Origin of the sequence: Campylobacter concisus (assembly GCF_003048615.2) — a bacterium.
GTDB lineage: Bacteria > Campylobacterota > Campylobacteria > Campylobacterales > Campylobacteraceae > Campylobacter_A > Campylobacter_A concisus_C.
Window position 1 is genome coordinate 1,609,629 of the sequence record NZ_CP049263.1, and the last position, 115,343, is coordinate 1,724,971.

The 115,343-nt window shown below is 39.5% G+C and carries 101 protein-coding genes, 1 tRNA gene and 3 pseudogenes (2 of these 105 cut by a window edge); 25 read left to right on the top strand and 80 right to left on the bottom strand.

Going from position 1 to position 115,343, the window contains the following annotated elements:
* The 4 genes from trpD to CVS89_RS08085 all read right to left on the bottom strand — a co-directional run.
* A protein-coding gene (trpD, locus tag CVS89_RS08070; protein ID WP_107847421.1) for an anthranilate phosphoribosyltransferase crosses the window boundary here: on the bottom strand, nt 1-1,370 show its 5' portion. The gene continues 235 nt to the left of window position 1, outside the view; 1,370 of the gene's 1,605 nt are visible here — the first part of the coding sequence; the start codon lies at nt 1,368-1,370; its stop codon lies beyond the left edge, outside the window.
* Between the two features lie 83 nt (nt 1,371-1,453).
* A complete protein-coding gene (recR, locus tag CVS89_RS08075; protein WP_009294391.1) occupies nt 1,454-2,026 on the bottom strand; it encodes a recombination mediator RecR in 573 nt (190 codons plus the stop codon).
* Nucleotides 2,023-3,279, bottom strand: coding sequence for an ArsS family sensor histidine kinase (locus CVS89_RS08080; RefSeq protein ID WP_021086841.1), 1,257 nt, complete (start codon nt 3,277-3,279; stop codon nt 2,023-2,025). The genes recR and CVS89_RS08080 overlap by 4 nt, the downstream gene beginning before the upstream one ends.
* On the bottom strand, nt 3,276-3,947 hold the full coding sequence (locus CVS89_RS08085) for a response regulator transcription factor (RefSeq protein WP_009294394.1): 672 nt from the start codon (nt 3,945-3,947) through the stop codon (nt 3,276-3,278). The genes CVS89_RS08080 and CVS89_RS08085 overlap by 4 nt, the downstream gene beginning before the upstream one ends.
* A gap of 123 nt (nt 3,948-4,070) precedes the next feature.
* On the opposite strand from CVS89_RS08085, the gene dnaJ reads away from it, so the two are divergent.
* Entirely contained in the window at nt 4,071-5,213 is a 1,143-nt protein-coding gene (gene dnaJ, locus CVS89_RS08090) for a molecular chaperone DnaJ (RefSeq protein ID WP_107847419.1), read from the top strand.
* 236 nt (nt 5,214-5,449) lie between these two features.
* On the opposite strand, the gene CVS89_RS08095 is transcribed toward dnaJ, so the two are convergent.
* The 14 genes from CVS89_RS08095 to CVS89_RS08160 all read right to left on the bottom strand — a co-directional run bounded on the left by CVS89_RS08095 (nt 5,450) and on the right by CVS89_RS08160 (nt 28,767).
* Nucleotides 5,450-6,304 carry a TPM domain-containing protein gene (locus tag CVS89_RS08095; protein WP_107847417.1) on the bottom strand — a complete coding sequence of 285 codons (855 nt, stop codon included), beginning with the start codon at nt 6,302-6,304 and terminating at the stop codon, nt 5,450-5,452.
* Nucleotides 6,304-6,897, bottom strand: coding sequence for a LemA family protein (locus tag CVS89_RS08100; RefSeq protein WP_021088893.1), 594 nt, complete (start codon nt 6,895-6,897; stop codon nt 6,304-6,306). Before CVS89_RS08100 ends, CVS89_RS08095 begins: the two co-directional genes overlap by 1 nt.
* 109 nt (nt 6,898-7,006) lie before the next feature.
* Nucleotides 7,007-12,160 carry a retention module-containing protein gene (locus tag CVS89_RS08105; RefSeq protein WP_107847415.1) on the bottom strand — a complete coding sequence of 1,718 codons (5,154 nt, stop codon included), beginning with the start codon at nt 12,158-12,160 and terminating at the stop codon, nt 7,007-7,009.
* 528 nt (nt 12,161-12,688) lie between these two features.
* Nucleotides 12,689-23,299, bottom strand: a complete 10,611-nt coding sequence (locus tag CVS89_RS08110; protein ID WP_196376806.1) for a retention module-containing protein — start codon at nt 23,297-23,299, stop codon at nt 12,689-12,691.
* Nucleotides 23,300-23,624: 325 nt separating this feature from the next.
* Nucleotides 23,625-23,715: transfer RNA gene (locus tag CVS89_RS08115), tRNA-Ser, on the bottom strand.
* A 108-nt stretch (nt 23,716-23,823) separates the two neighbouring features.
* On the bottom strand, nt 23,824-24,066 hold the full coding sequence (locus tag CVS89_RS08120; protein WP_107847727.1) for a helix-hairpin-helix domain-containing protein: 243 nt from the start codon (nt 24,064-24,066) through the stop codon (nt 23,824-23,826).
* A gap of 206 nt (nt 24,067-24,272) precedes the next feature.
* Nucleotides 24,273-24,953, bottom strand: a complete 681-nt coding sequence (gene pyrF / locus CVS89_RS08125; protein WP_107847411.1) for an orotidine-5'-phosphate decarboxylase — start codon at nt 24,951-24,953, stop codon at nt 24,273-24,275.
* Nucleotides 24,950-25,345 (bottom strand): transcription antitermination factor NusB, encoded by a 396-nt coding sequence (gene nusB, locus CVS89_RS08130; RefSeq protein ID WP_004317696.1) that lies wholly within the window; start codon nt 25,343-25,345, stop codon nt 24,950-24,952. Before nusB ends, pyrF begins: the two co-directional genes overlap by 4 nt.
* 1 nt (nt 25,346) lies before the next feature.
* Nucleotides 25,347-25,817 (bottom strand): 6,7-dimethyl-8-ribityllumazine synthase, encoded by a 471-nt coding sequence (gene ribH, locus CVS89_RS08135; RefSeq protein WP_021084559.1) that lies wholly within the window; start codon nt 25,815-25,817, stop codon nt 25,347-25,349.
* Between the two features lie 60 nt (nt 25,818-25,877).
* A complete protein-coding gene (locus CVS89_RS08140) occupies nt 25,878-26,201 on the bottom strand; it encodes a DMT family transporter (protein ID WP_103570380.1) in 324 nt (107 codons plus the stop codon).
* The gene (locus tag CVS89_RS08145) at nt 26,198-26,527 is read right to left on the bottom strand and encodes a DMT family transporter (protein WP_107847409.1); all 330 of its coding nucleotides are present in this window, start codon (nt 26,525-26,527) and stop codon (nt 26,198-26,200) included. Before CVS89_RS08145 ends, CVS89_RS08140 begins: the two co-directional genes overlap by 4 nt.
* 4 nt (nt 26,528-26,531) lie before the next feature.
* Nucleotides 26,532-27,050, bottom strand: coding sequence for a hypothetical protein (locus CVS89_RS08150; protein ID WP_107847408.1), 519 nt, complete (start codon nt 27,048-27,050; stop codon nt 26,532-26,534).
* 15 nt (nt 27,051-27,065) lie between these two features.
* Nucleotides 27,066-27,866: a 3-deoxy-8-phosphooctulonate synthase gene (gene kdsA / locus CVS89_RS08155; protein ID WP_004317708.1), complete on the bottom strand. Its 801-nt coding sequence runs from the start codon at nt 27,864-27,866 to the stop codon at nt 27,066-27,068.
* Between the two features lie 10 nt (nt 27,867-27,876).
* Nucleotides 27,877-28,767 carry a DMT family transporter gene (locus tag CVS89_RS08160; RefSeq protein WP_004317649.1) on the bottom strand — a complete coding sequence of 297 codons (891 nt, stop codon included), beginning with the start codon at nt 28,765-28,767 and terminating at the stop codon, nt 27,877-27,879.
* A gap of 152 nt (nt 28,768-28,919) precedes the next feature.
* Between CVS89_RS08160 and der the strand changes: the two genes are divergently transcribed.
* The 7 genes from der (at nt 28,920) to CVS89_RS08195 (ending at nt 36,380) form a co-directional block, all read left to right on the top strand.
* Nucleotides 28,920-30,308 carry a ribosome biogenesis GTPase Der gene (gene der, locus CVS89_RS08165; RefSeq protein ID WP_107847406.1) on the top strand — a complete coding sequence of 463 codons (1,389 nt, stop codon included), beginning with the start codon at nt 28,920-28,922 and terminating at the stop codon, nt 30,306-30,308.
* Nucleotides 30,289-30,810: a shikimate kinase gene (locus CVS89_RS08170; protein WP_103595231.1), complete on the top strand. Its 522-nt coding sequence runs from the start codon at nt 30,289-30,291 to the stop codon at nt 30,808-30,810. Before der ends, CVS89_RS08170 begins: the two co-directional genes overlap by 20 nt.
* Nucleotides 30,811-30,817: 7 nt before the next feature.
* On the top strand, nt 30,818-30,970 hold the full coding sequence (locus CVS89_RS08175) for a hypothetical protein (protein WP_159070846.1): 153 nt from the start codon (nt 30,818-30,820) through the stop codon (nt 30,968-30,970).
* A 363-nt stretch (nt 30,971-31,333) separates the two neighbouring features.
* Nucleotides 31,334-32,299, top strand: a complete 966-nt coding sequence (gene trpS, locus CVS89_RS08180; RefSeq protein WP_107847404.1) for a tryptophan--tRNA ligase — start codon at nt 31,334-31,336, stop codon at nt 32,297-32,299.
* A gap of 8 nt (nt 32,300-32,307) precedes the next feature.
* On the top strand, nt 32,308-32,748 hold the full coding sequence (locus CVS89_RS08185; RefSeq protein WP_107847403.1) for a copper resistance protein CopD: 441 nt from the start codon (nt 32,308-32,310) through the stop codon (nt 32,746-32,748).
* Between the two features lie 21 nt (nt 32,749-32,769).
* Nucleotides 32,770-34,014 carry a serine--tRNA ligase gene (gene serS / locus CVS89_RS08190; protein WP_107847402.1) on the top strand — a complete coding sequence of 415 codons (1,245 nt, stop codon included), beginning with the start codon at nt 32,770-32,772 and terminating at the stop codon, nt 34,012-34,014.
* A complete protein-coding gene (locus CVS89_RS08195; RefSeq protein ID WP_107847400.1) occupies nt 34,014-36,380 on the top strand; it encodes a tetratricopeptide repeat protein in 2,367 nt (788 codons plus the stop codon). Before serS ends, CVS89_RS08195 begins: the two co-directional genes overlap by 1 nt.
* A 54-nt stretch (nt 36,381-36,434) precedes the next feature.
* Here the strand turns inward: CVS89_RS08195 and CVS89_RS08200 are convergent, their stop codons facing one another.
* From CVS89_RS08200 to selA, 16 genes and pseudogenes are all read right to left on the bottom strand, one after another.
* A complete protein-coding gene (locus CVS89_RS08200; RefSeq protein WP_107847398.1) occupies nt 36,435-37,685 on the bottom strand; it encodes a DUF2920 family protein in 1,251 nt (416 codons plus the stop codon).
* Between the two features lie 31 nt (nt 37,686-37,716).
* A complete protein-coding gene (locus tag CVS89_RS08205) occupies nt 37,717-38,298 on the bottom strand; it encodes a hypothetical protein (RefSeq protein WP_009294895.1) in 582 nt (193 codons plus the stop codon).
* A gap of 8 nt (nt 38,299-38,306) precedes the next feature.
* On the bottom strand, nt 38,307-38,801 hold the full coding sequence (locus CVS89_RS08210) for a TlpA family protein disulfide reductase (protein ID WP_103598594.1): 495 nt from the start codon (nt 38,799-38,801) through the stop codon (nt 38,307-38,309).
* On the bottom strand, nt 38,791-39,480 hold the full coding sequence (locus CVS89_RS08215) for an ABC transporter ATP-binding protein (protein ID WP_103639155.1): 690 nt from the start codon (nt 39,478-39,480) through the stop codon (nt 38,791-38,793). Before CVS89_RS08215 ends, CVS89_RS08210 begins: the two co-directional genes overlap by 11 nt.
* A gap of 1 nt (nt 39,481) precedes the next feature.
* Complete coding sequence (locus CVS89_RS08220) at nt 39,482-40,624, bottom strand: ABC transporter permease (RefSeq protein WP_107847396.1); 1,143 nt, start codon at nt 40,622-40,624, stop codon at nt 39,482-39,484.
* Nucleotides 40,611-41,903, bottom strand: coding sequence for an ABC transporter permease (locus tag CVS89_RS08225; protein WP_107847394.1), 1,293 nt, complete (start codon nt 41,901-41,903; stop codon nt 40,611-40,613). The genes CVS89_RS08220 and CVS89_RS08225 overlap by 14 nt, the downstream gene beginning before the upstream one ends.
* Nucleotides 41,900-43,279: a Fe-S-containing protein gene (locus tag CVS89_RS08230; protein ID WP_107847392.1), complete on the bottom strand. Its 1,380-nt coding sequence runs from the start codon at nt 43,277-43,279 to the stop codon at nt 41,900-41,902. Before CVS89_RS08230 ends, CVS89_RS08225 begins: the two co-directional genes overlap by 4 nt.
* 51 nt (nt 43,280-43,330) lie before the next feature.
* The gene (locus tag CVS89_RS08235) at nt 43,331-43,852 is read right to left on the bottom strand and encodes an iron transporter (protein WP_009294901.1); all 522 of its coding nucleotides are present in this window, start codon (nt 43,850-43,852) and stop codon (nt 43,331-43,333) included.
* A gap of 20 nt (nt 43,853-43,872) precedes the next feature.
* The gene (locus CVS89_RS08240) at nt 43,873-45,816 is read right to left on the bottom strand and encodes an FTR1 family iron permease (RefSeq protein WP_107847390.1); all 1,944 of its coding nucleotides are present in this window, start codon (nt 45,814-45,816) and stop codon (nt 43,873-43,875) included.
* 316 nt (nt 45,817-46,132) lie between these two features.
* A complete protein-coding gene (gene fdh3B, locus CVS89_RS08245; RefSeq protein WP_021092752.1) occupies nt 46,133-46,693 on the bottom strand; it encodes a formate dehydrogenase FDH3 subunit beta in 561 nt (186 codons plus the stop codon).
* 10 nt (nt 46,694-46,703) lie between these two features.
* Nucleotides 46,704-49,358, bottom strand: coding sequence for a formate dehydrogenase subunit alpha (locus CVS89_RS08250; protein WP_232527121.1), 2,655 nt, complete (start codon nt 49,356-49,358; stop codon nt 46,704-46,706).
* Between the two features lie 60 nt (nt 49,359-49,418).
* A pseudogene (locus tag CVS89_RS10080) lies at nt 49,419-49,679 on the bottom strand (hypothetical protein); the annotation flags it as partial.
* Between the two features lie 11 nt (nt 49,680-49,690).
* Nucleotides 49,691-49,897, bottom strand: a complete 207-nt coding sequence (locus CVS89_RS08260) for a twin-arginine translocation signal domain-containing protein (protein WP_004317725.1) — start codon at nt 49,895-49,897, stop codon at nt 49,691-49,693.
* A gap of 280 nt (nt 49,898-50,177) precedes the next feature.
* Nucleotides 50,178-50,885, bottom strand: coding sequence for a thioredoxin domain-containing protein (locus CVS89_RS08265; protein ID WP_004317675.1), 708 nt, complete (start codon nt 50,883-50,885; stop codon nt 50,178-50,180).
* Nucleotides 50,886-50,938: 53 nt separating this feature from the next.
* A complete protein-coding gene (gene selB / locus CVS89_RS08270) occupies nt 50,939-52,759 on the bottom strand; it encodes a selenocysteine-specific translation elongation factor (RefSeq protein WP_107847388.1) in 1,821 nt (606 codons plus the stop codon).
* Nucleotides 52,756-54,081 (bottom strand): L-seryl-tRNA(Sec) selenium transferase, encoded by a 1,326-nt coding sequence (gene selA / locus CVS89_RS08275; protein WP_107847385.1) that lies wholly within the window; start codon nt 54,079-54,081, stop codon nt 52,756-52,758. The genes selB and selA overlap by 4 nt, the downstream gene beginning before the upstream one ends.
* Nucleotides 54,082-54,235: 154 nt before the next feature.
* Between selA and CVS89_RS08280 the strand changes: the two genes are divergently transcribed.
* From CVS89_RS08280 to CVS89_RS08290, 3 genes are all read left to right on the top strand, one after another.
* Entirely contained in the window at nt 54,236-55,909 is a 1,674-nt protein-coding gene (locus CVS89_RS08280; protein ID WP_107847383.1) for a 4Fe-4S dicluster domain-containing protein, read from the top strand.
* The gene (locus tag CVS89_RS08285) at nt 55,902-56,615 is read left to right on the top strand and encodes a TorD/DmsD family molecular chaperone (RefSeq protein WP_107847381.1); all 714 of its coding nucleotides are present in this window, start codon (nt 55,902-55,904) and stop codon (nt 56,613-56,615) included. The genes CVS89_RS08280 and CVS89_RS08285 overlap by 8 nt, the downstream gene beginning before the upstream one ends.
* Before the next feature lie 131 nt (nt 56,616-56,746).
* Entirely contained in the window at nt 56,747-57,352 is a 606-nt protein-coding gene (locus tag CVS89_RS08290) for a DUF6803 family protein (protein WP_107847379.1), read from the top strand.
* Between the two features lie 42 nt (nt 57,353-57,394).
* On the opposite strand, the gene CVS89_RS08295 is transcribed toward CVS89_RS08290, so the two are convergent.
* The 6 genes from CVS89_RS08295 to gltX form a co-directional block, all read right to left on the bottom strand.
* A complete protein-coding gene (locus tag CVS89_RS08295; protein ID WP_107847377.1) occupies nt 57,395-58,075 on the bottom strand; it encodes an MqnA/MqnD/SBP family protein in 681 nt (226 codons plus the stop codon).
* Nucleotides 58,072-58,344, bottom strand: a complete 273-nt coding sequence (locus tag CVS89_RS08300) for a barstar family protein (RefSeq protein WP_107847375.1) — start codon at nt 58,342-58,344, stop codon at nt 58,072-58,074. The genes CVS89_RS08295 and CVS89_RS08300 overlap by 4 nt, the downstream gene beginning before the upstream one ends.
* On the bottom strand, nt 58,341-58,847 hold the full coding sequence (locus CVS89_RS08305) for a ribonuclease domain-containing protein (RefSeq protein WP_107847373.1): 507 nt from the start codon (nt 58,845-58,847) through the stop codon (nt 58,341-58,343). The genes CVS89_RS08300 and CVS89_RS08305 overlap by 4 nt, the downstream gene beginning before the upstream one ends.
* 9 nt (nt 58,848-58,856) lie before the next feature.
* Nucleotides 58,857-59,483 (bottom strand): uracil phosphoribosyltransferase, encoded by a 627-nt coding sequence (gene upp, locus CVS89_RS08310; RefSeq protein ID WP_004317747.1) that lies wholly within the window; start codon nt 59,481-59,483, stop codon nt 58,857-58,859.
* A gap of 90 nt (nt 59,484-59,573) precedes the next feature.
* A complete protein-coding gene (locus CVS89_RS08315) occupies nt 59,574-60,827 on the bottom strand; it encodes a malic enzyme-like NAD(P)-binding protein (protein ID WP_107847371.1) in 1,254 nt (417 codons plus the stop codon).
* A complete protein-coding gene (gene gltX, locus CVS89_RS08320) occupies nt 60,824-62,203 on the bottom strand; it encodes a glutamate--tRNA ligase (protein WP_012140345.1) in 1,380 nt (459 codons plus the stop codon). Before gltX ends, CVS89_RS08315 begins: the two co-directional genes overlap by 4 nt.
* A gap of 70 nt (nt 62,204-62,273) precedes the next feature.
* On the opposite strand from gltX, the gene CVS89_RS08325 reads away from it, so the two are divergent.
* The 3 genes from CVS89_RS08325 (at nt 62,274) to CVS89_RS08335 (ending at nt 67,265) form a co-directional block, all read left to right on the top strand.
* Nucleotides 62,274-63,104 (top strand): peptidylprolyl isomerase, encoded by an 831-nt coding sequence (locus CVS89_RS08325; RefSeq protein WP_103602730.1) that lies wholly within the window; start codon nt 62,274-62,276, stop codon nt 63,102-63,104.
* 174 nt (nt 63,105-63,278) lie between these two features.
* A complete protein-coding gene (locus CVS89_RS08330) occupies nt 63,279-65,558 on the top strand; it encodes a TonB-dependent siderophore receptor (RefSeq protein WP_107847369.1) in 2,280 nt (759 codons plus the stop codon).
* A gap of 51 nt (nt 65,559-65,609) precedes the next feature.
* Nucleotides 65,610-67,265, top strand: coding sequence for an ABC transporter ATP-binding protein/permease (locus CVS89_RS08335; RefSeq protein WP_107847367.1), 1,656 nt, complete (start codon nt 65,610-65,612; stop codon nt 67,263-67,265).
* Between the two features lie 29 nt (nt 67,266-67,294).
* Here CVS89_RS08335 and yedE read toward each other — a convergent pair whose 3' ends face one another.
* Nucleotides 67,295-68,353, bottom strand: coding sequence for a YedE family putative selenium transporter (gene yedE / locus CVS89_RS08340; RefSeq protein WP_107847365.1), 1,059 nt, complete (start codon nt 68,351-68,353; stop codon nt 67,295-67,297).
* 136 nt (nt 68,354-68,489) lie between these two features.
* Between yedE and CVS89_RS08345 the strand changes: the two genes are divergently transcribed.
* Together CVS89_RS08345 and CVS89_RS08350 are read left to right on the top strand one after the other, a co-directional pair.
* A complete protein-coding gene (locus CVS89_RS08345; RefSeq protein WP_107847364.1) occupies nt 68,490-69,689 on the top strand; it encodes a molybdopterin molybdotransferase MoeA in 1,200 nt (399 codons plus the stop codon).
* Between the two features lie 19 nt (nt 69,690-69,708).
* On the top strand, nt 69,709-70,710 hold the full coding sequence (locus CVS89_RS08350; RefSeq protein ID WP_107847362.1) for a TerC/Alx family metal homeostasis membrane protein: 1,002 nt from the start codon (nt 69,709-69,711) through the stop codon (nt 70,708-70,710).
* Nucleotides 70,711-70,744: 34 nt separating this feature from the next.
* Here the strand turns inward: CVS89_RS08350 and CVS89_RS08355 are convergent, their stop codons facing one another.
* The 13 genes from CVS89_RS08355 to CVS89_RS08415 form a co-directional block, all read right to left on the bottom strand.
* Nucleotides 70,745-71,881 carry a trans-sulfuration enzyme family protein gene (locus CVS89_RS08355; RefSeq protein ID WP_107847360.1) on the bottom strand — a complete coding sequence of 379 codons (1,137 nt, stop codon included), beginning with the start codon at nt 71,879-71,881 and terminating at the stop codon, nt 70,745-70,747.
* 15 nt (nt 71,882-71,896) lie between these two features.
* Entirely contained in the window at nt 71,897-72,631 is a 735-nt protein-coding gene (locus CVS89_RS08360) for an amino acid ABC transporter ATP-binding protein (protein WP_107847358.1), read from the bottom strand.
* Nucleotides 72,631-73,299 carry an amino acid ABC transporter permease gene (locus tag CVS89_RS08365; protein ID WP_107847356.1) on the bottom strand — a complete coding sequence of 223 codons (669 nt, stop codon included), beginning with the start codon at nt 73,297-73,299 and terminating at the stop codon, nt 72,631-72,633. Before CVS89_RS08365 ends, CVS89_RS08360 begins: the two co-directional genes overlap by 1 nt.
* 5 nt (nt 73,300-73,304) lie before the next feature.
* Nucleotides 73,305-74,063, bottom strand: a complete 759-nt coding sequence (locus CVS89_RS08370; RefSeq protein ID WP_021086143.1) for an amino acid ABC transporter substrate-binding protein — start codon at nt 74,061-74,063, stop codon at nt 73,305-73,307.
* A gap of 275 nt (nt 74,064-74,338) precedes the next feature.
* The gene (locus tag CVS89_RS08375) at nt 74,339-74,902 is read right to left on the bottom strand and encodes a MotE family protein (RefSeq protein WP_009295375.1); all 564 of its coding nucleotides are present in this window, start codon (nt 74,900-74,902) and stop codon (nt 74,339-74,341) included.
* Nucleotides 74,902-75,324 carry a flagellar export protein FliJ gene (locus CVS89_RS08380; RefSeq protein ID WP_107847354.1) on the bottom strand — a complete coding sequence of 141 codons (423 nt, stop codon included), beginning with the start codon at nt 75,322-75,324 and terminating at the stop codon, nt 74,902-74,904. Before CVS89_RS08380 ends, CVS89_RS08375 begins: the two co-directional genes overlap by 1 nt.
* Entirely contained in the window at nt 75,321-76,571 is a 1,251-nt protein-coding gene (locus CVS89_RS08385) for an adenylosuccinate synthase (RefSeq protein WP_012140419.1), read from the bottom strand. The genes CVS89_RS08380 and CVS89_RS08385 overlap by 4 nt, the downstream gene beginning before the upstream one ends.
* A gap of 2 nt (nt 76,572-76,573) precedes the next feature.
* Entirely contained in the window at nt 76,574-77,440 is an 867-nt protein-coding gene (locus CVS89_RS08390) for an ATP phosphoribosyltransferase regulatory subunit (protein ID WP_103590397.1), read from the bottom strand.
* Nucleotides 77,433-81,341: a diguanylate cyclase domain-containing protein gene (locus CVS89_RS08395; RefSeq protein WP_159070845.1), complete on the bottom strand. Its 3,909-nt coding sequence runs from the start codon at nt 81,339-81,341 to the stop codon at nt 77,433-77,435. Before CVS89_RS08395 ends, CVS89_RS08390 begins: the two co-directional genes overlap by 8 nt.
* Nucleotides 81,342-81,668: 327 nt before the next feature.
* Nucleotides 81,669-82,289, bottom strand: a complete 621-nt coding sequence (locus CVS89_RS08400; RefSeq protein ID WP_107847350.1) for an NAD(P)H-dependent oxidoreductase — start codon at nt 82,287-82,289, stop codon at nt 81,669-81,671.
* 107 nt (nt 82,290-82,396) lie between these two features.
* Nucleotides 82,397-83,419, bottom strand: coding sequence for a selenide, water dikinase SelD (selD, locus tag CVS89_RS08405; RefSeq protein WP_196088139.1), 1,023 nt, complete (start codon nt 83,417-83,419; stop codon nt 82,397-82,399).
* Nucleotides 83,416-84,018 carry a sulfurtransferase-like selenium metabolism protein YedF gene (yedF, locus tag CVS89_RS08410; RefSeq protein WP_107847348.1) on the bottom strand — a complete coding sequence of 201 codons (603 nt, stop codon included), beginning with the start codon at nt 84,016-84,018 and terminating at the stop codon, nt 83,416-83,418. Before yedF ends, selD begins: the two co-directional genes overlap by 4 nt.
* A 146-nt stretch (nt 84,019-84,164) precedes the next feature.
* On the bottom strand, nt 84,165-85,112 hold the full coding sequence (locus tag CVS89_RS08415; protein ID WP_107847346.1) for a formate dehydrogenase subunit gamma: 948 nt from the start codon (nt 85,110-85,112) through the stop codon (nt 84,165-84,167).
* Nucleotides 85,113-85,345: 233 nt separating this feature from the next.
* Here CVS89_RS08415 and CVS89_RS08420 point away from each other — a divergent pair, with 233 nt between their 5' ends.
* Complete coding sequence (locus CVS89_RS08420; RefSeq protein ID WP_107847344.1) at nt 85,346-85,942, top strand: DJ-1/PfpI family protein; 597 nt, start codon at nt 85,346-85,348, stop codon at nt 85,940-85,942.
* Between the two features lie 295 nt (nt 85,943-86,237).
* Here CVS89_RS08420 and nspC read toward each other — a convergent pair whose 3' ends face one another.
* A complete protein-coding gene (gene nspC, locus CVS89_RS08425) occupies nt 86,238-87,377 on the bottom strand; it encodes a carboxynorspermidine decarboxylase (RefSeq protein WP_107847342.1) in 1,140 nt (379 codons plus the stop codon).
* Between the two features lie 84 nt (nt 87,378-87,461).
* Between nspC and CVS89_RS08430 the strand changes: the two genes are divergently transcribed.
* From CVS89_RS08430 to CVS89_RS08440, 3 genes are read left to right on the top strand one after another with little or no spacing between them, the layout of a single operon-like run.
* Nucleotides 87,462-87,683, top strand: a complete 222-nt coding sequence (locus tag CVS89_RS08430; RefSeq protein WP_103581808.1) for a MoaD/ThiS family protein — start codon at nt 87,462-87,464, stop codon at nt 87,681-87,683.
* 1 nt (nt 87,684) lies between these two features.
* A complete protein-coding gene (locus CVS89_RS08435; protein ID WP_009295363.1) occupies nt 87,685-88,119 on the top strand; it encodes a molybdopterin synthase catalytic subunit in 435 nt (144 codons plus the stop codon).
* Between the two features lie 11 nt (nt 88,120-88,130).
* Nucleotides 88,131-88,598 carry a molybdate transport repressor gene (locus tag CVS89_RS08440; RefSeq protein ID WP_103581807.1) on the top strand — a complete coding sequence of 156 codons (468 nt, stop codon included), beginning with the start codon at nt 88,131-88,133 and terminating at the stop codon, nt 88,596-88,598.
* Between the two features lie 31 nt (nt 88,599-88,629).
* On the opposite strand, the gene CVS89_RS08445 is transcribed toward CVS89_RS08440, so the two are convergent.
* Together CVS89_RS08445 and CVS89_RS08450 are read right to left on the bottom strand one after the other, a co-directional pair.
* On the bottom strand, nt 88,630-89,796 hold the full coding sequence (locus tag CVS89_RS08445) for a multidrug effflux MFS transporter (RefSeq protein ID WP_107847340.1): 1,167 nt from the start codon (nt 89,794-89,796) through the stop codon (nt 88,630-88,632).
* Nucleotides 89,797-90,368: 572 nt separating this feature from the next.
* A complete protein-coding gene (locus CVS89_RS08450; RefSeq protein ID WP_103613654.1) occupies nt 90,369-91,580 on the bottom strand; it encodes a saccharopine dehydrogenase family protein in 1,212 nt (403 codons plus the stop codon).
* A 93-nt stretch (nt 91,581-91,673) separates the two neighbouring features.
* Between CVS89_RS08450 and CVS89_RS08455 the strand changes: the two genes are divergently transcribed.
* Complete coding sequence (locus CVS89_RS08455; protein WP_103613653.1) at nt 91,674-92,396, top strand: tetratricopeptide repeat protein; 723 nt, start codon at nt 91,674-91,676, stop codon at nt 92,394-92,396.
* Here the strand turns inward: CVS89_RS08455 and CVS89_RS08460 are convergent.
* Nucleotides 92,389-93,030, bottom strand: a complete 642-nt coding sequence (locus CVS89_RS08460; RefSeq protein ID WP_107847338.1) for a non-canonical purine NTP pyrophosphatase — start codon at nt 93,028-93,030, stop codon at nt 92,389-92,391. The genes CVS89_RS08455 and CVS89_RS08460 overlap by 8 nt on opposite strands.
* Nucleotides 93,031-93,142: 112 nt before the next feature.
* Between CVS89_RS08460 and CVS89_RS08465 the strand changes: the two genes are divergently transcribed.
* Together CVS89_RS08465 and CVS89_RS08470 are read left to right on the top strand one after the other, a co-directional pair.
* A complete protein-coding gene (locus CVS89_RS08465) occupies nt 93,143-94,444 on the top strand; it encodes an MFS transporter (protein WP_107847336.1) in 1,302 nt (433 codons plus the stop codon).
* Entirely contained in the window at nt 94,441-95,580 is a 1,140-nt protein-coding gene (locus CVS89_RS08470) for an NAD(P)/FAD-dependent oxidoreductase (protein WP_107847334.1), read from the top strand. Before CVS89_RS08465 ends, CVS89_RS08470 begins: the two co-directional genes overlap by 4 nt.
* 52 nt (nt 95,581-95,632) lie before the next feature.
* Here the strand turns inward: CVS89_RS08470 and CVS89_RS08475 are convergent.
* From CVS89_RS08475 to proA, 8 genes and pseudogenes are all read right to left on the bottom strand, one after another.
* A pseudogene (locus tag CVS89_RS08475) lies at nt 95,633-95,833 on the bottom strand (hypothetical protein); the annotation flags it as partial.
* A gap of 235 nt (nt 95,834-96,068) precedes the next feature.
* A complete protein-coding gene (locus CVS89_RS08480; protein ID WP_107847329.1) occupies nt 96,069-96,707 on the bottom strand; it encodes an HAD family hydrolase in 639 nt (212 codons plus the stop codon).
* A 72-nt stretch (nt 96,708-96,779) separates the two neighbouring features.
* Nucleotides 96,780-97,796 (bottom strand): OmpA family protein, encoded by a 1,017-nt coding sequence (locus CVS89_RS08485; protein WP_107847328.1) that lies wholly within the window; start codon nt 97,794-97,796, stop codon nt 96,780-96,782.
* 154 nt (nt 97,797-97,950) lie between these two features.
* Nucleotides 97,951-98,340: a 30S ribosomal protein S9 gene (gene rpsI, locus CVS89_RS08490; RefSeq protein ID WP_002939337.1), complete on the bottom strand. Its 390-nt coding sequence runs from the start codon at nt 98,338-98,340 to the stop codon at nt 97,951-97,953.
* Between the two features lie 2 nt (nt 98,341-98,342).
* The gene (gene rplM / locus CVS89_RS08495; protein ID WP_107847326.1) at nt 98,343-98,771 is read right to left on the bottom strand and encodes a 50S ribosomal protein L13; all 429 of its coding nucleotides are present in this window, start codon (nt 98,769-98,771) and stop codon (nt 98,343-98,345) included.
* Between the two features lie 80 nt (nt 98,772-98,851).
* Complete coding sequence (locus CVS89_RS08500) at nt 98,852-101,671, bottom strand: RecB-like helicase (RefSeq protein ID WP_107847324.1); 2,820 nt, start codon at nt 101,669-101,671, stop codon at nt 98,852-98,854.
* The gene (locus tag CVS89_RS08505) at nt 101,668-104,013 is read right to left on the bottom strand and encodes a PD-(D/E)XK nuclease family protein (RefSeq protein ID WP_107847322.1); all 2,346 of its coding nucleotides are present in this window, start codon (nt 104,011-104,013) and stop codon (nt 101,668-101,670) included. Before CVS89_RS08505 ends, CVS89_RS08500 begins: the two co-directional genes overlap by 4 nt.
* 230 nt (nt 104,014-104,243) lie before the next feature.
* Nucleotides 104,244-104,603 (bottom strand): annotated as a pseudogene (proA, locus tag CVS89_RS08510) (glutamate-5-semialdehyde dehydrogenase); the annotation flags it as partial.
* A 187-nt stretch (nt 104,604-104,790) separates the two neighbouring features.
* Between proA and nhaA the strand changes: the two are divergent.
* Nucleotides 104,791-105,951, top strand: a complete 1,161-nt coding sequence (gene nhaA / locus CVS89_RS08515) for a Na+/H+ antiporter NhaA (protein WP_107847319.1) — start codon at nt 104,791-104,793, stop codon at nt 105,949-105,951.
* 105 nt (nt 105,952-106,056) lie between these two features.
* Nucleotides 106,057-106,185 carry a hypothetical protein gene (locus CVS89_RS10160; protein WP_265094325.1) on the top strand — a complete coding sequence of 43 codons (129 nt, stop codon included), beginning with the start codon at nt 106,057-106,059 and terminating at the stop codon, nt 106,183-106,185.
* Between the two features lie 69 nt (nt 106,186-106,254).
* Here the strand turns inward: CVS89_RS10160 and CVS89_RS08520 are convergent, their stop codons facing one another.
* The 14 genes from CVS89_RS08520 to carB all read right to left on the bottom strand — a co-directional run.
* The gene (locus tag CVS89_RS08520) at nt 106,255-106,725 is read right to left on the bottom strand and encodes a FixH family protein (protein ID WP_107847317.1); all 471 of its coding nucleotides are present in this window, start codon (nt 106,723-106,725) and stop codon (nt 106,255-106,257) included.
* Nucleotides 106,718-107,287 carry a hypothetical protein gene (locus tag CVS89_RS08525; RefSeq protein WP_107847315.1) on the bottom strand — a complete coding sequence of 190 codons (570 nt, stop codon included), beginning with the start codon at nt 107,285-107,287 and terminating at the stop codon, nt 106,718-106,720. Before CVS89_RS08525 ends, CVS89_RS08520 begins: the two co-directional genes overlap by 8 nt.
* Before the next feature lie 106 nt (nt 107,288-107,393).
* Nucleotides 107,394-107,606 carry a DUF4006 family protein gene (locus CVS89_RS08530; protein WP_021084770.1) on the bottom strand — a complete coding sequence of 71 codons (213 nt, stop codon included), beginning with the start codon at nt 107,604-107,606 and terminating at the stop codon, nt 107,394-107,396.
* Complete coding sequence (locus tag CVS89_RS08535; RefSeq protein WP_107847313.1) at nt 107,606-108,469, bottom strand: cbb3-type cytochrome c oxidase N-terminal domain-containing protein; 864 nt, start codon at nt 108,467-108,469, stop codon at nt 107,606-107,608. Before CVS89_RS08535 ends, CVS89_RS08530 begins: the two co-directional genes overlap by 1 nt.
* Entirely contained in the window at nt 108,457-108,669 is a 213-nt protein-coding gene (locus CVS89_RS08540; protein ID WP_002939259.1) for a cytochrome c oxidase, cbb3-type, CcoQ subunit, read from the bottom strand. Before CVS89_RS08540 ends, CVS89_RS08535 begins: the two co-directional genes overlap by 13 nt.
* A gap of 9 nt (nt 108,670-108,678) precedes the next feature.
* On the bottom strand, nt 108,679-109,344 hold the full coding sequence (gene ccoO, locus CVS89_RS08545; protein WP_107847311.1) for a cytochrome-c oxidase, cbb3-type subunit II: 666 nt from the start codon (nt 109,342-109,344) through the stop codon (nt 108,679-108,681).
* On the bottom strand, nt 109,344-110,834 hold the full coding sequence (gene ccoN / locus CVS89_RS08550; RefSeq protein WP_021084787.1) for a cytochrome-c oxidase, cbb3-type subunit I: 1,491 nt from the start codon (nt 110,832-110,834) through the stop codon (nt 109,344-109,346). Before ccoN ends, ccoO begins: the two co-directional genes overlap by 1 nt.
* Before the next feature lie 92 nt (nt 110,835-110,926).
* Entirely contained in the window at nt 110,927-111,610 is a 684-nt protein-coding gene (locus tag CVS89_RS08555) for a response regulator transcription factor (RefSeq protein ID WP_012001191.1), read from the bottom strand.
* Entirely contained in the window at nt 111,603-112,343 is a 741-nt protein-coding gene (locus CVS89_RS08560) for a sensor histidine kinase (RefSeq protein WP_103637482.1), read from the bottom strand. Before CVS89_RS08560 ends, CVS89_RS08555 begins: the two co-directional genes overlap by 8 nt.
* The gene (locus tag CVS89_RS08565; RefSeq protein ID WP_233091252.1) at nt 112,336-113,001 is read right to left on the bottom strand and encodes a sulfite exporter TauE/SafE family protein; all 666 of its coding nucleotides are present in this window, start codon (nt 112,999-113,001) and stop codon (nt 112,336-112,338) included. The genes CVS89_RS08560 and CVS89_RS08565 overlap by 8 nt, the downstream gene beginning before the upstream one ends.
* Before the next feature lies 1 nt (nt 113,002).
* Nucleotides 113,003-114,121: a glutamine-hydrolyzing carbamoyl-phosphate synthase small subunit gene (carA, locus tag CVS89_RS08570; RefSeq protein WP_103573814.1), complete on the bottom strand. Its 1,119-nt coding sequence runs from the start codon at nt 114,119-114,121 to the stop codon at nt 113,003-113,005.
* Entirely contained in the window at nt 114,121-114,672 is a 552-nt protein-coding gene (locus CVS89_RS08575; RefSeq protein ID WP_107847309.1) for a DUF507 family protein, read from the bottom strand. Before CVS89_RS08575 ends, carA begins: the two co-directional genes overlap by 1 nt.
* Before the next feature lie 49 nt (nt 114,673-114,721).
* Nucleotides 114,722-115,162 (bottom strand): isoleucyl-tRNA synthetase, encoded by a 441-nt coding sequence (locus CVS89_RS08580; protein ID WP_107847307.1) that lies wholly within the window; start codon nt 115,160-115,162, stop codon nt 114,722-114,724.
* Between the two features lie 166 nt (nt 115,163-115,328).
* Nucleotides 115,329-115,343, bottom strand: partial view of a carbamoyl-phosphate synthase large subunit gene (carB, locus tag CVS89_RS08585; RefSeq protein WP_107847305.1) — the 3' portion only. The gene runs 3,249 nt beyond the window's last position; the window shows 15 of its 3,264 coding nt (coding positions 3,250-3,264); its start codon lies off the right edge, out of view; the stop codon is at nt 115,329-115,331.

A 115,343-nucleotide genomic window follows, 5' to 3' on the forward strand; every position in this document is an offset into this window, starting at 1 on the left:
AGTGCTCTTTTAAAGCCAAACTGCTCTGGCGTGATGCTGTATTCAAAAATTTCGCCATTTTTTAGCTCCACAACGCTTGTTTCATTGCAAAGCGTGATCTCATCAAGTCCGTCATCGCCGCGAACGACTAGAGCGTGCTTTCTGCCAAGAATTTTAAGCGTCTGGGCGTAGAGTTTTAGAACGGGCTTATGATAGACGCCAACTAGCTGGTTTGTAAGGTTTAAATTTGGATTTAAAAGCGGTCCAAGCACGTTAAATACGGTTCTTATGCCAAGTCTTTGGCGCACTTCTCTCACCTCGCCAACTAGCGGATGGAAAAATGGCGCGTGGAAAAAGGCTAAATTTTTACTAGCCAAATTTTCTCGCTGTTTTGCCAGTGATTTTTCACTTTTTACGCCTAAAATTTCAAGCACATCAGAGCTGCCAGACTTGCTTGAAACTGCCTTGTTACCGTGTTTTGCGACCTTTATACCAAGGCTTGCAAGGATAAATGCCACCGTAGTTGAGATATTTATCGTCTTAAAGCCATCGCCGCCAGTGCCGCAAAGATCGATCATAGGCGTATCGTCACGGTAAGTTTGCGAGTATTTTAGGATATTTTTTGCAAGCGCAGCGAGACTTTTTGGATAGAGGCTCTTTTCGCTAATAAGCACCAAAAGGGCTGAGAGCTGCACGATCTCGTACTCTTTGCTGGCTATTATCTCGCAAATTTGCTCAAAGTCGCTATCATCAAGCGGGATGTTTTCTTGAAGCTTGATAAGATATGGCTTGAGTGAGCGAATTTTTGGCTCTTTTACCTCTTCTTTTGCCTTGTAATTTACAAAATTTTCAACTATCTTTTTGCCGTATTGCGTGAAGTAGCTCTCAGGGTGAAACTGGATGCCAAAGATCGGCTTATCTTTTACGCTAAGTGCCATAACTACGCCATCATCGCTCACCGCATCAGCGCTTAAGCTAGCTGGGAGCTCATCGACATAGAGCGAGTGGTAGCGCATAACCTCAAAACGCTCAGGCAGCCCTGCAAAGAGTGGCTCTTTATTTTTCACGTCGATAAATGAGGTCTTGCCGTGAAGTGGGTCGTCTAGTCTTTTTATCTTTGCGCCGAAACTAAGCCCTATGGCTTGGTGTCCAAGACAAATTCCAAGTACTGGCACGCCAAGGTCTGCTTTTAAAATTTCTAGGCAAACTCCGCTATCTTTTGGATGCTTTGGACCTGGGCTTAGGATGATCTTACTTGGGTTTAGTTTTTTGATCTCTTCAAGCGTTATCTTGTCGTTTCTAACGCATCTAACCTCTTCGCTGGTGAGCTCTTTTACGTACTGCTCGACGTTGAAGACAAAACTATCGTAGTTATCTATAAGTAAAATCAATCTCTATCCTTTTAAATTTAGTGGCGATTGCGCGGACTAAATATTATAAATTTAGGTGAGATTATAACTAAAAGAAATTTTAATTAGGCTTTTGTGCGGCTCTCGTAGGCTTTTAGGAGTGAGAGCATATCGACATTTTCTAAATTTACGCCAGTTGGCACGCCCTGAGCGATCTTACTAAATGAAATTTCACTCATGCCAAGCTTGTCCTCGACATAAAGCATGAGAGCGTCTGAATTTAGCCCTGGCGTAAAGGCAAAGACGACCTCTTTTGAGCCATTTTGCTTGATAGCGCTTCGCAGCCTCTCTATGGCGTCCTCATCGATCTCGTCAAGCACGAAGTAAAGGCCGTTGTAGATGCCATTTTGCTCAAAAACCAAGATATCTTTTGGGCTCTCAACTAGCAAGATGACCTCGCTATCCCTGCTCTCGTCGCTGCAAATGTCGCAAATTTCATTTTCGCTTAGCCCACCACAACGCTCACAGCGTTTGATAAACCTTACTGCGTCTTCGATATTTTGCGCGAGCCTTAGCCCCGCAAAGCTATCTTGCATGCAGACAAAGTAGGCAAATCTCGCGGCTGATTTTTTACCGACACCTGGCAGCTTAGCAAAAGACTCAGTTAGTTCGTTAAATTTCTCTAAGCCCCTTTTCATGCGCGTTTTGCCTTTGCTCGAAGTAAAATTTTAAAGACATGATAGCCGTCTTCATAGTCATAAGCAAGCTCAAATTTTTGCATCTGGCAAATTTGCTCGATGATGTAAAGTCCAAGCCCCATGCCGCTTCCCGCACTCACCTTGTCGCCTCTTACAAAGGCTTGTTTATAGTAATCAATCGGATGATTTAGCTTTTTACCTAAATTTTTAACCGCTATAAATTCGCTATCGCAGATCAAAATGGCTTTCTTGTCCTCTGCGTATTTTAGGGCATTGTCTATCAAATTTTTAATCGCCAAACTAAAAAGCTGAAAATCCACTCTTAATATGACGTCATCTCTGATGTCACAGCTCACACGCTCCTCAAATTTATCAAGCATGAGCATATCTTGCACCTGCTCCAAAATGAGCGAGAAATGGCACTCTTGATAGTTTAGCGCGTAGCTTTTTGAAAGGAGCTGCTCGACCTTGCTAAATTCATTTATCAGCATCTCAAGGCGCTCAAAAACGTTTATGAGCCTCATCTTTTGAGTGTCGTTTGCAACCATCTCAGAGACGATCCTACCCTTGCCTATAGGCGTCTTTAGCTCATGCATGATCGCACGTAAAAATAGCTGCCTTGAGCGAATTAACTCTCTGATCTTGCAAACGGCGTTGTCAAATTCAACTGCGACCTGCCCGATCTCGTCTTGCTCGTTTTCATTTAACCTAGCAGTCATCGCCATCTCCATGTTTCCGCTGGCAAATTTTCTGATATCTTTGCTAAGTCTTCTAAGCGGCAAAAGGCTTCTAAGCACCGAAACATAAAGCGAGATAAGTAGAGCCGAGATGATCAAAAATGCCACCCAAAGCGGATCATTTACGTGTCTTGCGTCGTTGCTCTCAAGTAGCAGCTGAAAAGATGGATTTTTGATAAGTAGATACAAATCGCCTTTGTAATTAACCGACTGCATCATGCCAAGAGGCGTGTGCTGCGTAAAAATGGCGTTTCCGCTTGTAGTAACAGAGGTGGCTAAATTTTTGTTGCCGACATATTCTAGGTTGAAATTTTTAAAGTAGTGCTCTAAATCTCTTGGGGGATTGCCACGCTCGTAAAGCGCCACAAGATAGTTCATAGCGCTTATTTGTTTGTCTTTTAGCTTCTCAAGCGCACTTTCTTGCTGAATGTTTGCAAATGTCACAAAGAGCAAGCACATCAGCGAGAAAGCGATGGCAAAGATGATAGTTATCTTGGTGGTTATGGAGTATTTCATCCGATAAGCTTATATCCTATGCCTCTAACTGAAAATATATGTTTTGGCGCTTTTGAGCTGTCGCCGATCTTTGTTCTAAGGCGTCCGATGATGACATCTAGGCTCTTTGAGTCCTTATCTTTTAGGCTCTTGCAGTTATAAACTAGCTGCTCGCGAGATACTGAAAAGCTGTGCTGTTTGATGAGATAGGTTAAAATTTCATACTCAGCAGGTGTTAGAGCAAGGGCTTCATTATTAAAGTAAATTTCATGGCGCTTGTCGTCTATCCTAAATGCGCTATCAACGACCTCTTCTTGAACTTCGTTTGTCTTTTTATATCTTCTAATAAGACTTGTGATACGAGCATACATCTCTTTTGGATCGTATGGTTTTGGCAAATAATCATCCGCTCCAAGCTGAAGTCCAACGACCTTGTCGCTGATGTCACTGCGAGCCGAGCTTATGATGATAGGGATGTCGTATTTTTGGCGAATTTCTTTGCAAACCTCAAGACCGTCAATGCCAGGTAATGTAAGGTCAAGTATGAGCAGGTCGTAGTTTTTTATCCCTGCGCTTAGCCCTAGATATGGGTCTTCAAAGTTAGTCACTTTTATATTAAAACTATCAAGATATTCAGATAAAATTTGTGCAAATTCTGGATCGTCTTCTATCATTAAAACGTTAATCATAAATCATCCTTTTCATTGAAAAATAGTAGAGATTATACGGCAAAAATGTAAATTCTTTTTTAAATTTAAACTTTTTTGGATAAAATCTCACATTTAAAATAAGCTTAATAAACAAGGAAAAATGTGGAGTTTGATTATTACGAGATCCTTGAAATTTCAAGAAATGCAAGTGGCGACGAGATAAAAAAAGCCTTTAGAAAGCTCGCTTTAAAATACCACCCAGACAGAAACGCTGGCGACAAAGAGGCTGAGCATAAATTTAAACAGATAAACGAAGCCTATCAGGTCTTAAGCGATGAGCAAAAGCGCTCAATCTACGACAGATACGGCAAAGAAGGGCTTGAGGGTAGATTTGGCAGTGGCGGTGGCTTTAGCGCTGATTTTGACCTTTCAGACATTTTTGACTCGTTTTTTGGAGGCGGTTTTGGCGGTGGCTCTAGACAGAGAAAAAGACGAAGCGAAAAATACTCAGCCGACCTTGAAATTCCTATAAATTTAGAGTTTAACGAAGCTGTTTTTGGCTGCGAAAAAGAGATCAAATTTGATCAAAAAGTGCCTTGCCCAACATGCAACGCAACAGGTAGCAAAGACGGCAAAAACAAAACTTGCCAGCACTGTGGGGGAAGCGGCAGGATCACACGTGGAAATGGCTTTATGAATATCGTTCAAGAGTGCCCATACTGCCACGGATCTGGCGAAGTGATAAGCGAGCCATGTCCTGACTGCAACGCAAAAGCCTATAAAGTCCAGCAACAAAGCGTCAAGATCACGATCCCAGAGGGCGTTGATAGTGGCATGAGGATGAGGGTCGCTGGCAAAGGAAATATCGGTGCAAACGGCGTTCAAGGCGATCTTTACGTCAGCATAAATGTAAAAGAGGACAAGCACTTCATCCGCCACAATGACGATGTTTATATAGAAATTCCAGTCTTTTTCACCCAGGCTGTTCTTGGTGAGAGTATAAAAATCCCAACACTTCGCGGTGAAGCCGAGCTAAAACTGCCAGTTGGCGCGAAAGATAAACAGCAATTTATCTTTGAAAATGAGGGCATCAAAGGCGTAAATTCACGCAAAAAAGGCAGACTTGTAGCTCAAATTTCTATCCAAACACCTGATAAACTAAGCGACGAGCAAAAAGAGCTTTTAAATAAGCTTCAAGCTAGCTTTGGCATAGTTTCAGGCAAGTCAAGCACCGATGAGAGCGTCTTTGATAAGATAAAAAGCTGGTTTAAAGGCGACGAGCCAAAAGGCAAAAAGAAAAAATAAATTTAAATTTGTGACGTGAAATTTGGCGTCACAAATTCTTTAAAATAAATTTTATATATCCTAATTTTACAAGCAAATTTCACACAAATTTTAAAATTTCATGAGCGAGTAATTTTGGCTCTAAAATTTGAACTAAGCGGTAAGCGAAGCCAAATTTTAGTAGTCAATTTTTGCGAGTAAGTGAGGTTTTAAAATTTGCAAATGGTAGTGAAATTTACTTCTAAGGCAGGCAAATTCTACCAGCTGCCGCTAGCTCCGCCTCCGCCAAAACCACCGCCTCCGCCACTAAAGCCGCTTCCTCTGCCACTTGAGCGACCGCCACAATTTGAGCCTGAATTATCGCGTCTAAAGCCCATTGGCAAAGAGCCACCTTGGCTATTTCTCTTAAAAACGTCTTTTAAAATAAAGAAAAATACCGCAAATATAAAGGCAAAGGCGCCAAAGATGATAAGGTAGTTTTGCACGCCAAATCCCTGCTCAAGTGCGATTGATACAAGTCCAGCAAAGCACGTGCTAAAGCCAGTTCTAACAAAAAATTTGCCAAAGATCACAGAGGCAAAGCATGAGAGTATGCCAGCGATAAATGCGATCACGCCAAAAGGTATATTACCTAGGCTAAATTTACTCCTAAATTCCTCGCCGCTAGCTGCTTTTATGATCGCCAAAACGCCCTCTTTCACGCCTTCGCTAATCTTGCCATTTTTAAACTCAGGTATCATCACGCCATTTATGATCTGGCTTGAGATGGCATCGGTTAGCACCCCTTCAAGACCATATCCGACCTCGATGCGGACCTTTTTCTCATTTGGAGCGACCACCAAAAGCACGCCGTTGTTATCTTCTTTTTGACCTAATTTGTAGCCTCTAGCTATCTCAAGAGACAGCTCTTCGATGCTCCTGTTTTCAAGCGAATTTAAAGTCACTATGGCGATTTGCGTGGTGCTGTTTTGCTCGAAATTTTGCACTAAATTTAGAAGCTCATCTCTTTCGTTTTGTGAAAAGATATGAGCCTCATCGTTGATCTGCTCATTGAAATTTAGAGCAAAACAAAAGCAAAATGCAAAGAGCAAAAGAGCAAGAGCTTTTTTCATCACTTCTCAAACGAAACTTTTGGATTTTTCATATCTTCGCTGCTAACTTCGATGCCTTGCTTTGGCTTCATCTCTGGATGAAAGATGCTAGCTATAAATTTACCAGGAAAGCTTCTAAGAGCCACGTTGTACTCTTTTACAGCCTCGATGTAGTCGCGTCTTGCTACGCTTATGCGGTTTTCTGTGCCCTCAAGCTGGCTTTGGAGTGAGAGGAAATTTTGATTTGCTTTTAGCTCTGGATAGCTCTCGCTAACTGCCATTAGCCTGCCAAGTGCGGAGCCTAGCTGACCTTGAGCTGCCATAAATTCTTTAACCTTTGCCTCGTCGCTAAGACTGCTTGCATCGATGCTTACTTGCATGCTCTTGCTTCTTGCGTTTGCCACGTCTTCAAAGACCTTTTGCTCGTGGGCTGCGTAGCCTTTTACAGTTTCAACTAAATTCGGCACGAGATCGGCTCTTCTTTTGTATTGATTTAGCACCTGAGACCACTTCTCGTTGGTATTTTCATCAAGCACGACAAATGAATTTGCGTATTTGAAAGCGCCAAAAACAAGTGCTGCGATGACCACAACTATGGCTATTAAATTTTTCATATTTTCTCCTTTAAAAGGGGTGATATTAGTAAAATAAGGCTTAAAAAATGATGTAAATTTGAAGTTAGGTAAGTGAAGTGAGTGCTTAAAGTGCACTCACTTTTGGGGATTATAGGTCAGTTTGGACTTTATCGTCTATTTGTATATGGATAGTGTGTCCGCTTACTTGATCGACACTTGAGTAGCCCTTAAAGCCATCAGCATCGTAGTTAGAGTCAGCAGTCCATTTGTGATCTAGATCAACTTTTGTAGTTGAGTTACCATGCTCATCAACAGCGCCTTTTATCTTAAGAACAGTATCTAGATTATCAGTGATATCAAAGATTGCTTTTGCATTAAATTTGATCTCAGTGTTGCCTTGAAGTTGGATATTTTCAAAGCTTTCAACTTTAGCATCAAGACCAGCCACATGACTAAAATCAACCGTTTGTCCATCAACTATTAAAGTATCATTATCGCTATCGCCACCTTTCATAGTTGTGTGTTCATTGTATTCAGCTATAACTGCTTTAGGCAATATAGAAAGTGTCTCAGTTGGAAGTTTAGTTTCTAAGCCATCATGAGTTTTATAGGTAGCATCAACTTTTAGATCATATTTTGATATTGGATTGATGTCAAGCACCTGTTCAAATGCACCTTCTTTAATATCATCGGCTGTTAGTATATGATTTGCTGGTTTTGTTTGAGTGTGATTGTCTGGATCAGTATATTTGATCTCAACTGTATCGCCAGCTCTTGCATCTTCATTGAGATAGACTTTTATAGGAGTCTTATCTTCATTTTGAGAATTCTCATAAGTTTGCAACGCACCATCTCTGCTTGCATCTTCTGTAAATTGAATACCTCTTACAACATCTATCTCAGCATGTGCTTTATCCTCTGTGCTTACACTTTTATCAAATGAATCAGTTAAAGTTACTTTTGCCACTGTATCTTGACCAACCGCAATAGCTGCATCAAGCACAAGAGGATCATTTGCAGAGACATGGATATAAGTAGTAGTAGAGCCTACTTCTTCTTTTAATGTTATGTTGCCATTGACATCTTTACTATCAACTTCATAATGTTTAATTACTTTAGAGTTATCAGGATTTGTTACCTCAACATCTATCTTATCACCTTTTATCACATTTCCAGGAAGAGAAACTTTTACTTTTGAAGTATTGCTATCTGACTCATCTCTTGTGATAATGCCATTATCATTTGCATCAGCAGCTATGCTTATGTTTAGTCCTGCTTCGCTTAATGGAGCAAGTTGTGCTTTAGCCTCAGGAGAAGTTGCAGACATATCGCCAGAAGCATTTGTTATGGTTGCAGTTGCACTAGTCTCTTTGCCTGGGAGCATTTTAACATCACCAATTTCGATAGTATTGTTGCGTAAAGGATGAGGAACGCCATCTGCATCTACTAGTGATATATCGCCATTAGGAGCTTTTGAAACAGTATAGTTTACAGGTCTAGTTGCTGTAGTGCCATCAGTTTTTGGTTCAGTTATTAGCACCTCTACCTTATCGCCAGTTATAACATTATATGGCACTTGAACGCTTATAGTTGTTACTTTAACGCCATCAACAGATACAGACTCATCTCTATCTATCTTGCCATCTCTACTTGCATCATCTTCTTTAAATTCAACCTTTAAATTTGTAGCATCAAATGTTTTTAGTTTAGCTTCAGCTGTTTTTGTTTCTCCATTTATGGTAGCTTCTACTTTAGCTGGATGATCTTTGTCTATATGAACATCAGGAATTTTTAGCTTATTGCCAGGTGTAGATACGATATTACCACCTGCATCTTTTATAACAACGTTAGTACCATCATTTGAAACAACTGTATAAGATTTAGGAGTTCCTCCATCTACATTAACAGTTATAGTATCACCTACATTTACGCTTGTTGGTATCTGAAGCGTAGCTGAAGTTGTATTTAGTTGTCCATCTTTCATAGCTTCTTCTCTATCTAGCCAACCATTTCTATCTTTATCTTCATCGATAAGTAGTCTAAATCTTGTTCCAGTTCCAGCACCAGTGTCAAGTATGATATCACTCTTTGTTTCTACTTTATCAGCACCAGTACTATCAGTTACTTTAGCAGTGATGATAGTCTCTTCGCCATTTTGTAAATTTGTTAGAGGATATTTAACTGCATTGCCATTTACTATTAGAGGAGCGCCTCCATTATCATTTGTAACAGTAACAACGCCATTATTTTTGTTTATCGTATAAATTTCCTCAGGTGCACTATTATTACCTGTTTTACTGTTTATTATGAGCTTATCACCATCAACAAAATTTGAAGGTAGTTTAATGGTTGTCATCGTAGTGGTTCCAGTTGCTTCTGCATTACCCAAGATACCATCACCATCATCTGCATCAAAAGTTATCTTCATATCATCGTGAAGTTTTTCAAGAGTGTTGTGATTTTGTGCTTCAGCTTTTTTACCACCGCTTGCATCAGTAGTCTCTGCAGTTACGTTGATAGGCTTACCAGCTTCTATATGAACACCTTCGATCTTAAACTCATTTTTATCATTTACGGTTATAGAAGTATGAGTAGAAGTATCTTCTAGTGTGATCTTACCATGATCATCCCTACCTGTAACCTTATAAGTTTTAGGTGAAGCACCATCTATTGTTACATTTACTATATCACCTTTTATAACGTTATTTGGTACTTTTACTGCGATTGTAGTTTCGTCTAGCTTATTATCTCCGTCTTTACTCTCAGCTCTTGTTAGAGATACATTGCCATCACCATCTTCTACAAATCTTACAGCCATATCGTTTATACCAGCAATCGTAACACTACTTGAGCCTTTAGCATGTTGGATGCTACCGTCACTATCTACTATCTCAGCTGTTACTTTAGTTTCTTCGCCAGTTGCTGTTTTGATACCAGAAATTTTGAAACTTCTACCATCTGTTTCTGTATTTATTTCATTACCAGCACTATCTTTTACAAAAAACTTACCATTCGCGTCTCTTCCAACAGTATATTCTTTTGTTTTAGGAGTCTCATTTGGCTCATTTATGGTTACAGTTAATTTATCTCCACTTACTGCATTTTTAGGAAGTTTGATAGTAACTGTTGTGCTATTAAGGTCATGGTCGCTGATAGCCTGCTCTCTAGTCATAGTCTTGGCTCCATGAGCTTCTTCAAAGATAACTTCAGGTGCTTTTACATACTCTAAGCTAGCTGAAGCCTCAGCAGGACCTATAGGAGTGTTTCTATTTGGGTTTATGTGAGTAATGCTAGCTGTTATAGTTGTGTCTTCTCCATGTCTTACGCTAAATCCTTCAACATTAATAGCCCATTGATTAAGCTCCTCTTTTAAAGGAGCGTACTCAACATCGCCAGAATTAGTATGTTCTACTACTTTAGTTATAACACCTTTTTCATTTACATGTATAGTAAAGTCTCTAGTAGTATTTTCAAATTCTGTTTTACCATTAGAATCTTTTAAAAACGCTTTTTTTTCAGGGTCGCTAGGATCTAACTTAGGGGTTTTTATAGAAAGTGTAAGTGTATCACCATCATCAACTCTATTTGGCAATGTGATCTTTGCAGTTGTGTGATTTACTTCTTCATCACCCAAATCTTTGTTTACACCATTAAAATTCTTATCAATCTTAGTAACACTCTCTTGCCTTGAAATTTCATGAAGAGTTTTTTGCTCAGATAGTGTTATGGCCAATCCAGTATCAAGTGGATATACATTGTCTGTATCTGACTCCGCACTTTTTTGAGTACCATCAGCAGCTACTACGTGAACGCTTGCAAATGTTCTTACACCAGGAAATATTTCAAGTGGTACACCAGTTACTTTATGATCTCTAACCATTTCTGGGGTTAGTTCTAGTGTGATTGTTTTTTCATGAGGAACTGATGGATTGGTATTATTATAATTTAACGGATCAGTATAGGTTATGACGATCTTATCGCCAACTACTACATCTTTTGGAAGTGTTATATCCACTGGAGTGCTTCTGTAATTACCATCTCGTCCATTTTCAAGATCGCTTAATCCAGTATCATTGTCACGATCTTCAGTAAATACTAAAGTCGGTCTTACATCTGGAGTAACATTATCGGTTGCTATATCGCTCTTCCAAATGTTAGAATTTGTACTATCAGTAACATAAGCATCTACTTTTGAAATTTTACCCTCAGCAACTGGCATATCAGAGATGATTTTAGTAAAAGTATTATTTACTATATCAGTAGCATTGATGGTTATAGGTGGTAAAGGCGTTACTGTGCCATCTGGTTTTGTTAGAGTAATGTGAAGAATGTCACCAGGTATAACATCTGTTGCAGTTATAGTTACTGGTGACTCATTTTGTTTACCATCATTTTTATTTTCTGTATATGTTAAAAATCCATCGTCATTTCTATCTTCTGTAAATTCAACACTTACACTAGATCTATTTGGAGTTACACTATCCTCACTACTACCACTAACGTGTCCTTGGAAATTTGTAATAGTAGCATCTACTGTTGAAACTTTGCCTGGTTTTATAGGTGCGTCAAGCGGATAGCCACTACTTATGATAGCTGGTGTTATAACTACGTTTGTTACAGTTTTATTGCCATCCGGGTCAGTTATAGTGACATTTAGCACATCGCCAGCTCTTACTGTACCGTCATTTGGCACTGTGATAAGAACTTTAGATGTATTTATATCTGTATCATTTCCATGCTCAACTCTACTTAAGGTGCCGTCGTTGTTAGTATCATTTACAAAAGTTACAAGCGGTGCACCTGGGATTATAGTATCGTCGCCATCATTGCCATCTCTGTAACCACCTACTGGGTTATCATATGAAGCAAAAGCTCTGTTTGTATCAGTTAAATTTCTATAAGTTTCATTGATGTTTGAATAGTGTCCACCTTCAGCAAACTGAGCATCACTTAGGCTAACACCATCTCCACCACCAGCAGCTGCAGCATTTCCACCAGCAGCAGTCTCTTCAAGTTTTGTTAGATCTCCGCCATTTAAAATAGCATTTTGTAATGCACTTATATCAGCTAAGCCGTCACTTCCTATTGTGCTTTGATTTAATGCTAGAGTATCATCGCCTAATATCGTGATCTCTTTACCATTGTTTGCAACGATAGTTACCTTGTCAGCTGCGTCACTCGTCTTAACGCTTTCGCCCATATAAACGATGTCGCCAACTTTTAGCTCTCTAGCATTTCCATTTTGATCAACAGCAACTGCCTTGCCTGTTAGTGATTTTACTACTCCGGCTTCCTTTGCCATAAAAACTCCTTATCTTATTTTTATTTACTAAATATTACGCATGATTATATACTAACTCTATCGATATAACTTTATGCGAGAAAATACGACTTTTAAGAGAAAGAGGTGTGTCAAATTCATAATAAAGTCCAAAAATTTATATTGTCAATATTTTGTAAAAATACGTTTTTATAGGCTTTTTTTAAAAAAATAATTTTCATAAAATAATAAAAAAATAAGTATATAAAATATCATCTTTTTATCACAAATGCCTATTTTATAGTACTTTGAATTAGCATGACACTACAATATAACTATAAGATTTGCGAATTTGTAAAAATTATCGGATCTAAAATAGCGAATTTATTTAATATCTTTGTCTGCCTATTATAGTGAAGTTAACTTGCGTGTAAATTTATAAATTACATTTTTTAAAATCATACTTTTTAGTTAGTATATGGATGAAATTTTATGAGGTTATAAAATTTAGAAAGGGCACTTGGTTTTTAAATCCAAGTGCCCCTTAAAGAGTCTAGTGACTCTTATTTTTTAGAAATCAGTTTTGATTTCATTATTTATCTGGATATATATTGTTTGACCTTTTTCAGTTATGCCTTCATACGCTGTATAACCGCTATCTGCCGCTACGTCATGTGTAACCTTCCAGTTGCCACCTTTAACAGTATCATGCGCATCACCATCTATTTTCAAAATAGTATTTTTATTATCAGTGATATCTAGCACATCTTCGGCTCTAATTGTCATCTCTATCGCATCAGAAGTACCACCTTTACCTAGGTCAATCCTTTCAAAGTTGCTCACCTTACCATCTAAGCCACTTATATTACTAAAGTCGATATTGTGCTTGATGACAAGCGTATCAGATCCATCTCCACCATCTAAAATTTTCGCATCATTATGATAAATGATGGTATCATTGCCTTCACCACCAAGCAATGCATCATGTCCGCCTTTACCATCTATGTAGTCATTACCCCTACCACCCAGTATAGCGTCATTACCAGATGTGCCATTTAGCGTGTCACCATTCATTGTACCATACTTAATGTGATCAAATCCTGCGATGCCATTCGTATTAATAGTGGTCGTAGCACTTACACTATCGCCATCTGCATCAGTAACAGAGTATTTTATCTCCACACTCTCTTCTTTGTCTGCTTTGGCTAGATCTGCATTTGGATTATACTCATATTTGCCAGTTACCATATCAATAGTAATCTTACTACCTGTTGGTAGCGTAGCTGTAAAATTTGAGCCGCTATGTGGCATAGACTCGCCACTTATAGTATAACTACCTTCGCCTCCATTTTCTCCTGGTGTATAAGTATATGTCTTTACTCCTCCTGCAGTATTTAGCGTGATGGCCACTGCTTGAGCACCCGCACCATCTGCTCCGAATTCTATAGACGTCTTACCAAAAGTATCTGCTTCTTTTAAAGTATCCATGATATTGCCTTTGAAACTCTTAGTAGGAAGAGCTAGCTCAGCAAAGTCTTTGGCATCTATATCCCTTCTCTCTACACCGTCATATGCGATAGGATCTAGTTTATCTAATTTTGCATCATTGCCTAAAGCAAATGATTCAGCTATGACTTTATTGTTGATCAGCCAGTTTTCCCATACTGCTTTCTCAGCATCATCTATACCGTGATTAATTATAACCCTGCTAGTGATGTCGCTAGTAACCCATTTACCACTAGCCCAACTATAATAATGCCTAGTGAAATCAGTACCTGTTGCATTTGATGTTATATAGTCGCTTGTGCCACTAGCTACAAATTTATTATCTGCTGTATAATCCCAAGTCCTACCATCATATACAATACTAGCCCTATTTTCAAGACTTCCAAGAGCACCACCCACTCTTGAGTCAGACATGGTTGGTTCACCATCAGAGACAAAATGCAATCTGTTTTCTACGTCTGCACCAGTTATTTTGCCATTTTTAGCGAAAGTATCTTTTGCTTGCGCTAAAGCTGCATCATAGTTTGTACCACCTTTTATATCATCTATAGGCAAGTTAACAGAGGCTGAAATGTTATACTCTCCCTGACCCCTAACTTTTAGTATAAAGTTGCCATCATCATCCAACACAATCTTACTATTTTTATAGTAATTATGGTCAGTTATATACTCGCCATTAGCATTTTTAGACCATATTTTTTTATCATACTTTATATAGTCACCACCAAAATATTTGTCAATAAGTGCCTTGGCTTCAGAGATACTCATCCATGTCTGTCCACTAGAAGACTTAAGCTCTTTAGCATCACCTGCAAATGCAACCATGCTAACTTTAACATTTTCATCACCTTTTAATGAGTACTGATTAAGTAAGTTCATCACACCTTCATGAGCTATCTCTAAACGAGTTTTTTCTACCAATACTGGTCTATCCAGATCGTCAACCCACTTGCCATTTTCAAATTTTTGCTCGTATAATTTTTTACCATTTGCATCAACTGCTTGAGTCTGGCTCTTAAAGAACATACTACGTGAGAAGTCAAGGACAAGCGTGACGTTGCTTCTAGGTTGCTCAAAACCAACAATAACATTTTCAGTACTATCGCTAGCAACGTAAGGTGAATCATCTTGGATATTTATCTCCACAGCAGACTTAGCTATTGCACCATGAGCATTTGTCGCTTTTATGGCTACACTAGCGGTTACTACGTCTTCGCCATTACCAGCAGGATCGTGATCTACTGGTTTTTCTAAAACAACTTTAGTGGCACCAGTCTCTTTATTTAGCTTAACCGTGAGCACTGTTTCACCACTAGTCTCTTTAACGCCGATTATAGAAATACTCTTTCCATCTCCACCAACAGCAGGAACGCTCTTCCAAATTATCTTCTCTCCACCTGATTTTAGACCACTGTTTGCACCATCAGTGACAGCAAATTCAAACGTTACTTTTGATGCACTAACTACATTTATTGATTTATTATCTTCTACAGAATTTGTAGTGTCATTTGTTCCTTTGTTATCTTTTATACCACCAGGCAGACCCTCCTCAGATACATTTAAACTTACTTTTGTATCTATGCTTATATGATCAAATTCTACCTCATATATATTATTAGCAGTTACATCTTTGTGGTTACCTTGTTTATCAACTGCATTGTAGACAGCCTCTATCTTACCATTTGGTTTATTAGATGTACCATCAGTAAATTCTTCAGTTCTTATATTTGTAAGTTCATACTTATATTTACCATTACCAAGATCCTCAGTAATCTTAGCATCACCAATCTTTCTGCCATCTACACTAATAGCTATCTTATCGTTAGTCATATCTACTACGATATCTTTACCTACTACTAGCTCACCTACTATCTTCTCACCATCTTTACCATCATGAAGCTCTTTTTCAGTGATGATGTGGTCGTTACCTTCAGCTGTTTTTAGCTCTACACTAATATATACGCCGTTTTCATTAGTAGTAGGTTTAGATGGATCATCTTCTTGTTTAGGACCACTAAATTCTACCTCATATATATTATTAGCAGTTACATCTTTGTGGTTACCTTGTTTATCAACTGCATTGTAGACAGCCTCTATCTTACCATTTGGTTTATTAGATGTACCATCAGTAAATTCTTCAGTTCTTATATTTGTAAGTTCATACTTATATTTACCATTACCAAGATCCTCAGTAATCTTAGCATCACCAATCTTTCTGCCATCTACACTAATAGCTATCTTATCGTTAGTCATATCTACTACGATATCTTTACCTACTACTAGCTCACCTACTATCTTCTCACCATCTTTACCATCATGAAGCTCTTTTTCAGTGATGATGTGGTCGTTACCTTCAGCTGTTTTTAGCTCTACACTAATATATACGCCGTTTTCATTAGTAGTAGGTTTAGATGGATCATCTTCTTGTTTAGGACCACTAAATTCTACCTCATATATATTATTAGCAGTTACATCTTTGTGGTTACCTTGTTTATCAACTGCATTGTAGACAGCCTCTATCTTACCATTTGGTTTATTAGATGTACCATCAGTAAATTCTTCAGTTCTTATATTTGTAAGTTCATACTTATATTTACCATTACCAAGATCCTCAGTAATCTTAGCATCACCAATCTTTCTGCCATCTACACTAATAGCTATCTTATCGTTAGTCATATCTACTACGATATCTTTACCTACTACTAGCTCACCTACTATCTTCTCACCATCTTTACCATCATGAAGCTCTTTTTCAGTGATGATGTGGTCGTTACCTTCAGCTGTTTTTAGCTCTACACTAATATATACGCCGTTTTCATTAGTAGTAGGTTTAGATGGATCATCTTCTTGTTTAGGACCACTAAATTCTACCTCATATATATTATTAGCAGTTACATCTTTGTGGTTACCTTGTTTATCAACTGCATTGTAGACAGCCTCTATCTTACCATTTGGTTTATTAGATGTACCATCAGTAAATTCTTCAGTTCTTATATTTGTAAGTTCATACTTATATTTACCATTACCAAGATCCTCAGTAATCTTAGCATCACCAATCTTTCTGCCATCTACACTAATAGCTATCTTATCGTTAGTCATATCTACTACGATATCTTTACCTACTACTAGCTCACCTACTATCTTCTCACCATCTTTACCATCATGAAGCTCTTTTTCAGTGATGATGTGGTCGTTACCTTCAGCTGTTTTTAGCTCTACACTAATATATACGCCGTTTTCATTAGTAGTAGGTTTAGATGGATCATCTTCTTGTTTAGGACCACTAAATTCTACCTCATATATATTATTAGCAGTTACATCTTTGTGGTTACCTTGTTTATCAACTGCATTGTAGACAGCCTCTATCTTACCATTTGGTTTATTAGATGTACCATCAGTAAATTCTTCAGTTCTTATATTTGTAAGTTCATACTTATATTTACCATTACCAAGATCCTCAGTAATCTTAGCATCACCAATCTTTCTGCCATCTACACTAATAGCTATCTTATCGTTAGTCATATCTACTACGATATCTTTACCTACTACTAGCTCACCTACTATCTTCTCACCATCTTTACCATCATGAAGCTCTTTTTCAGTGATGATGTGGTCGTTACCTTCAGCTGTTTTTAGCTCTACACTAATATATACGCCGTTTTCATTAGTAGTAGGTTTAGATGGATCATCTTCTTGTTTAGGACCACTAAATTCTACCTCATATATATTATTAGCAGTTACATCTTTGTGGTTACCTTGTTTATCAACTGCATTGTAGACAGCCTCTATCTTACCATTTGGTTTATTAGATGTACCATCAGTAAATTCTTCAGTTCTTATATTTGTAAGTTCATACTTATATTTACCATTACCAAGATCCTCAGTAATCTTAGCATCACCAATCTTTCTGCCATCTACACTAATAGCTATCTTATCGTTAGTCATATCTACTACGATATCTTTACCTACTACTAGCTCACCTACTATCTTCTCACCATCTTTACCATCATGAAGCTCTTTTTCAGTGATGATGTGGTCGTTACCTTCAGCTGTTTTTAGCTCTACACTAATATATACGCCGTTTTCATTAGTAGTAGGTTTAGATGGATCATCTTCTTGTTTAGGACCACTAAATTCTACCTCATATATATTATTAGCAGTTACATCTTTGTGGTTACCTTGTTTATCAACTGCATTGTAGACAGCCTCTATCTTACCATTTGGTTTATTAGATGTACCATCAGTAAATTCTTCAGTTCTTATATTTGTAAGTTCATACTTATATTTACCATTACCAAGATCCTCAGTAATCTTAGCATCACCAATCTTTCTGCCATCTACACTAATAGCTATCTTATCGTTAGTCATATCTACTACGATATCTTTACCTACTACTAGCTCACCTACTATCTTCTCACCATCTTTACCATCATGAAGCTCTTTTTCAGTGATGATGTGGTCGTTACCTTCAGCTGTTTTTAGCTCTACACTAATATATACGCCGTTTTCATTAGTAGTAGGTTTAGATGGATCATCTTCTTGTTTAGGACCACTAAATTCTACCTCATATATATTATTAGCAGTTACATCTTTGTGGTTACCTTGTTTATCAACTGCATTGTAGACAGCCTCTATCTTACCATTTGGTTTATTAGATGTACCATCAGTAAATTCTTCAGTTCTTATATTTGTAAGTTCATACTTATATTTACCATTACCAAGATCCTCAGTAATCTTAGCATCACCAATCTTTCTGCCATCTACACTAATAGCTATCTTATCGTTAGTCATATCTACTACGATATCTTTACCTACTACTAGCTCACCTACTATCTTCTCACCATCTTTACCATCATGAAGCTCTTTTTCAGTGATGATGTGGTCGTTACCTTCAGCTGTTTTTAGCTCTACACTAATATATACGCCGTTTTCATTAGTAGTAGGTTTAGATGGATCATCTTCTTGTTTAGGACCACTAAATTCTACCTCATATATATTATTAGCAGTTACATCTTTGTGGTTACCTTGTTTATCAACTGCATTGTAGACAGCCTCTATCTTACCATTTGGTTTATTAGATGTACCATCAGTAAATTCTTCAGTTCTTATATTTGTAAGTTCATACTTATATTTACCATTACCAAGATCCTCAGTAATCTTAGCATCACCAATCTTTCTGCCATCTACACTAATAGCTATCTTATCGTTAGTCATATCTACTACGATATCTTTACCTACTACTAGCTCACCTACTATCTTCTCACCATCTTTACCATCATGAAGCTCTTTTTCAGTGATGATGTGGTCGTTACCTTCAGCTGTTTTTAGCTCTACACTAATATATACGCCGTTTTCATTAGTAGTAGGTTTAGATGGATCATCTTCTTGTTTAGGACCACTAAATTCTACCTCATATATATTATTAGCAGTTACATCTTTGTGGTTACCTTGTTTATCAACTGCATTGTAGACAGCCTCTATCTTACCATTTGGTTTATTAGATGTACCATCAGTAAATTCTTCAGTTCTTATATTTGTAAGTTCATACTTATATTTACCATTACCAAGATCCTCAGTAATCTTAGCATCACCAATCTTTCTGCCATCTACACTAATAGCTATCTTATCGTTAGTCATATCTACTACGATATCTTTACCTACTACTAGCTCACCTACTATCTTCTCACCATCTTTACCATCATGAAGCTCTTTTTCAGTGATGATGTGGTCGTTACCTTCAGCTGTTTTTAGCTCTACACTAATATATACGCCGTTTTCATTAGTAGTAGGTTTAGATGGATCATCTTCTTGTTTAGGACCACTAAATTCTACCTCATATATATTATTAGCAGTTACATCTTTGTGGTTACCTTGTTTATCAACTGCATTGTAGACAGCCTCTATCTTACCATTTGGTTTATTAGATGTACCATCAGTAAATTCTTCAGTTCTTATATTTGTAAGTTCATACTTATATTTACCATTACCAAGATCCTCAGTAATCTTAGCATCACCAATCTTTCTGCCATCTACACTAATAGCTATCTTATCGTTAGTCATATCTACTACGATATCTTTACCTACTACTAGCTCACCTACTATCTTCTCACCATCTTTACCATCATGAAGCTCTTTTTCAGTGATGATGTGGTCGTTACCTTCAGCTGTTTTTAGCTCTACACTAATATATACGCCGTTTTCATTAGTAGTAGGTTTAGATGGATCATCTTCTTGTTTAGGACCACTAAATTCTACCTCATATATATTATTAGCAGTTACATCTTTGTGGTTACCTTGTTTATCAACTGCATTGTAGACAGCCTCTATCTTACCATTTGGTTTATTAGATGTACCATCAGTAAATTCTTCAGTTCTTATATTTGTAAGTTCATACTTATATTTACCATTACCAAGATCCTCAGTAATCTTAGCATCACCAATCTTTCTGCCATCTACACTAATAGCTATCTTATCGTTAGTCATATCTACTACGATATCTTTACCTACTACTAGCTCACCTACTATCTTCTCACCATCTTTACCATCATGAAGCTCTTTTTCAGTGATGATGTGGTCGTTACCTTCAGCTGTTTTTAGCTCTACACTAATATATACGCCGTTTTCATTAGTAGTAGGTTTAGATGGATCATCTTCTTGTTTAGGACCACTAAATTCTACCTCATATATATTATTAGCAGTTACATCTTTGTGGTTACCTTGTTTATCAACTGCATTGTAGACAGCCTCTATCTTACCATTTGGTTTATTAGATGTACCATCAGTAAATTCTTCAGTTCTTATATTTGTAAGTTCATACTTATATTTACCATTACCAAGATCCTCAGTAATCTTAGCATCACCAATCTTTCTGCCATCTACACTAATAGCTATCTTATCGTTAGTCATATCTACTACGATATCTTTACCTACTACTAGCTCACCTACTATCTTCTCACCATCTTTACCATCATGAAGCTCTTTTTCAGTGATGATGTGGTCGTTACCTTCAGCTGTTTTTAGCTCTACACTAATATATACGCCGTTTTCATTAGTAGTAGGTTTAGATGGATCATCTTCTTGTTTAGGACCACTAAATTCTACCTCATATATATTATTAGCAGTTACATCTTTGTGGTTACCTTGTTTATCAACTGCATTGTAGACAGCCTCTATCTTACCATTTGGTTTATTAGATGTACCATCAGTAAATTCTTCAGTTCTTATATTTGTAAGTTCATACTTATATTTACCATTACCAAGATCCTCAGTAATCTTAGCATCACCAATCTTTCTGCCATCTACACTAATAGCTATCTTATCGTTAGTCATATCTACTACGATATCTTTACCTACTACTAGCTCACCTACTATCTTCTCACCATCTTTACCATCATGAAGCTCTTTTTCAGTGATGATGTGGTCGTTACCTTCAGCTGTTTTTAGCTCTACACTAATATATACGCCGTTTTCATTAGTAGTAGGTTTAGATGGATCATCTTCTTGTTTAGGACCACTAAATTCTACCTCATATATATTATTAGCAGTTACATCTTTGTGGTTACCTTGTTTATCAACTGCATTGTAGACAGCCTCTATCTTACCATTTGGTTTATTAGATGTACCATCAGTAAATTCTTCAGTTCTTATATTTGTAAGTTCATACTTATATTTACCATTACCAAGATCCTCAGTAATCTTAGCATCACCAATCTTTCTGCCATCTACACTAATAGCTATCTTATCGTTAGTCATATCTACTACGATATCTTTACCTACTACTAGCTCACCTACTATCTTCTCACCATCTTTACCATCATGAAGCTCTTTTTCAGTGATGATGTGGTCGTTACCTTCAGCTGTTTTTAGCTCTACACTAATATATACGCCGTTTTCATTAGTAGTAGGTTTAGATGGATCATCTTCTTGTTTAGGACCACTAAATTCTACCTCATATATATTATTAGCAGTTACATCTTTGTGGTTACCTTGTTTATCAACTGCATTGTAGACAGCCTCTATCTTACCATTTGGTTTATTAGATGTACCATCAGTAAATTCTTCAGTTCTTATATTTGTAAGTTCATACTTATATTTACCATTACCAAGATCCTCAGTAATCTTAGCATCACCAATCTTTCTGCCATCTACACTAATAGCTATCTTATCGTTAGTCATATCTACTACGATATCTTTACCTACTACTAGCTCACCTACTATCTTCTCACCATCTTTACCATCATGAAGCTCTTTTTCAGTGATGATGTGGTCGTTACCTTCAGCTGTTTTTAGCTCTACACTAATATATACGCCGTTTTCATTAGTAGTAGGTTTAGATGGATCATCTTCTTGTTTAGGACCACTAAATTCTACCTCATATATATTATTAGCAGTTACATCTTTGTGGTTACCTTGTTTATCAACTGCATTGTAGACAGCCTCTATCTTACCATTTGGTTTATTAGATGTACCATCAGTAAATTCTTCAGTTCTTATATTTGTAAGTTCATACTTATATTTACCATTACCAAGATCCTCAGTAATCTTAGCATCACCAATCTTTCTGCCATCTACACTAATAGCTATCTTATCGTTAGTCATATCTACTACGATATCTTTACCTACTACTAGCTCACCTACTATCTTCTCACCATCTTTACCATCATGAAGCTCTTTTTCAGTGATGATGTGGTCGTTACCTTCAGCTGTTTTTAGCTCTACACTAATATATACGCCGTTTTCATTAGTAGTAGGTTTAGATGGATCATCTTCTTGTTTAGGACCACTAAATTCTACCTCATATATATTATTAGCAGTTACATCTTTGTGGTTACCTTGTTTATCAACTGCATTGTAGACAGCCTCTATCTTACCATTTGGTTTATTAGATGTACCATCAGTAAATTCTTCAGTTCTTATATTTGTAAGTTCATACTTATATTTACCATTACCAAGATCCTCAGTAATCTTAGCATCACCAATCTTTCTGCCATCTACACTAATAGCTATCTTATCGTTAGTCATATCTACTACGATATCTTTACCTACTACTAGCTCACCTACTATCTTCTCACCATCTTTACCATCATGAAGCTCTTTTTCAGTGATGATGTGGTCGTTACCTTCAGCTGTTTTTAGCTCTACACTAAGAGAAACAAACGTGTCTAATACTATTACATCTTTAATATTACTATTATCAGAATTAGCACCACCCACGGAATTTATAGGAGTGGCAAAAGCGTAATGGGTATCATTTATATTTCTCCCGTAAGCATAAATATTGCTCTCATGGCCTCCCTCAGCAAATCTTGCTTCACCCAAACTCACACCATCGCCGCTGCCAGTATCACCACCACCTGCAGCTGTTTCTTCAAGCTGTGTTAGGTCTTTGCCTGCCAAGATAGCTTTTTGTAAATCATTTACATCAGCTATGGTATTGATATTTGGATTTTGAATATTTAATATATTTTGATCAATAAGTACAGTATCATTAGCTAGAATACTAACATCTTTACCGCCATCCATTGCAATCACGGCATTGGAGTTATTTCCAATTGTTTTTACTATTTCTCCAAAGAAGATAGCGTCGCCTGCTGTCAAAATTCTTTCTTTTCCGTTAGCATCAACTGCAACAACGGTGCCAGAAACTTGCTTTATTACGCCAACTTGTGTAGCCATTTTAAATCCTTTTCAAACAATGTTTGCGGCATTGTACTGGAAATAAAATAGTTTTTCTATTGTACTTTGGTACAACTTAAGAGGTTTATTATCACTCAAAGTCCCATAAATACTATTAATAATATATTTAAAAAGTTCGTAATTTTTTTAAAAAATATTATGTGTTTTCTTGTTTTCAACTTTTATTTTTTGTAACTATTTTTTACTTAAAATTTTTAGTTTATCATGTACTTTTTGACATTTTATTCTATTATGGAAAAACTAACAAAAAATCATAAGAAAATTATGTGATAGATAATAAAAAGTTTACTATTATTTTAACTAGTGGCGGACAGAGAGGGATTTGAACCCTCGAGCCCCGATTAAGAGCTGCACCCTTAGCAGGGGTGTGGTTTCAGCCGCTCACCCATCTGTCCATAAGAAGAAATCGCATTATAATTGAATGCCGCTGATATCTTGCTTAAATTTGCATTCACAGCTCTCACGTAGAAAAACAACATAAATTTTGGTCAAATTTTATAAATTTAATCCTTCCAAAGCCACCATTTTAGCTTGGCCTTGTCTGGGTGCGGAGTATTTGCGTAATAACAAACCATGCGGTAAACGTAGAAAATGCACCTGTCGCTACCGCGTCCAAGCGCCTTTGTACGTTCAAACATCTCCTCAGGGTCCGCACTCTTTAGCGAAGCGATATCCTTGTAGCCAAGTGCTAGCAGATCCGCCTGCGTCGCCTCGCCGACATATGGGATTTTCTTAAAATCGCTCAAATTTACCTCGAATTTTTTAAGCACCGCCAAACTCGTTGCAATGAAATTTTAAATTTCATTCTTATGCGCTACAAAGCTTGCTAAATTTCATCTTGCTACTACACTAAGTCGTTATCCAAGCTTCTTACGAGGTGGTTTAATTAAAATTTCTCGCGAAAAGCCATGCTTAAAATGATTTTAGATCAAATTTTATGCAAGTTAGGGCGCTAAATTTGCTCCAAAATGCGTTCGCAAATTTCTCTTGGGTTTGCGTTTTCGTAGATCGGTCTGCCAACGACGATAAAGTCGCTGCCCTCTTGCTTTGCGCTAACTAAATTTGCAACCCTCTTTTGATCGCCCGCACTCTCGCCAAAAGGCCTAACTCCAGGGCAAAGCGTGATGAAATTTTTATTTGTCACATCTTTTATGAGCTTACTTTCAAAGACCGAACAGACCATGCCATCAAGCCCCGCTTCAAAGCTCATCTGGCTAAATTTCCTAACCGAGCGAGAAATAGTATCGTTATAAACCGCTTCAAATTCGCTCTCGCTAAAGCTAGTTAGCGCTGATACTGCAAGCATTAAGGGGCGATTTTGCAGCGCATTAAGACGCTCCATCACGGTCTTCATCGCTCTCTCGCCAGCGCTTGCGTGCACATTTATCATATCCACGCCTATCTTTGAGACGACCTCAGCGGCGTCTGCCATGGTGTTTGGGATATCATAGAGCTTTAGATCAAGAAAGATTTTAAACTCCCCTGCCCCTTTTAGCTCCTCTATAAATTTAGCTCCGTCTCTAAGATAGCTTCTAAGCCCCACTTTTAGCCAAAGATCAAGCCCTTTTAGCTCGCGCACGAGGGCTAAATTTTCATCCTTGTTCGCCATATCAAGAGCGACGCAGAGCCTCATAGATCGCCCTTTATCTTATCTAGCACGCCGTTTATAAATTTTGGCGCCTGGTCGCTTCCAAGCTCCTTTGCAAGCTCGATCGCCTCGTTTATGATGACAGCTTTATCAGTCTGGCTAAATTTCATCTCATAAAGCCCAAGTCTAAGGATAGCAAGCTCAGTTGCGCCAACCTTGCTAAAGTCGCCGTCTTTTAGGTGTGGCTTTAAAATTTCATCTAATTTTTCTTTATTTGCAAGCACCTCTTTAAAGGTCTGCTGCGCCTCATTTTTGCGCTCATTTCTTATCTTTTTCTCTTCTAAAAATTCCTCTTCAAACTCAGCAGTTACCGGGTTTATCTCGTTTGAGTAAAGTAGCGAAACTATGGCTTGTCTCACTTGATGACGTGTGGCCATTTTACTCTCCTAGCTTTTTGTATAAATTTAGCATCTCTATAACGCCCGTCATCGCTTCAAAGCCCTTGTTTCCAGCCTTACTGCCAGCTCGCTCGATCGCTTGCTCGATGTTATCTACCGTTAGCACGCCAAATGTGACTGGTTTTGCGTATTTTAGCGTCACGTTTGCTATGCCTTTGGTGGTCTCAGCACTTACGTAGTCAAAGTGCGGCGTTGCGCCTCTTATCACCGCTCCCACGCAGCAAACCGCGTCAAATTTACCGCTTGCAAGCACCTTTTCAAGCGCCATAGGTATCTCAAATGCGCCAGGGACTAGCACTAAAGTTAAATTTTTCTCGTCGCCGCCGTGGCGTAAAAATGCATCTTTTGCGCCCTCTACCAAGCGGTCTGTGATGATGTGGTTAAACCTTGCGTTTATGATCGCTATCTTTTCGTTGCCTTTTAGGGCTAAATTTCCCTCGATTATTTTCATCTTTTCTCCTTTATTTTTTATGCAAGTTTAGCAAAAGCTTGTTTAAAAATAGACCCTTCGTCAAACTATCTTTAGCATGATGACGCTAAAGATGATGAGCGATAAAAACAAGGCTTTTTTAAAATTTATCTTCTCACCTTCAAAAACTACGCCAACCACGACTGCTCCGATCGCTCCGATGCCTGTCCAGATCGCATACGCCACCGACATAGCGATAGTTTGCATAGCGTAGCTAAGCAGCGTTAAAGAAAGGGCGAAATTTCCAAGCAAAAGGATGAAATTTGCCCACTTTTTTACGCCTGTGCTTTTTGAAAATTTAGTGATAAAAAAGACGCCAGAAACCTCGCAACATCCAGCTAGTAAAAGCGCTAAAAAATGGATCATTCTTTTATGCCTTTTAGCCCAAGCACGCCTAAAATGAGCGTCGCTATGAAAAATAGCCTAATAAAATTTGGCAAAGCCCCGTTTGCTGCGTAGTCGCTGATGATCTCGGCTATCACGATAAAAGCCGTTCCAAAGCCCACAAATACTGCATAAGAGATGCTTACAGGCAGATACTTTAAAGCCTTCATAAACGAGACAAAACTTATGCTCACTAGCAGTGTCGTAAGCAAAAATTCGCTTAAATTTGACGCGTGCTTTAGCCCATACGCCCAGCCACACTCAGCCACCGCACCCAGAAATATCCATAAAAAACCTCTATTTGACATAAATTTACTTCATGCCTTTTATGGTATCAACGATCTCTTTTACATTTGCGCTAATCGCCTTATTTTCAAGGCTATCATCGTTATTTTGTCCAACTAGCCCCTTTAAATTTCCAAAGACCCCAGGGTTAAACCTTAGCTCGCTAGAGCTATAATGCCTCAAAACTTCGCCATTTCTAACAACTTCTACCTCGTAAGTAAGGTAGATATTGCCCATCCTGTCGCTTTTAGCAAAGGTCGCTTCGCCCATAAATTCCCTGCGGTGAGTTATCTTTATCTTTAGCTCGTCGTTTGAGTTAGGATCGAGCAAATTTTCTTTTGTAAGAGCCTCGGTGATTTGCTTGTTATACTTTTTCTCGATCATTTTTGGGCTTTGATAGAGAAATTTTGTCGGTTCGTGGCGCTGCACATGAGTGTAGCTAATGCCCTCAAATTTATACTTGCCAGCAAGTGGCACCTTTGGCTGAGATGAGCCACAACCTACTAAAAACAGCACTCCCAAAAGTAGCGCTAAAATCCTTTTCATCCCTCTCTCCTTAGTTTAAAAATTTAAAATTTCCTCTATCTTTAGCGTGTCATTTACGACCTTTTCAAGCTCGTCTAAATTTAGCATATTTGGTCCGTCACATAGCGCCTCGCAAGGGTTTATGTGCGTCTCATAGAAAAATCCATCCACCCCAACGCTAGCTGCTGCTCTTGCAAGATACGGCACAAACCTAGCGTCACCGCCGCTTTTTTCGCCAAGTGCGCTTGGCATCTGCACGCTGTGAGTAGCGTCAAAAATAACTGGCGCAAATTCTCTCATCATCACCAAATTTCTCATATCAACGACTAAATTTCCATATCCAAATGTGCTTCCACGCTCCGTTAGCCAGACGCCATTTGCCTTTGCAACCTCGTATCCATCGCCGCTAACTCCTCTTGTCTCAAGCACCTTTTTAACAGAGTGTTTCATCGCTGAAGCTGCTAAAAACTGCCCTTTTTTGATATTTACGACCGCTTTTGTCTTTGCAGCCGCTACTAGAAGGTCAGTCTGACGACACAAAAATGCAGGAATTTGCAGCACATCAGCCACTTCGCCAACAGGCTGAGCTTGATAGCTCTCATGGATATCGGTTAAAATTTTAAAGCCAAATTCTTTTTTCACCTCAGCTAAAATTTCACAACCCTTCTCTAGTCCAGGGCCACGAAATGAGCTAATACTCGTGCGATTTGCCTTGTCAAAGCTAGACTTAAAGTAAAAATCAAGCTTTGGATTTTCATTAAATTTAACTAGCCTTTTTGCCACTTCAAAAACAAGCTCCTTGCTCTCTATCACGCAAGGTCCAGCGATTAAGATCATCTTTTCTCCTTTATTTTTCTTTAACAACTAAAATTCCACTCACCACGACAAGCACGATACCTGCGAGCGCTAGGTGATTTGGCAACGCATCGCCCATAAAATAGCCAATAATAAGCGTAAAAATGACGTCAGCGTAGCTAACCGCAGCGATCACGCCAGCTTTTTTGCCAACTGCAAATGCCTTTGTCATAAACGCCTGAAAATAGTAGCCGCTAAGCCCCATTAGCAAGATAAAAACGACATTGTGCCAGCTTGGCATAGCAAATTTAGAAAATAAAAAATCCAGAGGCTCATAAGTAAAAAACTCAGCCATCCCCATGCAAATAAGCGGCAAAAACGAGCCCCAAAGCATGAAGCTTAGCACGATGATATTTGTGCCATAGCTCTTGTTTAGCTCCTTGACACTCGTGTAGGCAATAGCCGCTCCAAGACCGCTCCAAATGCCGATGATATCGGTTTTATTGATACCTAAATTTGGCTGGATAACAAGCAAAATTCCGCCAAATCCCAAAAAGACAGCAAACCAGCCAAGCGAACTTAGCCGCTCCTTAAACACGATAGCTGCGAGAATGGCTGTAAAGATTGGGTTTGTCTTTTGAAATGTAAAGGCTGTGGCTAAATTTACGTGCGCGACGTTATAAAAAAAGGCAAAAAGCGCCACCGTGCCCACAAAACCGCGAAACATCAGCAAGAAAAAGTGCCCGCCAGTTTGTTTAAATGGAAATTTATAGATGGCGTAGATGACGATGAAAAGTCCGATCAAATTTCTAAAAAAAACAACTTCGATAGAAGGCATATCTTTGCTCAGATACTTTGCAAATGCGCCAGTCACGGCAAACATAAAGCAAGCAAAGAGCATATAAAAAATGCCAAGATGTGAAATATAAAACCTTTTTAACATCGCATAACCTCTAAATTTAAAGCACTCATTTTAATAAAAAATGGCTTAAATTTTGGTTGATTTTTTCTTTTATTTCGGCGCTTTTAAGCGTAATTTTATACTTTATATAAGAGAAAAATTTGTATAATCAGCCATCATAAAAAGGACAAAATTTGCAAAAAGTAATATTAGTAGGCAAGCCAAATGTCGGCAAAAGCTCACTTTTTAACCGCTTAGCTGGTCGTCGTATCGCCATAACAAGCGACGTTAGCGGCACTACAAGAGATACAAACAAAGCTAAGATCGAAGTTGAGGGCAAAGAGTGTATATTAATCGACAGCGGCGGGCTTGATGATAGCAGCGAGCTTTTTAAAAACGTAAAAGCAAAGACCTTGGCAGAGGCTAAAAACTCAGACGTTATCCTCTATATGGTCGATGGCAAAATGATGCCAGATGACGAGGATAGAGCCATTTTTTACGAGCTTAGCAAGCTAAATTTACCAATCGCTCTAGTCATAAATAAAATCGACAGCAAAAAAGACGAGCAAAGAGAGTGGGAATTTGTAAGTTTTGGCGCAAAAAACTCATTTGGAATTTCAGTAAGCCACAACACTGGCGTCGATGAGCTTAGCATCTGGCTAGCAAAGCACCTAGAGAGCAAGGTGCAGATAAAGGCCGATACGAGCGATGATTTTGATGATTTTTTAGAAAACTATAACGACGAGGGCGAGCTAAGCGACGAGATAGACTATGAGAGCAAAAACATCAGAGTTGGCATCATAGGCCGCGTAAATGTCGGCAAAAGCTCACTTCTAAACGCCCTTGTAAAAGAGAGCCGCGCCGTTGTTAGCGACGTGGCAGGCACTACGATCGACCCAGTCAATGAAATTTACGAGCATGATGGCAGGGTTTTTGAGTTTGTAGATACTGCCGGTATCAGAAAGCGTGGCAAGATCGAGGGCATCGAGAGATACGCGCTAAATAGAACTGAGAAAATTTTAGAAGAGACAGACGTAGCGCTACTTGTACTTGATAGCTCTGAGCCACTAACTGAGCTTGATGAGCGCATCGCTGGCATCGCCTCGAAATTTGAGCTTGGCGTCATCATCGTGCTAAACAAATGGGACAAAAGCAGCGAAGAATTTGACGAGCTTTGCAAAGAGATAAAAGATAGGTTTAAATTTCTCTCATATGCGCCAATCATCAGCGTTTCGGCACTTGGCGGCAAAAGAGTGCATAAAATTTACCCACTCATAGTTGAAATTTACAAAAACTACACCCAAAAAATCCAAACTTCAAAGCTAAATGAAGTGATCGGCGAAGCGACAAAAGCGCACCCACTGCCACGTGATAAAGGCAGAGTCGTGAAAATTTACTACGCAGTGCAGTTTAAAACAGCGCCTATCATGATAGCGCTCATAATGAACCGCCCAAAATGTCTGCACTTTAGCTACAAACGCTACCTGACAAACAAGCTTAGAAAGAGCTTTAGCTTAGCTGGCGTGCCTATCGTGCTGATCCCTAAAAAACGTGGAGAGAGTGATGAAGACAAAGAACAATAATATCGTTTTGATAGGGTTTATGGGCGTTGGCAAGGGCACAACCGCAAGGGCGCTAAGCAAGGCGCTAAAGACGATGAACCTTGACTGCGACGACTTGCTAGAGAGCTCACAAAATATGAAGATAAAGGCTATCTTTGATGAATTTGGCGAAGAGTATTTTAGGCAGCTTGAAAAAGATCTAGCCAAATTTCTAGCCACAAATGTCAAAAATGCGATCATCTCGACAGGTGGGGGCTTTGCGAAAGTTAAAAATTTAAACAAAATAGGCACCGTGATCTATCTAAAAGCAAGCTTTGATGCGATCATGCAGAGGCTAAAAAATAGCAAAAATAGCGAGAAAAAGATCGCTAAACGCCCGCTTTTAAGCGACCTGAAAAAGGCTGAGGCACTTCATCTAGAGCGAGAGAAGCTCTATGAGAAAAAGGCTGATTATATCGTTGAAGTGGAGGGCAAAACCCCAAAGCAGATCGTAAAAGAGATAAGGATACTTTTAAAAGTTTAGTTGCAAAGTGGCGAGGGCTACTTGCAACGATAAATTTCAAGATCAGGCTAGATGGCTGTCTGGCGTGGTGTTGGAATTTGTGATGTTTGAGCCAAATTTAACGTTTTATAGTGAGAAATTTTGGCAAAATTTTGAGATAAATTTTGCTTCTCTTTGTTAGAGCGCTAAAGCGACAAATGTTGTGCAGTTAAATTTTAAGACCAAGCTAGACACATAAAGTCTAACGTGATGTTAAAATTTAAAAGCTTTGGCAAAGAATTTTTTGTTTAGGCGAGGCGAAATTTTGTTTTTAAGTGAGGGCTAGACGCATGGTCTGCCAGTTAAATTTTAAGATTAGATTGGATACAAAAATCTAATGTAACGTTAAAATTTAAAAAAGCATTTTGGCGAAGTATCGTGAGATGATTTTGATAGTTGTGTAGAAATTTTAAGCCGAGGCTAGACACATAGTCTGCCGAAAGCTTAAAATTTCAAATCTCTATCAAAAGCGCTCGCGAGAAAAAGCCAAAAAGGAAAGGATAAGATGAGAGTATTAACCGGCCTCCAACCCTCCGGCAAACTACACCTTGGCAACTATTTTGCCTCTATAAAGCAGATGGTTGATATGCAAGAAAAAAACGAGATGTTTATGTTTATAGCAAACTACCATGCGATGACCAGCCTTAGCGACGGCAAAGCGCTAAAGCAAAATACCTTTGACGCTGCGTGTGCTTTTTTGGCGCTTGGGATCGACCCAGGCAAGAGCATTTTCTGGGTGCAAAGTGACGTTAAAGACGTACTTGAGCTTTACTGGGTGCTAAGTCAATACACGCCTATGGGGCTACTTGAGCGCGCACACAGCTACAAAGACAAGGTTGCAAAGGGCATTAGCTCGCACCACGGACTCTTTAGCTATCCAGTTTTGATGGCAGCTGATATCTTGCTTTATAACGCGCAGGTCGTGCCTGTGGGCAAAGACCAGATCCAGCACGTAGAGATCGCGCGCGACATCGCTATCAAATTTAACAACGAACATGGCGAGATTTTTACATTGCCTGAGGCAAAGATCGATGAAAACGTCGCTACCGTGCCTGGCACAAATGGCGAAAAGATGAGCAAAAGCTACGGCAACACGATCGATATCTTCGCGGACGCCAAGACGCTTAAAAAGCAAATTTCAAGCATCGTGACTGATGGCACGCCGCTTGAAGAGCCAAAGCAGTGGCAAAACTGCAACGTCTATAACATCGCAAAGCTTTTCTTAGACGAAAACGGACAGCGCGACTTGCAGGCTAGATATGAGCGTGGTGGCGAGGGGCATGGGCACTTTAAAGCCTATCTAAACGAGCTTGTTTGGGACTATTTCAAAGATGCAAGAGAGAAATTTGAATACTATCAAAACAACCCTGACAAGGTGGCTAAAATTTTAGATCTAGGTGCTAAAAAAGCCCAAAATGTAGCTCACGCAACGATAAAAAAAGTGCGTGAAGCGGTTGGAATTTACAGATAAGGAAAAATATGCAAAATTTATACCCCTACGCGCAGATAATCCACCTTTTTTGTGCGATCATTTTTGTTGGTTATCTATTTTTTGATGTGATCATATTAAGAGCGGCGAGCAAAAAGATGCCGTCAGAGCTTGCTCAAAAGGCAAAACAAGCCATCGGCTCAGTAGCTATTAGGATCATGCCTATTTGCTTGCTACTTTTAGTTTTAACTGGTGGCATGATGATGAGCAGCTGGGTCGGCAGCAAGGCTGGAGGCTACTTTGAGACAAATTTACAGATCGCTTTTATGATCAAATTTTGCTTAGCGATGGTGATCGTGGCTGCGGTGATAGTAAATTTAAGCTGCAAATTTATATTTAAGCGCCCTAGCCCACTTGGCAACATCCACCCTATCGCACTTACGCTTGCGGTGGCGATCGTCTTGCTTGCAAAAGTTATGTTTATGGTTTAAGGATAGAATAAGGAGAGAATAATGATAAATTTAAAACTACTTGAGACAAACTACGATGAATTCGTAAAAAAACTAGAGGGCAAAAACGTTAAAGCTAGCCTATTAGACGAACTTTTACACACTTTTAACGAGCTAAAGCAAAAGCGCAAAGCACTTGAAAATTTCCAAGCGATCCAAAATGCAAAGAGCAAGGAGCTTGGCGCAAAAGCAAGAGCTGGTGAGGACGTAAGTGAGCTTAAGAGTGAGCTAAATTTAAACAAAGCTGCCCTTGCTGACGCTGATGAGATCGTTAAAGAATATGAAGAAAAGCTTGAGCAAATTTCATTTAGCGTGCCAAATATCACCGATGATGACGTGCCATTTGGCAAGGACGAGGACGATAACGTCTGCATAAAAACGGTGCTTGAGCCAACTAAATTTGACTTTACACCAAAGGAGCACTGGGAGCTAGGTGAGAGCCTTGGCTGGCTTGACTTTGAAAGGGGCGCAAAGCTCTCAGGATCGCGCTTTACCGTGCTTCGAGGCATGGGAGCAAGACTTAGTAGAGCGCTTGTTAATTACATGATCGACTTTAACAGCACGCGCGGATTTGAGCTTGTAAATGTCCCTTATCTAGTAAGCTCAAACACACTTTTTGGTACCGGTCAGCTGCCTAAATTTGAAGAGGATCTTTACAAGGTTCGCGACGAGGATCTCTACCTCATCCCAACTAGCGAAGTGCCTGTGACAAATTTATACAATGACACCATCATTGAAGCCGAGCAGCTACCTATAAAGATGACTTGCTACTCGGCATGCTTCCGCCAAGAGGCAGGCTCAGCAGGACGTGACACCAGAGGCATGATCCGCCAGCACCAGTTTGAAAAAGTAGAACTTGTAAGCATCACAAAGCCTGATCAAAGCGAGTGCGTGCTTGCTGAGATGATATCTTGCGCTAGCGACCTACTAACTAGTCTTGGGCTGCCTCACCGCCATATGCTTCTTTGCAGTGGCGATCTAGGCTTTAGCGCGGCAAAGACGATAGACCTTGAGGTTTGGCTACCAGGTCAAGGCAAATACCGCGAGATCAGCTCTATCTCTAATACTCGTGATTTTCAAGCAAGACGCGCAAAAATTCGCTTTAAAGACGGCAAGAAAAATACACTTGCAAACACGCTAAATGGCTCAAGCTTGGCAGTTGGTAGGACGCTAATAGCGATAATGGAAAACTACCAAAAGGCTGACGGCACTATCGAAATTCCAGAAGTTCTTAAAAGGTATATGTAGTGGCTGATGACGAGGTTGTAGTTCTAAAGCCACCTGGCGAGCAAGCAGAGCAAGCGCCTGAAGAGGCAAAGACAGAGGCTCCTGAAGAGATCGTCTCGCTTGAGAGCATCGCAAATGATGGCGTGCTTCAAGATGAGAGCATCCCAGAGCCAATACCTGTAAAAAAGAGCAAGAAAAAGCTCTTTATCATCATCGGCGCAGCTGCTTTGGTGCTTGTCATTTTGATCGCTGTTTTGTTAATCGTCCTGCTAAAAAAAGATAAAAAAGAGGAGATAGACACTACAGCCATCGTAAAAAATATAGAAAACAACTACCAAACGCAAAATTTTGGCGCTTCAAAGATCGATGAGATGATAAACAAAGCCAATCAGCTCTATGAGCGTGGCAATAAATTTGAAGCGTTAAAAATTTATGAAAACATAGCTGTTTATAACCAGTCACTTTCAAACTACAACCTCGGCGTTTCGCAGATGAAACAAGAAAAATGCGATGAGGCGATCATCTCGTTTAACAAAGCGATAACCGACCGCGAAAACACCGCAGTTAGCGCCATAAACGCCGCTGTTTGCTCACTTGAGCTAAATAACACCAAAAATTTCAACTACTACATAGGGCTTGCGGACTCCTTTTTGCAGTATGAAAACAGCTCGCCACTTTACAGCTACTACTATGCGCTAGTTAATTATTACAAGGGTAATTATTACGAGGCACTGCAAGCACTCTCGCACCCTAGCACAGAGGACTATAAGGGCGAGTATGCCTACTTGAGCGCAAAAATTTTATCGCTTCTTGGCGATGACGAAAGAGCCATAGCCAAGCTTGAGGGGCAAAAGGCGTTTAAGGCTGACTTTACGCTAGCACAGCTCTACGCAAGGCTTGGCAAATACGACAAGGCAAGAGACTACCTAACAAAAGCCTCTAAAAACACGCCAAATATCGATCTTATTAAGATGACAGCCGCACTAATCGATCTAAAAACGGCTGATTATGGCGATGCGGCGGCATTTATCAAAGACGTTTATGACTACAACGCCTCGATGCCAAGTAAAATTTACAAGATAAAGACCATCCTAAAGCCAGATCTTTTTGATGTTAGCCTAGCTCAGGCGCACTTTAGCGACGATATGTTTTTTGATAGAACAAGACGCTACGAGACGCTCTTTTACTTCGCACCTTACAAGGTCTTTGACGCGAAACAGAGCATCGAGCAGATAAGAAAAGGCGGTGTTAGCGTCTTTTTAGATGATACCTCAGCGGCAAACGACTACCTAACTCAAAGTGCGGCCGCCTCAAAAGTCAATGCAAAACTTAGCGAGGCCATCGCCAAAGCCCTCACCTACCACCTAAAAGAGGCAAACAAGGACTTTGAAGAGCTTGCCAAGACCTATCCAAACCACTCGATATTGCAGTACAACCTAGCTCTTAGCTACGCTCAGCTTGGGAATTTTAGCCTTGCTGCAAAGCACTTTATAGCAAGCTACCATCAAGATGTAAACAACCATCTCTCGGGCATTTTTGGGGCTATCTGCATGGATATAAATAGAAATTTAAACCCAAAACTAGTTGAAGAGATCGGCGAAAATTTAGAAAATGACAAGAGCCTAAAGCCTGTAAATTTATACGCCTCGCTTTTAAGCCTAATTAGTGGCAACCAAAGCGCGATGATAAGGTGGCTTGAAGAGCCAAAAGAGCCTACGACACTAAATTTAGCCTTTGATATCATCACCGCTAAAATTTCAAATAACGACGAGCTAATGTCAAAAAAAGCTGATGAGCTTATGAAAATTTTGCCAAACGACATCATCGCAAATATCTTAAATTTCATCTCTAAGAACAAAGATCAAAACGTCAAAGAGTATGCAAAAGCGATACAAATTTACTTCATCGATAAAAATCTCGACTCAAACGCCTTCTACCACGGCGCTGACATCATCAAAAAGCAATACATCAAGCTGCTTCAGATCTCAGGCCTGCTAACAAGGGAGCGCGATAAGCTAAGAGCCGAGCTAAAGAGCGCGCCAAAAAATATAAATTTGATCCAAACTCTAGCCTACGTGGATATCTTTACAAACGACTTTGATGAGAGTTATAAACTTTATAATGAGGTCATAGACGAGTTTAAGATAAATGACGCTGGCACGCTCTTTTTAGCGAGTGTAGCAGCCACTGGAGCGAACAAAATAACAAATGCTATCGCACTTTTGGAGCTAACAAAGCTAAATGATCCAAGTGCTGTTGAAAACAGAGCCGCCCTTGGCTTTATGTATCAGCAAATCGATAACATAAAAGCCGCTCTTATACAATACAGCAAAGTAGGAAACGTCGGATACAACAACGAATTTTATGATTTTATGATAGATAATTAGAAAATTTAAAGCTAGGTCTTTAAAAGCCTAGCTTTAGATAAAATGGCTCTAAATTTAAATATTAGTAACTTCAAGCCTTATCTGATCTGAGACTTCACTAAATTTATAAAGCAAATCACCACACTTATACTCTATGCATTTTTCGTTAATCTCATCTTTTTTATCTTTTTTAGACAAAATTTTCTTCATAACGCCAGGAAGCTCTCTTTGCAAAAGCAGTTTATAAGACATCCCCATGCCGTGAGTTAGAGACTTTATAAATTTACCATCAACCTCGCTCTCGTCTTTTACCATATGAAGCGTCGCGTCAAAATTTAGCTTCTTAAGAGCCTCATAAAGCTTGGTTTTATCCTTTGCCGGGGCTATATCATCATTCACGCAATGATATCCAATATAAAATGTCTTTTTAAATTTACTCTGTACCTTTAAATGTTTCGGATTTAAGATATTTCTTATCTCTTCTCTAGATTCATTAAAATAATATGGTGAAGTCTTATCTAGTGTCCAATAGGTTTTATCAAAAAGATAGAGGCAAATATCTTGATAAAAGTCATCAGTCGCACAACAAAAAAATTTAGTAAAATCAATCTCTTTTCCAAAGCCAATAAGACGCCATAAAAATATAGCATAGGAGCTATTATCTATCACAGCATCTACTAACCACGGAGCAATTTTAGCTGATAAATTTGCAAGATAGCCACCATGTGAGCTTCCTGCCAAAATAACAGGAATTTGACTAAATTTTCCAGCGCATAAATTATGCTTAGTATAAAGAATAGCATTTAATATATCAATAGCTTGCATAATGCCAAAATTTTGGTATTCATCTTTTGTTGGATACATTGTACAACTCAAATTTAGCTTATAACTTGCAGGCAAAATATTTGCCTTTTTTCTAAGAGTGATCTCCTCGCTAAGACTTTCAAATAAAAAACATGTTTTTTTATAACTATCGACCGCCTTTATGTCTATTGGTAATGTTATACCAATTTTGGCTAACTCATCTATTAATATCGCACGGTCCAAATCATCTAACAAACATTGAGCCCCAAGTTGTGGGCGGTTGCCTATACAGTGATAATCCACACTAATACACGCCACATCATAGTTCTCTGCCATGGTTCGCATGAGATGGGCTCTATATCCAGAGTCAGAGTCTGCTCCAAGACCAGGGATGATAACTAAAAGCGCTTTTGCTTCTTTAACATCGTCATAACAGGCATAAAAAGATAAAGCAGAGCTTCTTTTGATGCCAAGCTCCACATCATCACAAGATAAAATTTCGTAGCTTCCATCAACTAGCATCTTAACTCCTTTTAAAGTTTGCTAAATTTCTCTACCTTTGTGAGACGTTATAAAAAAAGCTAACGATCTGTTTTGCTAGGCGCTCTTTGAAAAATGGCCAGATGTAGCTTGGCGAATAGACATTACCAGCTTGCATGAGCGAGATATTTGTCGCTTTCTCACCGCCATCTTTTGGGCGCACTAGCACGCTTACTTGCATGTAGTAAGCATAGCTGTTTGTGCTAAAGTCGTCATCATAATCATCATAATCAAACGGGAAAAACATCGAGTAGCCAAAGCCAAAACTTGGTCTGCCAAAGCCATATCCCATGCCCATTGAAAATCTAGGGTCTCTTTTGGTTGTCCTAGAAAAGCTTTGCACGTCGCCAAGGATGATGAAGTCGGCATTTTTGATATTTGGCTCATTTCTAAAGCCAGCCTTTGCAAATTCGCTTAAAATTTCAGCATTTACATCTTGTCCGGTCGCGCTATTTTTAAAATTTACATAGACGCTTTTGTTTGCTTCACCAAGCGTAAAAAAGATCGGATCACTCGTTTTTACCGAGATATTTGGCGTGCTGCTAGCACATCCGACAAAAAACACCGCTAGAACAAATAAAAAGAAATTTCTCATCTTCACTCCTATAAGAGCGATCTTATAGCACCTTCAAGCACACTTTTTGGTGTAAGACCGATAAATTTTGATCGCATCTTACCATCTTTATCAAAAAAATAGATAACTGGCACGCCCATAACGCCACCAACTGCCTTGCTGAAGTAATCCACCGAGACCTTGTCGCTTGTGGTTTTAAAGGTGATGTTGTGCTCTTTTAAGATTTCGATATCCTTATCAAAGCCCTTGCTAGGTCCTAAAATGCCAATAAACTGCACCTCTTTGCCATACTCTTTTTCAAGTGCGTTTAGATCAGGGATCGCAGCTTTACACACCCCGCAGTCCGTGCCAAAGAAAAAGAGCATATATGGCTTATCGCCTATCTTTAGACGCTTCTCAGTAGGGAAAAACTGCGTATCGATGCCACTTGAGTCATTTAGCGTGATGTGGTGCTTCTCATACTGCTTGACGCAGCCCAAAACTAGGGCTGAGACTAGGCATAAAAGTAAAAATTTATATCGCATTTGGCACCTTTGGATTTTCGATAGTGCGGATCTTCTCTAGTTTGCCGTGTCTTAAATAGACGATCTTATCGCCATATTCGCCTAGATCTGGGTTGTGAGTGACTAGAAGTATCGTCTTGCCCTCTTTTCTTAGCTTGCAAAAAAGATCAAGTATGATCCTCTCATTTGCCTCGTCAAGGTTACCAGTTGGCTCATCTGCTATTAAAATTTCAGGGTCGTTTATGAGTGAGCGCGCGATACAAAGGCGTTGTTGCTCGCCGCCACTTAGCTGACTTGGTCTGTGCGTGAGCCTGTGAGAAAGTCCTACTGCCTCAAGCGCTCTTTTAGCATCCTCTTCATCAACCGAGCTGTGATAATACTGCGCTATCATCACGTTTTCAAGAGCGCTAAGATATGGCACTAGGTGAAACTGCTGAAAGACAAGTCCGATCTTTTCACGTCTAAATTTAAGCGTATCATCGGCATTTAGGTTGCTCGCATCATCGCCGCCAAGCATATAGACGCCGCTACTTGGAGTATCCATTAGAGAAAGGATATTTACAAGTGTGCTCTTACCGCTACCGCTTGGTCCCATGACGCTGACCCACTCGCCCTTTTTAACCTCAAAACTTATATCATCAAGTGCTTTTACATCGCCAAAAATTTTACAAATATTTTTAAGTTCTAGTGCATTTTGCATATCATTCTCCTCTTAGTGTATCTGCCATTTTGTTATTAAGTGCCCGCTTAATCGGGTAAAACGCTGCGATCACTGCAAAAAGAAGTGATATGACCACAGCTACTGGGATGCTTAGAATTCTAAAATCAATACTAGAATCAAATATCGCATAACCTAAAATTTGAGCTAGTAGATAACCTAAAAACGCTCCAACTAACGCTGAAATAAGCGCTGTCACAAATGTCTCAAAGCCAAATAGCCTCAATACATCTTTTTTGCTTGCACCTATAGCTCTAAGAAGTGCGATCTCACGTGATCGAGAGAGCAAGATAGCACTAAGCGTTGTATTTACGCACATTGAAGTAATGAGCAAGATGACAAGGCTAACAAGCGCCATTAGAAGCTTGATCTTCTCTAAGATGTAGCCCTCAGACTTTGAGACCTTTGCCACTGGTTTTGCGACTATTTCGTCGTTGCTAATAGTCTTTGCAAGCGATGTTATCTCGTCAAAATTTCCAAGCACAACAGCTTCAGCATAGTTTATCTTGCCAGCTTTGTTTGAAATTTGCTGAGCCAAAGATAGCGACGTGATCAAAAGGGCGTCTTCTTTGTCGCCACTTGCCACTACGCCTTTTATCTTTACATTTATGCTCTCATTTGAGCCAATAGCGCGAATTTCTATATCATCGCCTGCTTTAAAGCCAGCTTGACGAGCAAGATCGACGCCTATTAGCACGTTTTTATCGTCAAAATCAACATTTATCATAGTTCCATCTCTAACATCTAAAAATGGTTTAACTTTTTTTAGATTGCTAAATTTTGTCCCCATGACGATGGCATTAGTTGGGCCGATATTTGCCTGAGCAAAGAGATAACCGCTCTCGCCAAGAAGCTTATCTTTTGGCACTTTAGCGATCATTTCATTATAGGTTTTTTCGCTCATATCATCACTTGTAGCCATATCTTTTGGAGCAAAGATCATATTTGCACCATAAGTTTTTAGCTCGCGTGAGACCTTTGAGTCGATGTCTAGATAGACATTGACAAATGCCGCACACACGCACGCTCCAAGCAAGATCGAGATCACGATGACCATAACCCTTGATGAGCCATTTTTTAGGCTTTTGTAGATCAGGTTGTAAAAGAATTTGCTATTTGCGGTCATATAGCACCTCCGCAGGTAGTAAATTTATGACGTTTCTCATTGGCATTAGCGAGCCAACGACTGAGATGAGCAAGGCAAATGCCACGCTAATTGGCAGCACGATCCATGCTATGCCTATGCCGTGAGAGAAGATGATGTAAGACATCACGTAGCTTAGCGCGTATCCTAAAAATGCTCCCGTGATGCCTGCAAAAAAGGCAACCACAAGGCTCTCGCTAGCAAAAAGGGCGTAAATTTCAAAGTTACTTGCGCCTATGGCTTTTAAAAGACCGATCTCTTTTTTACGGCGGTAAATTTCACTTGTCATTAGCGATGTTATACCAATAGCTGAGACCACAAGAGCGATGATACTAACGATACCCATTAGACTTTGAATTTTCTTTACGATATTACTCTCAGCATCGCTTACTTGAAGGCTTGCTTTTGCGCTAACGTTTGGTAAATTTTCTTCTATCTGAAATGCGATAGATCCTGCATAAGCTGAGCAGTACCATTTGTCGTACTCTGCACTATCAAGGTTGTCTAAATTTCGTCTAGCCTTTAGCGATAGGTCGTTTTCTGGGATCGTCATGGCTGAGACCTCAGCTTTTGTGTATGAGCCAGGATGCCCTGAGAGATCGCCAGCAAGTTTGAGCGAGCCTATTAGCTTATGTGCCTCATCGCTTGCTCCTTTTAAGATGCCAACCACGCTAACCTCTTTTGTGCCGTTTTTGCCCACAAGGCTAAGCTTGTCGCCAACTTTTAAATTTTTAGCCTTTGCAAGCTCATCTCCTACTAAAATTTCATCCATGCTCTCATCTTTTGGCCAAGCGCCCTCAACACCCCAAAATCCATACAAACTCTTAACGCCTGTGCTAAATTCTGGCTCATCTTTTAGTCCGATATTTTTATCAAAATATGTCCCCTCAAAGCTAAATTCATTACCTTTTTCATCTTTGACCTTTGTCTCTAGAAACGGCGCAAAGGCAACGATGTTATTTCTCCAAAAGATCTCTTTTATCTTGTAAATATCAGCCTCTGGGAGTAAATTTTGTGATTTTAGTGGGGTGAAATTTTTACCCTCGATCTCGATGCTTAGGCTCTCACCGCGTGGTAAAACGACGATATTTGAGCCATATCCTCTAAGCTCGCTTGCCACCTGATCGCCGATTTTAAGCGTGATATTTAGCATGCAAGCTATCAAAAGAGCAGCTAGCAAGATGGTGATAAACGCCATCGTCTTTTGCACCTTTGAGCCCGTGATCGAGCTTTTTATCATTCTTAGTTGCATATTTTTCATTTTAACGTTCCATTTGTTTCTACATATTTTTCTGGATTTGCTTCAAATTTCGCCTGAGTTTCGTTGCTCTCAAAGAAATATGTGCGTCCGTAGTATAAATATGATCTTGAATCAAGATTGCTCACCTTTTTGCGACTAACTGGGTCAAGCACCATCTTTTCGACGACCTTGCTAAAGTAGTTTGCCCCTGCGACGATCGTTTTATAATCAACTATGATATTTTTACCATCAAAAGTAAATGCCATAGGGATCGGGTTACAACCGCCCTCTTTGCCAACTGACGGTAAGAAAATTCTAACATTACAAGAGATACAAATAAGGTCATTACCTTTTTTTATGTAGCCCATATCACCGCAGATCATACACGAGTCAAAGACGATGACAGGAGATGGGCGGTCGCTAAAGCGGTTTAGCAAGAAAAATCTTATCTGCTTGCCCTCATCTGTGATGTAGGCAAATCTGTGAAGTTCATTATCTTTTAACATATCAACATCAAATATAAATTTATCTCCCACTGGCTCAACCAAGAGTGGCTCTGAAATTTGAGGTGGGCGAGATGCGTAAAGATCAAAATAAAGTGAAAAGCCAAGCGCTATTAAAACGCTGCAAAATGCAAATTTTGCATTGTCAAAGACATTTTCTCTAATAGCTTTTGTAAAGCGGTATTTGATAGAGCCAAACGTGCTCTTATCGATACTTTTTGGCATAAAGCAAAATGCGATGATGCATAAAAGTAGGATCACAACTATATAAAAATAGGCACTAAATTCTGTGACGTAGATGCCTTTTGCACTGATAGATAAAATTTGAGAATTTAGCTCGCTACTTATCTTTAAAGCGCCTGCACGTAAAAGCTCGAGTGCAGTTTGTGAGCTTCTATCAACTAGTAAAAATATTAGTGTGATAAGAGCTAAAATTTTAGCTAGCGATGATGGGATACTTGCTTTTAAATTCGAAATAAAGAAAAATAAAAATAGTATCAAGATCATCGCAAAGATCATCAAAAAGAAGCTTATAACTGAAAGCGTGTCAAGCAGCTCGCCGCCAAATAGCGGGAACAATGCACTACTTGAGCTATAACCAAAGCCAAAGCCGATGCCTAAAATAAAAAATGTTACGATTTTTGCTATCTTGAGCTCGAAAAATATCCATAAAATGCTAATTAGTAGAAAAACCAGTGTCACTGAATCTATGAAAATTTTAAACTGGTCATCAACAAGCGCATGACGAGCAGCTTTAAAGATAAGCACACCAGCAACAACGCCAAGAAATGATGGTAAAAAGACCGTTTTTAAACTTTTGCCATTGTTATTTAAGGCAGCAAAAAGCGTAAATCCAAGGAGGGCTAAAAAGACCTGATAGAAGTAAATTGACATAACTAAACCCTATGAGAATTTTTAAAAAGGGGCGAGAACGCCCCAAAGTGATTATTTAACAGGACCACCTGTCCATTGAAATTTATAAGTTGTTGTGAAAGGCTCAAACCATTTACCAACACCAGTCTCTTTGTCAGCGTGGCGACCAAAGCCTTGTTTTTCTGGATTGTCGATGTGGAATTTAAGCTCATAGTTACCAACACCTGTATCCATTTTTACGTTAGCACCGTAGTGTGGGCCATCGCTTGCAACCATAGGCATAAATGTACCTTTTTTAGTTTTGCCATTATCAAGGTTTTTTAGCTCATAGTTGATCTTTAGATATGGGATCCACTCGCCTTCGCCAAAGCCGTTTTTGTTGCCTTTTACAGCGTGGATGTCAGCTTCTAGGTGAAGATCAGCCAAGCTTGGAGCTAGATCAACGCCTTTTGGCTCCATGTCGATTGGCTCAAGATAAACAGCAGCTATCTCCATGCCATTAGCCTCTACAGGCTCGCCGATTGGGTGCTCTCCAGCAAGTGCAAAACCAGCTGCTAGGCTAAGTGCTAGAGCTGAACTAAGAATTTTATTCATTTCCTCTCCTTTAAATAAGATTAGTTTTTATTTTGTTTTGATTTCATGATAGCGATGCCTATAATTAGGGCAAGCACCATAATGATCTGAGGTATTAAACTCTCGTAATATGGCATAAGTCCTAGCCAGTCTCTCATCCAGTCAGGAAAATTTAGTCCTTTTATGATAGTTGGTATGAAAATTTTGCCCTCAACTAGCTCGCCAACGCCCTTTCCAACAAAGACGATCGACATGTAAAAGATGATAGCTGATGTAAATATAAAAAATGGCTTAATAGGAATTTTAATAGCGAAAATTTTAAATAAGAAATAGACTATCAAAAGAACGATAAGACCTACAACAAAGCCAGCCGCGATCATTGAGTAGCCAGCTGAGTCTTTTGCGTCAAAGATAAGCGCTTGATAAAATAGCACTGTCTCAGCACCCTCTCTAAATACCGCTAAAAATACAGTCCACCAAAGCATCGTGCTTGAGCCACTTGAGATAGAATCAGATACATGTGATTTGATATAGTCGTTCCATTTTTTAGCACCAGCATTTGAAAGAAGCCAGAAGCCAACATAAAATAGAAGTCCCACTGCAACAAGCATCGTGATGCCTTCCATAAGCTCTCTTTTTTGACCTGCTGCTTCACCAAAGATGGCGTTCATTATCCAAGCCATGACAAAGCTTAAGATGACAGCCACGCCAACTGAGCTATATACGACCTTGCCCATAGATTTTGCATTGCCAGTTTTTACAAGATATGCAACGACGGCTGCAACAATGATAAGAGCTTCAAAACCCTCTCTTAAGATGATAGTTAGTGCCCAGATAAATAGCGTCCAAGGTGAGCTTGAACCGCTAGTTTTCTCAAGTGCAGCTGCTAGCTGAGATGACATCTTGCTTGCACTCTCTTCAAGTGTTTTTTCGTCTGCACCTGATTTCATAAGGGCCACAAGGTTACCAAATGTAGCTTCGATAGCTGTTTTTAAATTTACATCTATTGCACCTACTTTGTTCTCCATGCCGCTACCTTCAAACTCATCAAAGTAGATATCTTGGATATCGCCCATAGCTTTAGCACTATTGCCACCTTTGTAAAGCGCGATGGCTGCTTGAATTTTGTCATTTATGTTTTTAACAGTTTGAGTGTAGTCTGTGCCACTATCTTCGCTGCTATCGCTAGATGCTGCACTACTCATATCAACTTTTGCTAGTTTTACTGTTTCAGCTGGGAGTTTTGCAACGGCATCATAAGCTAGTTTTTTGATCTCTTCTAGCTTTGTTTTAAAATCATCTTTTGTTATGCCGTTAGCGATGCCACTGATCGCTTCACCCATCTTTCTTTGGATGTCAGCATCTATGCTTTTGCCATTTTCTATATATTGACGAACGGCGATTTCAAGTTGAGTGTTTCTATAATCATTAAATTTAGCATCTTGGATAGAATTTTTAGCATCATCTTGTTTATCGCTCTCGTAGCTTGCTATGGCTTTATCTAAAGTAGCTGATAAATTTTCAAATGCCACCTTCCACTCAGGGATAAATTTAGAAGTGTCATAGCCACTTGCAGCAGTTTGTGCTGGAGTGTCTGAATACTCACCAACAAGCTTATGTCCATTTAAAATAACTGGCAAAACTTCAGCGATTTCGCTATTTATCTGATCTATTCTTTTTTGCACGTCATCTGGTGCTTCGCCAGCTTTTATCGCCTTTCTGATCTCGCCAAACTGCTTCTCCATAGAGTAAGCTTTTTTCTGACCTAAATTTATTCTGATGCCAGCTTCGACATCTTCAAACAGACCAAAATAAGCATTTTGAGTATCGCTAACTGCTTGCTCGACGTTGCCAGCTCTATACTCTGTTATTACTTTTTGTAATGACTCTTTTATCTGAGCTGCGACTTGTGTGTAGTCGTCATTTTTTGCCACAAGCCAGATAGGAAGTAGCATGATAAGCATAAATTTAAAAAATTTATTCATTAGTTAAACCACCTGTGAGATTATTTTAAAGTGGAATATTACCAATGCTTTACTTTGATTAAAATAAAAACGATTATCATAAAAGAATGTAAATTGAAAGTATAAATAATATTTTTTACAATCTAATAATCAACTTTACGTAAATTTAGGGCTTTAGAGGGTTAGATCAAAATTTCATATCGAGATAAAAAAGTTATATATTTTTGATAATTTTAATAGGTAAAGAAAATTATTGATGAAATTTTAGATTATAAAAATCATAAAAAATAATTTAAATTTTATAAATTTAAAAGGAGAGCAAGCGCCCTCCTTAATGTTATACGTTTAGTCCTGTATTTCTTAGCATAACGCGTTTGCGATATACATTTGAGACCTCAGCAGCGTCGCCAACTAAAAGTGCGTTTGTAGAGCAGATAGCCGCACACATAGGCACTTTGCCCTCAGCCATTCTGTTTTGACCGTAAAGCTCTCTCTCCTCGTGTGAATTTGTTGGCTCTGGACCGCCTGCACACATGGTGCATTTATCCATTACGCCTTTTACGCCAAATGCCCCGTCTTTAGGGAACTGCGGCGCACCAAATGGACAAGCATATAGGCAGTATCCACAGCCTATGCACTTGTTTTTATCGTGAAGCACGATACCATCAGCTCTAATGTAGAAGCAATCAACCGGACAAACTTGCTCACAAGGTGCGTCGGTGCAGTGCTGGCATGCGATAGTAGTTGATACCTCTTTGCCCTCGATACCATCGTGAAGTGTGATAACTTTTCTTCTATAAATTCCTACTGGAAGCTCGTGAGCAGAAGAGCAAGCGACTTGACATCCATAGCAGCTGATACATCTATTAGTATCTACAAAAAATTTCATTCTTGCCATTTTTCTCTCCTTACTCTTTACCTAAGGCGTCTCTCTCGCCATACTCGTGATAAAACGATGTTTTAAAGGTATTCTCTTCAGCTTTTTCTATGCGGCAAAGACCTGCGTTAAATTCTGAAATTTGAGTAACAGGGTCAAATCCGTAGTTAGTAACTGTGTTAAAGCTCTCGCCGATAACATAAGGCTTGGTGCCCTCTGGGTAGCGAGCTGAGAGATCGACACCTTGCATAACGCCAGCGAAGTTGTAAGGCATACAAATTCTATCTGGAGTTACCATATAGCTGTGATAGCACCTTACTTTGATCTTCGTGCCTTGTGGGCTGTGGATCCACATCATATCGCGATCTTTTATGCCGTATTTTAAAGCAAGCTCAGGGTGAACGTTAGCAAACATCTCAGGCGTGATAGCTGAGAGATATTTACTTGTTCTTTCTATCATTCCCGCACCACTTAAATTTACGACGCGTTGCGTACTAAATACGATTGGAAACTCTTTTGACCAGTCTTTTGCTTGTTGCTCTGACTTAAATCTAGTAGAAACACGGAAATTTCTAGCTTGATCATCAAATGTCGGATACTTTTGGACAAGATCCCAGCGTGGTGAGTGGATAGGCTCTCTATGTTTTGGGATAGGATCAAGAAATTCCCAAACGATAGCTCTAGCCCTTGCGTTACCATACGGCACGACGCCTTTTTCACGGCATTTTTCTAAGATGATACCGCTGTAGTCCATGCTCCAGCTAGGTCCTATCTTAGCCTTCTCTTCTTCAGTTAGAGTGATGCCTAGGACTTTTTCTATATTATCTTTTGTGATTTGTGGGTAGCCACCTTTTATAGCTGAGCCAACCAAAGTTGCCTCTTCGCTAGCTAGCTGACTAACGCCGTTATGCTCTAAGCCAAAGCGGTTTCTAAAGCCAGAGCCACCCTCTGCATAAGACTTGCTCATATCGTAAAGTATAGGTGTGCCAGGGTGTTTTTCGTCCCATGCTGGCCATGGCTTGCCGTAGTACTCGCCTTTTACTTCGCCGCCAAGACCTATTAGCGTATCTGGGTCAAATTTATCCCAGTTTGCTTGGTGACGTCTAAACATCTCAGCAGTTCTGCCGCCATAACCGATAGAATTTCCAACCCTTGCTATCTCATTTGTCGCGTCATCTGGCCATACAAAGTCATCTTTTACTTGTTTTAGCTCTCTATCTACGACAGCCATCTTCATACCTTTTACATATTCATCGTAAAAGCCAAATTTCTTAGCAAATGCAAACATTACTTCGTGATCGCCTTTGCTCTCGTAAAGTGGATCAACGACTTTTGTTCTCCACTGACCTGAGCGGTTTGTAGCGTTTAGGTGACCTTCGTTTTCAAAGGCAGTTGCCACTGGCAAGATATAAACACCATCTTTTCTATCTGAAAGGATAGAAATTTCATTTACAAATGGCTCAGCAACTACGATCATATCTAGTTTTGAGGCTGCTTCTTGAATTTTAGCTAGGTGTGCCATAGATGTTAGACCAGTTCCTTGAACCCAAAGAACTCTTAACGCGCCACTGCTAAAGGTATTTTCCTCTTTTAAGACGCCTTGCCACCATTTTGAAAGTGACCAGCCTTTTTCATTTCTCCAGTTTCTATCCTCTGGATTTTTAGGATCGTGGTAGTAATACTCTTCAAAAACAGTGTTTTTAACTGGTGTGCCGCCTTGTTTTGGCTCTTTTGTTGAGACTGCAAAGCGTTTTACAAACTCGTCATAATCAACACCCCAGCCTTGGCAGTAGTACTTCCAAGCCGCGTCAGTTAGTCCGTAATACATCGGCAAGCTATCTGAGAGGTTACACATATCGGTTGAGCCTTGAACGTTGTCGTGACCACGGATGATGTTACAGCCGCCGCCTGGTTTGCCCATGTTGCCTAGGATTAGTTGAAGGATAGGTAAAATTCTCGTATTTGAGCTACCAACTGAGTGCTGAGTGATACCAAGTGCCCAGATCACAGTGCCTGGTTTTGTGTGAGCTAGGATATTTGCAGCCTCCATTAGCTTATCAACTGGTACGCCTGTAACGTCAGATGTGACCTCTGGTGTCCAGTGCTCAGCCTCTTTTGCTATCTCGTCGATGCCGTAAGTTCTATTTTTTATAAATTCTTTATCTTCCCAGCCATTTTTTAAGATGATGTGGATAAGTCCATAAACAAGCGCTATATCGGTACCTGATCTTTGTCTTAGGTATAGATCAGCGTGAGCGGCTGATTTTGTAAAGTTTGGATCAGCTACGATCACTTTTGCGTTGTTTCTATCTTTTGCTTGCAAAGTGTGCTTCATACCGCCAACTGGGTTTGCCACAGCTGGATTTGCACCTATTATAAATATACATTTTGAATTTGCAGCCATATCTCCAAAGTGGTTTGTCATCGCGCCATAACCCCAAGTATTCGCCACACCGGCGACTGTTGCGCTATGTCAAATTCTTGCTACGTGGTCGTTGCTGTTTGTGCCCCAAAACGCAGCAAATTTTCTAAAGTAATATGCTTGTTCGTTGTTAAATTTCGCAGATCCTAAGAATATAACGCTATCAGGACCATCTTCTTTACGGATCTGAAGCATCTTATCGCCGATCTCATTTACGGCTTGATCCCATGAAATTCTTTGCCATTTGCCATCAACCTTTTTCATAGGGTATTTGATGCGTTGTTTGCTATGTGTAAGGTCGATCTGATCGATACCTTTTGAGCAGTGTGAGCCTTGAGATATCGGGTGAAACATCGCCATATCTTGACGAACCCAAACACCATCTTGTACCTCAGCCTCGATACCACAGCCTGCTGAGCATATAGAACAAATAGTTCTAACCTTTTTTGAGCCAGGGAAAGGATCTTTTATCTCCTCTGCGCTAGCGTGTCTTATCGTATCATTTTGTCCAAAAGCCATTGTGGTGCCAGCACCTAGTGCGGCTAGCTTTAAAAATGAACGTCTTCCTATACGTGCATCACTCATGGTTTTCTCCCTTAGTATGCGATTTTATAGTAGGTTTCCCAGTTTTTGCTTTTTTTATAAAGCACCTCTTTTTTGTTTGACTTGCCTACGACAACGCCATTGTCATCAGGAGCCAAGTCATCACTAGTCACTTTTGCTACGGCTGAGACTGCGAGTACTCCGCTGGCAGCACCGACTTTTAGAGATTTTTTGAGAAAATCTCTTCTTGATCCTTGCATTTTTCCTCCTTATGCCTCAAAAATTTTTGAGAAATTTGGTTCAATAATATGTAAAATTTGCATATTTAGGATTTCTAAAATATCGCAAATAGCCTATTTAAGGGCATTTTAGCACCCTAAAGTTAAACTATGTAAATTTAGCATATTTCTAAGTTAAGCAAAGTAAATATAAAAGTTTAATTAATAATGTTAAGTATTTATTAAAAATATAGTTAAATATACTTTAAATTTATAAAATTTATTTGTAGCAGAAATTCTAGGGAGAGCTCCCTAGAAAATGTTATTTTAGATCGCTTTTATTTACGATAAATGGCACTGATCTAACGCCAGCTGCAAAGTATTTTTTGCGCAGATTATCGATCTTTGCGACATCTTCTTTACTAACACTCTTATCATCTACATTGTAGTCTTCAGCGTAGTATTTTCTTAAAATTTTAACCTTGTCACTGTCACTCTTAGCAGCTTTTGCATCTTTGTAGATTAGTGAGCTTTTTTGAAGTGATGAGATGTCATGGACTGGAGTTAGGACGATCTCTACGTTGCTATCTTTTAGCGTTGTCTCGATCTTTGCTAGCTCAGCCCTGCAGTATGGGCACTCTGGGTCTGAAAACATTATGATAGTTGGCTTTTTAGGGTCGCTACCAAGAACGATGATGTTTGCCTTGTCTTCATCTTTATAAATTTTAGAAATTCCCTTTGCGATGACCTCTTTTTTCACTTCAGCTAGGTATGATTTTTGCTCTTTTAGATCGATCACGTCTGGGAAGATGAAGTCGCCTTTTGTAAATACTATCTCATCTTGTGAGTTGCCATCTTTGCTTAGTTTTACCACGACAGCTTCGATGTCGCCTGCCACTTTGTGACGGTCAGCTACCTTTACTTTTACGCTACTATCAACCATTTGAGAGTAGAAGTCCTCTATTTGCTTATCGCTTGCTGCCATTAGGCTAGTTGCCGCGATGATTGAGGCTAAGATCACTTTTTTCATTTTTATCCTTTTTAAAAATTTGGCGGATTATATTTGCTTTTTGTAAATGAATACTAACTGCGAAAAACCCTATCATTTCCTTGCTTCATTATGTCACTCTCAAGATCGAGCTGTTCAAGGTAGGCGATTATATATTTTCTACTTAAATTTAGCGCATCCTTGGCGTTTGTGACATTTACAAAGCCTTGATTTTTTATGATCTCTCTTAGTTTATCAAGTGCCATTTTTAGCGAATTTCTAGTGATGAAAAGGTTATGCTCCAGCCTTATGACCCTGCCCATTGCGGTTAGCTTTTTAAGGGCATTGTCACCACTAACTCTATCGATCTCTAAATCATCATATATATTATATGGCGCCGTTGGGGCTAGCTTGCCACTTTCTAAAATTTCGTAAATTTTCTCTTCTAGCCTAACTTTTAGCTTGCTAATATCAACGCCTTTTTTGGTATAGACACCGCTATCTTTGGCGATCAAATTTGCACTTTCAAGCTCGTCAAGCGCTTTTTGGGCTAAATTTTGGCTAGCCCAAGCAAGTTTTAGACTGATACTTTGAGCTGAAAAGACAGCAAATTCGTTCTTTTCTATCATAAATTTAATGGCTGATTTTATCCGCTCAACCGCGCTTAGATCGTAGATATTTAAAGCCTTTTCATCGACAAAGACGTTTGAGACTTTTTTGGCCACGTTTATGGCCTCTTCGTGATTTAGACCAAATCTTTGATAAGAAGAGATGATGCCAAAGCCATTTTTGTGAGCCTCTTTTAAGATAGAAAAAGCTTCAACAAAATCATGCTTTAAAAGCGAGGCTAAAAAGAGAATTTTACCAGCTTTTTTTAGTGGCTCAAGCACAGGGTTTAGCACTCTACCACCGCCTATCACGCGCGCGTCTGAGATGAGCACAAAGGCCTCGTCAAATTTTAAAAACATATCGCTTTGAAATTTAAATGTTACAAAGTAGCTATCATCTTTTTGGCTTAGTATTAGCACCTTTGCGGGCACGTTTTTAGCGCCCACGCAAAATGTCACGCTTTGAGAGTGGATAAGATTTTTAGCAGTTACGACCGCATCAACCTCTCTAAATCCCCTAAAAAAGCCCTTTTTGCTAAGTAGCTGACCCTTTTTTAGCTCGCTAAGCTCTATGCCAGTTAGATTAAGCGCCACGCGGCTGCTAACTCCAGCGCTATCAACAAATTTATCGTGGCTTTGCACGCTTCTTACTAGCACCTCTTTGCCAGCGTCGTAGTTAAAAAGCTTCTCATTTTTACTAACGCTTCCCTCTATCACGGTGCCAGTTACGACATTTCCGATACCTTTTAGGCTAAAAACCCTATCAATGTAGTATCTAAAAACGCCCTCCTCATCGCGCTTTTTGGCTCTTAGCGTAAAGAGGTAGTTTTTAAGCTCATCGATGCTTGCCTTATCCTTTATGCTAACGGCGAAAATTTCTAAAATTTGCAGGTTTTTAAATTTAGAAATTTCATCTCTTATCTCTTTTTTTCTTAAATTTATGGTGGCTTCATCAACTAGATCACACTTTGTAAGCGCCACGATTATAGATTTCACGCCAAGGAGATTTAAAATTTCAAGGTGCTCCAAGCTTTGAGGCATGAGCCCGTCATTTGCCGCCACCACAAACAAGCACGCATCAAAGCCATACGCGCCACTTATCATCGTTTTTATGAGATTTTCATGTCCTGGCACGTCGATAAATGCTATATTTTCATCATTTTTGCTTAAATTTGAAAAGCTTAGATCGATCGTTATGCCACGCTTTTTCTCCTCTTCAAGATTGTCCCCCTCAAAGCCGTTTAGCTCCTTTATAAGCGCGGTTTTTCCATGGTCGATATGCCCTGCTGTTCCTATTATTAAACTCATTTTTCTTCCGTTTCATTTATTATTTTTATTAGCGTCTCTACGTCCTCATCAAGAAGCGATCTAAGATCAAGCATAAATTTGTCATTTTCTATGCGCCCGATCACCCTTTTTTGCCTAAATTTTAGCTCGTTTAAATTTGGGTCGCCACCAAATGCAAGTGCCACACTTGGGATCTTTTTATTTGGCATCGCTCCACCTCCCACAAAGGTTTGTGTGCGCACTATCTCAAGCGGAGTTTTTAGGCTTTTATTTATAAAATTTGCCAAGCTCTCAAGCTCTTTTACGCTTTTATGAAGTAGTTTTTGCGTTGTGATTAGCCCAAATTCTTTGTTTAGATAGGCTTTCATGCTCTCAGCCAAAAGCGAGATGATCACTTTATCGACACGAAGCATCCTTAAAAGCTGGTTTTTTCTAAGCTTTGCGATGAGCTCTTTTTTGCCAACGATGATACCGCACTGTACCGCACCAAGCAGCTTGTCGCCGCTAAAGCTAACTAGCGAAACATCTTTTAAATTTTTTAGATCTGGCTCGTTTTTGTCTAAATTAAAAGGCAAATTTCCATAAAATCCACTGCCAAGATCAAAATAATCTATCAAATTTTGCCTGCTTGCTAGCTCGCTTAGCTCATTTGCCGTGGTCTCTTCGCTAAAGCCAACGATGTCAAAATTTGATCTATGAACTTTCACAAGCATCGCTGTCTCATCGCTGATCGCCTCTTCGTAGTCTTTTAGTCTAGTTTTGTTTGTAGTGCCGACCTCTTTTAGGATGCAGCCTGCATTTGCCATCACCTCAGGCACTCTAAAACTACCGCCGATCTCGACTAGTTCGCCCCTGCTAACGACCACTTCTCTGCCCTTTGCAAAGGTGTTTAGCACTAAAAATACAGCGCTTGCGTTGTTATTTACAACGATGGCGTCTTCAAATCCAAAGGCCCTTGCTATTAGCGAGCCAACGTAGTCATATCTGTTGCCGCGGCTGCCTGTTTTTAAGTTGTATTCGAGGTTTGAGTATCCTGTGATAACAGGCGTTGCCCGCTTTAAAATTTCTTTATCGATAACGCTTCTAGCGAGGTTTGTATGTATGGTGACACCGGTTAAATTTAGCACTCTTTGAAGGCTAGCTTCATTAAATTTATAGTACTCATCTAGGATCAAATTTATTATCTCTTCTCCGCTAAAGCTTGCATTTTCATTTAAAATTTTAGCTCTAACCTCATCTAAAATTTGCCTTGCAAGCATAGTGACCAAACTCGTATCAAGCCCCGAAAATGCTTCATTTTTTATGATCTTATCAACTTGTGGGATATTTCTTAAATCGTTCAATTTGCGCTCCTAGTAAGTTAGTTTTACCAAGGCGTGATTTTAACATAAAAATATTATAAATTAAAACTTAGAGCAAAAAAAGAGCATATAAATTTCAGAGTCTATTAATCCCATTAATATTAGAATAAGCCCGTTTTTGATAATAGGAGAAACAATGAAAGAATTTGGCTTTTATAACGATTTTGACGATGCTTTGATGCTAAATGAGCAGATAGAGATCAACAACGAAAATGGCGACTATCTAGTCTCAAACTCTCCAAAGCTAAAGGCAAATGTCGTCGCACCTGAGATAAATTTCTACCTTAAAAATACCACCGCAAGCGTCTTAGAAAAAGCCAAAAACACACTTTTACTCTACGAGGCAAGAGCGAGCGCCTTTGACATGGCAAAGGATGTGGATTACGAAAAAGAGGTCGGCAAAAATGTTGTCATAGTAAGCAACTCAGGCCGCGAAGAGCTAGCAAATTTACTAAAAGAAAATGGCTACAAAGTGATCGAGCTAACGCACTTTGAGGTTAAATTTATATATGGCGCAGCTGGTGAGCTAAGCGTTTTGGTGCTTAGAGCAAATGACGAATTTGAGGTTGATTGCGACTTTTTCTTAGTTGAAAACGCAAGGGACTATATGCTAAAGCAAAGCGGCTGCTACGAAATTTCAGGGCTAAAAGATGAAAAAGTGCTTGAAATTTTAAACGCAAAAAGCCCAAAATTTAGATACAAAAGCTTTACGCAATACGACTCTTCAATCTGTCAGTATCACGAGCGCAGGAGTGAAATTTGCGGTCGTTGCGCCGAGGTTTGCCCAACGGTTGCTATCTTAAAAGAGGACGAGACAAAGCACCTGGTCTTTTCAGCGATAGATTGCACAAACTGCGGAAACTGCATCAGCGTCTGCCCTAGCGGCTCACTAGACTCAACGCTCATGCCACAAAGCTCATTTGCCACTATCGCTAAGCTTTACAAAGATAAGGTCGCTCTCATCGTTTCTGAGGAGATAAATTTAGAAGAGCTTAACGTCAGCCTACCAGAAAATGTCCTACCTTTTGTCATCCTAGCCCCACATCTGCTAAGCCAAACGCACTTTTTGACGCTTCTTCAAGAAAGTGGCGCGAGTGTGATCTTATATAGCAAGAGCCTTGGCAAGGGCGAAAAGGACGCCATTAGTATATTAAATCAAATTTATGAGCTTAAATTTAAAGAGACTGCGATATACCACGCAAAAGACAAGGCTGAGCTTGAAAGTGCGCTTAAAAAAGCAAAACTAATAGACGGCTCTCAGCACTCGATCAACGAATACGCACTGCCAAAGAGAGAAATTTTTGCTAAAAGGCTTGAGTTTATCGTAGGTAGTGACGATCTTGGCGTGGTAAAAAGCGGCGAGATGATAAGATATGGCGTGGTTAAGATAAACGCTGAAACTTGCACGCTCTGTCTTAGCTGTGTTGGAGCTTGTAACGTAAGCGCCTTGGTGGCTGATAAGAAGACAAATTCGATTTTATTTAACCCAAGCGTCTGCACCGCCTGTGGCTACTGCGAGCTAAGCTGCGCTGAGAAAAACACTATCTCGCTTGAGGTTGGCAAACTAGCGCTCAAGCCTGAGAGCTTCGTTTATAGCGAGCTTGCACATGACGAGCTATTTGCCTGCGTGGAGTGTGGAAAAGAGTTTGCGACTAAAAAGGCAGTCGAGAAGATCGCAGCGATCATGCAGCCAAGATTTGGCAACGACAGAGCCAAGATAAAAGCTCTTTACTGCTGTGCTGACTGCAAGGCAAAGATCATGGTGCAAGCCCAACTAAACGCGATGAGAGAGGATTTATTAAATGGATAAGAACATCACAAAAGCAAGGGCATATTTTTACGAATTTTTAGCTTATCCGCTATTTTTTCACACGAGCGATGAGAAATTTGCAAGGTGGAGAGAACAGCTTAGCTACCTAGCGCAAAATCCTTTGAGCGAGCAAAGCGCAGAGGCATTTGCAAATTTAGATAAATTTAGCTTTAAAGAGCTTGTAAATGAGCAAAATGAGGTTCTTTTTGGCTTTACAAATATCCCTTTAAGCGCCTCATTTTATGAAGAGGGCAGAGACAATGGAGCTGCTAGACTTAGAGTGATACACTGCCTAAACCTTAGCCCATATAGGCGCGATAAGGAGCTTTGCAAAGACAGCGAGGACTACGTTGGCTTTATATTTTTAGTGATGGCGACGTTTTTAAATGATGAATTTAACGGCGAAAAAAATATCAGCGATAAGCTTTTTATCGAGACTTTAAATTTATTTGTAGATGAGTTTGGCTCGCTACTTTTAGCTCATAAAAATGCAAATTTCTTCCGCTCCTATGCGCTCATCTTAAAAGACTTCATCGAGCTTGAAAGAGTCGTTTTAAACGTAGAAGCACCAGCCAAACCGCAAGGCGATAGCGTCGCTATGGCAGCACTTAAAAAAGAGCCATTTCAAAGCAAGATGCCAACCATTAAAACCAAGCTTCACTGGGAGGAATTCTCTCCAGTCATCTCACACGAGTTTAAAGACTAGCTTAAATTTACTCTTAGCCCAGCTAGGAGTAAATTTAACATCCGCTTAAATCTCACAACTATTCTTGATATTTTTTAACTATCTTAGCCCTTTGGTAGTAAATTTCTTTAAATTTTTACAAAGGATTTACAATGGTAATGACACACTACATGGAGCTTTTATCGCTCGATCAACCTTACAATCTAATCCTCTACATGGTGATACCTATGGGGCTTGCGGAGCTTTTAGTGGCGATGGAGTTTTTTACGATGTATCACATGGATAGTGGCAAAAACGCTGGCTTTAAGGCCGTTAGCAAATTTGTTGGCATAGTGCTTGGGGTCTATTTTACAGCTCTTGTGATCTACTTTTTAGCAAAAATTTATCCAACCATAAAATGGCGCGGATATGCCGATGTCATCGCTATCTACTCATACCTCATCGGCGTTATCCCACTTCTTGGCATCGCACTTTTAGAGCTAAATTTGATCTATAAAAATGCAAGCCAAAAGGCAAAGCTAAAGCTTCACTTTTGCCTGCTCATATTTTTCTTGATCGTCGGACACGTCGCTATGATATTTGGCATGGTTGATCCTACCATAACAGGTTATAAGGCTGAAAATGGCGCGATGGATATGCAGATGAATATGCCAATGAACATGCCAGCAGATATGCCGATGCATGATCACCATAAGATGATGATGAATATGCAACAGATGAGTGATGATAACTCAACAAATATGCATATGCATCACTAAATTTTATAGCTTCTTGGCAGCTACTAAGAAGCTATAAAAAATTTAATTCTTTTTTTCTGCTTTTAATAATCTATGTTCTTTAAAAAATTTTCGGAGTGATTTTTGCTCTTTTGGGCCTATTTCGTAGCTTATAAATTTCAAATACCACTTGATGTCTTGCTCGCTTATGTCACGACTTTTAGCATACTTGGCCAAGATATAGTTTGGGATCTTTACATTTTTTTGTAGAAATTTTGCGACCAGTTTTTTGTAAAACGAGCCGTTTTTTACGTAAGAAAATCTACCAAAAACAAATGGCAAATTTGTCTTTTCGTACCAAATTTGACCAAGGTCGTAAAAGCACTCTTTGCCCTCGCTTAAGTATGCCTTTAGTGCCCTGTCGCCTATGATCACCTCTCCATTTAGTTTAAGCACCTTGGCTAGGGCGTTTGAGCTAGCTGAGGCAGGATCTGGCTTTGGGGCTGAATTTTTGCGCACAAGCACGCTTTTTACATCTTTTTTGGCGACTATTCCAAAATTTAGCTTCTTTAAATTTGCCTTTTTGCTGGCTATGCTTGAAATAACCGCAGCGTCGATCTTTCTGGCATTTAGTGCCCTATTTAGCTTGCTTGGCACGCCTTTTTTAAACTCGATAGCCTTTTTTATCTGAGAGCTTAGTGGGGCTGATTTTAAAAAAACGTGAAATGGGAGTAAATTTAGATAATCAATCTTTCCAAATATCATTTTTCATCTTTTACAAGCTCAAATTTAACTAGCGCATTTTCGTTGCAAACGTCGCAAAATAGCTGGGTTAAGCTCTCTTTTGTGGCACTATCCAAAGCATTTTCATTTTTTAGCTTTATAAGCGTTGGCTCATTTATCTCACAAAGGCAGTCAAAGAGCGCGTCTAAATTTTTGCCGTAGTACTCTGGCAGGTCAAATTTCTTAGCAAAATACTCATGCATCTTCTCTTTTTCAACCATCTTTTTGGCATCTAAGATCACGCTTTTCATTGCATCCTCTTCTCATAAAGCAGGTAAAAATGCTCGTAGTGATCGGGTGTGTAGTAGATAAGCCCGTCGTTTGAGTATAAAATTCTCTCAGCACCGCGCCTGCCACCACTATAATTTACATCGCACTCAAACCACTTTCTACCATCAGCCTCAGGCAGCCTCTTTTCTCTGTTTGAAAATCTATCCCCACCAATGCTTTTGCCGCCGCTTATCTGCCATAAATTTCCGCTTTTTGCGTCCCAGCCAAGTTCAAGTGCCTCTTTTTTGGTTATGAAATTCTTTGGTAGCTTGTTAAATTTATAGATATAAAGTGCGACCTCATCTTTTGAGGTGTATGAGCCGTTTTCTGCGAGGCTCTGGCTCTTTTGCCTCTCTTTGTTTAGCTGCTCAAGTAAAATTTGAGCGTTTTTGTTTGCCTCGCCGCCCTCTTTTGAAAAAAAGAAGGTGCCAACGATGATGGCAATGACAAAGGCAACTAGAGCTGGCAAAAGTCTTTTGTTCAAATTTAGCCCTTAAAGTGTGTTAAAAACTCTATCGCCAGCGTCACCAAGACCTGGGACGATGTAGTTTTTCTCATTTAGTTTCTCATCGATCGATGCCGTATAGACCTCGACGTCTGGGTAAATTTCGCTAAATCTCTTTAGCCCCTCAGGTGCGGCGATGATAGAGATAAATTTTATCTCTTTAACGCCCTTTTCACGCAAGAACTTAACCGCGTCTATCGCCGTGCCGCCAGTCGCAAACATAGGATCTATGATGATCGCCATGCGCTCTTTTGCGTCTTTTGGAAGCTTTGCGTAGAAAAACTCAGCCTGCGCTGTCTCTTCGTTTCGCTGAAAGCCCAAAAAGCCAACGCTCGCATCTGGGATGATGGTAAAGACGCTATCAAGCATGCCAAGAGCAGCCCTTAAAATAGGGCATATCATCACCTTTGTAGTGAGCCTTTTTGCGTCTGCCACCGCAACTGGTGTTTGGACTTTGACATCTTTTACCTTTAAATTTCTAGTCGCCTCAAAGATCATAAGGTAGCTGATCTCATCAACTAGCATGCGAAACTGAAAAGGCTGGGTGTTTTTATCACGTAAGATTGTTAATTTGTGCTCGATCAATGGGTGTGAGATGAGCTTCACGTTTTGCATTTTTTGTCCTTAAATTTACTGTTTTTACAAGGTTTGTCTTTTACAAAATGCCAAGAGGAGAATTTAGCCCAAAATTTGGGCTAAATTTGATTAAAAACCTTTTGCAAGTTTGGCTTTGTAAGCCTCAACATCAAAATCTTTTACTCTCGCTACGCCATCTTCAACTGCAGCTTTTGCAACTGCTGGAGCGACCGCCGTTAGCACACGCTTGTCAAATGGTTTTGGGATGATGTACTCTTTGCCAAATTTTAGCTCGCTAACGCCACTTGCTTTTAAAACTTCAGCTGGCACTGGCTCTTTTGCAAGCTGTGCAAGCGCTTTAGCTGCTGCCATTTTCATATTTTCAGTGATCTTTTTAGCCCTAACGTCAAGCGCGCCTCTAAAGATAAATGGAAAGCCCAAAACATTATTTACTTGATTAGGATAGTCGCTTCTGCCTGTGCCCATCATAACGTCATCTCTTACAGCTACGACGTCCTCTGGGAAAATTTCAGGCACTGGGTTTGCCAAAGCGAAGATGATAGGCTCTTTGTTCATTGATGCGACCATCTCTTTTGTCACAACGCCAGGCTTAGAAAGACCTAAAAACATATCAGCACCTTTCATCGCATCAGCCAAAGTCCTATCCTCAGTCTCAAGCGCAAATTCAACCTTCTCTGGAGTTAGGTCTGTTCTTTTTGAGTGGATGACACCTTTGCTATCTATCATCACGATGTGTTTTGCGCCAAGTGCTTTATACATCTTTGCGCAAGCGATGCCAGCTGCACCAGCGCCGCTAACTACGATCTTTATCTTAGATATATCTTTGCCAGAAATTTCCATCGCATTTATAATGCCAGCGCTTGTTATCATCGCTGTGCCGTGCTGATCGTCGTGCATTACAGGGATATCGACTGCTTCTTGAAGCTTTCTTTCGATCTCAAAGCACTTTGGAGCGCGGATATCTTCTAAATTTATACCGCCAAATGTAGGAGCTAGAGCCTTGCAAATCTCAACGATCTTATCAGGATCGTGCTCATCTAGCTCGATGTCAAAGGCATCAACGTTTGCAAATTTCTTAAATAAAACTGACTTACCCTCCATAACTGGCTTACCAGCGATAGCGCCGATGTCGCCAAGTCCAAGAACAGCCGTGCCATCGGTGATGACAGCTACTAAATTTGCTTTATTTGTATATTTATAAGCTAGCTCAGTGTCAGCCTCTATCTCTTTACAAGGCTCAGCAACGCCTGGTGTATAGGCCATTGAAAGGTCTCTTGAAGTCTCGCAAGGTGTCTTTACCCTGATCTCGATCTTACCGCCTATGTGGTAGTTTAGTGCCTCTTCTTTAGTTACATGTGTCATTTCTCTTCCTTTAATAAATTTTGTATTCTGTTTTTGATCTCGTTGCTACCTACTACTTCAAGCACTTCAAAGATACTTGGGCTCACGCTTGAGCCAGTTAGCGCTATCCTTAGGGCCTGAGCTAGGTCTTTTAGTTTTAAGCCATTTTGCTCTAAAAATTTATTAGTTAGCTCCTCATATCCCTTTGCGTCAAGGTCACGGTCTAAAATTTGAGCAAATTTCGCCAAAATTTCTTTGCTATTTTCATTTATAAATTTAGCCCAAGCTTTCTCATCGTAGCTTTTTGGAGCGTTGATAATAGCATTTGCGCTGTTTGCCATCTCAATTAGTGTCTTTGATCTCTCACGGAGCGAATTTAGCAGTAGTTCGCCCTTTACCAAAGCCTTAAAATCCACGCCAAACTCGAGCATATCGTGCGCTAGCCTCTCATAAGGCAAGGTCTTGATGTAGTGAGAATTTAGCCAGTCAAGCTTTTGAGCGTTGTAGGTACTTGAGCTTTTGTTGATATCGTTTGGATTGAAGTATTTAAGCATATCCTCGATAGTAAAAATCTCATCATCGCCGTGGCTCCAGCCAAGACGAACAAGGAAATTTAAGAGCGCTTCAGGCAAGTAGCCCATCTTTTTATACTCCATAACGTCAGTCGCGCCGTGTCTTTTGCTAAGCTTTTTGCCGTCCTCGCCGTTTATCATAGCGACGTGATAAAATTTTGGCACCTTAAATCCAAGCGCCTCGTAAAGAACGATCTGTTTTGGGGTATTTGAGAGGTGGTCATCGCCACGAATAACGTCAGTTACACCCATTAGCGCATCGTCTATCACAACTGTGAAGTTATATGTTGGCGTGCCGTCGCTTCTAGCGATGATGAAGTCGTCTAAGATATCTTCAACCTTAAATTTAACCTCGCCCTTTATACCATCATGTATGACGATCTCGCCGCTAAGTGGGGCTTTTATACGGATGACTGGCTCGATGCCAGCTGGAGGCGTGCCAGTAAAATCTCTATATCTATTATCATATTTTGGGCGCTCTTTTCTAGCCTCTTGACTAGCTCTAAGCTCCTCAAGTTCCTCTTTGCTCATGTAGCATTTGTAGGCTTTGCCCTCATCAAGCAGCTTTTTAACATACTCTTTGTAAAGATCAAATCTCTTTGACTGATAGGTCACTTCGCCGTCGTGATCTAGCTTGCACCAAGCAAATGCCTCTTTTATGGCTTGCGTGGCCTCTTCTGAGTTTCGTTTTAAGTCAGTATCTTCGATGCGGAGCAGAAATTTTCCATTGTTAGCTCTTGCGTATAAATAATTATAAAGAGCTGTCCTAAGTCCGCCTATATGTAGGTATCCAGTAGGCGACGGAGCAAATCTAGTAACTATCATTTTGTGCCTTATTTTTATGTTATAATTGCCCAAAATTATATTTACTAAATACTTAAACAAAGGTTTCATTATGAAAAAATTGCTCTTTTTGGCTGCTGGCGTGTTAAGTGCCTTAAATTTATATTCAGCTCAGATGATAAACGGCATCGCAGCTATCGTGGAGAACGAGCCTATCACGCTTTACGAGGTTTATAGCTTGAAGGAACAGCTAAAGACAACAGAGCAGGACGCTTTAAATTTGCTTATCAGAGATAGGCTTGAAGATGCACAGATAAAAAACTTAAATTTAAGCGTTACGCCTTTTGAGCTAAACGACAGGATCGAGGCGATCGCAAAGCAAAACGGCATGACAAATTCGCAGTTTAGAAACTCTATCCAAGCTCAAGGCATGGACTTTTTGGATTTTAAAAACAACTTAGAGCACAAGATGCTTCAAGAAAAACTTTATAAAAGCATAGCTGCTGAGGCTGGCAAGAATATAAACGAGCAAAAAGCAAAGGCGTATTTTGACGCTAATCCTGATAAATTTAAGGTCTTTAGCACCGCTAGAGTTGTAGTTTATAGAGCAAAAGACCCTGATCTACTTGAAGCTCAAAAGACAAGTCCGAAGCTTCTAAACGGCGTACAAACACAAGAGGTTAGTTTGGACTATCAAAGCATAGATCCAAGACTTGCTGCGATCATCTCAAGCACAAATAACGGCGACTACACACAGCCTTTGCAAGGACCTGATAGCTTTGATATGTTTTTAGTAAAAGAGAAGATCGGCTCATACACACCAAGCTTTGCTGATGTAAAAGATAACGTTATAAACGAGCTTTACCAAGGCGAGCAAGAGAAATTAATGAGTGATTACTTCGAAAAACTCCGCGCAAAAGCAAAAATTCAAATCCTAAGATAACTCCAAATTTAGCCACTTTGGTGGCTAAATTCTCTACCTCATTTTTAAACAAAACTATTTAAATTCTAGCTATGTAAAATTTCGGTAAATTTTTTGTTAAAAATTTATTATTCTTTAATCTCATATTTATATAATTTCACAAAATAATAATGATTATTAAAATAGGAGTATATTATGAGATATAAGTTATCCATTGCACTTGCACTAACTCTTAGCGCAAATGCACTATTTGCAGCCAATAGCACCGATCTAAACAAGACAAACGATGCAGCCACTACCCAAAATGACACTAGCCTTGCAGAGGTGCAAGTAGTGGGTGATCTTTCAAAGACTGAAGGCACTGGCTCATACACAGCCGATAGGATGAACACCGCAACCGGACTAGGTCTAAGCATAAAAGAGACACCACAATCAGTCTCTGTCATCTCAAATCAGCTCATAAAAGATCTAAATTTAAAAGATGTAAATTCAGCTTTGCAATACGCCCCAGGAATTGCTGTTAGAAACGATAGTGGGCGCCTTAGGATAAATTCTCGTGGCTTTGATATAGATAACATACAAGAAGATGGTATCGCATCATCAGTCTCTTCATCAGTTCAAGGACCGCTTGGCTATTCTAAAGAATTTACAGATCTTGAGTTTTACGATAGAGTCGAAGTTTTAAGAGGTACAGCAGGCCTTACACAAAGTAATGGCGAGCCAGGCGGCACTGTAAATTTAGTTCGCAAACGCCCAACTAGCGAATTTGCTTTTAACACAAGCCTAAATTTAGGCAGCTGGGATAATTACCGAGGTACGTTTGATGTTAGCAATGCTTTAAACGAATCTGGCTCAGTGCGAGGAAGGCTGATCGGTGTTTTAAGCAAAAATGGCACATATAAGCACTACCGCAATGGCTGGCGTGGAGCGCTGGGCGGGATATTTGAGTTTGATCTAACTAATAAAACATTGCTTACTGCTGGACTTATATGGCAAAAGACAAGCGAAGTGTATGATATATACGGCGTACCTGCACTTGATAAAGATGGCAATAATTTAAATTTAGATAGAAAAAGCTATTTTGGTGCAAACTGGAACAATAGCATCTATGAAAAATATAATGCCTTTACAGAAATTTCTCATCAGTTTAATGATGATTACAAAGCCTATGCAAAGCTAAACTATACAAAAAGTGACGGCGTAATAAAATTTGGCTCAATGGGCGGAACAAATCCATATGATCCAGTAGCGCCTACTCCTTCTCATGATATTCGTTTACAAAAATACGACAATGGCTCAAAAGAGGTCAATCTAAAGCTTGGAGTAGATGGAAAGTATGAGCTTTTTGGACAAAAACACGATATCTTTGTAAATGGCTCACTTAGTAAGGAGAAATTTGTAGAGCATGATATCAGAATGCCAAGTATGTCTTTAGCATCGCTTGGGCTTGGCATAAATAACTGGAGCTCTTCAGCCATAGCCGAGCCAAACTGGGGTGGAACAAATGCAACTTTAAATAAAACTTTTACAAAAACAATTTACCAGCAAGCTCTAACAGCTGGCACTAGATATAACTTTAGTGATGATTGGCATATGATCCTTGGTGGAAGATTTGCTAGGGTAAAATATGACAGCTTTAATGAAAACCATAAAACTGGTGCAAGATCTGCTAACACCTATATCACAAAGTCAAAATTTTCACCTTATGCAGGCCTAACATGGGACTTTTTAAAAGATCATAGCTGGTACGTAAGCTACGCTGAAATTTTTAAACCTCAAAGCGCAACTGATGCAAATAAAAATGTCCTTGAACCAGTCGTAGGATACAACATAGAAACAGGCGTGAAGTCTGAGTTTTTAGGCGGCGCGTTAAATACAGCTGTTGCACTCTTTCAAATAATCCAAGAAAATAGAGCCATAACAGATCCAAATAATTCAAACTACTCTATCGCAGAGGGGAAGGTACGAAGCAGAGGTATAGACGCTGAAATTTCAGGCTCGATAACTGAGAGGTGGAGCGTGATGGCTGGATATACATTTAATAAAAGCGAATATCTAAAAAGTGAAAGAAAAACATCATCAAATGTTGATTACAACAAAGGGGCTGACGCTAAAAAGTACGTCCCAAGACATATGTTTAAGCTCTATACAAGTTACGAAATACCGCTTGTTGGCACTCAAAAACTAAGCATCGGCACGGGAGTTAGATACCAAAGCAAAACAAGTGGTATCTATATGAAAGACAATATGAGTTCAGGCTCAGCTATAAAATACTACGTACCAGCGCAAAAAGGTTATGCCCTTTGGGATGCAAATATCAACTACTTGATAAACGACAACTTTAGTGTAGGTCTGATCGTTAAAAACATAACCGATAAGAAGTATTTTTACAATACGCACAATAGAACCGCTGGTATGAACAACTTTTACGGCGAGCCTAGAAGCTTTATGTTAAGTTTTAACTACAAATACTAAATTTAATCCCAAGGCTTTTTGGCTTTGGGGTCTTAAATTTAAAGGAAAAATTTGAAAATTTTAAGGCAGTTTTTTGAAATTTCAGCTTGGTTTTGGCTAGATAAAAAAGCTTTAAAAGCATGGATAATCCTTGCCTTGATGATATTTGCAAGCCTTGGTGTGACAAAGATAGCAGTCTTGATGAATGAGTGGGAAAAACGATTTTACGACGCACTAAGCGCATTTAACAAGAGCCTGATCTTGCCACTTATAGGAGAATTTTTACTATACACGCTATTTATCGTAGTTTTCATAGTTTGTGGCAGCTACTTAAAGAAATTTCTCATCATTTCTTGGCGAGAGAGCCTAAGCTCAAAGCTAGAAGATCTTTGGCTTAAAAATTCTAACTTTTACAAGGTTACTCTTATAGATGCAAATTTCGACAACCCTGATCAAAGGATTGCTGAAGATAGTCTATTGTTTGTTCAAAGTAGCGTAAATTTGGTCAAGTCCTTCGTCTATAACATCGCAAATTTAGTAGCTTTTGTCTTTATACTTTGGCAAGCTTCTAAAATTTTAAAGGTTGATTTTGGTGAAATGCATTTTGAGATAAGTGGCTTTTTAGTCTATATCGCCATCATCTACACGCTCATTTGCTCGCTCATCACTCATCTCATCGGCAAAAAACTAAAGCCCCTCAATTTTGATAAACAGCACCTTGAAGCAAACTATAGAGCAAACCTGCTAATCCTTAGAGAAAATGCTGAAGCTGCCGCCTTTTTGGACGGAGCAAAGAGAGAAAAAGGAAGATTTAGAGAGAGCTTTTTAAAAATCGTAAAAAACTACAAAGATATCATCAACACCGAATTTAGACTAGAGTGCTTTAGCGCTAGCTACCTAAAGGTGACAAATCTAATACCAATCTTTGCCTCCTTGCCGCTTTATCTAGCTGGCACTATGAGTTTTGGCGACATGATGCAGGCAAAAACGGCATTTTATAAGGTTCAAGACGGTCTTGCGTGGTTTATGGACTACTACAAACAGATCATGGAATTTGCCGCTAGTGTAGAGCGTGTATATACTTTTGTAAGTGCGCTTAACAGCACAAAAGAAAGCAATGTTTTTGACAAAAACGACGATGCCATAACATGTAAAAATTTAACGATAAAAACTCCAAATGATGAAGTTTTATTTAAAAATTTAAGCTTTAGTTTAAGCCCTGGAAGATGGCTAGTGCTAAATGCAAAGAGTGGAGCTGGCAAAAGTACGGCTTTTAGATATTTAGCAAATCTTTGGCAATACGGCAATGGCGAGGTAAAGATGCCAAAAGATGGTGTTATGTTTGTGCCTCAAAAAAGTTATTTAACAAAATCAAGCCTCAAAGAGCTTATCTCGTACCCAAATGAAAACGCTTTAGCCGATAGTGAAATTTACAAAATTTTAGACAGAGTTGGGTTAGGCAAATTTAAAAATTTAGACGAAGTGTTAGACTACGCAAAGATAATGAGTGGTGGTGAAAAAGAGAGACTAAATTTTGCTAGAGTTTATCTTTTAAAGCCAAAATTTTTATTTTTAGACGAAGCAACATCAGCACTTGACATTGCTTCAGCGACTAAAATTTTGACAAATTTAAGAAGTGATTTTAAAGAGCTTGGTGTGATGATGATCACACACCAAAGTGAGCTTTTTGACCTTTTTGATGATGTGATAAAAATCAAGAATGAGTAAATTTGACTGCAAAGAGCAGCCAAATTTATTTAAGCTTTTTTAGTGAAAAATCCAACGTAAATAGCGTAGATAAAGCCTATCACTACGGCATACGGGGCAAAAGGTGTGATACCAGCTCCTGAGCTTGCTAAGATAAAGTTATGACTTATCGCAGCACCAGCTCCCATGCCTAAAACAAATACGGCTGAGCTTAAATTTCCAGCTCCCATTTGCACTAGGTGCTTGCCAGGGCAGCCATAGCTTAAGCTAAAGCAAAGGCCAGCGAGCGTCATACCTAAGAAATTCCAAAGCATATCATTGTGAGCGATAGGTTGTCCTTCAAAGCCAAATTTGTATTGATTTAGCACTAAATTTGTGATGCTTGCAAAAAGAACGATAGAGACTATGCCATAAAACATCGAGAAGTCACGCTCGAAAATTTTACTGATAGCTCCCACTGAGCAAAATTTACTTCTTTGCATAAATGCACCGATGATGATGGCACAAATAAGCGAGATAAATAAATTTGCATGCTGTGAGCCTGGACCTTTTTCTGAGCTAAATAATGCGCCATTTTCGCCAAGTTTTAGACCAAAGATAAGTGCTAGTAAAAGCAAAATAGCGATGATTAGTGGCAAAAACCCGATAGCCTTTGCGGTGGTTTCGCTCTCAGGCAAAATGTAGCCATTTTTCTTAAAAGCTCGTCCCACAAATACGCCAGCAAACAAGCCAACAACGCCAGCTATGGCGGTCATATCTCCGCCTCCAAGACGTAAAAACGCTCTCCAAGGGCAGCCTAAAAATATGAGGCAGCCTATCATCGCAAACACGCCTAAGAAAAACCTAGAAAATGCCGCACTACCAGATACTGGAGTGAAATTTCTGCTCCAAAGCATGCTGGCTAGAAAGCCTCCGATGATAAGCCCTAAAATTTCAGGCCTTAGATACTGCACGACTTTGGCCTGGTGAAAGCCAAGCGCGCCCATGCTATCTCGTAAAAAGCAAGCCGCACAAACGCCCATATTTGCTGGGTTGCCAAAATGAACGAGCACCGGACCAAGTATGCCAAGGCTCGCACCTGCGATGATGTAAAGTAGTGTTTTGTTCATGTAAATTCCTGTGTAAGGGTAAAACCAGACTGGTTTCTTAAACGACATTTTAATAATCATTAAATAAAACAAAGATTAATTTTTTGTAAAACAGAAGTGGCTAAAATATGCAAAAATTTCATAAAAAGGACAAATGATGAAAGATTTTATGAGCTATGCAGATAGCCTGAAAATTCTAAAAGATACGATAAATGCGTGGGAGAAGGTCGAAAAAGTGGCTATCACAGATGCGCTTGATAGAAATATCGCCTATGATGTGAAAGCCGCTGAAAACTACCCAGCAAAGCCAGTTTCGGCTATGGATGGCTACGCTTTTGCCTTTAAAGATGGCCTAAACGAGCTTGAGCTCATCACAGACCTTCCAGCAGGTAGTGACAAAGGGCTTCATGTGGAGGGCAGCAAATGCGTCAAAACCTTCACCGGCTCGCTAATGAGCGAAGGCACCGACACTCTTGTGCCAGTTGAAAATGTCGAGGTTAGCGGCTCAAAAATAATCATCAAAAAGAGCGTGCCAAAGGGCTTTGCTGTGCGAGCAGTGGGTGAGAGCTACAAAAAAGGCGAAATTTTAATAAAAAAAGGCACACGTCTAACATACTCTGAGATCGCGCTTCTTGCGGAGCTTGGCGTCTTTCACGTAAGCGTCTTTATCCGCCCAAGGGTGGCGATACTAGCAACTGGCAGCGAGATAAAAGACCTTGGCGAGCCTCTTGATAGTCCAGCGCAAATTCACAGCTCAAATCACGTAGGCATCGCTATGCAGATACGCAAAATGGGCGCGGAGCCGATCCTTTGTGAGATCGTAAGAGATAAGGCCGAGCTTGTCGAAAAAGCGATCATAAATGCGCTAAAATCAGCCGATATCTTAGTGACGACTGGTGGTATCAGCATGGGAGACTATGACTTTGTAAAAGGCGCTTTAAATGAAAATTTTAGCCTCATCATCGAAGGCGCTGCGATAAAACCAGGCCGCCACATCAGAGTGGCAAAATCAGGCGACAAATACATCTTTGCGCTGCCTGGATTTCCTTACTCGGCGATGGTTATGTGCGTGCTTTATGTAAGAGTGCTTATAAACACTTGGTTTAGCCAAGAAGAGCCAAAGATCACGGCGATAATGGACGAAGACTACAAAAAACGCTCGCCATTTTTGGAATTTACAGCAGTAAATTTAGAAAACAGAGATGGCAAGATCTTTGTAAATTTAAACGGCAAAAAGCTTGGTAGCTCAGCGATCGTAAATAACCTAACAAACGAAGCTGCACTGCTTATCATCCCAAAAGAGACAGAATTTATCGCAAAAGGTGAAGTGGTAGAAGTTTTAAAGATGCCTTGCTAGGAAATTTTAAGGAGAAAAGTTGGACGCATTAGAACTTCAAACAGCCATAGTTTTTATAGCTATGGCTACGATCGCCTTTAGTATAGATTTTTTTGCGCACAAGCATGATGAGAAAATTTCATTAAAGCAAGCTGTTATTTGGTCTATTTTTTGGGTAGGCGTTTCGGTACTTTTTGGCATATATTTGTATATTATGCGAGGTAGCGAAATGGCGAGCCTTTACTTTGCTGGATATGCGCTAGAAAAGTCGCTATCAGTAGATAATCTCTTTGTTATGATGGCAATATTTTCATGGTTTAGTGTACCAGAAATTTACCGCCACAGGGTGCTTTATTTTGGCATCATAGGAGCTGTGATTTTTAGGCTCATCTTTGTTGCTATTGGTACGACACTCTTTGCCATCTCACCTTGGATGGAGATGGTATTTGCCGCAATGGTTGCTTATAGTGCTGTCATGATGATGAGAAAAAGCGACGATGAAGAGGCGATAGAGGATTATTCAAACCATATAGCATATAAGGCTGTTTACCGTTTTTTTCCAGTACTTCCTAGGCTCTTGGGGCATAGTTTTTTTGTTAAATGTAGTGAAATTTCTGAGCAAATTTCAAGTAGTGAAAGAGCAAACTTAGACACCCAGATCTCAAAGCTAAAAGCTACATGGATCGCGACACCACTATTTTTATGCCTTTGTGTGATTGAACTAAGTGACGTGATGTTTGCCTTTGATAGTGTTCCAGCTGTCATTGCCGTTAGTAAAGACCCTATCATTGTCTATTCTGCGATGATATTTGCGATACTGGGGCTTAGAACACTTTATTTTGTACTTGAAGCACTTAAGAGCTTTTTAGTGCATTTAGAAACAGCAGTGATCGTACTTTTATTTTTCATCGCAGCAAAACTAACACTAAATGCTTCGGCCCACATTTTTCATCATGGATTTGAAATTTCAGCACAAACTAGCCTTTTTGTCATTTTAGGCATTCTTGGAACTGGGATAATAGCGAGTCTGTTTAAAAAATAATGCGCCGCCACTAAGATGTAGCGGCAAAATTTGGTTAAATTTTGGCTTTTTTAATAGCTTGCTCTAGATCAAAGATAAGATCGTCCGCATTTTCTATACCGATAGCAAGCCTTAATAACCCATCGCTAATGCCTATCTTCTCTTGAAGTGCCTTGTCGTAAGACTCGTGCGTCATCGAGGCTGGGTGGCAGATGAGACTCTCAACTCCTCCAAGGCTAACCGCTAGGTCAAAAAGCTCTAAGTTTTTAACAAAAATATTCTTATCGTATCCATCTTTTAGCTCAAAAGATATCAAGGCACCGATACCGCTTGCCTGCGCTTCTTGCATGGCTTTTTCCTCTGCTGAGTATGAGCCAGCGTAGTGTATAGCTTTAACAGCATCACTATTTTTTAGAAAATCTATGATCTGTAGTGTGTTTTGGCTTTGTCTATCAAACCTCACGCTTAGTGTTTTTAGCCCTTTTATCAAGCTATAAGCCTCGAGTGGGCTAAGAGTAGCGCCAAGTGTATTTTTCATAAATGCTATGCGCTCAGCCAGCTTTTCATCATTTGTAGTCACAACGCCAGCGATCACATCCGCGTGGCCACCGATATACTTTGTCGCGCTATAAACGACGATATCAGCGCCAAATTTTAGAGGCTTTTGATAATAAGGCGTCAAAAATGTGTTATCAACCACCACAAGCGCACCCTTTTCATGCGCGAGCTTTGCAAGACGTGCTATGTCGGTCACTCGCAAAAGTGGATTTGATGGAGTTTCAATAAAGATCATCTTCACGTCATCGTCAAGTTTTGTTATCTTGTTTAGATCATATGCAAGCTCAAACTTGATCCCGTAAGCGTCAAAAAGCCTGTTTGCATATCGATATGTGCCGCCATAGACATTGCTATTTAGTATCACCTTATCGCCGCTTTTTAGCAGACCAAAGACTGCACTAGTTGCCGCCATGCCAGAGGCTAGAGCAAATGCAAATTTTGACTCTTCAAACTTTGCAAAAATCTCCTCAAATGCATTTCTAGTTGGGTTTGCACTCCTTGAGTAAGCAAATTTGCCAAACTCACCAAGACCCTCTTGTACAAATGTCGTAGCCAGATAAATAGGCGGTACGACCGCTTTGTGTGGGTTGTTTTTGGCTTCTAGCCCTTTTACTATCAGTGTATCTACTTTCATATTTTTCCTTTAAATTTAAAAATCCATAGCCGAGATAAATTTTTTGATGCGAGGCAAATCGCTACTAAAAAATTCCTCACTGCTACCGTCGAATGCTATATTTCCGCCCTCTAAAAACAAAATTCTATCTGCCACACGCCTTGCAAACGCCATGTTGTGCGTGACGATGATTAGAGATTTATGCTCGTGGCTAAGCTCGCTAATAACCTTTAAAACCTCCGCTTCAAGCTCTGGATCAAGCGCGCTCGTAGGCTCGTCAAGAAGCAAAAATGACGGCTTCATCGCAAGTGCTCTCGCTATTGCCACGCGCTGGCTCTGTCCGCCTGAGAGTCTGCTAGGATACTCGTGCTCTTTGCCCTTTAGTCCAACTTTTTCAAGCAGGCTAAGAGCCTCTTTATCGGCCTCTTCTTTTGGAACTTTTAGCACCTGTGTTGGCCCCTCGGTGACGTTTTGCAGAGCGCTAAGATGTGGAAAGAGATTAAAACTTTGAAAGACCATGCCTGTTTTTTCACGAAATGGCAACATATCTTTTGCTGAAATTTTTGTGCCAAATTTGATCTTTTCATCTCCAAGTTCCAACTCACCGTTATCTGGAATTTCAAGTAAATTTATACATCTAAGAAGAGTTGATTTGCCAGAGCCAGAGCTGCCTAGTATGACCGTGGTTTGGGCGTCTTTAAACTCTAAATTTAGATCATTTAGCACTGTGTTTTGGCCAAATTTTTTAGTTAAATTTCTAAGTTTTATCATCACACATACCTTGAAAATCTTTTTTCTAACCTAGCTTGCAAAAATGTAAGCACGGTGCAGACGATGAGGTAGTAAAGTGCGGCTAGCAGATAGAGTGTGAGCGGGTCAAAGCTCCTTGCGGCGATCCTTTGGGCGACCATAAACATATCAACCATCGTGATAGAAGCAGCCAGCGAAGTGTCTTTTAGCGTGCTAATAAAGATATTTGAAAGTGGTGGTAGCGAGATCCTAGCGGCTTGTGGGGCGATGATACGGCGCAAAGTTTGAGCATAGCTCATGCCAAGCGAGGTCGCCGCTTCCCATTGCCCTTTTGGCACCGAAAGCACGGCTGCTCTAACGGCTTCTGACGCATAGGCTCCAATATTTAGACTAAAAGTGATAATAGCCGCACTCCAAACATCAAGCGCGATACCAATTATTGGAAGACCAAAATAAACAATAAATAGTTGAACCAAGAGCGGGGTCCCACGAAATATCCATATATAAAATTCGCTCACCTGCTTTAAAAAATTAACATCAGCTATGCGAAATATCGCCGTTAGCACCGCTATCACAAGCCCTAGAAAAAATGAGACCACTGTAAGTGGCAAGGTAACTTGCACCATCGCCACTGCCATAGGCCAAAGCGAGTCTAGTACTAGCTCACTTATTCGCTCAAACTCGCTCATTCAACTTACTTTGTGATATCTTTGCCAAAATATTTGACAGAAATTTCAGACAATTTTCCCTCTTTTGAAAGTTCATCAATTGCTTTATTTACTGCATTTACAAGCTCTTCATTGCCTTTTTTAACTAAAGCTGCAGAATAAATAGGCTCACTACCTTTAGCCGCTATTTTTAGAGGTGCATTTGGGCGTTGTGCAATGTAATCATAAAACGTGACAGTATCGTTTATTGTAGCATCAGCTCGTTTAGCGATAATAAGCTCTACACCTTTACTAAAACCATCAACTGTTACGATTTGTGCACCATATTTTTGTGCGATACCAGCCCAGTTACTAGTGGCAGAGTGCGCACTTTTTTTACCTTTTAAATCAGCAAAATTTTTTATATCATCATTGTCTTTGCGCGTAACAAGCGCAGCATATGCAACTGTATAAGGCAATGTGTAATCATATTTTTTCTTACGATCTTCTGTAATACTAACTTGATTAAATACTATATCAGCCTTATTTGCATCAAAAGCTGCAAGCATAGCATCCCATGGGGCTTCTACAAATTCTGGTTTCAAATTCAGCTTTTTAGCCACTTCACGCGCTATATCTACATCAAAGCCTGTGAGCTTATCGCTTTTGTCATGATAAGAATACGGAGAATAAGTACCCTCTGTTGCTATTTTTAAAACACCGTTTTCGATAGTTTTTGCATTTGCGTTAATTGCTAGTACTAGCCCAGCAACAGCCAAGATTGAAGATTTTAATATTTTTTTCATTGATTATCCTTTTTAAATTTATATTGTTGGCTATTCATCTAAAAAGGAAAGTATAAAAGCGGATAAATTTCTTTTTAAATGTTTAGCGACTTGCTAAGCACTTAAAAAGAAATTTGTGCTTAGCGCTCAGACCTTTACTTTGCAACACATGTCGCACATATCGTTTTTCATTGGATACCTTTCGTGTGAAATTTGACGGTAATTTTACTTATGAAATTTAAATAAAAGTAAAATTACCTTTAAAAATTTGGCTTTAAATTGCTAGAAATTTAAATTTACTGCATATTTATGCTTCCAGCTGGAGCGGGCATATCGCCTTTTTCATCTACAAATGGAGGGCCTTTTTGAAGTAGCGCAGTCACTTCAGAGGCAACCTTTGGATCCATCTTGGCCATGATGGTTGATATCTTTTTCGCATCAAGGGCGTAAAGTATGGTGGCTGCGTTTGACCTTGGCATTTGCGAGAGCACTTCGGCTGCTGCGCCATCTTTCATTTTGGCGTAGGATTCATTGACTTTATCAGTCGTCATCGTGCGAAGCTCTTTTAAAATTTTCTCATTTTTAGCGACAACTTCGTCGATCTCTTTGCGCTTTTGCTCGATCACTTTCATCGTCGCATTTAGATCAGCCTCTTTTTTGGCGAGCTTTTTGTTGTTCTCTTCATAAGCCGCAGCCGAGCTTGCTCGAAATACCTCTAGAGCTTGGCGCTGCTCATCGATGACCTCAAGTTCCTTTGAAATTTCCTCTTTTCTAGCTTCGAAGATCTGAGTGCAATCAACTGGCACTTCAAAGCAAAATGCAAAATTTATGACCATAAAAAAGAGTAAAACAGCTCTCATTACGCCTCGCTTCTGGCTGCAAATTTCATAACCGCAAACTCATCAAGAGCAAGCGCTTCAGCCTTTTGTATGCGTTTTATCTCTTTTTTAAATTCTTCTTTTTCTAGATATTTCATCTTTTCATACTCTAAATTTGCATTTTTATATTTGTGCTCGTAGTGCAAGACCTCTTTTTTTGCTATCTCTAAGCTCTCTTTGCAGGCACTCAGCTCGGCTCTTGCTATATTCATGAGCTCTAAATTTTCTCTTAGCTCGCCTATGTTGCCGCTTTTTGGCAGGCTAAATTCGTTGAGCTTGGCCCTTAAGAGTGCTATTTTTTCTTCAGCATTTCTTACATTTAGCCTAGCAACGACGAGCTTAGCCTCTACCTTGTCCATCTCCTGCTTTTTGACGCGGACGACGGAGGTAAATTTGCTTTTCATCTAATGATCGTATCGCTTCTTTCAGGGCTTGTTGAGATATAGCCGACCTTCACGCCAGTTAGCTCTTCGATACGCTCGATATATGCTCTTGCGTTTGCTGGTAGGTCTTCATACCTGCTGATGCCTTTTACGCTGTCCCAGCCCGCAAGCTCTTCATAGATAGGCGTTGCATTTTCAAGATCTGTTGGCACGTAGTCGATAGTTTCGCCGTTATATTGATATGCTTTGCAAATTTTTACCACTTCAAAGCCATCAAGCACGTCAAGCTTCATAAGCGCATAAGTATCGACGCCATCGAGCCTTGAAGCGTATTTTACGCTTACTGCGTCAAACCAGCCACAACGTCTGCGGCGGCCTGTTGTTGTGCCAAATTCTTTACCGATCTCACACATCTTATCGCCATTTGTGCCTTTGTCTTCAGTTGGGAAAGGTCCGTGTCCTACGCGAGTCGTATATGCTTTGATGACGCCTATTACCTTGCCTATCTCTTTTGGATTTAGTCCAAGGCCTGTGCAAGCGCCAGCGCTTATGGTATTTGAGCTAGTTACATAAGGATATGTGCCGTGATCGATGTCTAAAAGTGTGCCTTGAGCGCCTTCAAGTAGGACTTTTTTGTCTTCATCAAGCGCTTTCCAAACTAAATTTGTAGTGTTTGCGATAAATGGAGCAAGTACCTCTTTATATCTTTTTAGCTCTTCAAGTAGCTCATTTTCTTCAGGTATCTTTACGCCAAGAGCGTCAAATACTGGTTTGTTTGTTTCAAAATCATGCATCAAAGCATCGCACAAGCGCTCTGGCTCAAGTAGCTCGCCAACTCTGTGGCCGCTTCTGCTTATCTTGTCTGCGTATGTTGGTCCGATGCCTTTGCCAGTTGTTCCGATCGCTTTTTCGCCTTTTAAGCGCTCTTTTGCTTGATCGACTTGGCTGTGGTAGCTTAAATTTAAGTGTGCTTTGTCGCTTATATAAAGTCTGCCCTCTAAGTTGTCAAATTGTGCCATCTCAGTAATGAGCACCTCTGGAGAGACAACGACGCCGTTGCCGATGATATTTATGATATTTTTGTGCAAAATTCCGCTTGGGACAAGGTGAAGTGCGTATCTTACGCCATCGACCCAGATCGTATGACCAGCGTTGTGGCCACCTTGAGAGCGACAAATCATGTCATAGTTTAGTCCTAGCATATCAACTATCTTGCCTTTACCCTCATCACCCCATTGAACACCAACTACTAAATCAGCCTTTCTCATTCTTACTTCCTTAAATTAATTTTTTCTTCTATCAATGCATCAGTATAAACAGCGAATCCGCTGCCTGAAATATCGTCTATTTCATAGTTTCCACCACTTGCTAAGATGGCGTTGTCTTTTAAAAATCTAAAAAATAAACTATCATAATATCTCATTTTTGAGTAATATAGCGGAACTATTCTTAAATTTTTATATTCTAGTGATTTCGCTACGTTTTGTAAATTTTTTAGTGCCTCTTTTAGCTTATCAGGGACTAAATTTACTATCTCATCAAGCTCGCTAGCGTCCTTTAAAAGGGCTAGTTTGCTAAGCCACGGCACGTTTTGAGCTAAAATTTTTTCTAGCCATGAGTTTTCAAAAATTTCTATCTCTAAGTTTAAAATTTCGCAAATTATCCTTGGGATTTGCATATTGCTAAGCTGCAAACAAGCGCCGATCTCAAGCTCGCTAAAGAGCTTTGCTACGATGTTTATGCTCTTTAAGATGTCGTTTTCGCCGATAAGCTCAGCGCCTATTTGATAAATTTCTTGGCTTGGGTAGCGAAAGACTGGCTGGATGTAAAACCACCTCTTTGGCTCGTTTGCTTTAAGTCTTCTAAGCACGATCCTAACGGTATCAACCGTGCTATCAGCCCTTAGGCTTATCTCGTGGTTTAGACTGTCGCTAAAGCGCAGAAGGTTTGTCGCATCTACGCTTAGATGTTGATGATACGAAAAAAACGGCGTTACGATCTCGCTAAAACCTTCATCTTCTAAAATTTCACTCGCTTTTTGCTCGATTTTTCTCTTTAGTTTTGCACTTTTTGCAAAGTAAAGTTTGCTTCCTACAGGTATCTCGTGCTCATAGATACTTAAGGCATTTTCATTCATTATGATCTCCATTTAATTTTAAGACACTATCAGACAATTTTATTGCATCCTTCGCTAAATTTACAATATCTTCTTTCTCTTCTTTTGAGATTATACCATCTAAAATTTCAGCTAAATTTACATCTATTTTTTTAATATTATTCTTATAGTTCACTATTTCTTTTTTTAGTCTTAGACTTATTTTATTGTCACGTTTAAGAGAATTTATCACACGATACATAAGCTCTTTTGTACCAACAATTTTGTAAAGTATCTCATAGTTTTCATCGTTTTGATAATCTTTCACATCTGAATATGAAGGTAAAATAAATTTAAATTTAACCGCTTCATCCAAACTTAACTCAGTGGCAAAAAAACGTCCTTGAAATCTAGTAAAACCAAATCCTAAAAATATTTCAAATATGCTTTTGTCTTCTATATTTTTTATCATTGCATCAAGCTTAAATGTACTTGAAATATACCTTATCATGCGCATAGTCTCAAGTGCTTCCTTCGAACTAAAAATTTGCTTACAAAACCGTTTATCAACATTGAACCTATTCGCTTTTAGCATACCCAATGCTTCAATAGAGCCTGAATAAGAGGCAAAGTCATCTAGTGAAAAACTTACTCCCAGCTCTTTATAAGCATCTATATAATTAGAAACGTCGTCTAAATTCGCTCCATTTGCAGCATCCACTATGTCTATAATGAGCCCACTTGCGTCTAGATTTTCATCTTTTAAAATTTCTTTAAATTTTTCAAAAAATTCTGCTGTTAATAACTTTTTAATGCCTAAATTCACTCTAACCTTTGCATCTATTCCCTCTTTTAGCCATAATTCCCTAGCCTTTAGAGCATTTTTTAATGCAAATAATGCAATTGCAATAGCTGCTTTTGATGCTTTAGTTAATGGAAGAAAATCGGATGGTTTTAATACCTTATCTCCATTTTTCCATCTAATAAATGCTTCAAAACTAATAATTTTTCCAGTTTTTATATCAACTTCTGGTTGATAAAGTAAAAACATCTCGCCAGCTTCAATGGCCTTAAGAATTTTTGAACCATCTCTATATTCGTTTTTAAAATAATTATCTTTCTTTGCGTTAAACAAATAATACTTATTTTTACCATCAAGTTTTGCTTGATACATAGCCCAGTCCGCCCTCTCAAGCAAGTCATCGGCGCTTAGTGCATCACGACTTAGACTAATACCAACACTAACGCTAAGTTTTATATCACCCTCTTCAATAGAATTTTTTTCCTTTGCTATTCTTAAAATATTATCAGCTGTTTCATATATTTCACCAAGATTTTCATAGGAAGCAATGCCTATAAACTCATCTCCGCCAATTCTAGCAAAGACACCCTGCTTTGGAAAGATTTCGTCTATTTTTTTAGAAACTTCTACTAATAATTTATCTCCGACTTGATGACCATATCCGTCATTTACCGATTTAAAGTCATCAAAATCAACATAAAAGGCAGCTATTTTAATACCTTTGTTTACTTGCTTTAAGAAACTTTCCAATTTATTAAATAATAAAAATCTGTTAGGTAATCCAGTTAAAGGATCATGGTAGGCGATAAATTCTAAATACTCTTTATTGTAACGCTCATCGTTAGCACTTGAGGCTAAAAGCAAATATCCCTCATGCTCACTAAATGCATTTAAAAGCGCACTGACACTTATAACCTCGAGTCTATTTTTGCTTTGAACATCATAAACAAGACCTTGCCAATAGCCTTCTTTTTTAAGTGATAACAAAATCTCATTCCTAATGTCTTTTAGTCCTGTTTTTAAACTCGCTATATCTCTAGAGCAAATTCTATCCAAGAAAATTTCATCTTTTTTAGCATTAAAGGTATCAAAAAATGCATCATTTGCATCCACTACTCTTAATTCATCATCAAGCATGACAATTTGTTCTTTTGAATATGAAAATATCTTTGCCAAAAGATCCTGATAAGTAAAAAAGCTATTTTGCATACTAAGATCTTGCATTGTGCCTTTTATAACACTTGCTTGATTATTTTCAAATGATATTGCCCTGGCTCTAATCTTCACATAAATAATCTCTTTATCAGCTCTATAAAGACGTACTTCACCGTTATACTCATCATCTTTTTTTATAAGATCAAAAAAGTTTTTAAAACTTGTAAATTCGTCAACAAATATAGTCTTAGCACGTTCAAAATTTACACTCATATCACCGCTTAACGTATAGCCAAGCGACTTAGCTATTGCATTTGGTATATAAAGCGTGTCACTCTTTTTGTCCCATGAAAAGACAAGTGCTTCACTCGCCCAAAGAATGACTTGAAATTGTTTAAGCTCTATATCATATTTTTCTTGTAGCTTTGAAACATCACTTAAATCGTTAAAGAAGTACATGATTCTCTGATCTTCACCATCGTTTGAACCTACAAATTTTACTTTTACTTTAAACGGTGCTTTTCTATTTTCATTTGTTTGCATATTAGCAATAATGCTAATTTCACTATTTTGACTACCATTTTCGAAGAAATTTTTAGCCTCAGTCAAAACGCTAGTGACAAACTCATCAAGACTCTCAGGACTTAGTAAATTTTTTAAATTTATAAGTTTTTCATCTTGTGATACTTTAAAAATAGCATCGATATTTTTAGTACTTCTTGTAATGGAAAATGGATCGTCTTTCAAAGCCTCTGCTATTACATTTGGTGACAAAAAGGTATAGTCATTTAACGCATCATCATCTTTTTGTGTAATTTTTCCTTCATCTGGCTCTCGTATAAGCATAAAATTTAGTCTTGCATCTCTTAGTTTAACTTGAGACTCTTGCAAAAATCCTTCTCGAACATTGCCATCTTTTGTTTTTAGCTTTATTTTAAAACTTACATCACTATTTTGCGCATCTTGTTTCGTCTGCATAAATAGTGCAAAATCGCCATCAATTAAATCACTTAAATTTAACTTTATAATCTCATCTTTTGTGTAGCCAAACGAATGCAAAAAGGCATTACTAGCATCTACGATATCACCAGCATATGCATCATAAACTACTATTTTTAAAAAACTTTGTTCAAATATATATCCAAATCTGCTCTTATATTTCTCCATTTCATCAGTAGCTCTAATAGTCTCAAGCTTTAATTTATTTATACCTTTTCTTATATCTTCAAATTCGATTACATTAAGGCCTTGCTTTATCTCTTCTTCATTACCATCAAGACTGTCTTTTAGACTATTTATAGCTGGTAGAACTTTACCTTTTATAAATTTTGCATCCATGAACCAAAATATAGAAAATCCAACAAAACAGATAAGAGACAACCAGACCAGTAAAAACTGCATAAAAATTTGAAAATGTTTTGTCGAAGCAGTAATAACAAATATATTATATTCTTTCATGTAGCTTATTAGATAAAAGTTCATATATTTCAAAGAATAAATTATCTTATCTTCTTTAAACTGCTCCCCAAGACTAATATAAGGATCAAATAGCGGCCGATCAAATTCTCTATAAAACTTATCTCTCGAAAAATTTCCATATTTATCTACTAGATAAGTATAAGCTTTTATCCGTTCATCATAATCTACATCAACACGACTTTGCAAAAGATTTTGATTAACTTGAACCAATATTTTATTTCCATTTTTTAGTCCATAAGCTATATAAATTCCTTTAATGCGCTTATTTTTGTAAATACGATTTGAGATAATAAATTTACCAGGATACGCATCATTTAACCAAGGCATATTATCTACTGTTATGTCGCTGGCCTCATCAAATTTTCTTGAATATAATAAATTCAAATCTTTATCTAGTATATAAAATGCCGAATAAAAATCATTTTTTGTAGTATTTTCATCAAATAGTGCACTCTCAAGACCAGCCTCTATTAATTTTGACCTTAAAAAAATATCGTTTTTTACCATAGTAAAACTATTTGAGATTGATAACTTTACTTTAGAATTTAATGAATAAAGATCATATTTTACGTCACTTAAACCAGCTACAATAACAAATAGTGCCAAAAATAGAAACGAAAGTAGTAGTAAAACGATCTTTGCGTAAAATCTTTTGATTATCTGCAAACTAGATTTTGGACTATTAAACACGGCAAAGACCTCGCTAATTTAGGTTTAGCGTTGATTTTACCCCATTTTTACTTGATTTGGGTTTATAAATATAATACTTATTTAAATTTTATTGATTTGCTTAAATTTGAGCCAAATATCGCTTTGAAATTTGGCTCTTAAATTTTAATATATCCAAGTAACTACTTCAGCTCTTTGTCTGCGTAGTTTTTCAGGTTGTGGGTTTAGGCGGTAGCCAAATGGCACTACGATAGCCACTCTTTTTTCGCTCTCATCAAGGCCTAAAATTTCATTTAAAGCGTGTCTGTCAAAGCCTTCCATCGGGCAGCTGTCAATCCCAAGGCTAGCGGCTGCGTTCATCATATTTGTCGCAGCTATCATGCACTGCTCGTGTGACCACTGAAAGGTTAGCTCATCGTCATTTTTAAAATTTGATAGTAGAAAAAATTTCTGCCTTGCAGCGATAGCTTCAATATTTTTGTCGTCTCTTCTAGCGATCATTTTATCGATATAGCTACTACCAACTTTTACCTCTTTGATCTTAGCTAAGATGACAACCAAATGCGAGCAAGAGGTGATTTGCACTTGGTTCCACGAAACAGCTTTTATCTTCTCTCTAAGCTCTTTGTTTTGCACGACCAAAAAGTCCCACTGCTCAAGCCCAATTGAGCTTGGGCTTAGCCTGCCAGCCTCCAAGATAAAGTCAAATTCGCCAGCGCCTATCTTTTTGCTCTCATCAAAAATTTTGCAAGCGTGACGAAATTTTAAAATTTCAAGATAGTTCATCATATCTCCTTTGTTAAATTTCTTGACATTATAAAGCGACTAGGTAAATTAAAAGAAATTTAGCCAGACTTTAGCTGGCCTTAAAATAGGCTAAATTTAGCCTAGAGTTAGTTTAAAAATATATCAAACTCGCCTTTTTGGACCGCTTGTGCGATGATGGCTGAGCGCTCATAGCCAACCTCTTTTAGGCGCTTTAGTGCTAGGCTCGCATCGTTCTCACTAATAGCTAGCAAAAGTCCGCCAGAAGTTTGCGCGTCATATAGCAAGATATCAGCCTCTTTGCTCACAAAATGCTTTGCAAATTCGCGGTTTTTGTAGCTTCCCTCTGGGATGATGCCCATATCGGCAAATTCTTTCGCACTTGCGATCACTGGCACATCTTTTTCAAAGACATTAAAGCTGATCTTGTCGTTTAACATCTCGCTTAAATGCCCTAAAAAGCCAAATCCAGTCACATCGGTAGCGGCATAAACTTTGATACCACTTAGTGCTTTTAGAGCGTAGAAATTTAGCTGAGCCATGATGCTTGCGACCTCATTTATTTGCTCCAAACTTAACAGATCAGCCTTGATCGCTGTGCTTAAGATGCCGCTGCCAAGGGGCTTTGTAAGGATCAAAACGTTACCAACTTCTGCTGTGTTGTTTGCCCAGAAATTTTGTGGGCTCACCTTGCCAGTCGCACTTAGCCCATAATACATCTGCTGCGTTTCTATCGTGTGTCCGCCAACGATGACGCCGCCACACTCTCTTACTTTATCGGCTCCACCTTGTAAAATTTCGCCTAAAATTTCAGGTGCAAGGTTGCAGCTATCAAAGCCCACGATGTTTAGGGCGTTTATCACCTCGCCACCCATTGCAAAGACGTCGCTTAGGCTATTTGCAGCAGCGATCTGACCGTAGATAAATGGGTCATTGACTACTGGCGTGATAAAGTCAAGCGTCTGAACGAGCGCAAGATCGTCTGAGAGCTTAAAAACGCTCGCATCTTCGTTTGAGCCTATGCTTGAGAGCAGGTTTGGATGAGATAAATTTAAACTACTAATCGTTTTGTGAAGACCCGACGGGTCAAGCTTAGCAGCTCAACCAGCGGCTTTAACGAACTGCGTAAGCTTTTTGTCGTGATAGATCATAGTTTGATTTGCTCGTGAGTTGAGAGTATGTCGATGATCTCATAAGCGTTTGAAATTTCGCCAACTGCAAGATCGCTTACTAGTTTATAAGCCTCCAAGCAGCTTCCGCAGCTTAAAATTTGAACGCCAGCAGCTTCAAGATCTTTAAGCGGCTTAAAGCTTGGATGTGAGCGGTTTGTTGTCATTTTAACGGCGTTATTTACGCAGATGATTATCTTTGGTTTTTTCTCTACTTGAAGAAGTGCGCCTAGGAATTTTGATAGCAAATTTATGCCAACATCGCCGCTACCTGCACGCTCTTCGTTTAGATAGAGCACTTTTTCATTTTTTGGTGTTATGTCGCAGACAAATTCATCAAAATTTGTAAGCTCAAGTGCGCTTTTGCCCTTGATGGCTAAAATTTTAGTCTCATTGCCGTTGCTTTCTAGGCTAAATTCTATATTTTGATTTTTCAAAAATCTTGAGATATTTTCTTTTGGAGCTAGGGCATTTACGATTATCTCTAGGCTCTCTCCCTCATTTAAACCCTCAAGTGCGTTTTTAGTCATGATGACTGGTTTTGGGCACTCTAAATTTCTACAATCAATTGTTCTTGTCATTGTTTTTCCTTTGTGATTAGTATTTCAAACCTTGAAACTGATTTTGGATTATAGCTAAAAAATATTAATTTTTTAAAAGGATTTGTGCTGTGAAATTTGCTATAAAAGAGAGTTTGACCCTGCGTAAGCCGCAAGGTCAAGGTTAATTATTTTAAATTTGTGTAAGATTTTTCGTAGTCAGATACTGGGATCTTGTTTTCTTTAACAAGCTCTTGATACCAGTAGTGGTGAAGAACATAGACCTCTTCTTCTTCTTTGTATCCAGTGATCATTGACCAGATAGCGCCATGTATAGCGATCGCAGCCATATAGATATGAACTAAGAAAAATACCGCACAGACGATACCAAGGCAGTTGTGGATAACTACACTATATCTTAAAAGATCGATTTGTTGGATACCAAACCAACTAGCAACTGCTGGTTCTTTAAGATCCATGAAGTACATGATAGCACCAGTGATGATCATCACGATACCACCAGGGATAGCGATCCAGTACCATGCTTTTTGTCCTGCGTTAAATTTACCAGCTGGGACTGGTCTTTTCTTCTTTGAAAGATAACCACCAACTATCATCATCCATCTGATATCATAAACAGCTGGAAGCATTCTGATAGTCCAAGCAAATAACATAGGAAGCACAGAAATAGCAAATATAATAGTCGCTATATCGTGCAAGTATCTACAGAAACGCACAAATGTGCCACCGCCAAGCTCTGCACCCCACATGATGATGATACCAGTTGGCACCAAGATGATCCAAGAGATCGCAGCCAAGCCGTGAGCTATACGTTCGATTAGTGAAAATGCAAATACTTTTTTGCCCTCGTGACTAAAGTGTTTTGGTCCGATGATCAAGAAGTGTAGCACGAACGCGCCGATAACAGCTAAAATGATAGAAAGTGCAGCTATCGCGAAGTAGTCGTTGCCTTGTATAAAAGTAAATATCGGGCCCCAGCCATGCTCATAAGGCTTGATATTTTCTATCCTCTGTGCTGCCCAAATGGTGCTGTCAAATTGATTGACACCAGTTGGTCCTTCAATGGCCATTGCCACAACAGACAATGTAAAAAGTAGAGTAAGAATTCTCGTCATTTTATTCCTTTATTTGCTAAAGCTTAAATGATTTAAGCTTTGGTTAAATATGCTAAAATCACACAGCTATGCCGTTTTGCGGCTATTATATCAGAGCTAATCACAAGCAAACCTTAGCAAAAAAGATTACTAAAAATTTTATAAAAAACATTTAAGTTTTGTTAATTTTTATCGTTTTTGATCTGAAAATTTAGCTAAAATAAAGCCAAATTTTAGTTCAAAAGGACCGCACTATGCATCTTTTTTGCCTTATATTTGATGAGTACGAGACGCTTGATCTCATGGGGCCAGTGGAGTTTTTAGCAAGGGTGCCTGAAATGAAGATAAGCTACGTCTCGTTTGATGGCGGGATGAAAAAAAGCAAGCAAGGCTTTTTTATAAAGACCAAAAAGCTTAGTAAGATGCCAAAAGAGAGCGCTTTGCTACTTCCTGGAGGTCAAGGCACGAGGGCACTTGTAGATGATAGTGAGTTTATCTCAAGACTTAAAGAGTGCGTTTTGGCTTCACAATTTTGCCTAAGCGTATGCACTGGCTCGGCGCTCATCGCTCGCACAGGAGAGCTTGACGGACTAAAGGCTACCTCAAATAAAAGATCGCTTGAGTGGGTAAAAAGTTGCGGCGAAGCTGTAAAGTGGCAAGAGCGCGCTAGGTGGGTGAGGGCAGGTAAATTTTACACAGCTTCAGGCGTGGCTGCTGGCATGGATATGGCGCTTGGATTTATCAGTGATCATTTTGGCAAGGAGCTAGCCCAAAAGATCGCAAATGAGACTGAATACAACTGGCAAAAAAGCTCAAAGTTAGATAAATTTGCCAAAATTTATGGGTATTAAATTTAAAATAGCTTGTGACCTTTTGATAAAGTCAGAAATCTACTAAATTTAATAAGGATAGCAAGTCAAAATAGCTTTAGCAAAAAGTATTAAGATAAATTTTATAGATAATAAATTTAATCGGTTCGCAGTCTAGTTAGAAATTTGCCAAATTTAGTAAGTTTAAATTTTGAAAACAAAAATACATTCAAGATAAATTTTTAAATTTAAGCAGTTTAAGCTTTTTTTCGAAATTTACAAGCCAGATAAATTTGACCTAAATTTAAAAAGCCAAATTTACCTTCAAAAAATCAGCCTAGTTTCTGTGCCTATACTCTTCGTATCCAAATTCACGGATCATCTTTATTTCGCCATTTTCTTTTAAAAGCAGAAGATCAGGCAGTTTTATGCCGTTAAACGTCGTATTTTTCACGATGGTGTAGTGAATTTGATCTTCAAAGATGACGCGGTCGCCGATTTTTAGCTCGCTATCAAATTTATACTCCGCATCGCCCGCTTCAAGTCCCACTATATCGCCAGCTAGGCAGGTATTGCCACCAAATCTATAAGCAAATTTGCCGTTTTCACTCTCGCCTCTAACGGCTGGGCGGTAAGGCATGAGCACGGTATCTGGCATGTGCGCCTCAGCTGAGGTGTCAAGGATGGCGATATCTTTCTCGTTGTGCACGATGTCAAGCACGCTGCTTATCAAAAAGCCAGTCTGCCAGCCCACCGCTTCGCCAGGCTCAAGATAGACCTCTACGCCGTATTTTTCGCGAAAGCGCCTAATTATCTTTATAAGTAGCTCCACGTCGTAATCAGCCCTCGTGATGTGGTGACCGCCGCCCATATTTATCCACTTCATCTTTGGTATAAACTCGCCAAATTTCTCCTCAAATGCCTCCAGCACGACTTGCAAGCTGCTCGCACTCTCCTCGCAAAGCGCGTGAAAATGAAGCCCCGTGATGCCATCAAGAAGCTCTGGCTTAAAATTTGCTCTCGTGATGCCAAGCCTGCTAAATTTAGCGCATGGGTTGTAGCTATCAGTTGGCGCGAGCGAAACCTCTGGATTTACGCGCAGTCCGCAGATGATGCCGTTTTGTAGGGCAATGCCTTTAAATTTTTGCCACTGAGCAAAAGAGTTAAATGTGATGTGCTTTGAAATTTTTAAAATTTCATCAAAGTCCTCATCTTTAAAGGCTGGGCTATACGTGTGGATCTCGCCTTTTACGTATTCGCTCGCAAATTTGGCCTCATGAAGCCCACTGCAAGTAGCTCCGTCAAGGTATGAGCCCACCAAGTCCATCACTCCGCTAAATGCAAAACCTTTGAGCGCTACTAAAATTTTAGCTCCGCTTTGCTCTTTTACATACTTTAAAAGCTCTAAATTTTTACGTACTTTTGCCTCTTCGCAGACGTAGGCTGGGGTTTTTATGCTTTTTAAAATTTCGTTCATCTTCTATCTCTTTTGTAAATTTTCAAATAAGTATATCTAAATTTATTTTTAAGTAAAATCAGCAAAAATTTCAAAGGATAAAATGTGATAGAGATCGAATTTCTTGGGCCTATCGGGCTTGAGAGTATAAAAGTAGAAGCAAAAAATTTAGGCGAGGTAAAAGCGGCCTTAAGCGAGAAAGAAGAGCTTAAAAAGTGGCTAAATATCTGCGCTGTGGCTGTAAATGACGAGATCGTAAGCGATATAAATTTCGCTCTAAAAACGGACGATAAAATTTCTATTTTACCGCCAGTTTGTGGAGGCTAAGATGCAAATTTATAATGGAAGCTTGGACGTTCAAAGCATCACAAACGAGTGGTATGATAAATTTAAAGATAAAAACTGCGGCGCGCTCATCACTTTTGTGGGCATAGTAAGAGAAGAGGGCGGTATTTCGGCGCTTAGCTTTGATATCTATGAGCCGATCCTTAAAAAATGGCTAGATGCTTGGCAGGAGCGAGCCAAAAAAGAAAATGCCTACGTGCTCTTTGCTCACTCAAAAGGCGATGTGCCAGTGCATACGAGCTCTTATGTAGCAGGTGTAGTAAGCCCTCAAAGAAAGGTCGCACTAAGGCTTATAAACGAGTTTGTCGAGGACTTTAAGGCAAATGCACCTATCTGGAAATATGACGTGATAAATGGCGAGAGAATTTACGCTAAAGAGCGCAGCCAAGCGATAAATGGCGCCGGACTTTTGGCATAAAAAGGACAAAAATGATAACCAAAGAGAGTAAAAAAGATGTTTTTTGGGCGCTAGCCTTTGGGCTTGGGCTCTTTGCCTTTAGTATCGTTGGATATTTTTACCTAGATCTTGGTACGCCATCTCTTTTTGGTGTCATCGTTGGTGCCATTTCAACCTTTTTTTGCGTGAGAAAGATCTTGCAAAACAACTTTTTTGAGATAGATGATGATGGATTTGTCATAAAAAAAGGCTCAAAAAATATCAAATTTTTCTTCAAAGATATCGATGAGATCGCCATTAAGAGTTTTGGCGATAAGAAAAAAGTCGATGCGCTAAGTGTTAAATTTAGAAAAAATCGCCTTGATAGAGATGCGTGTTTTGGCTTAGTGCAGGCGCTTGGTGATGATATGATCGTCATTTTTGACAGATATGAGCTTTCACAATTTACACTTTCAAAAGAGCTTAGAGATAGGCTGACTAAATTTAAAGATAGGGCGTAAAAATCCATCTTTAAATTTTAATTTTGCAAACCTATTTGTTTAGATAGGCAGCAAGCCAGCACAAAAATACAAAGACAAAGATGATGGCTGACATGATAAGTGGCGTCGTGGTCGTAAAGAGTGCTAGCATGGCTGATGAGACGATACCGCTTCCATATTGCAGTGAGCCAATGAGAGCATTTGCTCTGCCTTTCATCTCTTGAGGTACTTGATTAAGAGCGGCTGCGTTTGAACAAGAGGCGATGATACCGTTCATACTAAAGACGAAAAACATAGGTATGATAACGCCCCAAACTCCGGCGATACCAAAAAATGTAAGCGCTAAAAGCAAAGCCGCAGCGACAAAAGCGACTGTGCTTGAGGTGATAAGAAGCGAATTTAGGCTAAATTTATTGACCAAGCTTTTGTTTAAAAAACTCAGCGCCGCCACACCAAGTATATTTACGCCAAACAAAAATCCATAGTACTTGCTCGGTATGCCAAAATAATCTATATAAACAAACGACGATCCCGTGATAAAGGCGTATGCTGCGATGTAAAAGAAGGTCACGCTTAGAGTGTATTTCATAAATTTGGCATCTTTTATAAGCACAAAATAGCTCTTAAACGAGTTTATCATCGGCTCTTTTGAGCGCTTCTGCTGTGGCAACGTCTCTGGCAAGAAGAAGATAAGGATAAACAAAAAAGCACTTGCAGCTGCCATTAGCCAAAATATCCAGTGCCAAGTGCCAATCTCTAGTAATGCGCCACCAAGCAGCGGTCCTATGATAGGAGCTGCAGCCATGATGATGACTAAGTTTGAAAGCATCTTTGCAGCTTCGCTATTTTCAAAAACATCGCTGATCATCGCACGGCTAAGCATAGGTCCCACGCACGCGCCTGTGGCTTGAAAGATACGCCAGATTATCACTTCGCTCATGCTTTGTGACATGGCACATCCGATGGAGCCAACGACAAAGAACGCCATACCGATAAATAGCGGGAGTTTTCGCCCTATCCTGTCGCTAATGGGTCCCCAAATGAGCTGTGCGATAGCAAAACCGATCAAAAAGCCAGTGATCGTTAGCTCCGCATCGCCATGAAGCTGTCGCTCCATCGTAGGCATGGCAGGCAGATAGACGTCCGTTGATAGCGAGGTGCAGGCCATTAAACCGCTTAGGATGACTAAAAACCAAATAGATGTTTTTGTTGATTGCAAGATTCCCCCTTTTTAGCTGCGATTAAGATTTCGTAGATATAGCATAAATTTATAAATTTACAGCAACAAGCGCCCAAAACTAGCTTTGGACGTAAATTTAGAAAATTTGCTTTGATGGAGTGAGGTAAATTTATCAAGTTTTTGTTTGGCGAAGAGGTTTAAATTTAAAGGCAAAAATTAGGCAAAGTGACTTTTATCTAGACGAGATGGTTTTAAATTTTGAGGCAAGAGCTGCCAATCTGGTAATGACCGAGCAAAATAAAATTTAATAGAACTCTGACGAAGTATCGTGAGATGGATTTTGGGCTTTGCATCCCCAAAGGTCGCAACTGCTAGCAGAAGCGAAGGAATTTTTATCCTAAGACTAAACTTCTACTTGCGGTTACGAGTAAGCACAAAGCAAAGATGATCCGTCTAAGGGTTAAATTTAACAAATTTAGGCGAGGTATTTTTTCACTTAGACGAGGCGGTTTTAAATTTTGTGATGGGAGTTACCGAGTGGGTAATGACCGAGCAAAATTTAAAACCAACGAAGTATAAGTAGAAAAAGACAAGCCTAATAAGTCTAAATTTTAAACTTCGTATCTCTCTCCTGGCTTCATTTCGATTACCTCCCACGGCAACCCCTGCTTATTTAGCTCGTCCATGAAAGGTTTTGCGTCGAAATTTTCCATGTTAAAGACGCCTTTGCCGCTCCAGATGCCCTTTGCGACCATCATCGAGCCTATCATCGCTGGCACGCCTGTGGTGTAGCTAACAGCCTGCGCGCCTGTCTCGGCGTAGCAAGCCTCGTGGTCGCAGACGTTGTAGATATAGACTTGGCGCTCTTTGCCATCTTTTAGACCACGTATCACGCAGCCGATGTTTGTTTTACCTTTTGTGCGTGGGCCAAGGCTTGCAGGATCAGGCAGCAGGGTCTTTAAAAACTGGATCGGCACGATTTTCATGCCGTTATGCTCGACCTCGTCGATGCGTAGCATGCCGACGTTTTCTAGGCACTTCATGTGAGTTAGGTAGCTTTGTCCAAAGGTCATGAAAAAGCGAATTCTCTTTAGTCCTTTGATGTTTTTTACTAAGCTTTCTAGCTCCTCGTGATAGAGTAGATAGCTATCTTTGACGCCAACTTTTGGGTAGTCCCACTTAAACATGATCTCCATCGGCTTTGTCTCGATCCATTTGCCAGCCTCCCAGTAGCGGCCATTTGCGTTAACTTCACGTAAATTTATCTCTGGGTTGAAATTTGTCGCAAATGGATATCCGTGATCGCCAGCGTTGCAGTCTAGGATGTCGATCTCGTGGATCTCATCAAATAAATTTTGCTGTGCATAGGCGCAAAATACGTTTGTCACGCCTGGGTCAAAGCCAGAGCCAAGAAGCGCCATGGTGCCAGCGTTTTTGAAGTCATCATCTTTCGCCCACTGAAGCTTATACTCAAATTTTGCGGTGTCTGGGTGCTCGTAGTTTGCGGTGTCGATGTAAGGTATGCCAGCCTTTACGCAAGCGTCCATAAGGGTTAGGTCTTGATACGGCAGCGCGACGTTTAGTAGCAGATCAGCCTTTGTTTGTTTGATGAGCTCCACCACAGCTGCTGTGTCGTCAGCGTCGATTTGCGCGGTCTTTATCTGCACGCCAAGGCGATCTTTTATAAATTTAGCGATCGCGTCGCACTTGCTTTTTGTGCGGCTTGCTAGGGTGATATTTGTAAAAACGTCCGAGTTCATCGCACATTTTACGGTTGCGACTTGGCTAACGCCACCTGCTCCGATGATTAAGATATTTGACATTTTTGGCTCCTTAAAATTTTAGTGATTTTAGCAAAGTTAATATAAATTTCTAGCTTCAAAAGGTAAAATGAGCCAAATTTTAAAGGTAAAAAGATGAAGAAAATTTTGCCATTTTTAGCGCCTATTTGCCTCTTTGCAAGTAGCTGCGACGAGCTGGTGCAAGAGAGCGTAAATGAGTTTTATAAAAGTGATAGAAATTTAGCTCGCGCTATAAATTTAGCCGAACAAGCGACCCAGGCATGCCTAAAGGCTGGCAACACCGATCAGGCGATCACTTCACTCATAAATGGCGCTAGCATGCGTATGGTAAATAAAGAGCCTCAAAAGGCACTAGGGCTCTCGCAAAAAGCCCTAGAGCTTGCGGCAAATGGGAGCGACAAACTACTGCTAGCGCGCTCTTATCATAGCTTGGGTGCGGCTCAAAAGGCGCTAGGCAGATATGACGAAGCACTTGCTAATTTTCAAGAAGCTCTAAAAATTTATGACGATGCGCCAAATACTCCGATGCACGACGAACTCGTCTGTATAAAAGGCATCGCAGGCACCTACTACATGAAAAATGACTTTGACAAAGCCCATGAAAACCACCTTTTAGCGTTAAATTTACTTGATATCACGCCAGAGTTAAGTAACAACGAGCTCGTCCGCTCGGAGCTTTTAGTAGAGCTTGCTAACGACCTAGCAAAGCTTGGCCAAAAGAACGAAGCTGCCAAAAACTACAAAGAAGTACTTGAAATTTTAAAAGGCAAAGAGCAAAACCCTCGCGCACTGGATCTTTTGGAGCGAGCCAGCAAGGGGCTAAAGGAGCTTAACTAAAGTTTTTCTTTAGACTTTTTAGCACGAAATTTGCAAGTTCAAGCCCCTTTGAGCGGTGAGAAATTTTAAGCTTTGTCTCGTTATCTAGCTCGCCAAGCGTCTTTGTAAAGCCATCTGGGATAAAGAGTGCATCGTAGCCAAAACCGTTTACGCCGCGTTCCTCATCTATCGCCTCACCATACATAAAGCCATGCGTCGTGTAGTCGCCAAATTTTGAGCTAATGGCGATACAAGCGGTGTAATGAGCTGGTGAGCTTTGTAAATTTAGCGCCTTTAGCTTGCTAATTAGCTTTGCTCTGTTGTTTGCGTCATTTGCGTTTTTGCCGCACACTTTGCCATTTTCATCAAGGTCAAAGTAGCGCGCTGAGTAGATCCCTGGCTCACCACCAAGTGCATCCACGCTGATGCCGCTATCATCACTAAGCGCGATAAACTCGCTATCAAGTCCCTGCTCTTTGAGCTTTGCAAAAACTGCTTTTGACTTTATGAGTGCATTTGCTTGAAAAGTGCTGCCATCTTCAACGATCTCAAATGGCTTTACAACCTCGCTTAAAGCGTAAATTTCATAGCCTTTTAAAAACTCTTTTATCTCTTTTACTTTGTCTAAATTTGATGTCGCAAGCACGATTTTCATCGCAAAACTCCTTGATTTTTGGGAGTATTTTACAAAAAAGTAGATTAAATTTTTAAATTTAAATTAGTGTTAAAATGATAAACTTAGTCCTTTTAAAAATAAGGGAAAATTTATGTTAAAAAGCGTTTTGCCACTATCTTTTATCGTAGCTAGCAGATTTTTTGGGCTTTTCATAGTCCTACCAGTTCTTAGCCTCTATGCGCTAAATTTAAGCGGAGCAAATGAGTTTTTAGTGGGGCTAATAGTAGGCGTCTATGCGATCTCACAGATGATGTTTCAAGTGCCTTTTGGCGCTCTCTCAGATAAGATCGGCCGCAAAAAAGCGCTAACTATCGGTCTTTTGATATTTGTGGCTGGCTCTATCGTCTGCGCGCTGGCAAGTGAAATTTACACGATGCTTTTTGGCAGGTTTTTACAAGGTGTGGGGGCTGTAGGAGCCGTGGCAACAGCGATGATAAGCGACTTTGTGGCTGAAGAAAATCGCTCAAAAGCCATGGCGATAATGGGCGCTTTTATAGGGCTTAGCTTCACGCTTTCGATGGTGCTTGGACCGCTTCTTGCCAAGGACTACGGGCTTTCAAGCCTCTTTTATCTAAGCGCCACACTTAGCTTGCTTTGCGTCGTGCTACTCTACACCGTCGTGCCAAAAGAGATAAAAGTGAGCGCAAAGGCCGAGAAGGTGCCATTTGGCAAGCTATTTTTACAAAAAGACTACATGATCATAAATTTCACCTCTTTCATGCAAAAGATGCTCACAAGCATCGCATTTTTGGTTATCCCGATCGTTTTGGTAAGAGAGTATGGCTATGAGAGCAGCGAGCTTTACAAGGTCTATACGCTTGGCGCTGTGCTTGGCTTTTTGGCTATGGGGCTAGCTGGCGCTTTAGGCGATGGCAAGGGGCTTAGCAAGGTCATCTTGATAGCTGGCACGCTGCTTTTTGCCCTAACCTACGCCATTTTTGCCCTTAGCTTTACGAAATTTATATTTGTGGTTGGCATCGCGATATTTTTTATAGGTTTCAACCTTCACGAGCCCATCATGCAATCAACCGCGACCAAATTTGTAAAATCCTCACAAAAAGGCACCGCTCTTGGCATCTTTAACTCATTTGGCTACTTTGGCAGCTTCGTTGGGGGCGCGTTTGGCGGATACATCATGCACGCTTTTAGTTTTAAAGTGCTTGCCATCGTCTGCGTGGTGCTTTGCGTGATCTGGCTTGTTTTGCTATTTAGCCTAAATGACCCAAGAATTTTTAAAAATATCTACCTAAGCCCAGAAGCGAGCTTAAATTTAGAGCTACTAAATAGCCAAAAAGGCGTGGTGGATTATTACAAAAATGAGAAAAATCAAGTGATAAAATTTGACTCTCGCCTAACAAGCGAGGCGGCTTTAAAAGAGAGCTTGAAGTTTTGATCTACGACGTCATCATCGTTGGTGCTGGCGCTAGCGGGCTCTTTTTAGGGGCAAATTTAAAGGGCAAAAAGGTTGCCATTTTAGAGAAAAACAGCAGCGCTGGCAAAAAGATCTTAGCAAGCGGCGGCGGCAGGTGCAACATCACAAACCGCTTTATAAGCGCCAAAAACTACCTTGGCGAGCAAAAATTTATAGAGCAAATTTTAAAAGTGCTAAGTCCAGATCAGGTTTTGAGATTTTTTAGTGAGCTTAAATTTAGCGAGCAAAAGCAAAATCAATTTTTCTGTGATAGCGGTGCAAAGAGCGTTTTGAGCCTGCTTTTAAAAAGGCAAAATGCAGATATTTTTTATAACAAAGAGGTTGTCGGCGCCAAAAAAGTAGATGAAATTTTTGAAATTTCAACGAGAGATGAGAAATTTAGAACCAAAAATTTAGTCATCGCAAGTGGCGGACTAAGCTACAAAGCCCTTGGCGCAAGTGATGTTGGCTATAAGATAGCTAGCGAATTTGGCCTTGAGCTCTCAATGCCTGCCCCTGCTCTTGTTGGCTTTAGCGTGCAAAAAGATGAGTTTTGGTTTAAAGAGCTTAGCGGTGTTAGTCTAAGTGCAGATGTAGTGATAAATACCAAAAACGAGAGCCATAAATTTAGTGGTGATCTGCTTTTTACGCATAGAGGAATAAGTGGTCCAGCGATACTAAATGCCTCACTCTTTTGGCAAAAGGGTCGAATTTGTATAAATTTTTTGCCTAAATTTAGTGAGATAAATTTAGTAAATGGTAAAAAGCAACTTAGTTCAGTTTTGCCATTACCAAAGAGATTTGTGCTGGAGTTTTTAAGAAATTTTGGTTTAAAAAATAGGGCATTTTATGAATTTAGTGATGATGAAAAAAGTATCATAAAAAGGCTTTTTGCTTACGAATTTGCTCCAGCTGGGACATTTGGCTTTGAAAGGGCTGAAGTTACAAAAGGTGGCGTAAAAACAGAGTTTTTAGATGAAAATTTAGAGTGCAAAAGCGTAAAAGGGCTTTATTTTATAGGAGAAGCTTTAGATATCACTGGCATGCTTGGCGGATACAACCTGCATTTTGCATTTGCAAGCGCTTTAAAGGTAGCTAGCGCTTTAAAAAATAACTAATCAAATAGAAGTGAAATTTAGCTAGTGGCAGCAAAAACTGCCACTAAATTTACTACCTCTGGTTTAGATACTCTTGTAAGCTTTTTACTTCAAGTGCTTTGCCAGTTTGAACTGTGCTTAGTGACTTAGCAGCTGCGAGTGCTGCACGGATAGTTGTGAAGTAAGGGATCTTAAATCTAAGCACATTTTGGCGGATCTTTTTGCCATCATCTACGCTTGATTTAGTATCGCTTGTATTTATAACAAGTGCTATGAGATCTTTTTTCGATACCAACAAAATCTCAAAATCTCTAACTAATAAATGCATATTTATTAAAAGCAAGAATTATCTAGATTGATAAAATAGTAGCAGGTATTTTTGACATAAAATTATAAAATTTTTTGTATCTGAACGAAGTATTTTGCAGAAAGTTAAAATCAAAAATTTTTATGAATAACATTGCATTTAAAGTAGTATCAGACTCAGGAGCTTTAATAAACTTTCACTATTATGCTTCTTTGATAAAGCTGACAGCCTCATGTGGGTTTGCAAATATATGTTCGCTAAACTGCCTTAAATCGGACTCTTTGCCATATCCACATGTAAGGCCAACGCCCGTTATAAGAGCAGCTTTAGCAGCCTTTAGATCCATGATGGTATCGCCAACCATAAACGCATTGTCTTTTTCTTTTTCTAGTCTCTTTAAAGCTAAATTTATAGGTTCTGGATCTGGTTTTGGATTTACTACATCATCTCGTCCGACAACCGTTTTTATAAATTTCATAACACCTAAATACTCAAGTAAAATGATAGAAAATTTTGATGTCTTTGTCGTAACAACACCAACATCAGCAAACGTGCTAGCTTCTTTTAGAGCATCCATAGCATGCGGTAAAAGCACAGTCTCATCTAAATAGATCTTCTCGTAGCAAGCTTTATACTCTTTTACATATTCACCTATTAAATTATTCTTGGCACCGAGTTTTTCAAACATTATTTCAAGCGGATATCCTACTAGAGATTTTAATGCATCATGATCAGGTTCTTTCTTGCCGTGAGCTAAAAAAGCCGTATCAAAGCCTTTTAAAATAGCAGAAGTAGAGTCTATAAGTGTGCCATCTAAGTCAAAAAGTATAGTTTTTTTCATGATAATCTCCGCAGAAATAAAAAAGGGCTCAGCCGAAGCCAAGCCCTAAAGAAGTAATTTTAAATAATAAAATTATTTATTGAAAGTAGCTTCAACACGTCTGTTTTGAGCGCGACCTTCTTTAGTTTTGTTTGTAGCGATTGGTTTAAGTTCGCCGTAACCAACTGTAGAAATTTTAGCTTTTTCTACGCCGTAACCAGCAAGAACCTCAGCCACTGCTTTTGCTCTTTTTTCAGATAGTTTTTGGTTATAAGCTTCTGTACCTATGCTATCAGTGTGACCAGCAAGTACAACTTTATAATCTGGGTGTTCGCCCATAAAGTCAGCTACTTTTTTGATCTCAGCTGCATATTTTGGTCCAACTTTGTAGCTATCAAATGCGAAGTTAACATCTAGGTCTCTAAGAACGATAACTTTCTCGCATCCTCTTTCGTCAACAACTACACCAGCTGGAGTGTTAGGGCATTGATCGATATCATTTGGCACGCCATCATTGTCATCATCAAGAACTGGAGCTGGAGCTGCTGCTGGAGCTGCTGCTGGAGCTGCTGCTACAACTGGAGCTGCTTTTGAATCAAGACCGATGCCAAAGCCTAGTGAATAGAATAGGTTGTGATCAGCATGCTCAAATTTGATAGCGTCTCTTGCCTCTGCTTTAAGAGCAAATCTATCAGTTACTTGGTATCTTAAACCAAGACCATATTGACCAAAGCCACCATCTTCATTTTTAACAAAGATAGCTGGAACATCTTCATAACCAGCACCGATTAAACCATATAGGCTAACTGGTCCAAAGTCAACGATATTTTTTACAAGGTTAGCGTGGTATCTAAGAGCTCTACCCTCTCTTACAACGTTACCTGTTCTCTCTTTAAGTTTTTGAGAGTAATCAACACCAAGTTCAACTTGGTCAAAGAAGAAATCTTCAAGGTTTCTAGCCGCTCTAATACCAACAAAATTGTGGTCTTTTACACGTAGATTTCCTTCTGGATGAACACCACCGATAGTTGGAGTGATCTCATAGTTGTATGCTGCGTTAGACGCAAAAACCGCTGTTGCGGCAACCATAGCTAAAGCAATCTTTTTCATAATAGAATTCCTTTCAAATAGGGTTTATTTTAAAGTGGTTTCATTTTAACTAAAAAAATATAAACCAACTCTAAATTCTAATTTAATTAATAATGTAAATCTGAAATTTACATAACCTAAATTTTGCAAATGCAAAAGCACTTGCAAAAAACCATTAACGTTTAGAGAATTGTGGGCTTCTTCTAGCCTTTCTTCTACCAAATTTCTTACGTTCAACAACACGAGAATCTCTAGTTAGTAAGCCTTTTGGTTTAAGTGCCGCTCTAAAATCAGCATCCATATCAGCTAAAGCACGTGAAATGCCGTGCCTTAAAGCCTCAGCTTGTGCTGAATAACCGCCACCTAAAGTTGTAGCTACTACATCTATTAAACTCTCTTGTTTTGTTACTAAAAGTGGTTGAATAACTTTAAGCTTGATAGCCTCGTGACCGCCAAGCCAAGTGTTAAGATCCATACCATTTACTACGATTTTACCGCTTCCAGACTTTATCCAAACCTTTGCTACGGCAGTTTTTCTTTTACCAGTTGCATAAACTTTTGCCATAATTATTTTCCTTCTTTTTTAGCTATTTGTGCCGTATGAGGATGCTCACTGCCAGCATAAACTTTTAGTTTTTTTATCATCTCTCTTCCAAGTTTTGTATTTGGAAGCATGCCACGAACAGCTAATTTAAATAGTTTTTCTGGCTTATTTGCTATCAAATCGCCAAATTTCTCGCTCTTTACGCTGCCAAAATATCCTGAGTGTCTGTGATAAAGTTTATCTTCAGCTTTGTTATTACCAGTAAATTCTACTTTAGAAGCATTTATGATGATAACATAGTCGCCACAATCTACGTTTGGCGTGAAGCATGGTTTGTTTTTGCCACGAAGTATAGTTGCTACCTCAGTTAGCAATCTACCAAAGCGCTTACCAGCTGCATCAACTACGATCCAGTCTCGCTTAACTTCGTTTGGCTTTGTTATTTTTGTCATTTTCTTACCTTTGCCAAGTTAATTTTTGAGTTGTGATTGTATTTAAACAATGCTTTGACAAAGCTTAAATTAAGTAGCGTTTAAACTTCAATATATGAAATTTTGCCTTCAAGTGCATAGAAAATAACGGCGATTATACTATGTTTTTCATAAAATTTAGCGAGCGCATCTTTATACTCTTTTACCTGTTTTTTGTTCTCTTCTATATTTTTATCTGTCGTTTTATAATCAATCACACAAATTTCACGCTCATTAAAACAAAAAAGGTCCATCTGTTTTAGCTCATTTTTCACTTTAAATGGCTGCTCTTTATAAATTTCTTTGCCTTTTATGCACTCTATAAATTTTGGCTCTCTTATAAGCATTTTTGCCCTAAAAAAAGCATCTTCAAGTGCCTCAAGCGACAAAAATTTATGAAATTTATTTAGCATCAAATTTTTAGCTTTTTCTAGTGAAATTTCATCAAATTTCTCGCTCATCTCAAGCAGATAGTGAAACGCCAGACCAAAATATATCGCACTTAAATTTTTCCCACTCGTCTTTTGCTCTTTCGCCTCTACCTCTTGCCTCTCTATCTTTAAAATTTCAGGCATTTTTTCATCTTTTTTTAGCTCTTTTTTCTCAGTTTTACTAGGCAAAATTTTGCCAAAGCTAAACTCTTTTAGATCAAGATAGTCGTTTGCTTCGCTCTTGTCGCTTCTTGTGTAAAATGAAAAAAAGCTTGGGCTATTTCCGCTTGGGACGGCTTGTTTGATGATGATGAGCGACTTTGTTGCCCTTGTGAATGCGACGTAAATTTTATTGATATTTTCTTGCTTTTCAAGCTCTTTCATCTGCTCTAAAACGCTTGCATAGTCGCTATCAAAATTTTCTCTACCTGAAATTTTACTCTTTACGATCCACTCGCCCTTTTCGCTATATTCGGTTATGAAATTTGAGTCATCGCCCCTGCCCTTACCCATCATATCGCAAACTATGACGTGAGCAAACTCAAGCCCCTTTGACTTATGCACGGTCATCACTCTCACGCCGTCGCTACTTTTTGGGCTGATTTTAGAGCTAAAGTTTTCAAGGTTAAATATAAAATCACTTAAATTTTTATACCCCACGCTTAGCTCAAAAAGCCTCAAGATATCAACGTCTGCCATGCTTATGCCTAAATTTTTCGCTAGGTAAAATAGGCTATTTGTCGCGCTCACTTCTGGCTTTATGTTTAGTTTTTTGACATTTGCATTTACTAGCGCTTTTACATTTTTTTCATAAATTTCTTCTTTAAATAGGCAAAATTTCGCATACTCGATGATTGCAGCGACAAGCGGCGTTCTTTTTAGCTCCAAAGTGCCTTCATTGACGCTTTTGATCCCTGCGCTACTAAGCACTTCTGAGATGAGGCTAATGTCGCTATTTTTCCAGCAAAGCACGGTTATATCGCTTGCATTTACGCCAGCTTTTAAAAGCTCACTTGCTTGCGAAACGACCGCACCTGCGATATCTTCATCGCTTAGCACACGCAAGTAGCCGTAGTCATCTTTTTCTACTTCAAAATACGCACACTCGCCACTTACCTCGTAGCTTAGCGTCTCATCTTTTTTAGCCGGCTCTTGTGGCTCAAAACTAAGCCCATATCTTTGATAAATTTCTTCAAAAACGGCGTTATTAAATTTCACCAAAGCCTTTAAACTTCGGTAGTTGCTTGGCAAATTTTCTATATCTATCTGAGTAAAATCATCTCCAAGCTTGTCAAAAAGCTCCTTTTTGCCACCCCTAAATTTATAGATGCTCTGCTTCGTGTCACCCACGTAAAAGAAGCTTCCAAGCCCGTTTTGGCCGTATCCAGAGACGATTTCAGCGATTAATGGCAAGATGATCTCATACTGGATCACGTTTGTATCTTGAAACTCATCGACTAAGAGGTGATTTATCCTGCCATCGAGCCTAAAATAAAGCGCTTCTTTATCCAAATTTTGCACCAAAAGCTTAAAAACCAGCTTGTTTATATCAGCAAAACTTAGCGCATTTATCTCCTTGTTTAGCTCTAAATTTGACGCCTTATAAAGTTTTAATAGCTTGCTAAAGCCACTTAGCCTATACTTTTCGACCTCTAAAATGTAGTTTTTTGCTGCCTCTTTTAGCTCAAAAAAGAGCCTATCAAGCTCTGGGGTATAAATTTTGTTAAAAGTGCGGTAATCTAGGCTTTCTCTAGCAAAAACCTTACTCTTAAATAGCTCAAATAAATTCTGCTCGCCAAATGTCTTTTTAGCCGCATCGCTAGCGCCATTTTGCAAGCCTATATACTCATTTATCGCCCTTTGCGCCGCCCTTACTTTGCTATCATCTGGATAGCTTGCGCCACTATCTTTTAGCTCGCCGCCAAAGCTTTCATAAAATTTTGCCAAAGTCTGCGAAAAGCTAGCCTCTTTTTGGCTTGAGATGATCATCATAAGTGCTAGCTCACTAAGAAGCTTTTTATCCTTGCTCGCCTCTTTTACAAATTTTTTCCACGCCAGATCTTGCAAGCTATCTTGCACGCTGTAATCAGGGCTAATGCCTAAATTTTGGCTAAATTTTTTCAAAATCCCAGAGAAAAACGCATCAAATGTATAAATTTTTAGCTCGCTTTGCAAAAAGACGCCAAGGCGCTCATCTCGCCTTTTTATCGCCTCATCTTGGCTTATATCAAGCTCCGCGCACACCGCTTCAAGCTCGCCTTTTTTGTTTTGCAAGTCCAAAAAAGTAGCGATTATGCGCTCTTTCATCTCGTTTGCTGCCTTTTTTGTAAAAGTTAAAGCCACGATCTCGTTTATATTTTCGCCTCGAAGCACCAAAGCGATGTAGCGAACGCTCAGCGCAAAGGTCTTACCGCTTCCAGCACTTGCTTTTAGGGCTAAAAAATTTTTCATAACTCTCTCCTACAAAGTGTGACGTATTCGCAAAATGCGCAAGCACCGCTCTTTCTTTCAAAATTTATCTTGGTTTTGTTTATGGCTTTTAGCTTTTCTATCTCGCCGTTTAGATCCTCTACGCTTTTTTTAGGGCATAGTAAGCTAGGCTCGTTTTTTAGGGCATAGTAAGCACTTCGCACCTCTCCGCCGTAAAGCGCTTCGTAAAAGGCAAGCTGGAGCGAATTTACATTTGCTTCGCCCGTTTTATAATCAAGTATGAGTACGTCGCCGTTTGCGTCTGCATCGATCCTATCGATAAATCCCTTTATCTGCACGCCGCAAAACTCGCTTTGCATCTCTTTTTCACACTCAAGCACCCTAAAACCAGCCCTTAAACGCTCGTTTTCATAAATTTCATACTCTTTAAATTTATGCGTCCAAATTTCAAACTCAAGTGGCGTAAGATTTTGCTTTGCTAGCATCTCTTTAAAAACGGCTAGATCAAAGGTGTTATTTTGCTTATAAAACTCACTCGTATAGTATTCAAAAAGTGCGCTATGAACGCTGTTTCCTTGCTTTGTGCCAAGCTCGCTTGCAATAGCTTTTGGCGCATCTATGTGGGCTATCTTTGTGTAGTAGTATTTTCTTGGGCAAGTTAGAAATAAATTTAGCGTCGAAAACGAGAGTGGATTTGCGAAGAAATCATGCTCTAAAATAACCTCATCGTCACTTAAATTTAAACTCGCCTCCCCTTTTAAAAATAGCTTTAAATAGGCCTCATCGCTAAATTTCTCATCTTTTATCGTTTTGAAATTTTTTAAAAATCTTGAAGGTATGCTCTCTTCATTTACGCAGCAACTTATCGCCACTTTTTTGGCGTTATTTATGAGACTTTCGTAGTAAAATCTCTGCAAATTTTCACGCTCAACGTAGCTTATAAGCCCCGCTTTTTGCCTCACTTTTGAGTTTAAAAACATCTCGTTTGCGCTTCTTGCTGGGATGAAGTTGTCGTTAAAATCAACTATGATGACGCCATCAAATTTCATCCCGCGGCTCTCTAGAATGCCCATGACGCTGATCTTTCCGCCGCCCACGTCGTCGATGCTTAGGCGCAAGATATTTAGCAAGAAAATCTCACTTAGCTGCTTTAAGCTAAAGCTAAAATACCTGCATAAATTCTCCATCCTAAAAAGCTCAAGTGCGAGCTTCTCTTCGCATCTTGGCTCATTTTCAAGCACCAAAAGCTCATCTATTAGCTCTTTAAATTTAGCGAATTCACACAACTCAAAATAGCCAGCCCTAAATTTCTCAAAAAGCTGCACGCTCACGCCAAATTCGCTTAAAATAAAGCCAAGCTCCTCGTAGCTCTCACACCTGCTTTGATCAAAAACTGGGCTTGCCTCTTCATTGATCGCTCTTGTGATGTAGTAAAGCGCCTCATAAAATTTTGTATTTTTAAAGCTCTCACCCATAGCGTAGTTAAAAATTTTAGCGCTATCATGAAGCCTTAAAATCTCGCTAAAGCCCTCATCTGGCAATATGACTGCGATATTTTCAGGCTTTATGCCCTCACGCACAAACTCGCTCGCCTTTGCCATAGCGTAAGCGCACTGCAAGCTCCTTGTAGCGAAATTTCTTACTAAAACTGGCTCAAATTTTGTGATATTTTCTAAGCAAGTTAGCTCGTTTGTGTTTAAATTTAGCTCATATTTTTTATAGTTTTCAAGCTCATTAATGGCTGAAATTTGCCTTATCTTATCGATTAGTTTTTTGTTAAAAACGCTAGTTTGAAAGATAATTTTTAGCGTGGTTAGTTTTGAAATTTTTTCTAAAATTTCCCACTCAAACTCGCTTAAAATGCCATCAATGTGCAGTGAAATTTCACTAAAACTTCTTATGTAAGCTTCATTTATCGAGTAAATTTTTGGCAGGGTTATATCATCATAAAGATCCTCTTTATCAAGCAAGCTCTCATACTCTTTTAAAACCGCTTCAAGTATGCTTAAATGCTCCTCAAAATCAGCGTAAATGTCGTTAAATTTTATCTCAGCAATGCTCTTTTTGCTGATAGCTAGCTCTTTAAAAAATGAAAAAAGATAGTCGTTGTTTTTCAAAAACTCAAAAAACTCAGTTGGGATTTTAAGCACCGAGTTTGCCTCTTTGACGCTGGCACAGGATCTGTTCATAAGCACTAAAGCGTAGGTGCTATCGCACTCAAAGCGACCATTTACAAAAACGGCTTTTTTATAAAACTCTGCGATGCTTAGGCTTTTTGGGATTAGCTCGTCATTAAAACCAGCGTTAAATTCCCTGATCTTACGCGAGTTTGTAAAGACGAAAAGTTGATTTAGATTGCGCATTTTTCTCTCTTAAATTTTTAAAAATGATAGCCAAAAGCTGATAAAAGAGCGCTTTTTCTCACTTAAGCTAAGCTTTAAAAATTTTTCTAAATTCATTAAAAATTTAAGCCTTAAAGTGCTGGGGGCTACAATTTCAAAAAGGAGCAAAAATGCATAAAGAGTTAAACAGATCTGGCTTTTACTACGGCTTTCCAGTTTTGCTTGCCACCACAAAAGATCAAAAAGGGCGAGATGATACCGAGCACCCCCAGCGGCACGCGAATGCGGCTGATTTGCATGCCGTTTGGATGGCTCCAGCCGCCTAAATTTTCGCCTACGACCTCGGCAAAGCCCGCCACCTCGCGCACGCCCTTCGCCATAGCCTCGATGCGGGCATCCGTTAGTCGCAAACGATCAAGCAACGCCAAGCTAAGGCCCGATTTCTCGCCGTTTGCAAGGTCTTTGGCGTTTGCCGCTTTTATAGCCTCTTTTTGCGCGAGTAGCTCGTCTGCCACGGCGTTTAAAATTTCAAATTTAGCCCTGCTATCAAGTCTCAAAAGCTCGCCGCAAACAGCCTTTGCACGCTTGCATATATCTAAAATTTCATTCATTTTCGCTCCTTAATCTATAAAAACCGTGCGCAAGCGTCCTGCTCCCGCAAGCGTGGCATGGCAAATTTTAGCGACGCGTCTACTAAATTTACCTTTAAATTTGACTTGATTATAGTCAAATTCGCCCGAATTTTATGCGAGCGTAAAAATACGCTATAATCGCCAAAATTTATAAAAAGGAAGCAAAATGGGCGGAATAAAAGAGTTTTTAAAACACGAAGCCAGCGGCGGGATTTTGCTGATGATCGCTACGGTCGCGGCGCTACTGTGTCAAAATACGTTTTTGAGCGATTTTTACAACGAATTTTTAAATACCAAATTTACCATGAGCTTCGGCGAATACGGACTAAGCAAACCCCTGATCTTGTGGGTGAACGACGGGTTGATGGCGGTATTTTTCTTTCTCATCGGACTTGAGCTAAAGCGCGAGGTGCTGGAGGGCGAGCTAAAAAATCCGTCGCAAATCGCGCTACCAGCGATCGGCGCGGCAGGCGGCCTGATAGTGCCCGCGGTTATCTTCTATCTTTTTACGAAGCACGACTCCTTCGCGCTTGGCGGCTGGGCGATACCGACGGCGACGGATATCGCGTTTGCTCTGGGGATTTTGAGCCTACTCGGGCCTCGCGTACCGACTAGTTTAAAAATTTTCCTCATGACGCTAGCGATCGTCGACGACCTTTGCGCGATCGTGATTATCGCGCTATTTTACACGAGCGAGCTTAGCGCCCAAATGCTTGCGGTCGCGAGCGTTTGCCTAGCCGCACTTTTTGCGCTAAACAGACTCGGCGTAAAGAGCAAGGCGGCGTATCTAATCGTAAGCGCGGTGATGTGGGTAGCGGTGCTAAAATCTGGCGTTCACGCCACGCTTGCCGGCGTCGTGGCGGCCTTTTTCATACCGCTTAGCTTTAAAGACGAGCCGGGCAAATCTATGCTAAAAAGCATCGAGCACGACCTGCACGGCTGGGTGGCGTTTGGCGTGCTGCCGATATTTGCCTTCGTAAACGCAGGCATCTCACTGCGAGGCGTCGGACTGGACGAGATTTTGTCTCCGGTCGCGCTAGGCACGGCGCTGGGGCTTTTCATCGGCAAGCAAGTCGGGGTATTTTCTTTTAGCTTTTTGGCGATCAAATTTAAGCTAGCCAAGCTGCCAGAGGGGTCAAATTTCATCCAGCTTTACGGCATCGCAGTACTTTGCGGCGTAGGATTTACGATGAGCCTTTTCATTAACGGCCTAGCCTACAACGACACGGACGCCTTTGCCTACACCGACAAGCTCGCTATCTTGCTAGGTTCGGTAGTTTCGGGTGCCGCGGGGTTTATATTGCTTAAATTTAGCGCCAAAAACTAAAGCGCGCGCATAAAAGAGTGCAAGATACAGATAGAAACGATCGTAGAAAAGTGCGAGATAAAGGAGTGGTTTTGCATCGTCACTTGCAAGATAGTTGGCATCTTTGTGGATGAAAATTTGTTAAAAGATGAAAAGATCGATACTAAAAGTTGGTCACCGCTCATCTATAAATTTAAAGAATACGTCACAACCAGCAAGCGTTTGGGCTTAAATTTTGGCTTTAAAGAGGTTTGAGCTGGCTAGAAAGTAAAAATTTAAATTTGATTTTGACCTTGGCTAAAAACTTTTGGATGCAAATTTAACTTACTTTGTAGCGTTAAAATCAAATTTATAATATCTCGTATCTTGCTTGTCGCTTAGCCTTAAAAGTAGCTGCCACCTGCCCTCTTTTAGGCCAACACTCTCGCTTACAAGCTCATTCTCTTGCCATGAGGCGCTTAATGTTTTGTTATCTTTGTTTGTTTGTGGGCGAGTTAGTAAAATTTCATAGCCAAGGCTTGAAATTTCGCCATTTTTTGGCGTTAGAAGAAATTTAAACTTACCCTGCAAACCTTTAAATTCTGGCTCAAATTTAAGGTCAAATTTCTCATCAAATCTTGCCTCGCTCTCTTTTATAGATGTGATATTTTCATCGATGCTTTGATGACTTTGCATATAAGCGCTATCCATCTCGACTGGGTTGTTGATCGCAACAACGATGGTTGCGGCACAAGCCAAGATGATAGCGACTATGCTAAGCACGATGCCATAAGGCCAAAAGCTCTTTTTAGCCATTTTTTACCTTTTTATAAAAGATGATGAGCACGAAAAATGCGATCAAGCTGTAGATGAAAATTCGCAAGAAATTTAAAGTCGTTTTGTTTGAGCTACCGATGCCGCTTTCTAGCTTTAAATTTAAGCTCTCAGCGATCTGCTCGGCTATATCAGCGTAGCCGTTTAAGATAGCGGCGTTATAGACATCTTTGCCGTTTTTTGAGACTAAAATGGGGATAATGGTGCCTGATTCTGGATTTACACTTAGAATTTGCTCCTTGTTAAAGAGCTTTGAAGTGTTTGTATCGCTAAAAATTTCAACCTTTTGCTTATCTTTTATGAGTGCTAAAAATACAAAAGGCGAGCTTAAATTTTGCTCCTTAAAAAGCGTGTCCAGCTCGCCATCTTTATATAGACCAACTACTAAATTTATGCCACTTTTTTGATAAAGCTCACTGCCGATCTCATTTAGCTTTTGGCTCACTTTTTGGCTTAAAATTCTATCATCATTGATAACAAAATTTGCACCCCAAGCCAAATTTTGCCAGAGCAAAATGATAAAAATGAGTGCAAATTTCTTCAAATTTAACCTACAAATAGGTGATTTGGCGTAAGTACCGACCAGGCACAAATGGCGCCTGCGACGACTATTAGCAGGATAATGGCTTTTTCTATTATGCCTAGCATCGCTACTCCTTTACAATGACGTGTTTAGCGTTATCTACGCTCTTCATCTCGATGCTAGCTGCATCTTTTAGTGAGTAAGGTTTGGTTGCGACCTCTTTTTGCAAGCCGATGCCAACGTATGTAAGCACCGCTAGGATAGAGAGCAAAAGCACCACCGCTATTAAAAATCCGCTAATGCCGTTTAAGGCAAAGATGTTTCTATTTTTATTTTCCATTATTCGCCCTTTGATAGCGATATGACGTACTCGCCAACTGCGCTTTGCTGGATCTCATTTAGCCTGCCATCATTAAATTTAGGCATAGTGCCGATCGCTCCTTTTTTGCCACGATTTAGCACGTCAGCTACAAAGCTAGCCGATCCATATTTGCTAAGATCAACTGACATACCATCCATGCCCTTGCCATCTTCGCCGTGGCACGACGCACATGTAGCATAAAGCTCTTTGCCAGTGGCTACTAAATTTTCATTTTTAGTGCTTTTTATCGCGCTTATCTCTTTAGCCACGTAAGCTGCGATCGCCTTTGCGCTATCAGCGTCAGCTAAGCCTGCTGGCATCTCACCCATAGGGTAATCAAGCCCTTTTGAGCCATTTAGTATAGTCTCAACTATGCCTTTTTCGCTACCCCAAATTTGTAAATTTGCAGCCTTGCCACCTATGCCATCGCCTGTGATGCCGTGACATGCCGAGCACTGCACGAGATAGATGCTTTCGCCCATAGCGTGAAGCGTCTCTTTGCTTGGGTTTGCATACTCTTTTTCAAATTTGGCGTTTGCCTCTTTAACCTCTTTGTTATACTCGCCGATTTGTGAGTAAGAATTTAGCGGATAGCCCAGCAAATAGTACCAAACCGCCCAAACTAGCGCTAGTAAAAAGACAACCGCCCAGCCAAGTGGGACAGGGTTTTTGTACTCACCTATGCCGTCCCAGTTGTGCTCGCTAAGCTCAACGCTCTCATCTTTTTTAACCTTCATCTGCCCCACATACCTACCAGCTACAACGATGGTAAGCACGATGATTAGAGCCGCTCCTATAAGAGCTAGTAAATTTACATTATCTTCTAAATTTAGCCATTGCATACGCTCTCCTTTGTAGCCTTACGCTCTAAAATTTCGCCACCGATCTCATCGTTAAGCGCTAGTTTTGAGTATTTCTCATAGTTTCTTCTACCAGTTTTTTCGCTCTTATAAAGATGAAAAAAATAAGCATACAAAGTGATCGCCAAAAATGCTGTCAAGAAAAAATAGCCATAAGCTTGAAACTCTCTAATGTTCTCCATCTTACGCTCCTACTTTAGGCTATTTAGATAAGCAATCAGTGCTACGATCTGGCGAATTTCACCTTTTGCAAAAGCACTTTTTACCTGCTCATCTTTCATATTTTCGATGATAGCTGCAGCCTCAGCCTTGACGTTAGCATTTGTCTGCTCTAGCGTGCCAAGTGCTGGCATATCTTTTTCGTCATAAGGCGTGTTAAAGACCTTTTTAACCGTTAGCGCTTCAGCGTAAGCAGTCTCTATATCAGCATTTTTCTTAAATAAAAATGGATATGCTGGCATGATCGAGCCTGGCACTACTGAGGCTGGATTTAGCATGTGATTTTCATGCCAGTCAGTCGTTCTATAGTTACCCACACGCATAAGATCTGGTCCTGTTCTTTTTGAGCCCCAAAGGTGCGGGCGATCGTATGCAAACTCGCCACTTAGCGAGTACATACCGTATCTATCGGTCTCTGCTTTAAATGGACGGATCATTTGAGAGTGGCAAGTGTTGCAGCCATTTTGCATATAGATGTTTTTGCCAGCTAACTCTAAGACGGTGTAAGGCTTTGTGCCCTCAAGCGGTCTAGCTCTGTTTGCAAAGTCTGGCAAAATTTCAACTATGCCAGCGTAAGCGATAACGACAAATACACAAACCGCAAAAAAGAATGGATTTTTTTCTAACCAAGCAAACATCACATCACCTCCGCGCTAGCTTTTGCCCCGCCACCCATTGGCGAAGCGCTTTTTGGCTCTGCTAAGATAGCTTTAGCAGAAGTTGATTTGTAGATATTATAAGCAAACATCAAGAAGCCAACTAGATAAAGAAGTCCGCCAATAGCCCTTATATAGTAGTATGGGATAAGCACAACTACCGTGTCTATGAACGAGTAGAGTAAATTTCCATAGCTATCAGTCGCTCTCCACATCATACCTTGTGTGATACCAGCGATCCACATAGACGCGAAGTATAAAACGATACCTGTTGTTTGTATCCAGAACTGAGCTTCCATTAGCGACTTTGAGTAAATTTCACGCTTAAACACGCGCGGTGTCATATGATAAAGTGCCGCCATGATCATAAAGCCAACCCAGCCAAGCGCGCCGTCGTGAACGTGTCCTGGTACCCAGTCGGTAAAGTGCGCTAGGGCGTTTACTGACTTGATAGAAAGTATCGGTCCTTCAAGTGTTGAGAACATATAAAATGTCGAAGCTAGGACCATAAATTTAATAAGCGGACTCTCTCTAAGCTGCGCCCACTCGCCCTTCATCGTAAGAAGGATATTTATCGCTGAACCCCATGAAGGCAGGATCAAAACGATAGAAAAGACTGAGCCCATAGTCTGCATCCAATCAGGCGTAGCAGAGTATATTAGGTGGTGTCCGCCAGCCCAAAGGTAAATAAACATCAAACCCCAAAATGAAAATAATGATAATTTATATGAAAATATCGGCTGACCGCTCTCTTTTGGCAAGAAATAATAAATTTGAGCGATGATAGCCACTGTAAAGACGAATGCAACTGCGTTGTGGCCGTACCACCACTGAACCAAAGCGTCGTTTGAGCCAGCGTACATAGAGACAGAGTGTAACCATGAGCCATATCCGCTAACAAGTCTTGTTGGAACCTCCATATTATTAAAGAGATATAGCATCGCAACGCCTAAAAATGTAGCGATGTAGTACCAAACTGAGATATAAAGCGTCTTTTCGCGGCGGATACCGATGAGGCCAAATATACTAACGCCCCAAAGCACCCAAACAACGACCACTGCGATATCTAGTGGCCACTCAAGCTCAGCGTACTCTTTCGCTGTGCTCTCGCCCATAAAAAGCGTAACAACAGCCAAAACCATAACAAGCATATATAGCCAAAAGTGAAGCTTGCCGATAAACATCAAAAATGGCGACTCGCTCATCGAGACCTTTAAAACACGCTGTCCGATGTAGTACCAAGTGGCAAAGATGCCTGAGAGCATGAAGCCAAAAATGATGCCATTAGTATGAAGAGGACGCAACCTCCCAAACGCCGAATATTCGCCGGCTATGTAGTTAAGCTCTGGACAGGCCATTTGAAAAGCTATAACTACGCCAACAACCATGCCTATGATACCAAAGAGTATCGTGGCAAACATAAATAGCTTTGCTACACTATAATCATAGTGTAGTAGCTGAGATGGTCGCATAAAATATCCTCCTAGTTAAATTTATATTAATGATTCGTTATTTTAGAGTATAAGGACTATAAAAAAACTTAATTAATATAAATTCTCATTAACTAGGAAAGTCTTCTGTCTATTTTGTAACCAAGTCCTGGGACATTTTTTATAAAATTGTTGCCAACTTTGTCTCTAACGCGCTTAACAAAGGTTCTAATAGCTGCTTCTGTAACGCTCTCGCCAACCCAAACGACGCTTTTAATCTCATCATGAAGCACGAGCGTACCAAGTCTTTTTATCAAAAGTGAGATAAATGCAAGCTCTTTTTTAGTAAGTGAAATTTCAACACCGTCTCTGATAAGTACGCGCTTAATTTTGTTAAAGCTATATCCGTTTGCAACTTGGATGATGTTTGCAGTTTCTATCTTGCTTTTTGCGACATTTTCTATCGTTTTTAAAAGATCATCTGCCATGATAGGTTTTATGAGATACTTATCAACGCCAACATCGATAGCCTTTAATAAAGTCTCCTTTTCGCTATGCGCACTTAGGACGATGACAGGTGTGTCTTTAGAAATTTCCTTGATATATCTTGTCATATCAAGTCCATCACTAATTGGCATAAATACATCTGTAATTACCATATTTGGGTTGTATTTTTTAAATTTTTTCAAACCTTCATCACCATTTTGAGCAGTAAAAACTTTTTCAAAATTGTCACTTAGCACATCGTGCATGATCTTTTTGCTGTCGCTATCGTCTTCGACAAGCAAAACCGTTAGGTTCTTTAAAATTTTATTCATCTATCTCTCCTTTGTGTGGTAACTTTATTAAAAAACAGGCTCCATTATCGCTGTTGCCCGCTGTTATTTCTGCGTTAAATTGATCGATTATTTGCTTTGACATATATAGTCCTAAGCCAGTGCCTTTGGCATCTTCTTTGGTAGTAAAATATGGCTTAAAAATCTCATCTATCACATTTTTATCTATGCCACCACCGTTATCTTCTACGCTTAGGTAAGCAAATTTTTCATCGCTATCAATCTTTATTTTTATATTTTTTTCTTCTATCTTTTGTAAATTTAGTGCGTCTTTTGCGTTATTTAGTAAATTTATGATGACTTGCATGAGCCTGTTTTTATGACCATAAATTTTAGAGTCCCCTAGCACCTCAAGCTCTATATGAATGCCCTCTTTTTTCATCACACCTTTTACGATCTGTATCGATGCTCTAGCTGCGTCTGCTAGGCTAAATTCTTGAGAAAGTGTGTTTGGATTTAAAAACGAGCTAAACTCATCAGTAGTTTCTGACATATACTTTATGATCTGCATAGCCCTCTCATAAGAGCCGATAAATTCGCCATCTTCGCTGCGTGCTAGCTTTTTCATCTTATATAAAACTAAACTTAGCTCATTTAGCGGCTGCTTCCACTGGTGAGTTATATTTGCCATCATCTCGCCCATCATCGCAAGCTTAGCAATCCTCATGCCATCGCTACTTGATAGAAAATTTTCATCTAAATTTAAACTAGGCATTTGCTCTATATCCTAAAAATGATAGATAAAGTCCGTTTAAGATCATTATGCAAGCTGAGAGCTTAAACATGATCTCTTTAAATTTCTCTCTTAGTAAGCCAAAAACAAAACTAGCTAGCAACATCGCTGGTAAGGTGCAAAGCCCAAAGATAAGCATTATTAAAGATGCGTCAGACACATTTGCGCTTAAAATTCCAAGCGCTAAGAAATAATAGACCACGCCACAAGGCAAAAGACCATTTAAAAAGCCAAGCAGTAAGAAATTTGTCAAATTTCTCTTTTGCACGCTTGTTTTTGCCATTTTTACTATAAATTTAAGTGCTTTTTCGCTCTCTACAAATTTTAAAAGCTCGCCCCTAAAAAGCAGTGCGATGCCAATAAATGCGATCACTAAGCCAACTATGAAAAATATCACGCCCCTTGCTTGCATACCAAAACTAATAGCTGCTCCAAAAACGCCAAACAAAGCTCCCAAAGCCACATAAGCAAAAATTCTAGCTAGGTTATAAAGCGCGCTTAGCATTAAAATTTCACTCTTGCTTTTACCTTTAAAAAATAGAGCTTGCAAGCTCAAAAAACCGCTACACATGCCGACACAATGACTAAAGCTGCTCAAAATCGCAACTGAGATAATCATGTAAAGGCTTATGTTTTGCATATTATAAAATTTCTAAAAACTGCTTAAATATATATTTGCTCTCATTAGGACCGCTGCTTGCTTCTGGGTGATGTTGCACCGAGAAGATCGGATAGTCTTTGTATCTCACACCCTCGATCGTGTTGTCAAACAAATTTCTATGTGTCACAACCGCTACTTCAGCGATGCTCTCTGGCACGTTGTAGTTGTGATTTTGTGTTGTTATCTCGATCGCTTTTGTCTCTAAATTTAAGACTGGATGGTTTGCTCCATGCTGACCAAATTTAAGTTTATATGTCTCGTATCCAAAGGCATTTGAAAGCAGCTGGTGTCCAAGGCAGATGCCAAATATAGGAATCCTAGCCTCTATCATTTTTTTGATCTCAGCTATTTCAGCCTTTAAATTCTTTGGCTCGCCTGGACCATTTGATAAAAATACCCCGTTTATCTCGCCATTTTTAAATTTTTCTATCAAAACCTCAGCCTTCGTATCGTGTGGTACCACGATGACCTCAAGGCCAGTTTCGCATAGCTCATTTAGGATATTTCTCTTTACTCCAAAGTCAAAAACAGCTATCTTTTTGCCGATACTTTTTAGCGGTTTATATGATTTTAAATTTCTATCCCAAGCGCCTTTTTTATGCTCGTACTCGTCCATTGCACTGACTGTTTTTACATAGTTTATATTTTCTATACGTCCGCTACTTTCAAGCCTGCGTTTTAGCTCATCTTTGTCGCTTATCTGCGTTGAGATGTATGCCATCAAAGCGCCCTCATCACGTAGCATCTTTGTTAGATATCTAGTATCAACGTCATAAACGCCAAATTTGCCCTGCTCTTCGAAAAATTTGCCTAAAGACTTTTGCGAGCGGTAGTTTGACGGAGTCTCGTTGTAGCTTCTCATTATTACGCCACTTGCGTGAATTCTAAGGCTCTCCATATCATCTTCGTTTATGCCAACGATGCCGATCTCTGGCATAGTAAAGACGATAAACTGACCAGCATAGCTTGGATCGCTCATGATCTCCTCATAGCCAGTCATAGAGGTATTAAAAACGAGCTCGCCTGCACACTCGCCGTGAGCACCAAAGGCCTTTGCCTCTAAAAAAACGCCGTTTTCAATGTAAATATAAGCTTTCATTAAAGCATTCCTCTTTTTTTAAGCTCATCTTGGTATAAACGCTCAAAAATCAGGTCGTATTCATCAGTTCCTGGGATAAGTTTGCGTTTGTAGTTTTGCATCATCTCATAGACGCTATCTTCTATCTTCTCATAACTTTTTAGATACTCATCTATCGAGCTATAAATGACATTTTTTACGCGGTTTTCTGATACGTTATACTCGACCAAATCGCTCTTCCAGATAGCTTCGAGTATCTTGTGAGCGACATTGCTAAATCTATCTTCATGAGTTAAAATGACGTCAAATTCGCCAGCAAGTTTCTTTTTAACGAGCCAAAACATATTTTTGCGGTCGATTTGCATAGTTTGCATCTCGTCCTCGTTTTTCTCTAAAAGCTCATTTACTCGCTCGTCCAGCGCTCTTTCTTTTTGAACATCAGTATTTAAAATTTCACTTGCTTTTGCTACGATTGGCTCGATACCTTTGTTTAACTTTACAAAACCACAGTTTAAAAGATCTATTGCTATTTTATGTGAGACATAAGGGACGTGTGGAAGTTTTATACGCATTTTAAACCTTTAAATTTTTATGCCATTGTAACTAAATAAAGGTAAAACTTTACTTTGAAATTTTAACGACTTTATCATTGTCACTTCTTAGAAAATAAATTTCTCTTCGTCCGTCATAAAGGACTTTGCCGCTTGTTTTTTGCTCGTTTTGTAAATTTGAAGATAGATCTATCTCAAGTGGCTTACTCATAAAATAAGCCTCGCCCAAGCTTCGTCCAAAATCAGGATACCAACTGAGTGCGCAAAGCACGAGCAAAAGCAGATAAAAGGCTCTAAAAATTTTTCTAAATGGCGCGTAAAAGAAACAATATCCAAATATAAAAAACACAGGTAAAAGCCACAAAAAAGGCACATTATCCACAAAAATCACATTGAAATACTCGTTTATGCCGTAGTGTGAAAAGTAGTTGTTGTAAATTCCGACAAATAGCGTAAAAATAGGAGCGAGAACAAATATAATGCCAGTAAAAAATGCATTAAAAATTTTCATAAGCTCTCCTTTTTTCGTGGGATTATATTAAATTTTAGCTTTATTATTACATATATGGTAATACTACGTAAATATAATGCTACTAAAATTTAAATAAAAGCTTAAAAGTATTAAATATTTTTTAATGTATGATGGCAGCTTAAATATCTCTAAACTGCCACTAAATTTATTGTTTCTCGCT

Excerpts from the sequence above, each read along its gene's own strand:
- recR (WP_009294391.1), bottom strand. The coding sequence starts at position 2,026 with ATGAAAAGGGGCTTAGAGAAATTTAACGAACTAACTGAGTCTTTTGCT.
- CVS89_RS08080 (WP_021086841.1), bottom strand. The coding sequence starts at position 3,279 with ATGAAATACTCCATAACCACCAAGATAACTATCATCTTTGCCATCGCT.
- CVS89_RS08085 (WP_009294394.1), bottom strand. The coding sequence starts at position 3,947 with ATGATTAACGTTTTAATGATAGAAGACGATCCAGAATTTGCACAAATT.
- CVS89_RS08095 (WP_107847417.1), bottom strand. The coding sequence starts at position 6,304 with ATGAAAAAAGCTCTTGCTCTTTTGCTCTTTGCATTTTGCTTTTGTTTT.
- CVS89_RS08100 (WP_021088893.1), bottom strand. The coding sequence starts at position 6,897 with ATGAAAAATTTAATAGCCATAGTTGTGGTCATCGCAGCACTTGTTTTT.
- CVS89_RS08105 (WP_107847415.1), bottom strand. The coding sequence starts at position 12,160 with ATGGCAAAGGAAGCCGGAGTAGTAAAATCACTAACAGGCAAGGCAGTT.
- CVS89_RS08110 (WP_196376806.1), bottom strand. The coding sequence starts at position 23,299 with ATGGCTACACAAGTTGGCGTAATAAAGCAAGTTTCTGGCACCGTTGTT.
- pyrF (WP_107847411.1), bottom strand. The coding sequence starts at position 24,953 with ATGAGGCTCTGCGTCGCTCTTGATATGGCGAACAAGGATGAAAATTTA.
- nusB (WP_004317696.1), bottom strand. The coding sequence starts at position 25,345 with ATGGCCACACGTCATCAAGTGAGACAAGCCATAGTTTCGCTACTTTAC.
- ribH (WP_021084559.1), bottom strand. The coding sequence starts at position 25,817 with ATGAAAATAATCGAGGGAAATTTAGCCCTAAAAGGCAACGAAAAGATA.
- CVS89_RS08140 (WP_103570380.1), bottom strand. The coding sequence starts at position 26,201 with ATGATCCATTTTTTAGCGCTTTTACTAGCTGGATGTTGCGAGGTTTCT.
- CVS89_RS08145 (WP_107847409.1), bottom strand. The coding sequence starts at position 26,527 with ATGTCAAATAGAGGTTTTTTATGGATATTTCTGGGTGCGGTGGCTGAG.
- CVS89_RS08150 (WP_107847408.1), bottom strand. The coding sequence starts at position 27,050 with ATGAAAAGGATTTTAGCGCTACTTTTGGGAGTGCTGTTTTTAGTAGGT.
- kdsA (WP_004317708.1), bottom strand. The coding sequence starts at position 27,866 with ATGATCTTAATCGCTGGACCTTGCGTGATAGAGAGCAAGGAGCTTGTT.
- CVS89_RS08160 (WP_004317649.1), bottom strand. The coding sequence starts at position 28,767 with ATGTTAAAAAGGTTTTATATTTCACATCTTGGCATTTTTTATATGCTC.
- CVS89_RS08170 (WP_103595231.1), top strand. The coding sequence starts at position 30,289 with ATGAAGACAAAGAACAATAATATCGTTTTGATAGGGTTTATGGGCGTT.
- trpS (WP_107847404.1), top strand. The coding sequence starts at position 31,334 with ATGAGAGTATTAACCGGCCTCCAACCCTCCGGCAAACTACACCTTGGC.
- CVS89_RS08185 (WP_107847403.1), top strand. The coding sequence starts at position 32,308 with ATGCAAAATTTATACCCCTACGCGCAGATAATCCACCTTTTTTGTGCG.
- serS (WP_107847402.1), top strand. The coding sequence starts at position 32,770 with ATGATAAATTTAAAACTACTTGAGACAAACTACGATGAATTCGTAAAA.
- CVS89_RS08200 (WP_107847398.1), bottom strand. The coding sequence starts at position 37,685 with ATGCTAGTTGATGGAAGCTACGAAATTTTATCTTGTGATGATGTGGAG.
- CVS89_RS08205 (WP_009294895.1), bottom strand. The coding sequence starts at position 38,298 with ATGAGAAATTTCTTTTTATTTGTTCTAGCGGTGTTTTTTGTCGGATGT.
- CVS89_RS08210 (WP_103598594.1), bottom strand. The coding sequence starts at position 38,801 with ATGCGATATAAATTTTTACTTTTATGCCTAGTCTCAGCCCTAGTTTTG.
- CVS89_RS08215 (WP_103639155.1), bottom strand. The coding sequence starts at position 39,480 with ATGCAAAATGCACTAGAACTTAAAAATATTTGTAAAATTTTTGGCGAT.
- CVS89_RS08220 (WP_107847396.1), bottom strand. The coding sequence starts at position 40,624 with ATGACCGCAAATAGCAAATTCTTTTACAACCTGATCTACAAAAGCCTA.
- CVS89_RS08225 (WP_107847394.1), bottom strand. The coding sequence starts at position 41,903 with ATGAAAAATATGCAACTAAGAATGATAAAAAGCTCGATCACGGGCTCA.
- CVS89_RS08230 (WP_107847392.1), bottom strand. The coding sequence starts at position 43,279 with ATGTCAATTTACTTCTATCAGGTCTTTTTAGCCCTCCTTGGATTTACG.
- CVS89_RS08235 (WP_009294901.1), bottom strand. The coding sequence starts at position 43,852 with ATGAATAAAATTCTTAGTTCAGCTCTAGCACTTAGCCTAGCAGCTGGT.
- CVS89_RS08240 (WP_107847390.1), bottom strand. The coding sequence starts at position 45,816 with ATGAATAAATTTTTTAAATTTATGCTTATCATGCTACTTCCTATCTGG.
- fdh3B (WP_021092752.1), bottom strand. The coding sequence starts at position 46,693 with ATGGCAAGAATGAAATTTTTTGTAGATACTAATAGATGTATCAGCTGC.
- CVS89_RS08260 (WP_004317725.1), bottom strand. The coding sequence starts at position 49,897 with ATGCAAGGATCAAGAAGAGATTTTCTCAAAAAATCTCTAAAAGTCGGT.
- CVS89_RS08265 (WP_004317675.1), bottom strand. The coding sequence starts at position 50,885 with ATGAAAAAAGTGATCTTAGCCTCAATCATCGCGGCAACTAGCCTAATG.
- selB (WP_107847388.1), bottom strand. The coding sequence starts at position 52,759 with ATGAGTTTAATAATAGGAACAGCAGGGCATATCGACCATGGAAAAACC.
- CVS89_RS08280 (WP_107847383.1), top strand. The coding sequence starts at position 54,236 with ATGAAAGAATTTGGCTTTTATAACGATTTTGACGATGCTTTGATGCTA.
- CVS89_RS08285 (WP_107847381.1), top strand. The coding sequence starts at position 55,902 with ATGGATAAGAACATCACAAAAGCAAGGGCATATTTTTACGAATTTTTA.
- CVS89_RS08290 (WP_107847379.1), top strand. The coding sequence starts at position 56,747 with ATGGTAATGACACACTACATGGAGCTTTTATCGCTCGATCAACCTTAC.
- CVS89_RS08295 (WP_107847377.1), bottom strand. The coding sequence starts at position 58,075 with ATGATATTTGGAAAGATTGATTATCTAAATTTACTCCCATTTCACGTT.
- CVS89_RS08300 (WP_107847375.1), bottom strand. The coding sequence starts at position 58,344 with ATGAAAAGCGTGATCTTAGATGCCAAAAAGATGGTTGAAAAAGAGAAG.
- upp (WP_004317747.1), bottom strand. The coding sequence starts at position 59,483 with ATGCAAAACGTGAAGCTCATCTCACACCCATTGATCGAGCACAAATTA.
- CVS89_RS08315 (WP_107847371.1), bottom strand. The coding sequence starts at position 60,827 with ATGACACATGTAACTAAAGAAGAGGCACTAAACTACCACATAGGCGGT.
- gltX (WP_012140345.1), bottom strand. The coding sequence starts at position 62,203 with ATGATAGTTACTAGATTTGCTCCGTCGCCTACTGGATACCTACATATA.
- CVS89_RS08325 (WP_103602730.1), top strand. The coding sequence starts at position 62,274 with ATGAAAAAATTGCTCTTTTTGGCTGCTGGCGTGTTAAGTGCCTTAAAT.
- CVS89_RS08330 (WP_107847369.1), top strand. The coding sequence starts at position 63,279 with ATGAGATATAAGTTATCCATTGCACTTGCACTAACTCTTAGCGCAAAT.
- yedE (WP_107847365.1), bottom strand. The coding sequence starts at position 68,353 with ATGAACAAAACACTACTTTACATCATCGCAGGTGCGAGCCTTGGCATA.
- CVS89_RS08345 (WP_107847364.1), top strand. The coding sequence starts at position 68,490 with ATGAAAGATTTTATGAGCTATGCAGATAGCCTGAAAATTCTAAAAGAT.
- CVS89_RS08355 (WP_107847360.1), bottom strand. The coding sequence starts at position 71,881 with ATGAAAGTAGATACACTGATAGTAAAAGGGCTAGAAGCCAAAAACAAC.
- CVS89_RS08360 (WP_107847358.1), bottom strand. The coding sequence starts at position 72,631 with ATGATAAAACTTAGAAATTTAACTAAAAAATTTGGCCAAAACACAGTG.
- CVS89_RS08365 (WP_107847356.1), bottom strand. The coding sequence starts at position 73,299 with ATGAGCGAGTTTGAGCGAATAAGTGAGCTAGTACTAGACTCGCTTTGG.
- CVS89_RS08370 (WP_021086143.1), bottom strand. The coding sequence starts at position 74,063 with ATGAAAAAAATATTAAAATCTTCAATCTTGGCTGTTGCTGGGCTAGTA.
- CVS89_RS08375 (WP_009295375.1), bottom strand. The coding sequence starts at position 74,902 with ATGAGAGCTGTTTTACTCTTTTTTATGGTCATAAATTTTGCATTTTGC.
- CVS89_RS08380 (WP_107847354.1), bottom strand. The coding sequence starts at position 75,324 with ATGAAAAGCAAATTTACCTCCGTCGTCCGCGTCAAAAAGCAGGAGATG.
- CVS89_RS08385 (WP_012140419.1), bottom strand. The coding sequence starts at position 76,571 with ATGAGAAAGGCTGATTTAGTAGTTGGTGTTCAATGGGGTGATGAGGGT.
- CVS89_RS08390 (WP_103590397.1), bottom strand. The coding sequence starts at position 77,440 with ATGAATGAAAATGCCTTAAGTATCTATGAGCACGAGATACCTGTAGGA.
- CVS89_RS08395 (WP_159070845.1), bottom strand. The coding sequence starts at position 81,341 with ATGGTAAAAAACGATATTTTTTTAAGGTCAAAATTAATAGAGGCTGGT.
- CVS89_RS08400 (WP_107847350.1), bottom strand. The coding sequence starts at position 82,289 with ATGAACTATCTTGAAATTTTAAAATTTCGTCACGCTTGCAAAATTTTT.
- yedF (WP_107847348.1), bottom strand. The coding sequence starts at position 84,018 with ATGACAAGAACAATTGATTGTAGAAATTTAGAGTGCCCAAAACCAGTC.
- CVS89_RS08415 (WP_107847346.1), bottom strand. The coding sequence starts at position 85,112 with ATGACGAGAATTCTTACTCTACTTTTTACATTGTCTGTTGTGGCAATG.
- CVS89_RS08420 (WP_107847344.1), top strand. The coding sequence starts at position 85,346 with ATGCATCTTTTTTGCCTTATATTTGATGAGTACGAGACGCTTGATCTC.
- nspC (WP_107847342.1), bottom strand. The coding sequence starts at position 87,377 with ATGAACGAAATTTTAAAAAGCATAAAAACCCCAGCCTACGTCTGCGAA.
- CVS89_RS08435 (WP_009295363.1), top strand. The coding sequence starts at position 87,685 with ATGCAAATTTATAATGGAAGCTTGGACGTTCAAAGCATCACAAACGAG.
- CVS89_RS08440 (WP_103581807.1), top strand. The coding sequence starts at position 88,131 with ATGATAACCAAAGAGAGTAAAAAAGATGTTTTTTGGGCGCTAGCCTTT.
- CVS89_RS08450 (WP_103613654.1), bottom strand. The coding sequence starts at position 91,580 with ATGTCAAATATCTTAATCATCGGAGCAGGTGGCGTTAGCCAAGTCGCA.
- CVS89_RS08455 (WP_103613653.1), top strand. The coding sequence starts at position 91,674 with ATGAAGAAAATTTTGCCATTTTTAGCGCCTATTTGCCTCTTTGCAAGT.
- CVS89_RS08460 (WP_107847338.1), bottom strand. The coding sequence starts at position 93,030 with ATGAAAATCGTGCTTGCGACATCAAATTTAGACAAAGTAAAAGAGATA.
- CVS89_RS08465 (WP_107847336.1), top strand. The coding sequence starts at position 93,143 with ATGTTAAAAAGCGTTTTGCCACTATCTTTTATCGTAGCTAGCAGATTT.
- CVS89_RS08480 (WP_107847329.1), bottom strand. The coding sequence starts at position 96,707 with ATGAAAAAAACTATACTTTTTGACTTAGATGGCACACTTATAGACTCT.
- CVS89_RS08485 (WP_107847328.1), bottom strand. The coding sequence starts at position 97,796 with ATGAAAAAGATTGCTTTAGCTATGGTTGCCGCAACAGCGGTTTTTGCG.
- rpsI (WP_002939337.1), bottom strand. The coding sequence starts at position 98,340 with ATGGCAAAAGTTTATGCAACTGGTAAAAGAAAAACTGCCGTAGCAAAG.
- rplM (WP_107847326.1), bottom strand. The coding sequence starts at position 98,771 with ATGACAAAAATAACAAAGCCAAACGAAGTTAAGCGAGACTGGATCGTA.
- CVS89_RS08500 (WP_107847324.1), bottom strand. The coding sequence starts at position 101,671 with ATGAAAAATTTTTTAGCCCTAAAAGCAAGTGCTGGAAGCGGTAAGACC.
- CVS89_RS08505 (WP_107847322.1), bottom strand. The coding sequence starts at position 104,013 with ATGCGCAATCTAAATCAACTTTTCGTCTTTACAAACTCGCGTAAGATC.
- nhaA (WP_107847319.1), top strand. The coding sequence starts at position 104,791 with ATGGGCGGAATAAAAGAGTTTTTAAAACACGAAGCCAGCGGCGGGATT.
- CVS89_RS08520 (WP_107847317.1), bottom strand. The coding sequence starts at position 106,725 with ATGGCTAAAAAGAGCTTTTGGCCTTATGGCATCGTGCTTAGCATAGTC.
- CVS89_RS08530 (WP_021084770.1), bottom strand. The coding sequence starts at position 107,606 with ATGGAAAATAAAAATAGAAACATCTTTGCCTTAAACGGCATTAGCGGA.
- CVS89_RS08535 (WP_107847313.1), bottom strand. The coding sequence starts at position 108,469 with ATGCAATGGCTAAATTTAGAAGATAATGTAAATTTACTAGCTCTTATA.
- CVS89_RS08540 (WP_002939259.1), bottom strand. The coding sequence starts at position 108,669 with ATGGAGAACATTAGAGAGTTTCAAGCTTATGGCTATTTTTTCTTGACA.
- ccoO (WP_107847311.1), bottom strand. The coding sequence starts at position 109,344 with ATGTTTGCTTGGTTAGAAAAAAATCCATTCTTTTTTGCGGTTTGTGTA.
- ccoN (WP_021084787.1), bottom strand. The coding sequence starts at position 110,834 with ATGCGACCATCTCAGCTACTACACTATGATTATAGTGTAGCAAAGCTA.
- CVS89_RS08555 (WP_012001191.1), bottom strand. The coding sequence starts at position 111,610 with ATGAATAAAATTTTAAAGAACCTAACGGTTTTGCTTGTCGAAGACGAT.
- CVS89_RS08560 (WP_103637482.1), bottom strand. The coding sequence starts at position 112,343 with ATGCCTAGTTTAAATTTAGATGAAAATTTTCTATCAAGTAGCGATGGC.
- CVS89_RS08565 (WP_233091252.1), bottom strand. The coding sequence starts at position 113,001 with ATGCAAAACATAAGCCTTTACATGATTATCTCAGTTGCGATTTTGAGC.
- carA (WP_103573814.1), bottom strand. The coding sequence starts at position 114,121 with ATGAAAGCTTATATTTACATTGAAAACGGCGTTTTTTTAGAGGCAAAG.
- CVS89_RS08575 (WP_107847309.1), bottom strand. The coding sequence starts at position 114,672 with ATGCGTATAAAACTTCCACACGTCCCTTATGTCTCACATAAAATAGCA.
- CVS89_RS08580 (WP_107847307.1), bottom strand. The coding sequence starts at position 115,162 with ATGAAAATTTTTAATGCATTTTTTACTGGCATTATATTTGTTCTCGCT.